This window comes from Desulfovibrio sp. UIB00 (genome assembly GCF_022508225.1).
GTDB lineage: Bacteria > Desulfobacterota > Desulfovibrionia > Desulfovibrionales > Desulfovibrionaceae > Desulfovibrio.
On the sequence record NZ_JAETXJ010000007.1, the window covers coordinates 1 to 115,343 of the forward strand.

The window sequence follows — 115,343 nt, forward strand, 5'->3', positions numbered from 1 at the left end:
GATAGGCTTCGCCTTTTTGGAACTCCCCGCTTAGCGGGGAGTTTTCTACATACAAAAAAAACAGGCCCCAGTCCGGCATCAGCCGGAACAGGAGCCTGTTCAGCAATCACAATGCGTTGCCGCTACCTGGCCTGGAGCAGGCTACCTTGCAAGGTTCGGCTGCTCCGTAAAAGACTCTAGTGGAGGCGCAGGGCAAAGTTGACCACAAAGCACAGGGCAATGACCACCATCACCACGTTAAGATCCTTGAAACGCCCAGAAAGTACCTTGATGCCGACCCAACTCACAAAGCCAAAGCCAAAACCCGTGGCAATGTTGAAGGTAAGCGGCATGCTGATAATGGTCAAAAAGGCGGGCAAGGCAACGGTAAAGTCCTTGAACTTGATGCGCCCCACTTCCTGCATCATCATGGCGCCCACGATGATCAGCACCGGGGCCGTGGCATAGGCCGGAGCCATGCCAATCACAGGCGCAAAAAACAGGGTGAGGAAAAAGAGCACCGCAATGGTCACAGCGGTCAGCCCGGTACGCCCGCCCTCGACCACGCCCGCCGCGCTTTCAAGATAGCTGGTAGATGTGGTCGCGCCCATGACGGCGCTGGCCATAGTGGCGATTGAGTCGGAAATCAGAGCCTTGTCCAGATTTTCAATGTGCCCGTCTTCACGAATGAACCCGGCTTTCTGCGAAAGACCGATGAGCACGCCCATGTTGTCGAACAGATCAACCATGGTCAGTGTGAAAATGATGGAGATCAGGCCGTGGTGCAGCGCGCCCTTGAGGTCCATCGCCATGAAGGTCTCAGTGGGCAGGAGCAGGGATGTGTTGATGATGCTGCCCTGCGGCATATGCGGCCCGTTCAGCACCATGTCCGCCGCCGCAATGGCCACGATGCCGATGATCATGGCTCCCGGCACGCGCAGTGCAAGCAGCGCGCTGATGAGGAAGATGCCCACCACCGAAAGCAGGGTCTTGGGGTCGCCCAGGTTGCCGAGGGTCACAAAGGTGGCAGGGCTGGCCACCACGAGGCCGCAGCTCTTCATGCCGATAAAGGCGATGAACGCGCCAATACCCACCACGATGGCGTACTTGAGATCCATGGGAACGGCGTTGATGATAAGCTGGCGCACCTTGGTGACGGTGAGCAGCAAAAAGACCACGCCAGAAATGAACACAGCGCCAAGGCCGGTCTGCCATGTATAGCCCGCAGGGCCGCAAACGTAGTAGGCAAAAAAGGCCGTGATGCCGAGGCCGGGCGCTACGCCCACGGGAAACTTGGCCCACAGGCCCATGAGCAGCGTTGCGATGACGGTAATCCAGATGGTAGCCGCCACGGCGGAATCCTTGGGCATACCGGCGTCAGCAAGCATGCTGGGAACCACAAAAATGAGGTAGCACATGGCCATAAAGCTGGTAAGGCCAGCCCGTAACTCGCGCCGAACCGTGCTGCCTCTGGCCGCAGGATTAAACATTTTTTCCAGTATGCCCATGACATCCTCCTCTTGTTGCCGCACCGCGCGCCCAAGATATCGAGTTGTTTTGCGCCGGGGCAGCAGCCCCCATGCCGTTAATCGCTTCGGTTTGCCCTTTGCAGCGCTGCCGCTTGCGGCCATCGCGCCGGGCCTCGCCCCGAGCCTGTGCCCAGATTGAACCTGAACCACAGCCAGGGCGGCCTACCCCTCTACCGCCAAATTCTGTTCATCTTATAGAAAGTACGGCGAAATCCGTATCTTTCGCCGCCTGTTCGCACTTTTGCCCGCCAGCCGTGCAGCGGGACAAATACTCTACCCTAGAAAGGCCCGTATACCGGTAAAAATCACCTGCGCCGCAATGGCTGCCAGCAAAAGTCCCGTCAGCTTGGACAGTACGGCAATGCCCGTGCGGTGCAGGGCGCGCACCACGCCATCGGCCATGCGCAACAACACAAACATGCCAAAGGCAGCGGCCAGCAGCGAAAACACGCCCACCAGCACCTGATGCATCTCTGTGGCGGACGCGCCCATGACCATTACCGCACCGATGGAGGCAGGCCCCATGCCAAGCGGTATGGCCAGCGGCACAACGCTGATGTCGCCCTCCTTGCCGGAAAGCGCATCCTTGCCGTCATCGTTCATGAGGGAAACTGCCGTAAGAAAAAGCAACACGCCTGCGCCTATACGAAAGGCGTCAAGGGTGAAGCCGAAAAGCGAAAACAGGTGTGGGCCAAACAGGAACAGCGTTACGCCGATAAGAAAGATGGCCGCAGATGTTTTGGCGGCCACCATGGATTTCTGTTTTTTATCAAAGCCCTTGGTGCCGCTGATAAAGGCGCTCAGCACGGCAGGGGGCGTCATGAGCGCATAAATTTTGATGCTCGTGCCCACAACTTCAGTAAAAAATTCCATGTTACTCCCCTTCCTGCGCCGGAAGCCTGGCGTTGGAGCAATTTGCCTGTCCTGCACGAATTGTTGCAAAAATCCGCACATGAAATGTTTGCAAGGCAATATGTCTTGTCCGCTGCCCCAATCGTTGCCCTGCAGGAAGGTACTCCGGAAGGCAGATTGGAAGCCTTGCTGGCAGGCAAACATTTCAAAATGCAAACACACCAAGGAACATGCGTCGCGAAAGGCCCAAATTTATGAAGGCGGGAGTATGTCATGCAAGGGGCGTCATGTCCATACCATCAGCCCGCCTGAACCTGAAATTTCCTGCGCTGGCGCGCCCTGCGCGGCCTGATGCCTGCACTGTTTCAGCCCCTCTGCCAGCAGGCCTGCAACATTGAGCGCTGTTTCAAAAGCAAACAACAGACCCTGCCGTTCCTGCACACCTCTGGGCGCGCAAGAACGACAGGGCTTGTCAATTTGTGGCAGGGGCGCAAGCCGCGTTAATGCCCCACGCTGACGCCTGTCACCACCTGACCCTTGGGCTGCACACTGAGTCCGCAGCCTCCAAGATTCAGCAAGGCTGCGCACAGGGCCACGCTTAGCAAGAGCAGCGCCATGCGGCGCAACAGCTTGCGACCTTTAGTCACGAGGCTTTTCCTGAGTAATACGTGCGCCAGCCTGCACATCCTGAGTAATCCACACATTACCGCCAATCACGGCCCCCTTGCCCACTGTCACGCGACCAAGAATCGTGGCTCCGGCGTAAACAGTGACGTTGTCGCACAGTATGGGGTGCCGGGGATTGCCCTTGGTGAGGGTTCCGTCCGCATTCTTGGGAAAGGAGAGCGCGCCCAGAGTCACGCCCTGATACAGGCGGCAGTTACGCCCGATGATGCAGGTTTCACCAATAACCACGCCGGTGCCGTGGTCGATGAAAAATTCCTCGCCAATGGCGGCGCCGGGGTGGATGTCGATACCCGTCGTGCCGTGGGCCATTTCAGAAATGATGCGCGGAATGACCGGCACCTTGAGCTTATAGAGTTCGTGCGCAATGCGGTGGTGAAACATGGCCCGCAGCGAAGGATAGCAAAAAATGGTCTCACCGGGGCTGGTGGCCGCAGGGTCTCCCTCATAGGCGGCCTTGGCGTCGCCAGCGAGGAGGCGGCGTATTTCCGGCAGGCTGTCCATAAAAGCCAGCGCGGCCTGCTGGCCCTCTGTTTCGCACGATGTGCAGGGGATGCCCAGCCCCTCGCAACTGAAGCAGAAGCCACGCACGATCTGCTCACCCAGCAGGCGGTGGATGCTGTCCAGATTGGCTGCAAGGTGGTAGCGCATGGATTCGCGCCGCACCGTGGCCGCGCCAAAATAGCCGGGAAAGATAGCCGCGCGCAGGCGCTCAAGTATTTCGGAAAGCACCGGCAAGGACGGCATGGGCGCGCCCTGCCCCGAGCGGTGCCACACGGTGCTGAGCGAATCTTCGCGGCAGAGGCGTTCAACAACGCTGTCTATGAGGGGCATGCCGGTCGTGGTGATATCCTGCTTTTTGTTCATGTCAAAATCCTGCGGAAATATTCGGTTGCGCTTGACCCCACAGGCGGCTCAGGCCGACTGCGGGCATCCCGGTAATTCTTATTAGTCTACATGGAGTTGCCCGCTGCCGCAATGGGCATCGAGTGCCGCTCCAGAGAATACACAATAAATCAAGCCATTCGTTAAAACTTTTAACGCAAACTGGCGTGCCTTATTTCAAACCACCCAACATCCCTTCACAGGAAAACGCTGCATGCAGAAGAAATATTCCACACGCTGCGCGGCCTAAAAAACACACTGGCCCGTTGTTATTCAGTAAGCACGCTCTGGGCATAAGCAAGACCGCAGCCACAGCTTAATCCACAAAACTGTTTCCAGATTTTTTCCGCCAGTCTTGCCTGCCCGCACCCAGCAAGTTGGCAGATGGCAACCGTGCCGCCGCCATGCCCGCAGACTGGTGGCTGACCGCCGCACGCAAACAAAGCCATACGCAACACCTCGAAACATCATCAACTTCGCGTTCCTCCGTGTTAATTTTTACAACCAGCACGTAAGCAATATAAACGGACAATGGAGATTTTACGCGGCAGAATTTCATAAAGCATGCCTAACTATTTAAAAAATAAAATAATATTCCTTGTGGCATGATTGCTGCTTATTCTTGGGCAATCCGTAACAAGCGTCGCAAGCTCTCGACAAATGGCGGCTCAAGTTACGTCAAAACAGACAAGTTACGCGCGGAGTGTCCGCGATTTTATTGAATATGTTGTTTCCGTCTTGCTGGACGCACATACCATCGGCAGGCGTTTGGAAGGCTCAAAATTTTGCACACCGCGCCAATGCGGTTAGCGAGGAGAAAAAATGCTGACAAAAGAGGATATTCGCACACATATTGCTGCATTTATCGGCGAAAAAAACATGCTCACCAAGCAGGAAGACCTCGTTTGTTACACCTACAACGCCGGCGGGGCGGCTCCCTCGGCCTTTCTGCCCATTCTGGTTGCACTGCCCGTCACCGCCGAAGAAGTCTCCAAGATTGTCGGCTTCTGCAATGAGCATAAAATCAGTGTAGTTACGCGCTCGCAGGGAAGCGGCCTCAGCGTCAATGCCATTACTGAAAGCGACTATTCCATCATCATTTCGCTGCAACGCATGAACTCCATCATCGTGGAGCCGGAAACCCTGATGGCTGTCGTTGGCCCCGGCGCCATCACAGCCGACATCAAAAAAGCAGCTGCCGCGCACAGCCTCATGTACCCGCCGGATCCCGCCAGTTTCACGTTTTCTTCCATCGGCGGCAACGTGGCGACCGATGCGGGCGGCTTGCAGTGCGTCAAGTACGGCACCACCAAGAGCTATGTCACGGGCATGCAGGTCGTGCTGGCTTCGGGCGAAATTATCCGCGCGGGCGGCAAGTGCATCAAGGACGTGACCGGCTACAACCTCACCCAGCTGTTCACAGGTTCCGAGGGCACTCTTGGCGTCATTACAGAAATCACCCTCAAGCTCATTCCCCTGCCGCAGGCAAAGCGCGCCATGCGCGTTGCCTTCAACAACATTGAAAACGCCGCCAAGGCTGTTTCTGCAATCATGACCAGCGGCGTTGTGCCCTCCATCATGGAATTTCAGGAACAGACACTGATCCGCGCGGTTGAAGACTACACCCATGCGGGCCTGCCCGTGGATGCGGGCGCAATGCTGCTCATCGAAGTAGACGGTGATGTTTCGACCCTCAAGCCGCAGGTGGAAGTGATCCGTCGGGTGTGCGAGCAGCTGGGCATGGTCGATTTTCACGTGGCAGAAACCGCAGAAGAAGCCGAGCAGCTCTGGGTTGCGCGGCGTTCCGGCCTGCCCGCCCTTGCCCGCGTGGCAAAGGGACGTTTGGGCGGCGACCCGGCGGTGCCCATCAACAAGCTTGCCCAGGCCGTGCACATGCTTTTTGAAGTGGGCAAAAAGCACGGCATCAAGGTGAGCTGTCAGGGGCATGCGGGCGACGGCAACATTCATCCGCACTTCTTCTTCAACTCGGATGAAGAAAAGAAAACAGCCGCCAAGGCCCGTTCCGAGTTCCATTACGAAATCATCAAGATGGGCGGGACAGTTTCTGCGGAACACGGCGTGGGCCGCGAAAAAGCGCCCTACATCACCAAGCAGCTGGGCGAAGCTCAGGTCGGGGCCATGCGGGCCATCAAAAAGGCTCTTGATCCCAACAATATCCTGAATCCTGGCTGCATCTTCGGAGGCCAGGCATGAGCAAGTCCCTGGACGAATTGAAAGCAGCCGCCCTCAAATGCACCCGTTGCGGGCAATGCCTCACTATCTGCCCGGTTTACGGCAAAACATACGAAGAATCCAATTCTTCACGCGGCAAGCTTTTTCTGCTGCGTTCTCTGGCGGACGGCACGGTAAAGCCCACCAAGGAGCTGATGGAACTGGCCGCCCGCTGCACTCTGTGCATGCGCTGCAAGGCCATCTGCCCTTCCGGCGTCAACACTACCGACCTGATCATGGCCTTGCGCCGCAAGATGGCGGAAGAAGGCCAGCTGCCAGCCGCAAAGAGCATAGCATTCAAAGCTGTCACCAAGGGTCGGCTGTTTGATATGGCCCTGAGCCACGCCAAACCTTTTCAGTCCATACTCTTCAAAAATACTGAAAATGGCGCGGGCAAGGTTTCACGCATTCCCATCCCCGCCGCAGGGCTGAACCTGCGCCGCGTTGTTCCGGCCCTGGCCGACAAACCGCTGCGTAAGGTCATGCCTGCCGTCAGCAGTCCCAAGGGATCCGCCCGTGCAAGGGTGGCCTTTTTCCCGGGCTGCATGCTCAACTATGTCTATGTCAATGCAGGCAAGGCCCTCATAGACGTGCTGGTTGCCAACGGCGTGGAAGTGCATTTGCTGGACAACCTCCAGTGCTGCGGCACACCGCTGTTTTCATCCGGCGATTTTGACGGCGCGGCCCTGCTGGCTGAAAACAACGCGCGCATCCTTTCGCGAGGCAGCTTTGACGCCGTCATCACCGGCTGCGCCACCTGCGGCTCGGCCCTGAGCAAGGAATACGGCGAGGTGCTGCAAAACAGCGATGCACTTTCGGCCTGGGAAGGATTCAAGGACAAGGTCTTCGACTTTTCCGACTTCCTCACCAAGCTTGGCCCTGCGCCCTATGTGCAGAACGTTCCCCTCAAGGCTACCTATCACGATGCCTGCCACCTTGTGCGCGGCATGGGCGTCTCCAAGCAGCCCCGCAGCCTCATCCGCGCCATACCCGGCCTGCGCTTTGTGGAGATGAGCCGCCCCGATGTCTGCTGCGGTTGCGCGGGCACGTTCAGCGCTACCCACTATGACCTGTCCCAGCAGATCCTTGCGGATAAAACCAGCGACATCCTGTCCACAGGGGCGGATGTTGTCGCCACTGGCTGTTCTGCCTGCAAAATGCAGCTTATCGACGGTTTGAGCCACCGAGGCGCAAACATTCGCGTACTGCACACTGCCGAACTGCTTGCCAAGGCATATGGCCTGTAACAGGGCCATGCCGCGTCCCCTACGCGGCATCCCTTGCGGGCATGTTTGCTGTTTCGATTGAGCCATCTGCACAGCGAGCATGCCCGCAGGGGAAACAAGATACAAATCAACCGCAAAGTATTTATAACTACCTGTTATTTAATTTTTTTTGCGGGAATACCGGATCATCCCGATACTTTGCAGCAGTCCTCAACGTTAACTTTCGCAACACAGCCGAAAACATAGTTAACCAAGCAGTCCAGCCTTTAAAAAAAAGAGAAACAATTTCAGCGAACTGCTGAATCATCATGCTTGGCATAATATTTGCTGAACTACAAACTGCAACTCAAGAATAATGGCAGAAAAATACTCTCCATAATGCTTGTATTTTTCATATGGAAAAAAATTTCAGCCATACAACTGCAATCAATGCCGTTACTTTTGGCAAATGAAGTTGTTTTGCACAAATTAGTACAAACAAAATTGAGCAATGGCAGAATAATTACTGGTGGCACCACAACGGAAACGAGGTTTAGAAAGGCAATGAAAAAACAAAGCAAGCTCATCCAGGGTAACGCCGCCATAGCCCAAGGCGCGTTCTACGCAGGAGCGCGGTTTTATGCCGGGTATCCCATCACCCCTTCGTCCGAAATTGCTGAAATCGCCTCGCGCGAGCTCCCCAAGCTTGGGGGGATTTTCATGCAGATGGAAGACGAACTGGCGAGCATGGGCGCCATTGTGGGCGCATCACTGGCAGGCGTGAAGTCGTTCACCGCCACCAGCGGCCCCGGTTTTTCGCTTATGCAGGAAAACCTCGGCATGGCGACCATGGGCGAAGTGCCCGTGGTGGTAGTGAACGTGCAACGCTCCGGCCCATCCACAGGTCTTGCCACCAAACCGGCCCAGTCCGACATCATGCAGCTGCGCTGGGGACGGCATGGAGACCAGGAAATTATCGCGCTGACCCCGGCCTCGGTGCAGGAATGCTTTGACCTGACGGTCAAGGCCTTCAACCTGTCCGAAAAATATCGCGTGCCGGTCATCATGGCCCCGGAAGAAGTCTGCGGCCACATGCGCGAAAACGTTGTTATTCCTGACCAGGGTGAAGTGGAGGTTGTTGACCGTAGCCAGCCCTCCTGCGCACCCGCAGACTACAAGCCCTTCTGCTTTGACGAAGGCGCGGTTGCGCCCCTGGCCAGATATGGCAGCGACTATGTTTTCCATGTCACCAGCTCCATGCACGGTGAAAACGGCTTTAGCTGCAATACGCCCGAAAATGCAGGACGCAGGGTCGCCCAGCTGCACACCAAGATTGCCAAGGGCCGTGATGAAATCGTCATGACGCGCTACTTCGGTAAAGAAGACTGCGACACCCTGATCATTACTTCCGGCGTGGTCACCCGCGCAGCCCGCAGCGTGGCGCAAGAGGCCAATGCCAGCGGCGGCAAGGTTGGCGTTCTCCAGCTGCAGACCCTGTGGCCCTTTGCCGATGTGGAAGTGCGGGAAGCCGCACGCAAGGCCAAGCGTATTATTGTTGCTGAAATGAACTATTCCGGTCAGCTAGCTGGAGAAGTGAAAAAGTATGTGCCGGATCCTTCGCTGGTTGTTGGGGTTAACAGCTACAACGGCAGCATCATGACCCCGGCCCAGATCGCAGCCGCCTTGAAGTAAAGGAGAAATACAATGGCACAGGCTATTTCACGCTCGCTTCTTAACAAAGAGGCACTGCCGCTCATGTGGTGTGCGGGCTGCGGCAACGGCATTGTCCTGAACGCGCTCTTGTGCGCCATGGACGAGCTGAATCTCAAAAAGGAAGACGTTCTTGTCGTCACCGGCATTGGCTGCTGGGGCAAGGCCGATGATTATATTTCCGCCAATGCCCTGCATACCACGCACGGGCGCGCCCTCACCTTCGCCACCGGCGCCAAGGCGGCCAACCCCAATCTCCACGTCATCGTTCTTATGGGCGACGGCGACGGCACCACCATTGGCGGCAACCACCTTATCCATACGGCCCGCCGCAATATGGACCTCACGGCCATCATTGTGAACAACCTGAACTACGGCATGACCGGCGGCCAGTATTCGGCGACCACGCCCAACGGGGCCATCACCAGCACGTCTGTTGGCGGCAACCCCGAGCGCGGCTTTGACGTGTGCGATCTGGTGCGCGCGGCAGGGGCCAACTTTGTCGCCCGCGAATCCGTCACCAGCGGCATGCGCCTCAAAAACCGCATTGTTGCCGGCATCCAGAAAAAAGGCTTTTCGCTTATCGAAGCCATGAGCCCCTGCTCCACCCTGTTCGGCCCCCGCAACAAGATGAAGCAGCCTGTGGATATGCTGCGCAATCTCAAGGAAAAGGCCGTTTCTCAGGCCAAGTTTGATTCCATCGAGAATGCCGCAGATCTTGGCTACTTTGTCACCGGCGTCATTGCCGACAAGGACGTTCACGATTTCAACACTCGCTACGAGGCCGAGCGCGCGGTGATCACGGCCGCCAAGGGAGGAAAGTAGCATGGCCCAGTATGAATTTATCATGGCTGGCACCGGCGGGCAGGGCCTTGTGTTTTGCGCGTCCTTCCTTGCCGAAGCCGCTATTCTGGGTGGCCGCAACGTGGTGCAGTCCCAGTCGTACGGCATCTCGCAGCGCGGCGGCTTTATCAGTGCCGAAGTGCTGATGGACGATGCTGAAATCCTTTTCCAGCAGGTCGTCAAACCCAACCTGATCATTGCGCTGAACGAGGTTGTGGGCACCCGCTACGACAATGCCGTAGCCCCTGTTGTGTACGACACCTCGCTCATGAAACCCCGCCAGCTGAGCAACTGGATCGGCATACCCATGACCGAGATCGCCCACGAGCTGGGCGCGCCCAAATCGGCCAACCTTGCCGGTCTTGGGGCGGCCATGGCGCTTACCGGGGCACTGCCTCTGGAAACGTTGCTGAGCATCGCCGAGCGCAAGGGCAAACCCGAAGTGGCCAAGATTAACATGGAAGTTATCAGGCGGGGCGCTGCTGCTGCCGAAGCCGCCCGGGGGGGGAACTGATGAGCGAGGAAAAGAAAACTTTTGAAGTTTGCGTGGACGCCGTGCTCTGCAAGGGTTGCGGCTACTGCAAGGAACTCTGCCCCAAGTCTGTTTACGACTTCGGCACGGAATACAATGCGGCTGGCTACCTCTTTATGACTCCGGTCAATGCGCAGGCCTGCATAGGCTGCCGCACATGCATGATGGTCTGCCCCGACTTTGCCATTGAAGTTCTGGAAAAATAACAGGCCGGAGTCAGTCATGGTATACAAGAGCTTTGACGAGCTTGAAGCAGCAGTGATGCAAAAGGCCCACAAGTGCAAGGTGGCTGTGGTGGAAGCCGCAGACGAGCATGTGCTTGAAGCTGTGCGGCACGCTGTTGAAGTGGGTCTTGTGGAGCCGCTGCTGTTTGGCAAGCGCGAAGATATCGCAGCAAAACTCAAGGCTATAGGCCTGCCGGGCGATGCTTACCCCATTGTTGAAACTGCCACGCCGCAGGAATCAGCCACCGGGGCCGGCATGGCGGTCAAGGAAGGCCGGGCCAACTTCATTCTCAAAGGCCTGATCCAGACCGGCGTTCTTCTCAAGGGGCTGTTCAAGGAAGAAACCGGCTTCCGCACCGGGCGTCTGATCTCGCACATGAATATTGTGCAGGTTGCCACCTACCCCAAGCTTCTGGCCCTGTGCGATGCCGCCATCAACATCGCGCCTTCGCTCGAACAGAAGCGCGACATTATCCAGAACGCGGTGGATGCCCTTGCGCGCATGGGCATTGATAACCCCAAGGTTGCGGTGCTGGCCTCTGCGGAAACCGTTAATGAAAAAATGCCTGAAAGCGTTGACGCCGCCGCGCTGAAAGAAATGAACAAAAACGGCAAGATCACTGGATGCCTGATTGAAGGCCCCATATCCTACGATCTGGCAGTATGCACTGAATCAGCCGCCACCAAGGGCTATGAAAGCCCCGTTGCAGGCGATGCCGACCTGCTGGTGTGCCCCAATATTGTCACCGCCAACGTGCTTATCAAGTGCCTGCGCCACACGGCCAACGCGCTGACCGCAGGCATAGTAGTGGGCGGCAGGGTGCCGGTGGTGCTCAATTCCCGCGCGGCAAGCGCTGAAGACAAGTTCAGAACCATGGTTCTTGCGGCCTCTGCTGCGGGGTAGCCAACTGCGGGCTGGCCCTGCCGCTTGCTCCCCTGAGCCAACCGCTCGCAAGGTTTCAGGCTGCCGCGCTGCAATGCCGCTCAGCGCATCAGGCGCGGCAGCCCATAACAGCAAGAGCATTTTACATTGTTCCACAAGGATATGACATGGCGGAAACCAACTATACCGTTCTTTCCATCAATCCCGGTTCCACCTCGACGCGGATTGCCGTTTACAAGAACCACGAACTCTTGTTCCAGAAAAAAGTGGATCATCCGGCAGAATCCCTGCGCGGTTTTGAGAGCAACGTCGCCCAGTTTTCCATCCGCCTGGATGCCATACTGAAGGCGCTGCAAGAAGAGCAGTTTGACCTGCACCAGCTCTCCGCCGTGGCCGGGCGTGGCGGCAAACTGCCCCCGCTGTTGCAGGGCGCGTATCTTGTTGATGAGGGCATGCTGGACTTTCTGCGGCACCGTCCCATTGACGACCACGCCTCAAACCTCGGGGCGCTGCTGGCGCACGAAATCGCCAAGCCGCTGAACATCCCCTCCTACATCTATGACGCCGTGGTGATGGATCAGATGGAAGACATCGCCAAGCTCTCCGGCCTGCCGGAAATTCGCCGCAAGGCCTCGTGCCATGCCCTCAACATGCGCGCCATGGCCATCAAGGCCGCCGCGAACAAGGGCTGGAAGCTGGCGGACAAAAACATCATCGTCAGCCACATGGGTGCGGGCATCAGCGCCACGGTCATTCATGAGGGGCGCATGATTGACGTCATCACCGATGAGGAAGGCCCCTACTCGCCTGAACGCTCTGGCGGCCTGCCCAACAGGCAGCTTATCGATCTGTGTTTTTCGGGCAAGTTTGACCGCCATTCAGCCACGCGCCGCACGCGCGGTCAGGGAGGCCTGATGGCCTACCTTGGCACCAACAATGCCCTTGAAGTTGAACGCCGCATTGCCGAAGGCGATGAAAAAGCCCGCCTTGTGTACGACGGCATGACCTATCAGGTTGCCAAGCACATTGCCTCGCTGGCTGCGGTCATCAACGGCAAGGTGGATGTTGTGGTGCTGACCGGCGCATTGGCCAACTCCTCGTACATCATTGACCGCGTGGTGCCCCGGATACAGTTCCTCGGCGAGGTCATGGTGCTGCCGGGAGAAAACGAGCTGGAGGCGCTGGCCTACGGAATTTTGCGCGTACTGCGCAAGGAAGAAGGTTTCCATACCTTCCACGAATAGTCAGGTGCACCCGTGTCGCGCTGCTTACCCCAATCCCTGTAGATCGAGCAGCCCCCTCAGGGGCAAGGCGGAGATCCGCCTTGCCCCTGCGAGCGACACACCGTTCCGGCCTGTCGGCGCGTTTCTGACAACACAACATTTAACTTGCTTATCGACATTGTCAGCGCAAAAAACACTGGCGCATGGCACTTTGCATCTAGCTGGAAACAAACAACATTTTTTACGATCCCCTTGGTGGAAATGCGGCCCAAGCGGAATCAAAAACAAGACGCATAAAGAGATTCTGTGGACATCTCAAACGCGTTTAACGAACTGGTTGTTTGCGCTTGGCATGCGTGCACTAGAACCCTGCAAGAGCGTTATTGAATCGTAGCTGATGTGACGCTCAACAGATGAAGCGAAACAAATTTTTACGTTGGGTTACTAGCGCCTCTTTTGCATTTTCTGTCTGCTCCGGGGTTGTCAATTTTTCGTTCATTTTTTGCCCCAGGCCGTTCCATTTTTTTACACAGAGGGAGTGTCATGGCTGAAATCGCTGCTGAAAACAAAGGGAATCTGGTCAAGAACATTCGCCTTGCGGGGTCTGTTCTTTCCATCATCCTTGGTATCTGGGTTGCCCTGCAAGCACCACCGGAAGGCCTGAACGAAAAGACCATGATTGCTCTTGGCATCACCGTGTGGGCTGTAGGCTGGTGGATCACCGAGATCGTACCCGAATTTGTCACCGGTTTGATGATGTGTATCTTGTGGTCGGCCTTCAAGTGCGTGCCCTTCAAAACAGCGTTTGCCACATTTTCCACCTCCGGCTGGTGGATCATGGTCGGTGCATTCGCCCTGGGCGCAGTGGCAGGCAAAACAGGCCTTTTAAAGCGCATCTCACTCTGGGTTCTCAAGCTGTTCCCTGCCAGTTTTGCCGGTCAGGTGTGGGGGCTGATTGGTTCGGGCACGGTGATCGGGCCGCTCATTCCCAGCATGAACGCCAAGGCCACGCTTTCTTCGCCCATCGCCATGGGCATCAGCGATGAACTTGGCATTGAACGCAAGTCAAACGCGGCCAACGGCCTGTTCGGCGCATGCTATGTGGGCTTTATCCTCATGGGCCACATGTTCATGAGCGGCTCGTTCAGCCATTACGTTCTGGTGGGCATGCTGCCCGAGGCCTATCGCGGCGTTACGTGGCTGCAGTGGCTTTTGTGGTCGTTGCCCTATGGCGTGTGCGTCTTCCTCGGCATGGGTCTTTTCATCGTGACCTGCTACAAACCCAAGGAAAAAGTCAGCCTGCCCGCAGGCTACAGCAACGCCCAGCTTGAAAAGCTCGGGCCCATGACCCGTAATGAAAAGCTGTGCATGGGCGTACTTATTGTCACCCTGCTCATGTGGATGACCGAATCGCTGCACAAGATATCTGCCGGTGAAGTTTCGCTCATGGCCATGTGCGTGCTCATGCTGCTCAAGGTTATGGACAAGAATGATTTCAAGACGGGCATCGACTGGTCGTCCGTTGTTTTCGTGGGCAGCATCCTGAACATGGCCTCGGTTATCCAGTCTCTCAAGGTTGACCGCTGGCTTGGTACGGAACTGCAGCCCCTCCTTGCCAACGTGATTTCAGAACCCGCCCTGTTCATTGTGACCCTGGTGGTTGTGGCCTCGCTCGTCAAACTGGTTATTGTGTCGCTCACGTCCGCCTCGGCCATCTTTGTGCTGATTCTTCCGCCCATCATGATCGCCCACGGCATGAACCCCTGGATCGCCTGCATGGTCACCTTTGCCGGCAGTGATATCTGGTACCTGAGCTACATGAACTCCATTTACCTTTGCGCCCATTTCGGCACGCAGGGCAAAATGGCGCGGCACGGAGCCATGATTAAACTTTCGGCTGCATATACCGCCATATGTATAGTGGCCTTCCTTATCAGCATACCCTACTGGAAAATGCTCGGCCTCATAAAGTAACGGGGTTCCGGCGTATCCGGTACGCAAGTCGGATTTGTTACGCAGTCGCGGCATGGATTTTATTGTGAAGTCCTTGCCGTGACTGCGTTGTTAAGCAGAATCTACGGGGTAATCGGAGCATAAAGGGTGCAAGGCATTCCTGGCGTGCATTGCTTGCATGGCCGAGCAAAGCGGCACTGACGCAAGACAGGTTTTGACCTGTTCTTTCTCAATACCTGCTGTATTCATTCAATATTTCATGCTGTTCATGTTTACTTTGCACACAGCGAGGTTTATGTTTTTAACACCGCCCGGCGCATACGCCATGCGCGAACCAATCAGATGACGAGGCTCCCATGTTGCCAGCCAGTTTCAAACCGCGTATTCTTTGCGTTTCCATTTATGATGAAATGGCTCAGCTTGTGCGCCACTCCGCAGGCCAATTCGGCGTTGAGGTGGATGTATTTGATGGCGGCATTTACAACAGCGGGCACCTCCACGCGCTTGAGGTGGAAAACCGTTACGATGTCATTATCAGTCAGGCGGGAACGGCCATCGCCATCCAGCAGATGGTCAAAACACCTGTGGTGCCCATCCAGATTACAGCCAACGACATCGTCACCCCCTTGCGCGAAGCGTCAGAGCGCCACCAGAACCTGCTCTGCATCACTTACGACAGCAATCTGAGCGTTGATATTGAATCGCTGGCGGCCTTTGCGCGACTTAAAAATTTCCGCCAGGTCATCTACCGCAACGAGCAGGACTTCAACAGTATTATTTCCCGTCTCCCCACGCTGAACGACGTTGCCGTGGTCGGCTTTGGCGGATGCGTCATTGAAAAGGCGGCGCAGTACGGCCTGCCCTACTATCTCATACGTTCCAGTAAGGACAGCGTGCATCAGGCTGTCCTTTCCGCCCGCAACATTGTTGACCAGCACATCAAGGAGCGTACCCGCTCCCGCCGCCTGAACAATATTATCAACTATTCTCTCAGCGGCATCGTTTCCGTCAATCGCGACAAAACCATCGCCATCTGCAACCGCCCTGCAAAGCAGATGCTTGACCTGCACGGCAAAAAGCTGGTGGGCATGGATATTGATGCCCCGTCAACGCCACAGGAACTCAAGCAGATGCTCGGCAACGGTGAATACACCGTGGACAAGGTATTGCCCCTCAAGGGCAAGACCCTGGTGGTCAATCGCGTACCTATCCGCGTGCGTGAGCATGACCAGGGCACCATCATTGTTTTTCAGGAACTTTCCAAAATCCAGAAAATCGAAGCTGAGGCCCGTGTACAGCTTGCCAGCAAGGGCTTGGTGGCAAAATACAATTTTTCGGACATCATCGGTTCAAAAAACACCCTTGGCCCGGTTGTGGCCGAAGCCAAGCGCTATGCCCGCAGCAGCGCCTCCATTCTCATTGAAGGGGAAACAGGCTCTGGCAAGGAGCTTTTTGCCCAGAGTATCCACAATTTCAGCGAGCGCAAAAAAGGCCCCTTTGTGGCCCTTAACTGCGCGGCCCTGCCCGAGCACCTGCTGGAGAGCGAACTTTTCGGATATGAAGAAGGGGCCTTTACCGGCGCGCGCAAGGGCGGCAAACCGGGCATGTTTGAGCTGGCCCACCGGGGAACGCTGTTTCTGGATGAAATCAGCGAAATGAGCCTCGCAACCCAGGTGCGTCTGCTGCGCACCTTGCAGGAAAAAGAAATCTTCCGCATTGGCGGCGACCGCGTCATCAACATTGACGTACGCATTATAGCGGCTTCAAACCGCGATCTCTACGCCATGGCTCAGGAAGGTTCTTTCCGGCGCGACCTGTTTTTCAGACTCAACATCTTGCCATTGCAAATACCGCCGCTACGCAAGCGCAAGGAAGACATCCCCACGCTCATTGCCCATTTTATCAAAAAAAACCACCAGCACGTAGCCGGACGCAGCCGCCTCAAGTTTGACGATGCAACGCTTGCCGCGCTGTCAGCGCACGGCTGGCCGGGTAATGTGCGCGAACTGGAGCATATTCTGGAGCGCGTGTTTACCCTCTATGACGAGCAACAGGACTTTGACGCGCTGATTACAGACATCATGCGGCGGCACTGCCTGCGGCAGGGCATGGCTGGCCCATGCCACCCTATTGATGATGTTTTGCAGGTGCCGCGCGGCACCATGGCAGAGATGGAACGCTTCATTCTGGAGGCCTCGCTTGAAGAACACGGCGGCAACAAAAAAGCTCTCGCTGACGCTCTTGGCATCAGCCGCGTGACCGTGTGGAAAAAACTCAAGGAACTTGAAGGCGAAGAGCAGGGGCAGGATTGACCCCAGGTTGCGCGAAGATGGCCTGAAGCCAGCCGCGCATCTGACGCTCATAATTACGGCTGGTCTTGCTTTTGCTTTTTGCCCTACAGCTTTTTGCGTTTTTGCCGATCAGATTGATGCACAGGTTCGCACAAACGGCCAAGGAGCAAGCCATGGACGATGTGAAGATGGGCATGAGCGTAAGCCTGGCCAGAAGCGCCTTGAACATTCAGGCCAACATGTCTGCAGCGCTTATCAGCGGCACTATTGATAAGGGCGCGGAAATGGAGCAGAACATGCGCAGCCAAGGGCTTGCCGCCGAGGGCATTGGCGGAAAGCTGGACGTGCAGGCTTAACACGCTTTGCCGTACGAAGAGGAACAGCCGCCGGGTACAGCCCGGCGGCTGTTGCGCGTTGAGAGGGCAAACCACAAATCAGGATCAGCCTGCGGCCCGGCTGCGAGCGGTCATCTTGCGCCTTCCGCTGTTGCCGTCCTTGTGCCTATTCGTTTACCCGCACTCGTTGACAAATACCCGCAGAGTAGTAAGGCTGTATGCGCCGGTTCCCGGCCCAGATTCTGCCCATATCCGCACAAGGAGTTTTTGTGAAAATTCTTGTAACACCCCGTTCTTTCGGCAAAACCAATCCCGAGCTGTTTGACCGTCTGGCCCAGGCCGGGCTGGAAGTGATACGCAACGACACGGGCGGCATTCTCTCCGCCGAGCAGATGAAGGAAAAGCTGGCCGACTGCGCTGGCGTCATTCTTGGCGTTGACCCCATGGATGCCCCTGTGCTGGCTGCTGCCCCCGCCCTCAAGGCCATTGCCAAATACGGCGTGGGGCTGGACAACATCGACCTTGCGGCCTGCAAGGAGCGCGGCATCGCGGTTTCGCGCACCGTAGGCGCCAACAGCAATGCCGTGGCCGACTACGCCCTGACCCTCATGCTCATGGTGGCGCGCAAGGCCGGGCTTATTGACCGCCGCTGCCGCCAGAAAGACTGGGGCAAGATCACCAGCATCGATTTGTACGGCAAAACCATCGGCATCATCGGCCTTGGGGCCATTGGCCGTTGCGTTGTCAAACGCGCACAGGGCTTTGGCATGAAGATTCTGGCCCACGACGTTGTGTGGGACGATGCCTGGGCCGCCAAGGAAGGCGTGGAACGCGCAGATGTTGACCGCATTTGCCGCGAGGCCGACTTCATCACCCTGCATACGGTGCTGACGGACGAAACCCGCAACCTCATTAATGCCCAGCGCCTTGCAAGCATGAAAAAAACAGCCGTGCTGATCAACACCGCGCGCGGCGGGCTTATTGACGAGGGGGCCCTGCTGGCTGCACTGAAAGAAGGCAGCATCTACGGCGCGGGCCTTGACGTATTTGAACAGGAACCCCCGGCTGATCCGGCGTGGTATGAGCTGGACAACCTTGTGATGGGTTCGCACTGTTCGTCCTCCACCGCAGGTGCCACGGAAACCATGGGCAACATGGCTGTGGACAACCTGTTGCGCGATTTGGGACTGTAAGCAGCTTCACTGCCTGAATAGTACGCGCCTGTGGGCGCAAAATGCAGCCCGCCCGCATCCTCTGTGAGAATGCGGGCGGGCTTTTCTGTTTACGGTGCGCCATTGGCTGGCGCGCGTTCCCTTTTATGAATTCTTCAAGATGAATTCATTCTTCTCGGCTGTCATATCTGCGGTCACATTATTGACAGTGGTGATGGTAAGATCTTGCGTTGCATTGCTGAAGGTATGTTCGCCTGTCTTCTCCCACTGTGTGCTGTCCAAGGATATGGAGTTGTCCGTACCCATTTTGATGCCCGCGTTGATAAGCGCATTCATGTCCGTCAGATTGGCGGTGCCGTCACCATCCTTGGCTCCATCCTGAATGAAGACGCTCACATTCTTTACCTGATTGGAATCGGCCAACAGAGAATCCAGCGTGTCGGAGCTGTGGTTGATAAGCACGTTAAGCCCCGTGGTAGAACCGCCGTCAATGGTGTCGCCCGTATGGAAGACCAACACGTTGTTGCCAGCGCCGCCGTTCAGAATGTTATTTCCCGCGCCGCCGTCAAGGAAGTCGTTGTTTGCCCCGCCGTAGAGGTGGTCGTTGCCGGCTCCGCCGTAGAGGTGGTCGCCATCATTGCCGGCATAGAGGGTATCGTTGCCGCCTTCACCGTGCAGTTCATTGTGCCCTATGCCGCCGTAGAGGATGTCATCGCCACTACCGCCGTACAACCTGTCATCGCCTCCGCCGCCGTAGAGGATATGACTTTCCGTCTCGCCGCGTGCATCGAGGGTATCCGCATTGCCGCTGCCAAACAGCAGGTGGCTGGTTTCGCTGCCGATGGTAATATCTACATGGTGGCCGCCGTCTTTTCCAGTAACATCAAAGGCAAGGCTTGCCTTGCCAGCAGCAGATATAAGACCGTGGGAGTCTGTGGCGGTAAACAGAAAGGAATCTGTGAAGCTTGTAGCCCACTCCCCGCTGCCGTTCAGGTGCAGTTGCAGAGCATCCAGCCCCTGTTCTGAGTGGATATTGGGGTCATAGGTGTACTGACCGTCGGCAGTTACAGTAACATGCCCATAGGCAGCTTCTGTCTGCAAGGCATAAGAAGCTATATGGTCGCCCGTATCCGGATCTGTTGCGTGCAATTGGCCGTTGGCTGTGCCAAAAGTTTCACTTGTCGCCACAGGCGCGTCGTTGGTGCCGTGGATGGTGAACTTAATACTATGGTCTGTAACTTGGCCATTCTTTGCAATGACACTGATCATCACAGTATCGGAGAACGAATTTCCGTCACCAAGCGCCAACACTGCTTTGTCGTGGGCATCAACGGTGTAGGTGTACGATCCATACTTATCAATACCAAGAGTTCCGTGAGCGCCTTGAGTTTTTACGGTATATGACACCTCATGGTCTTCATAATCCGTGCCCACGACCTTCCCCTGGGCAATGTATTTGAGGCCCGCATCAGGGTTGGCCACCGCCTGCACATCAAAATCACTGCCCGTGGCATTTTCCACCACAGGGCCGCTGGCACTCCCCTTGATATTGACTGTTATCAATTGCGTAACCTTGTTGTGGTTCTGGTCTTCCACCACAAGAGTTGCATGGGTTTCTACAAGCTGCCCGGCCTTAAGGGCCATAACTGCCGGAGAACTGCTATCGAGCGTGAATGTGTATTCACCCGATGGCTTCACTGTAAAGGTGCCATACTCGTTGCTGATGTTGTCATGAGCCGTTTTGTCGGCAGCCTCAAAGTAAAGGTTTGGCGATTTCGCAACGTCTGCACTATCCGCATCAAATACGGTAATTTTACCACTCATGGAGTTTACAGGGCTGCCTTCTGTTACGGTCAGCACTTTCTCCACGGTCACTTCAGGCAGATCATCTGTGCCAGAAACATTCACTTTCAGCGTTACTTCGTTAGAAGCACCGTGCTTGTCCGTGGCGATAATAGTGAAAGTTTCACTGAGGTTCTTTGCTGAGGAATCCAGCCCCTGCACCTTACTGTCCGCATTGTTGAGCACATAGGAATAGCTGCCATCGGGTTTGACGACCAGCACTCCGTATTCGCCGCGTACTACCATGCCAGCAGTATTGGAGCTGACACTCTTGGCGGAAAACGTAAGATTGCTATCACCCTTGTCATCTTCAAAAAATGTTTTGGCTTCGCCAGTAATGCTAGTATGTGTATCTTCGGCAACAGAAGCCTGTACGGTGTTGCCAGTATGGTCAACGCCACTGTCAAATTTGACAGTGGGAGCGTCGTTGGCACCGGTCAGATTTACCTTGATAACCTGCTTGGTGGTTGCTCCGTGCGCGTCTGTTACCAGCACAGTGAAGCTGTCGGTTTCGGTGACGCCTTCATTCAGATTCAGGCCTTCATTGGCTTTATAACTATATTTTCCATCTGAATTGAGTGTAAATGTGCCAAAATTTCCAGCAACTTTTCCGCTATGACCATGATCTCCGTCAATGCTGTACTTCAGTGTAGCAGATTCGCCAGCATCTGCGTCCGAGCCCACAATCCTGTATGTAGCTTGAGAGACAAAATGGTCTTTCTCCGCCAGATCAATATCCTTGTATGAATCAACCACAGGGGAATCATTGGTTCCGCTGATGTTGATGACAACATTTACAGGGTACAGCCCAAACGCTTCCGTCCACGGCTTGCCGTTGAACATCATTGAAAATGTTTCTTTTACAGTTTCGCCTTCATGCAGCGCCTGCACATCTGGGCGGGTGTTATACAGGGTATACGTATACGCACCAGTGGCAGGGTTGACTGAAAGGTAGCCGTATTTACCCTCCATTCCCTGCACTTGGTTCCCTTGCCCGTCATTTATACCAAACCCATAATCGGGCGCATCTACACTTATTACAGATACACCCCATATTGCATCCAGGTGGCCGGTAACAGCCACACCCTCTGGCGAGGGATGTTCCTTGCTGCCAACGTGGAGGTCAAAGCCGTCATCTTCCTTCACTGCCCGCTCAAGCTGACTGAACGTATAGGAAGGATTGCGCCAGTCACTACCGCCGGATCCGCCAGTTCCGCTAGATCCGGGGGTAATGTGGATGGTGATATCTTTTGGCTCTGAGACTGCAGAATGGGGGTCAATGATGACAACCTTGACAGAATCATCAATGCCAGCATTGCTGTGATTCAGGGCCGTGGCGAGCTTTGCGCTGTAGGTATCCAGAAAATAGGTATACTTGCCCGTGGCCGGATCAATGGAAATAGTTCCGTAGTCTGTCTTCACTTCCGTTGCGTAAGAAGTGGAGCCATCAGTGTGGGAAACAGCAAATTTGTAGACCAGGCTATTGGTCGGATCATCAACATCGGCCTTGCCAGTTACCGTGCCCACAAACACCGTACCAGGGTGAGCTGTATCCACCCAGTCGTTGGCCTGATCTTCAAAATTGCCAACTTTTGCCGCACCAGCAAAGGCCGGTGTGCTGCTGGTAAAGTATGGCCTGTCATTGGTGCCATGGATTGCTATGGAAATACTCTGGGGGACAGTGCTGCCCCCCGCAGTGGCGACAACAGTGAACGTTTCGTTCAGCGAGTTGCCCTCGTTGAGCTTCTGAATGGCCTCATTGTCATTTTCCGTCAAAAAGTACTTGTAGCTGCCATTAGGGCTGACAACCAGATAGCCATAGTTTCCCTTGGCCACAGTGGCTCCCGATATGCCATCAGCGTAAGCTTTGACCACCTGAATATCGGTGGAAGTCGAAGAATCCACTGTCCATCCGGCTTTTGCACCGTCTTTCCCAAAGTTGGCCGTGTCGCTGTCGTCCACAATCTTGCCAAGGGTAAGCTGACCCGCCGTAGTGGGATCATCGCTGTGGTCAACAGAACCAGGGTATATCGTGTGCCCTGCATCTTCCCTAATGCTGTTTCCAGAGATATTGACGATGGGTGTATCTTTATTGCCCGTTATATCTATCTGCAATGTGGCATTGGAGTACGCCCCACGCTGATCCTGAATGCGGACCGTGAACACTTCGTCCTTCAGGTGGGTATTATCGTCAAGGTGTTGCAGCAGGTCTGGCCTGGTGAGGGTATAGGTATAGCTGCCATCCGGTTTTAGCTCCAGAACGCCATACTTGCCTTCCAACACCTGTGTGGTGCCTGAACCATATACAAGGCTGTAGCGAAGCGTTGCCGGGGTATCCGCAGCATCGACGTCTGTCCCGGACAGTTGCCCGGTTGACGTGGAAAATTTGCTGTTGTCTTCCGTCAATCCTGACTTAAACGTAATTGTTCGGCTGTCAGAATTTTCCGTGTTGAAGGTAAAATCTGGCTTGTCGTTGGTTCCCTTGATATAAAGTTCCAGCTTTTGCGTTGCGGGGGGGAGGTCTTTAGGTGGTGTAAATGTATTTCCACTGGTTGTACCTTGGCGCGTATCCCAGGCGGCAAGCTCAATGTTAGTAATCTTCGTGAGATCCCCGGCATTGAGGGCCTTCACCGCTGAAGCATCCTGATCCAACTCAAACGAGAACTTGCCATAACGGTCAATGGTAAGTTTTCCGTATCCGGTATCATACGAATCTTTTATATACTTTACGATTCCACCATCAAACGTCACCTTGAACCCGTATTGCAGTTTATCAGTGTTCGCATCGACCTGGACAACTTTAAACGTTCCACCTGTGGCTTGGCTGCCATCGTACTCTGTGGATTTTTCAAAACTGGCATTAGGGTCGCTGCCCACACGCGCAACACCAGATTCCCAAGCCTGGATGCTGTGCGCATCATTGCTTGTAACTCGTATGGCATCGTAACTGCCCTGAATCTGTACCTTGATTGTTCCAGATGTGTATGCGCCGTGATTGTCCACAACCACCACGGGGATATCAAGGTTCTTGATTTCGTTGCCAGAAAGTTTCTGCACCGCGGCGGACGACTGGTAGAGTTCAAAAGTATACGTGCCTGCATTTTTCCCAGATGATTCAATGCTGACCTTACCCCAAAAATCATCAACACTACCTTTCTTGAAGGTAGCTTCGTCAACGAGTGTTCCGTCGGCCTTGACGTACATGACCGTATTCAGCGCGGCCCCGTCTTTGACAGATGCGACAAGGTGGTAACGTAGGTTGTCACTGGTGTCAGTGTCCTTGCCTGCAATGTTCCCCGTGATGGTGGTGGCTATACTACTATCTTCGACAACGATGCCATATTCAGAGCCGCCGACGGTGGCAAGGCCAACAGAGCTCTTCCACGCGTTGCTCGTAATGGTTGGCACTTCGTTAGAGCCGTTGACGGTTACAGTAATTATGCCAGTGGTCTCGGCATAGGTTCCGCCACTGGTGGTGTTCTGAGGATGCCCGTTAACAATATTGTTGCTGTCCGTGACCAGAGGCGTAAACGTGATATTTACGGACTTTCCTTCTGAAAGCCTGTTAACGGCCTCTGATTCTGTAAGGGTAAAGGTGTAGCTACCATCCTCGTGCAAAACAAGCGTGCCGCACTTTTCATAGTTCTTGATAGATACGCCTTCTGTCACTATCCGGTAGTTTGTGCTGCTCAGAGTTCCGCTCGTTGGCGCAAGAACATCCACTGTTATTTCGTGGCCAGCAGCATAGAGATTAACAACCTTGTTGCTGCCATCTCTTGCCTGAAGGCCAAATGTCAGCGTGTCTTTAGGAGAAGTTACGCTGCCATCTACTCCATCCACATCCGTGGCGTGCAGCGCCCCACTGACGACGAGCTCGTGGTATGGTTTGTCTGTAGAGCCGTTTGCAGCACCCGCATTGGAATCTGTTGTCTTTTCAGTATTTTCTGCAGAAACAAGGTTTTTTCCACGGTCACCCTTAACATAGTAACCAGTTTCCTTGACTGAATGATTGTAATTATTGTCAAAAGTAGGGGCATCGTTGGTACCATGCACGGCGACGGTAATCTGTTTTGAATCCCATGCGCCGTGCTCATCCCTTACATAGATGGTAAAATTCTCTTGACGCTCTTCACCAGAGTCAAGAAAATTTGCTTTGCTCTCGTCAAGGCTGTAAGTGTACTTGCCACTCGCATCAATACTAAGAGTTCCGTAGGTTCCATCTACCGTTGTATGACCGGCTCCAAGCCCACTCTGGTTCGCACTGTCCTTGTCAAAAGCAAGGTTGCGCCCGTCAATGTCAGCTACGTCTTTGTGACCAACAACAAGCCCAAATGATGTTGCCGCATGAGCGTCTACGTCTGCCCCAAGCACGCTGGCAGAGACACTAGTGTGGACAACACCAGCCCCCGCTTCCACTACGGAAAGATCGCCAGAATTTACCACAACAGCATCGCCATGGCTGTCTTTTGTCACAAATTTTAGCGTGGGTTGATCATTGGTGCCGTGGATGGTGACCTCGATGGTGCTGGCTCCGGTACCATCATGGCCATCGTTTACGGTAATGCCAAAATCTAAAATTTTGGCATCGCCGGACGCCATTTTATCAACAACGCCACCCTTAGTGTCGTCAATTTTAAAAACATACTTTCCAGAGCTGCTGTTCAGATACAGCGTCCCGTAGTCGGTAGTTTTGCTATAGTCATACGTTTCGCTACCCACTGTTGTTGCTGTGGCAAGCTTGGTAACGCCATCAATAGAATATGTGGGCGTTTTGTCATGTAAATCAGCATCATGAGAATTTACCTGCCCCACTACGGAGAGGGGAACACCAGGCTCGCTGTCATTGCCGAGATTCCGCACACCGCTCTCTGTTACGCTTGCCGTGTACTTGGTGGCTGAGAATACGGGCGCATCATTGGTGCCCGCAATCGTAATGGTAACGGGCTTGATGTCGAACCCGCCCTTATCGTCCTTGCCCATGATGTAGAATGTTTCGCTGAGCGTCTCCGGAGTGCCATCCGCATTGAGCCCCAACTGCTGCACATCGCTCTTGGAATTATCAAGGGTGTATGTGTAGATTGGTTTATTGTCCGCATCAAGACCAATCTCCATCTTGCCGAAACGGCCCTGCATAATATTGCTGGATGAGGGCGTTGCATAGCTGATAGTGGGAGAGCCGCTCTCGGCAACGGTATAGGAACCATTGGTTGCGTTATACGATTCCCCTACAGACTTATCCACAATAGCGAATGAATGGATGTCTGATGCGTCGGCATCATGGGAGATTACAAGGTTGCCCGAGGTAGACAGGGTTATGTCTTCCTTGACGGCAAGAGACGTCAAAGCGGCAAGCGTAGGCTGATCATTGGTGCCGTGGATGGTGACCTCGATGGTGCTGGCTCCGGTCCCATGATGGTCATCGTTTACGGTAATACCAAAATTCAAAATTTTGGAATCGCCGGACGCCATTTTATCAACAACGCCATCCTTTGTGTCGTCAATTCTAAAAACATACTTTCCAGAGCTGCTGTTCAGATACAGCGTGCCGTAGTCGGTAGTTTTGCTATAGTCGTACGTTTCGCCGCCCACGGTTGCAGCGGTGGCAAGCTTGGTGCCGCCATCAATAGAATACTCGGGCGTTTTATCATGTAAATCAGCATCATGAGAATCGACCCGTCCCACTACCGAGAGGGGAACACCAGGCTCGCTGGCATTGCCATGATCCTGCACACCGCTCTCTGTCACGCTTGCCGTGTACTTGGTGGCTGAGAATTCCGGCGCATCATTGGTGCCATTCACCGTAAGGCTTATATCCGAGGTTGTGTACGCGCCATGCGCGTCTTCTGCCACCAGAGTTATACCCAAGAGGCTCTTGCTCTCCGGTGTTCCATCGGCCTTCAGGCCCATGCCCTGCACCACGTTGGAGTCATTGTACATGGTGAAAGAGTATTCGCCGGATTTGGGGTCCATGGTAAGTACACCATAATAACCGTCATGATGCCCCCCAGTACCATCAGTCGGGGCCACGGTGGTGATTTTCATGGCGCCGTTGTCATCCACCACATAAAGTTGGGTTTCGCTGTGTTGCTTGCCATCGGCGTCAGTGTGCACCAGACCGTAGCGCAGATCGGCGCCGTCAGAATCGCGGTCAGTAGCCTTGACCGCGCCGCTGATCGTGAACGGCGTGACATCCTCCTGCACGGTATTGCCGCCAGTCCACTGCGCCGTCATGTTTTCAGGGGCTTCGTTGGTGCCGTGAATGGTGATGTCTATCGTTTCCCCGTCGAGCGCGCGCCCACCTTCCCGTGTAGTGCCGGAGTCGTTATCCGAGGCCCCCAACTTGTCATGTACAGTGGGGACCATGGAAATTTTTACGCTCTCACCTTCGGACAGCTTATCCACAGTGCTTTTTTCCGTGGAATCGAGGTCGAAACGGTACTCACCGGTTTTGGAGTTCAGATAAAGAGTGCCGTAACCATCCATATCGTAGGCAGTATCAAAACCTGTAGCCGATGTGGCATGCCCATTCACAGCAATAGAGACGTTGTTAACGAGCACGGATTTGATGCCATACGTCAGTTCATCACCGTGATCCGGATCCCGCGCCACAATCTGCCCGGAGGCGCTCAGCGTGTGCTGGGTAAAGTCCGTGCCGCCATCCTGGGTAGGCTTGTTTTCATCCGCGTTCAGCGTGTCCGACCTTTCGCCCTTGACGTTGAGGCCGTTACCATCGCCAATGTCCTTCAACGTAAGATCTGTAACCCCCGTGATATCCGGCGCATCGTTGCTGCCTGTGATAACCACGTTGATGGGCTGGGTCACGGTATGACCCTTGCCGTCATTGATAGAGAAGACAATGTTGTCGGCCTGCTTTTCGCCTTCGGCAAGGCTATCCGTGGGGCTGTAGGGATCCTGCTTGAGGGTGTAGGTATATTCAAAGGTGACATTGCTGCCGCCGCCCTTGGGCGTGATAACAAGCGTACCGTAGTCGCTCTCAACCGTGGTGGGGCCAGCGGTGCTGACGGCGACAACCTTGCCGCCCATGCTCACGGTGGTGGTCAGGCTGTCGCCATCCGGGTCGGCCACAGAAAATGAGCCACTCTGGCTGACTACAGGCGCGGCGCTGGCGCTTTTGCCGTCCCATGCTGATTCCGTGAGGCCGATGGCAATGGCTGCGCCGCCAGTGGACAACGCGGGCGCGTCATTGGTGAGAAAGGGCGAAGCGTAGGGATTGATATTCGGCTGGGTATCGCCGCCAAAGCCAAGGCGGTAATCAAGGCCGTCAAGGTGGTTTACGCCGTCCTCAAGCCCTGCATTGGCAAAATCGCTGTATCTGCCGCTACGGGTGGGCGAAGCCGAAGGCCCGGCGGCCGGGGCAAGGTCTGGCCCGAAGGCATTGAAAAAATCCGCACCCGCAATGAGCTGACCGTCAACCTCAAATGAGGGAATGTCGTCCTTGTTGTACTGGGTGTAAAAATTCTGCAATTCAATGGCTGCGCCATCGTCAAAACGGAAAAAGAGGCTGTCTGAGCCTTGCGGACGTTCAATGCTGACCTGGTCAGCAGAAAAATCAAGAACCATGCGGGCATCGGGCGCGCTGGGGATAACGGCAGTCTGACCGGCGGAGGGGCGAACAAGCTTGATGTCTGCCATGGAAAAACCTTCTTTTTACTGGGCATTACTAAAACACCCGGTTTAACGCGCAAAACGGCATAAGCCGCAAAAACGGCACTCGCGCGTTTGCGGAAAAAGGGCGCCAATGCGCCGCAATGACTGGGAATAAAGAAGGGGGAAACCTTCGCGAATAAAAAGGAAGAACTTTCAGCAGCAATGCTGCCAACTGCCCTTTTTATCGACACACCGGAACCCGAAGCAGGTTCGGCGTAGTAGTCATGTCTATGAGAGGCCCAGGGGCGGCCTCCGCCAACTGGCCCGCGCAAATACGGCTGCTGCCGCCGCCACGCGTGATACCCAGCTCTGGCAAAACAACCTTGCCGTGGTTTGCAAGGATATGTCAAGCAGCCCGAGCAGTTCTCCCCCGAGGTAAAATTTTTTCGTTGCGGCGTGCGCCTGCCAAACAATGATTTTCAACACTATTTCTGACCGTACCGCTTGGTTGACCAAATTGTCAGAAATGTATGTTACGTGCAACCTCTCTATAATATTGATTACTATCATATATAAAATAATAGCATACGATACCATATATCATTTACTCTTGAAAATTTTTTTGTACCATACTCTATAAGAAATCAGAAAAATGCCGAATGGAATTCTAGCCATAAGCCTTCCCCCAAATGATTACACACAACCAACCACGTCCCTGACGCGGAGGGGAAAATGATTAAACTTACGACTATGCAAAAATTATTTGGCCTATCACTGATTCTTTCATTGTTTACTGTTGCTGTAGGTATGTATGCGGTAAGCAACCTTAGCAGGCTATCAGATGATATTGACACCCTTTATAGCATGCACGTCAAAGGGCTTGATGCAGCCCGTGCAATGAATATCAGTGCCCTCAGAATTGTGCGGGAAGAAAAAAATATTATTCTGACCAATGACGATGCAGAAATTCAGCGATATCTTGATATTCTTGCAAAAGAACGCAACGTGTTTGAAGGCATGATGCAAACTCTGCCCAAGTACTTTACCTCGGGCGAAGGCAAGGCTTTGTGCAGCAAGGCATTGCAATCTGCCCAGACGTGGCTTGCCGTACATGATAAAGTTGTCGAACTCGGCAAAACTAGCGATGCCGCCATGAACGAGCAGGCGCAAAAGCTTTCCACCACCCAGGCCCGGCAAGCTGTGGGCATTCTGGCCCAAGACATTCAGAAGGTCGTCGACTTCAAGCTTATGCGCGCTGATGAGCTGAACCACGAAAGCACGCGCATGTATGAGACCTCGCGCCTCATCACCATTATTGGCATCATTGCCTCTGTGCTGGTGGGCCTTGGACTGGGCTTTTATATGGCCCGCAACATGCTGCGCCAGTTGGGTGATGAACCCGCCTCACTTTCAAAGCTGGCTCTGGCAATCGCTGGTGGGGATCTGGACGCGCGCTTTGACCCGGCCCGTACGGAACAGGGCGTGTTTGGCGCCATGAAGAACATGGTGACCACGCTGAAAACCAAGATCGCCGAGGCCGAGCAAAAGGGCCTGGAGGCAGCGGAAGAGTCGAAAAAAGCCCAGCAGGCAACCCTTGAGGCAGAAGCTGCCCGCAAGCAGGCCGAGCGGGCTAAGGCCGAAGGCATGTTGCAGGCCGCCCGCCAGCTTGAAAGCGTTGTGGGTATTGTCAACACCGCTTCCGAGCAGCTTTCCGCCCAGATCGAACAGTCCAGCCGTGGTGCTGACGAGCAGTCCAACCGCGTGCGTGAAACCGCCACCGCCATGGAAGAAATGAACGCCACAGTGCTTGAAGTGGCCCGCAACGCACAGCAGGCGGCGGACGCCTCCTCCCAGACCAAGCAAAAGGCCCTTGAAGGCTCCAATATCGTCAGTGATGCGGTCAAGGGCATTGAAACAGTCCGGAATCAGTCTCTGGCCATCAAGGAAGACATGAATGCCCTTGGCAAGCAGGCTGAAGGCATTGGGCAGGTCATGAACGTGATCGCCGATATTGCAGACCAGACCAATCTGCTGGCCCTTAACGCCGCCATTGAGGCCGCCCGCGCGGGCGATGCCGGACGCGGGTTTGCCGTGGTTGCTGACGAAGTGCGCAAACTGGCGGAAAAAACCATGTCCGCCACGCAGGAGGTCGGCCAGGCTATCCGCGATATTCAGGAAGGCACCCGCAAGAATATTGAAAACGTGGACAAGTCGGCGACATCTATTGAAAGCGCCACCACGCTTTCTGTAAAATCAGGCGACTCCCTGCAACAGATTCTCACCCTTGTGGAACATGTGAACGATCAGGTGCAGTCCATCGCCACTGCCAGTGAAGAACAGTCCGCCGCCAGTGAGGAAATAAACCAGTCTGTGGAGCAGGTGGCGACTATTTCTGCGGAAACCGCCCAGGCCATGGAGCAGGCCTCGCGCGCCGTTTCCGAATTGCTGGAACAATCACAGGTACTGCAAGGCCTTATCGCTGAAATGAAGGCTCAGGGTGAAGCCGCTTAGACAGGGCTGCTTCGCACCATGCAGAATCACCTATTGCCACCGCCTGCCTCCGGCTTTGACAGACACCTTCTGGGCAACCCCCCTTTTGCGGGGTTTGCCCAGCCATGGGTGGCAAGACTGCGGGTTGAGATGAAAATACTCACACGCCATATGCACTCGCGCAGCAGGGGCGTAGCTGGCTCCTGCTGCCCCTTTGCGTTGACATGACCAACAACACAAAACCAATTCTCCCCCGCGCTTTTTGCTGTGCTGGCCCACCTTCCTCCGGTGCCGCAATGGTGTACGATACAAAAATGTATCATCGTGCCACAATAGCACAGTCCCAAATTGTTAAACTCCACCCTGCCGTTAGATAGTATGCCGCTACTATACAGGTTCTACATTCACAATATTTTTTCAAGCTCTAAAATCTACATTCACTACAAACAAAACTTCAATTAATTCATTTTTCTTAAACAATTTAATTATAAATACGATTTCGTTAATTTTTTTTACACATCCTTACAACCAGCTCCAACTAATTACATTCTTTACAAGCCATATTCTTCGCTCTAATCTTATTACATAATCAGCCGATAAGTTAGTTGAATACCGTTTTTTATTGGTTGCACACTCAAAAGATAATAATTTTGTTCATAGCATAGAGGTTCAATCCTGTGCCGATTTTTCGGCGCCAATCTCAGGGGGGCAAGGACTTATGCGTTCTATCAAGCAAAAAATTGCGCTGGCTGCGGGTCTCGGGTTGATTGCCACGGCTGCCATTCTGATGGCTTTCGGGCTGTACTCCACCAGCAACACCAAGGAATTTGTTTCCAACCGCGTTTCGCAGCTTCTGGAAAAAAGCGCCATTTCATCACTTGAATCGCTGGTTTCAGACAGGGCATCCGTTGTGGAAACTGCCCTTCAGGACAACATCGACACAGCACGCACAACAGGAAAGATCTTCGAGGTGTTGCGCGCCAATCTCGGCAGCGAGCACCTGCGCGATCTTTTTGTCAAAATCCTGCGCGCCAACCTTGATAACAACCCCACATATCTGGGTTCATATTCCGCATGGGAGCCAAACGCCCTTGACGGCATGGATGCCCTGTACGCCAATACAGAAGCCCACGACGCATCGGGCCGCTTTATTACATACTGGAACCGCGATGAAACAGGCAAGATCAGCCGCCAGGCCCTTGTGGAATACGAAAGCGATGCCAAGCACGCCAACGGCGTACGCAAGGGCGGCTGGTACCTTGGCCCTAGGGAAACCGGCAAGGAAAGCGTGCTTGACCCCTTCCCCTACATTGTGCAGGGCAAAACAGAGTGGCTGACCACAATCTCCGTGCCCGTCAAGGAAAACAACAAGTTCCTTGGCGTTTCCGGCACAGACCTGCGGCTCACCTTTTTGCAGAAGATGGCAGAAGATGTTGATGCCAAAATCTACGGCGGCAAGGGCGATGTATTCATTATCAGCTATGACGGTCTGGTAGTTGCCAACAGCGGCGACGCCTCAATGGTCGGCAAAGCATTGAGCAATGGCTTGCCCAATGCAGACAAGGTCATGCCCAACGTGCGTGACGGCAAGGCCTATGCCGGGCTGAGTGTGGACGGCAAGTCCATTGTGGCATACGCCCCGGTCAAGCTCGGTCGCTCAGGCAAGTTCTGGTCTGTACTTGTCAAGTTGCCCAGAGATGTTGTGCTGGCTGATGCCGATGCCCTTGAGGCGCAACTCAACGAGCGCGCCAAAAACGATGCATTCAATCAGATCATGGTCGGCGCAGGCGTGGCCCTGCTGGGCATAATCTGCCTGTGGTTCTTTGCGGGTTCCCTCACGCGGCCGCTCATCAGGGCCAAGAACTACGCCGAAGGCGTTGCCGCAGGCGATTTCAGCGGGGAACTGGTGGTGAACCAGCAGGACGAAATCGGCGTGTTGGCCAACTCTCTGCGCACCATGGTTGCCAATCTGCAAGCAATGATCGCCGAGGCGCACGCCAAGGGCGAAGAAGCTCAAAAAGCAATGAAAGAAGCGCAGGCCGCCATGCAGGAGGCCAACGCCGCCAAGGCTCAGGCCGAGCGGGCCAAGGCCGAGGGCATGCTACATGCTGCCGGGCAGCTTGAAGGCGTTGTGGAAATCGTCACTGCGGCCTCGCAGCAGCTTTCATCCCAGATCGAACAATCGAGCCGTGGCGCGGACGAGCAGTCCGGACGTGTGCGCGAAACCGCCACAGCCATGGAAGAAATGAACGCCACCGTACTTGAAGTGGCCCGCAACGCCCAGCAGGCAGCGGACGCATCCACCCAGACCAAGCAAAAGGCCCTTGAAGGCTCCAATATCGTGAGCGATGCGGTCAAGGGCATTGAAACTGTCCGGGATCAGTCGCTGGCCATCAAGGAAGACATGAACGCCCTTGGCAAGCAGGCCGAAGGCATTGGGCAGATTATGAATGTGATCGCCGACATTGCCGACCAGACCAACCTGCTGGCCCTTAACGCCGCCATTGAGGCCGCCCGCGCTGGCGATGCCGGGCGCGGGTTTGCGGTGGTGGCCGATGAAGTGCGCAAACTGGCAGAAAAGACCATGGCCGCCACGCAGGAAGTGGGACAGGCCATCCGCGACATTCAGGAAGGCACCCGCAAAAACATTGCCAACGTGGACAAGGCTGCCGTAACCATCGAAAGCGCTACAGATCTTTCTGTACGTTCCGGCGAAGCCTTGAGCCAGATATTCCACCTTGTGGAACAGGTTAACGACCAGGTACAGTCCATTGCGACTGCAAGTGAGCAGCAATCTGCCGCCAGCGAAGAAATAAACAAGTCAGTTGAACAGGTTTCTGCAATTTCTGCTGAAACAGCTCAGGCCATGGAACAGGCATCTAGTGCCGTGTCTGAACTTGCGCAGCAGTCAAAAGTACTGCAAAATCTTATTCACGAAATGAAGACACAGAACTAAACATAGCAATTCATAATGGGTTGCCCGGCTTTTTCTCGCGCTGAGGCCGGGCAACCCATTGACACACCTTCACTTTCACTGCATTAACCTAGGAGAATATTTTCCAATCAGCGATGCTGCATTTTTTAAAATGTTATTTTGAAACTGCTGGCAAGCCTGACAGACACGCAACTCCAACGGCCCAGGAATTCTATGCGCGGCTTTATTGCTGGAATATTGCTTTTTATGGCGATCGCATCCATTACGACCGCCGCAATTCCTGCCCGCGCTCTGGCAGCCGACAGCCAAGACCCGATCATTGTTTCCCTACCCCGTGAAAACGAACCTTATTCCTTTGTATCCATGTTCGGCGAACCATCAGGCTTGCTTGTGGACATCTGGCGACTTTGGGGCGAGAAAGTCGGGCGAGACGTCAAATTTCGCATGGGGGAATGGCCTGACTTGCTAACCGATGTCCGCTCCGGTCAATCGCATATCCACGGCGGGCTTTTTCGCACCGCCACCCGCTCCCTGCTGCTGGATTTCGGCCCAGCGCTCTTTCCCTCGCGCGGCGTGATCATTATGGCTTCGGGTGTCAACGCTGATCTGGACAGCACTCCCGCGCCGGTCATCGCCACCCTCAAGGGTACCATCCTTGAAACCCATCTGCGCACCCGCTACCCCACCCTGCGCCTTTTGTCGCTGGCATCCTTCAAGGACATGATCATGGCTGTGGGCGGCGGCCTGGCTCAAGGCGTTGCCGGGCCGCTCTTGCCGCTTATCAGTGCCATCGACCGCCTGGGACTCAACGAAAAGTTTTCCACAGAGCCTTTCCCGCTGCTGGAGGATACCCTTCGGCCGGGAGTACGCAAAGGCGACATGGGCACTCTGGAGCTTGTGGAACAGGGTATGACCCAAATTCCCCGAGCGGAACTCATCGCCCTTGAGGAATACTGGGTGCGCGTTCCTGCCATGAGGGAAACAAACAGGGTGCGCCGCCCCCTGAACCTCAGCCCGCATGAACGCCAGTGGCTTGAGACGCATTCGCGCTGGCGCGTTGGTTTTCTTAAGGATGGAGCACCGCTGGCCTTTACCAACAGGCAGGGGCAGTTTGACGGCATCAGCGCGGATATTCTCCGCGCAGTCGCAGGAATTCTGGGTGTGGAAATTATCCCCCAGCCCGAAGCCTCTACCCGAAATCTGAGCACGAATCTGGCGACCCAGCAGACAGACGTGGTGCCCTTCAGCGAAAAGCTGCCGCCTGCGCATGAGAATACGCACCAGCACAGCCTGTTGTTCTATCTGCCGCTGGATGTGGTCATCAGGGCCAATGCAGGCTTTTCTGTTACCAGCCCCCGTGACCTGGCAAAAAAGACCGTAGCCGTGCTGGCATATCCCGGCGTGGCAATCCAGTTGGAAAAACTCGTGCCCAGCGCCATTGTGGTACCCCTGCAAGTCATGGATGATGCCCTTAATGGCCTGCGTTCAGGGCGCTACGATGCTGTGGTGGGCCTTTCTGTTTCCGTCAGTTTTTTTCTGACCAACGGCGAACGCAACGACCTCAGGCATACCCGGCTGCCCGATCTGCGTTATGCGGCGCAGATTGCCTTTCGCTCTGACTGGCCAGAACTCCCCAGGATTTTTGAAAAAGCCTACGAGAGCATCCCCTACACCAACCTGCTGGAAATGGCCCAGCGCTGGGGCAGCCTGCGGATTGAAAAAGACATTGACTGGGAACGCATCAAGCAGGTGGGCGGCGTGGTTGCCCTGCTTGTGGGCAGTTTTTTGTGCGTAATACTGATTGCCAACCACAGACTCGCGCGCGAAAGCCAGGCAACCCAGCTTGCCTTAAGCGCCCTGCGCCAACGGGAGCGGCAGCTTAAAACTGTTATGGATAATCAGCCGAGCATGGTCATGCTGATCGACACGGCTGGCAGATATGTACTGGTCAACCGCCAGTTTGAACGATTTATAGGCCGCCCGGCAGAGGCCATGATCGGCAAACGGAACGAAGACAACCTGCCCCCGGAAATAGCCGCTGCCGCAACGCTTGCTGATGCAGAAATCCTGAAAACCGGCGAACCACTTACCTGTGAAGAGTCCTACCGCAATGCCAGTGGCGACCTGCGGGATCTTGACACCTGCAAGGTTCCGCTTAAGGACGACCACGGCAACATCTTTGGCATTGTCATTACTGCCACAGACATTACCGAAAGGCGCAAGGCCGAGCGGCAGGCCCTGCGCACGCAGACAGAGATGACCCAGATATTCAATGCCGCAGGCAGTGCCATGCGCGTGCTGGACACCAATCACATTGTCTTGCAGGCCAACGATGCCTTTCTGAAATTGCACGGGTTCAGCCGGGAAGAAGTGATCGGCGTTCGCTGTTCCGACTATACGCGAAATTCAGAAAAATGCGCCACATGCGCAGTTACGCGAGTGCTGAACGGCGCGCCCAAAGCTGCGGAAACCACCATGCGCCGCCGCAAGAACGGTGATGAGATTTACTGCGATGTTGTGGCTACGCCCTTTCTTTCGCCAGAAGGGGAACTGCTGGGGGCCATTGAAGACTGCCGCGATGTCACAGAGCTTGTAAAAAGCCAGCGCGCCATGCAAAAGGCCGCGCGGGCTGCGGAAGAAGCCAACCGAGCCAAGAGCGAATTCCTGGCGAATATGAGCCACGAAATCCGCACTCCCATGAACGCCGTTATCGGCATGGCCTATCTTGCCCTGCAAACCAAACTCACGGGCAAGCAACACAGCTACCTCTCCAGCATCAAGGATTCCGCCAAATCGCTGCTGCGCATCATCAATGACATTCTGGATTTTTCAAAGATTGAAGCGGGCCGCATGGATATTGAGCATGTGGACTTTGAGCTGGACGAAGTGCTGCAAGGGCTGGCAAGCCTCGACATTGTCAAACTGGCCGAAAGCAAGGTCGAACTGCTGATTGACGTGGAGCCGGACGTTCCCTTCACTCTTATGGGCGACCCTCTGCGGCTGGGGCAGGTGCTTATCAACCTTGTGGGCAACGCCATCAAGTTTACCGATCAGGGCGAAGTGTGCGTGCGGGTGCAGCGGTGTGAAGCCGTGGGCAACAAAATAACTCTGCTTTTCAGCATCCGCGATACTGGCGTGGGCATGTCGGAAGAGCAGAAACAAAAGCTGTTCCACGCATTTTCGCAGGCCGATATGTCCACAACACGGCGGTTCGGCGGCACAGGTCTGGGGCTTTCCATTTCCAAGAGGCTTGTGGAAATGATGGGGGGCACGATCACTGTTGAAAGCAAACCAGATCTGGGCAGTACATTTCTCTTTACCGCATCCTTTGACCTGCCCCCGGCTGGCCCTGCCACACTGCCGGAGGTGAAGGCGCTCTCTGGCCTGCGCGCCCTTGTGATTAACAGCGACAGCGCCCAGAGGGAAAAACTGGGGCAAAGTCTCGCAGCCCTTGGGCTGCAATACGGCGAAGCGGCAGACGGCACTCAGGGCGCACGCGTTGCCGCAAAAGCCGCCAAGGCAGGCATGGCCTACGAAGTCGCGCTGATCGACTGCAACCAGTCTGAAAAAAACAATCTGAAAGCCGCAGCCCGGCTGAAAAAATTGCAGAACATGCCCATTATCGTCCTGACCGGGGTCCATAATCTGGGCAAACTCAATGCGCAGGCAACCGCCCTGGGCATCAATCATGTTCTCTGCAAACCTGTTTGCAGAACAACATTGCTGCGCGCCATTCAGGAGGCCACGCGCAGCAACCAGCAGGCAGAATACAGCCTGCTGGCTGGCAACGAGCTGCCAAGGCTTATAGAGGGCCTGGGAGGTCAGCGTGTGCTTTTGGCTGAAGATAATGAAATCAACCAGATTGTGGCCAAGGAACTGCTGGAAGGCATGGGCCTTGTGGTGGATATTGCCGATAATGGCCGCATTGCCGTGGACATGATTTACAAGAGTGCGTACGCGGCTGTTTTCATGGACATACAGATGCCCGAAATGGACGGGTTTGAGGCAACACGCATGGTACGCGCCACGCCTGGATTCCGCCATCTGCCTATCATTGCCCTCACGGCGCACGGCATGGTGGGCGACAGGGAAAAATGCCTCAAGGCTGGCATGAACGACCACATTTCCAAGCCCATCGACCCCACGGCTCTAACAGAAGTTGCCATGCGCTGGTGCCGCAAATCCGATGCGAACGACCCACGGCAAACAGTCGATTTGTAAAGCCCTGTCTCCTTGCCCTTCGCACTGACTCCTCTCTGCTGCTTCCCATCCACTGCATCAAATTCGTTAGGCCCGATTACTCTGGGTCCGTTGTCTCACGCCTCTGCGCTGGCGCTGTTTGCATGCCCGGGCCGTATGAGCAGCCATGTGCCTGTGAGCGCGGTAAAGGGCGCAACCGTCACAAGCCCGATACTGCCAACCAGTGTGTTCATGATTTCAGCGGAAACAAAGGGCAGATTGAGGGCGTTTTCCAGCGGGATGCCCTGTGCCATGAACAGCATCAAGGTGGCGATATAACCGCCGGAGTAGGCCAGCAGCAAGGTTGTGGTCATAGTGCCCACAACGGCGCGGCCCACCCGCAGGCCCGAGGCCAGCGCCGCACGGCGGGAAATGCCGGGGTTCTGCGCCGCCAACTCGGCCATGCTGGCAGCCACATCCATGGCGAGATCCATCAGCGCGCCGGAAGAAGCCATGAATATGCTGGCAAGAAAGATGCGCGTCATGTTCAGATGCGGATAGCCGGAATAGAGCACGGTTTCCGCATAGGGGCGCACGGCCCCGTGCAGCTGGAACGGCCCTGCAAAAGCCAGCGCAAGCGCACAGGTCGCGCCAATGCCCAGCAGGGAGCCGAGCCAGGCAGCCAGCCCGCGCCGGTTCATGCCGCCCACAAGCAGGATGGTTGCGGCTGTTATGGCCGTGGTAACGCCCAGTCCTAGCAGGATGGGATCCACGTCGCGCAGCAGGGCCGGAACCAGCGCCTTCCATATCATCAGGGCAGAAAATACAAAGGAGAGCAGCGCCTTGAGACCTGTGGCCCCGGCAAAGGCCAGCAGCAACAGGGCAAAGATGCCAAAGGCCACTGCCTGCGTGTGCAGCCGATAGTGATCCTGCGCCACGACATCAGCCACCTTGCCATCCCGCAGGGTAAGCACCATCAGGGCTGTGTCGCCGGGGGCGAATACTTTATCCAGCTCCATCTTGCCCACCAGATCGTTGCCCGCCTGCCATGTCTGTCCTGCGTAGGGGCCATCAATGGCGCGCATGGTCACATATTGCGTACCCATGCGTACAATGCCGTACTGGTGCACCCGCTCATTATCCACGCTCAGCACCATTGCACGACAGCGCACCGCATTATCCGGCAGACGGTTTTCAAAACCCGTGGGCAGCAGATACAGCGCAAGGCAGGCCAGCCCCAGCACCACGCACAGCAGGGCATCGCGCCGGGTGGAACGCAAGGGCATATGCCCTGCGGCGGCCCTGGTCAGCATCGGAGCCATTGATTGAGCCTGTATTTGCGGATGCGCCTGATCTGCCCCGGTTACATCCGCAGTGCTGCCCGACAGTTTGTTTTCTTCACCCTGCTGCGCCATGATGACTCCTGTGCTGCACTCGTGCCTTTTGCCTTTATTACGCCATAACAAACAGGCCGGACAGCAGGCATATAACCCCGCCGCCCGGCCTGCAAAATACACTTCCCTACGCGCTAGTTGCCAGCTGCCGCCAGCCGGACTGCCGGGCTGGCAGCAGTATTTGCGGCAGGGCTGACAGCGGCGGAAGGTTTCTTCATCCCCATGATTTCAGCCATACGGGCAAAGATATCCGTATTGTCGTAAAACCCGCCAAAGCGCTCAGCGCCCACGCCTCCGGCAGAGGTCAGCACCGGAACGCCCGTGTGGGAATACGTTGTCCACGCGATGCCCGACTTCTGGTTGAGCAGGTGGGTAAGGGTGACGGTGAAGGGCTCATATTCGCCGTAGAGCAGGTAATCCTGATCCGAAAGGTTCTTGCTGTCGCCGCCCTTCATGCTGCGTTCAAAGGCCGCGCGCAGCTCGTCCACCTCGTAGGGTTTCAGCACCATGCCCGCAGCGTCGCCATCCTTGGGCAAGGCGGCGGCTTGGGCATCAGAAAGCACCACGAGGCCAAAGTTTTCCTTCACCAGAGGCAGCACGTCTTCCAGCTTTGCCTGCGGATTGGCCTTGCGGAAGGTGTTGAATTTTTCGTCAAAGGCCACGTAGGATATCTTCTGGTTTTTCAGGCGGGTGTGGTACGAATCGTACTTGGTGCCCGCAAAGCCGATGGACATGCCGCCGGTTTCGTGGTCGCCCGTTACGATGACCAGGGTGTCATCCGGGTGGCTGCGCATGAACTGCATGGCCTCGGCCACGGCGGCGTCAAAGGCCAGCACATCGGTGATGGAGCTTACGGCGTCGTTGGCATGGCAGGCCCAGTCCACTTTGCCGCCTTCAATCATCATGAAAAAGCCGTTGGGATTGTCCAGCAGTTCAAAACCCTTGCGCGACATCTCGGCCAGCGAGACGTCGTCCTTGGCGGCATCCATGGCGTAGGTCATGGCGGATTCGTCCTGGAGGCGCGGATTGACGAACACCACGCGTTCCTTGCCGGGCTTGAGCGAGCGGAAATCCTGCGCGCTGTTCACATAGTGGAATCCATTGGCGCGGATGGCGTCCAGCACGTTGCGCTTGTCGCCTTCCATCTTGGATTTTTTGCCGGCAGGATCAAGAAAACCGCCGCCAGCAAAATAATCCATGCGGCTCGCAGCCAGTTCAAGGCCGATTTCGTAATAATTTTTGCGGCTGGGCTGATGCGCGTAAAAAGAACCGGGCGTGGCGTGGTCGAGCGACACGGTGGTCACTATGCCCACCTTCATGCCCTTGTCGCGCGCCATCTCGGCAATGGAAACCACCGGTACGTTCTTGCCGTCCACGCCAAGGCCACGATTGGTGGTCTTGACGCCACAGGCCATGGCGGTTCCGGCAGCGGCGGAATCCGTAATGAGCGAATCAATGGAATATGTGGTGGTTGCGCCCTGCACGGGCAGCTGGCTCATGTTGAGCTTGACGATGCCGGGGGTGGTGTCGCCCTTTTGCGCAGCCAGATACAGCTCCGCCGCGTTGCGCTGGGCCATGCCCATGCCATCGCCTATGAGCAGAATGACGTACTTGGCCTGCCCCGCATGGGCAACCCCCATAAAGCCGAACAGCATGACGCAAAGAACAAAAGCCGCGCGTGCGACATTGTGCCAACGAAACTGGGCCATGACCCGAACCTCCTGCATAAAAGCAATGGTGGAAAGCCCCCGAAAATCGGCCAGCCTTCCCCAAAATCATACAAGGCTGCCTGCGGGCTCTGCAATGGGCTAACGCTCGCCCATGCGGGTGACGCCCGCGTTACGGGCAGCCGCATGTTGCGTGACGACGGGCAATGTGGAACCTGTTACCGCACCCTTGACATGCAAGGCAACGCAAAAACGGCCTGTCCGCAGCAGCGGACAGGCCGTTCACATAAGGCGTTGTCAGCGTGTTAGTAGGGCAAGCCAAGGCCTGTAGCGGTGTGGATGGTATCCTTGAAAAAGACGATGCGGCTGAGCAGCACGGCGCAGAACACCAGCAGGCCAAGCGCGCAGGCGCGTTGCCGCGCCGCGTAGGTCAACCCAAAGGCCGCGCCCAGCAGCGCCAGTCCGCCCCAGAACAGGGGCGAAGCCAGCCACGCACGGGCCGTGGCCTGCATGATCGTACCGCCGGAGGCCCACACGCAGGGCACAATCAGCAGCACCGCCATGAGCATACCCAGAAACACCCGCAGCACCCCAACCCGGTTTTGCGCAAAGGCCGCGCCCAGCGAAAGGCTGGTAAGGGCGAAGAGCAGCATGGGTACGCCGTTGCTGATGGCAGGCATGGAGATGACGGCATAGGTCATGCCCTGCATGATGATACCCGCAAGCCCCGCCAAGGCAGTGAGTACGCACAGCAGGCGCGAAGGCTTGAAGCAGCAAAGGCAGGCCAGCGCGGCGAACAGGCCGAATACCAGCCCTTCCCTGCTGAGCCAGGAACCGCCCATATTGGTAAGCGCCGTTGCGGCGCGCCAGGGCTGGGCCAGATGCAGCATGGAAGCCGCCAGCCCGAGCAGGGCGGCCCCGGCCACAACGTACCATTCCTTGCTGCCAAGAGGATTAACTCCTGCGGTCTGTCTGGAGGCCGAGGTTACGGCCCCGGCAGCGGGGCGCAGCATTCCAAATGCCGCAAATACGGCCATGCCCACGGCAAGCTGGGTAAGCACCGTAAAAAAGACAAGAGGGAATTCATAATGCATGGTTTTACCCCCTGACCTGACGCGGCATCCTGGGCAGGATAAACCGGGTGGAAGGATTAAGGCGCGGCATGGCAGGGTAGCCAGCCGGATTCTGCACGGCGTTGGTATCGTCAAACTGCTCCAGATCCACAAGCTCCAGCGCGCCAGTGGGGCAACCCTGCACGCAGGCGGGCAACAGTCCGGCATCGAGGCGCTCATGGCACATGCTGCATTTTTCCGCATGCTTTTCCGCCTTGTTGAAGCGCGGCGCGCCATAAGGGCAGGAGCGGATGCAGTTGGTGCAGCCGATGCAGGTTTCCTTGTGGTGCACGACCACGCCGTCAGGCCGCTTTTCGTACGAAGACGTCGGGCAGGCATCCATACAGGCGGGATGCTCGCAATGGTTGCACGCCAGCGAAAGAAAGGCCCTGTCGTGGTGCGGATAAATGGCCTCGTCCAGCGGATACACCTGCCGCCAGACCATGTCCGGCTCCAGCTGGTTGAAGTTTTTGCAGGCCATGGCGCAAGAGCGGCAGCCAATACACTTATCCATATCCATCAAGAACGCGCGTCTTTTACTCATGCCAAGCCTCCGCTCACCGCAATCACGTCTGCAAACTGATCGTGGATTGCAACACCCGGCGAACCGGTTTTCATGGCCCCCATGTCTGACGAGCAATCGTCCACAAGGTTCTGCACGTTAAAGTCGAGCTTGCGGAACCATGCCTCGTACATGACCAGACAATCCGTAGCCACGTTGGTGCTGAGCCGCGCCCGCAGGCGCACCTCGCCGATGCCGTTGAACACCTTGACCATGGCCATATCCCTGATGCCGCGCTCCTGCGCCGCCTTGGGGTGGATGTAGACATATGGCTCGGGATAGAAATTTTCCATCCAGTCCAGGTTGATAAACTGGGAGTGCAGGCCAAACTGCACATGCGGAGTCAGCAGCCGAAACGGCCCAGAGGCCTTGCGCCCTTCCACAAATTCGGGCAGGGCCTTGAAGCCGTTTTTGGCGCAGAGGTCGGACTTGAACTCGTACTTGCCCGAGGGCGTTTTGAAGGTGCCTTCCGGCCATGCGGCAGAGGATTTGCGCTTGGCCTTGACCGGCCCCTGACGCAGCGCCTCCCAGCTGGGGATGCCAAACAGGTCGTAAATGCCCTTGTTGCATTCCTTCGCCATCCATTCCTTGCCGTCCACTTCCTGCGGGAAGGTACACGACCCGGATTCCTTGCGGTTCATGGCGCGGGAGAGGGCCGCCGCGATTTCGATGTTCGAGCGCGCCTCGTGCATGGGCTTGATGGCCTGTTCGTTAAGCGAAAGCCAGTAGTGCCAGTACGATACGTTGATCGTCCACTCCTCAAAAAGTGTTGTCACCGGCAGCACGATGTCGGAATGGCGCACGGTTTCCGTAAAGAACTGCTCAACGGAGACAACCATATCCAGCTTTTTGAAGGCCCGCTCCAGCTTGTTGCGGTCGAAATCCTGCGCAAAGGGATTTTTGCAGGATATCCAGAGCATTTTCAGCTCGGGATCCTTGGCATCCAGAATTTCCTGGGCAATCCTGTTGATGTTCAGGGAGCGGTCGGTGTAGGCGGTCTTTTCCCCGCCGCCAAAATCAAACTCGCCCTTGGGGCCGCCGCCGCCCACAAAACCCCTGGAGCCTGCGGGGCGCTGCTGCGTCATGGCGTGGTAGTTGAACCCCCAGGTTTGCAGATGCCCGTAGCGAGCGCCGCCGCCCTCAACACCCACGTTGCCTGTCATGGCCACAAAGGCATCCACGGCGCGCACCATGGCCCCGCCGTTGGTGTGGCGCTGCATGCCGTAGCCAATCCACACGGTCGCGGGGTGGGCCGAAGCAAATTCTTCCGTCACTGCGCGGATTTCATGGGCGGGCACGCCAGAAACCTGCGCCGCCCACTCCACGGTGACATTGGCCCGCAGGTAGGCCGCAAATTCGTCAAAGCCCACGGCCCGGTTTTTGACAAAATCCAGATCTACAAGACCAGAATCCAGCAGATGCCGGGCCATGCCGAGCGCAAGCGCCCCATCGCCGCCCGCGCGCACCTGCCAGTACACATCGCCCTTGGCCGCCGTCTGGGTAAAGATGGGGTCAATAACCACCACCTTGGCGCCCTTCTGCCGGGCCTCGTAGATGTACTTCATGGAGTGCATGGAACACCATGCCGGATTTGCGCCCCACACGATGATGTACTTGGCCTTGACCATGTCTTCCGGGTCGTTGCACCACATATCGCCGAAGTCGTAGTTCTGGGCGTCAATGCCCGCAGGCCAGCAGGGCGTGCCCACAAAACGGCTGGTGTAGCCGAGGGAAGACATCATGCCTTCCACGCCGTAGTTGGTGATGCCGAAGTTGCCGGAATATTTGGTAAGGCCCAGCCCCAGCAGGTTGCCGTCCTTTTTCTTCAGCTCCAGAATCTTGTCCGAAATCCGGTCCATGGCTTCATCCCAGCTGATTCTGCGCCAGTTGCCCGAGCCACGGCCCTCCTGAATCATGGGATATTTGATGCGGTCAGGGCTGTAGACCCGCCGGGGATAGGAATAGCCCTTTACGCACAAGGCCCCCTGCGTGAAGGAGGATTCCGGCGCGCCCTCCACAAACTGCACGATGCCGTCCTTGACGTAGGTCTTAATGCTGCATGTATCGTAGCAGTTGCGGGGGCAGGCGTTGCGAAACACCTGATAGGCCGAAGGGTCAAAGGGTTTTGCCTCGCTGCGCGCAGGCAGGAGCAACGAACCGGAAACGCCGCCAAGCGCGCCCGCAGCCCCTGTTGCCAGCAATCCTTTAAGGAAGCCGCGCCTTTCTTTTGAGCAATCAGATTTATGCATACATACTCCTTTGCGTACAATGACACAGCCAATATTCAAGACAGCGCAGGGCCGCCTGTATTGCGGGCGTGGGCGCGTCCGTCTTGCGTGCCCTTTCCACAAAAGCGGGAAGCCACCGCGCCATGTGCTCATCCACAAGCCAGGCAAGGGCTTCGCGGGCATGGACGCGCAGGGGGGCGCCACACTCGGGGCGCAACAGCAAGGTCAGCATGCCCCAGGCTTCCAGCTCGCAGGCGATGAAGTCGTCCGGCTGACCATCAGGCGCGGCAAGGCCAAGGGCTTGCAATATTTCGCGCATATCTGTTGCGGCATTACCCATAAGCCGGGGTTCCGCCTCCAGATACACCGAGGCATAAGGCGGCGCAGGCACGGCCTGCGGCCCCACAAACAGCCGGTTAAAGGCGTATTCCTCCGCCTGCCAGTTTATGCTGTCGGGCAGGATTTCCACGGGAGCAAAACGCGTGGCCGCCGCAGCCAGCGCGTCAGCATTTGTGCTGCTGAAAAAGTCGCGCAGGGCCTGAGCCAGAGCCTGCATTTCTGATAATGATGGGGACATTCAAGCCTCCGGGCAGGATGCCCCAAGCGAGGCATCACGAGCATTTTGATACGTTAGTAAAATGCCCGCTCTGTGTGCAGTGCGCCAGAGTGAATGTTTGGTGAGAGATCGGGTATACAGCTATACCCGATTAATCGGGATTGGGTAGAAAGGGAAAAGCGAAGGAGTGAAGTGAAGAAGCGCCGGGCTACGGATGCAATCCGGCAGAGCCTCAGGCCTGACTGGTAATCAGGTACATGGCAAGCTGTGTATCGTGCCCGCGCACGCCAAGTTTGCGGCGGATGTTTCTGCGGTGGGTCTGCACTGTCTCCGGCGAAATGCGTAGGATGGCGGCAATCTCCTTGGTCGTGCGCCCGGTCTGAATCCACTGGCAGATTTTAAGCTCGGCAAGGGTCAGCTTGCTCAGCCCCTTGTCCTTAACCATCTGCTCCTGCGCGGAGCCAGTGCCGCCAAGGATGCGCTCAAGCTGCTCGCGCGCAAGCTCGATCCCCTGCTTGCGGGCTGCGGCATCCTGCTCTTTGCCCAGCTCCGCCAGGGCGGGCCACAGGAAGTTGCGCACGTTTTCCGCCAGTTCATCGCTCTGCTGGCAGCGCTCTTCCTCAACATGCCGCAGCACGTTGCGCAGGGTGATATTCAGCTCTTCAAGACGCTGCTTTTCCTGCTGAAGATCCTGCGTTTGCCGCTGCACCGCGTCTTCGAGCATTTCCCTGTGCAGCACATGCGGCGTTATGTTGGTCAGCAGGAGCAAAAAGTCGCCGGAGCTTGCCATGCTCAGATCGCCCAGCGAAGCCATGGAAAGCCGGAACACCAAGCCATTGCCGAAAGGGGAAATCTCGACAGTCTGCCCCACCTTGTAGCGGGCGAAGAATGTCTTGGCGTCTGCTTCTTCCAGGCCGAGCGCATCCCAGATGTATTTGCCTTCAAGGTTCTCGCCCGCGTACTGCCGCAAGGAGCGGTTGGCGGTGACTATGCGGCAGGCGGAATCCATGACCAGCACGCCGTCGGACGTGGCGTTGAATATATTCTCAAAACGGCATTTTTCCACCGTCAGCAGGCGGAACAGATCATCCTGATCAAAGGTGCGGGCGCTCTGGGCGGCCTGCATGCAGGTTTCCATCCACACGATTTCAAAAGCCTGGCTGTAAATCTCCACCAGCCGGGCGGCCAGAGCCGCTGCCCGTTCCGTGACCTCTGGCGAAAGGCGCGGCAAGGCCTCAAGGGCATCCTGCACCGACAGGGTAAACGTTTTGTAGCAGCCCAGAAACATGCTGCTGGTGATGCCCCGCCTCAGATGGCGCAGGCCCGAACTTTTCAGCGCATCGGCCCAGCCGTCGGCATTGGTGCGCAGCACCTCGAAGGTGGGCGGGGTGTCGCGGTCGGCATGGCCTTTCACCGCGTCCAGCAGCCCGTCGCAGGAGGTCATGCAGTCTTCCCGCCGGGCAGTGGTAAAGGACAGGTAGCCCGCAGCTTTCATGCGCAGCGTCCACTGCCCGAGGAAGACCTCGGCGCAGTCGTCAAAGTGGTTCACCGCGCCAAGCGCGCACTGCCACTCCTCGCAACTCAGGTCAAAAAGACCGGAAGATGCGTTCTGCTCCGCAGGGTGGGATGTATGACTTTGGGAAATCGCTTTTGACATGACTGCCTTAACGCGCATGGGGATTGCAAAAAGGGCTGCGCGGGATTTAGGGCAAGGACGGGTTACGTGCGTGATTCTGGGGCGGGATGCGTAACGGATAACGGGAACGGCACATTTACAAAAATGTGACGCACAATCACTCTTTCTGTCAAGAGCGTGAAAGGGCAGACCGAGCGCGGCAAGGCGAATGGCTTGCAATAAAAGCAGTTATAGGCGCTCCCGCCCGAATGCATGGCAGGAAGGAATGGGCATAAGGGGCGCAGGGAGCACTTATATAAAATCTGCCCCCACAGATAAGGGGCCAAGAAGGGGCCAGAGAATCATATAAACAGAAAAAGGACTCACGCTTGTACTGCGTAAGTCCTTGAAATCTATATGGTGCCGAGGGACAGAATTGAACTGCCGACACGGGGATTTTCAGTCCCCTGCTCTACCAACTGAGCTACCTCGGCCCATTAGGGCTTGCCGCCAGAGCGTTTGCTCTTTCACAGCGGCTGGAAAAGTCTTCTATCTACTTGCGCTGACTTTGGCAAGCTTTTTTTTAAGAATTTTGTACAACGGCTTGAAATATGGCTTTCTTCCGGCCATACTTTCCCCCGTCAACAGATCAAATCAAGGATTTACCGTGCCTTTTCACAGCCCCATCCCCCCAACCTTGCGGGATCTCGATGCCCTGCGCAACATTGGCGTCAGGCGCGTCATCATGCAGGCCCTTGTTACCGGCGGCGTCACTGGCGCTGTTATCGGCCTGTTTCGCCTTGCTTACGACCACATCAACGCCGCGCTTGTGCACACCATACGCCAGCACGACCTTTATGACCCGGTTACGGCAGCATGGATTTTCGGCGGCCTGGCGATCTTGGCCCTGCTGGCACTGCTGGCCCTGCGCCTTGAACCCCTTGTGAGCGGCAGTGGCATTCCGCAGGTGGAGCTGATGGTGCGCGGGCAGATGCGCATGAACTGGCTGCGCGTGCTGCTGTGCAAGTTTGCCGGAACCCTCGTTTCCCTCAGTGGCGGCCTGTCTGTGGGCCGCGAGGGGCCTTCCATCATGATGGGCGCGGCCGTGGGGGCTGGCGTGGGGCACCTGTGGGGCGAGCGCAGTGGGCAGAGCCTGCCGCGTTACCTTGTGGGTGGCAGCGTTGCCGGGCTTGCCGCCGCTTTTGGCGCGCCCCTGGCGGGCATGTTCTTTGCTTTTGAAGAAATGAAAACTATCCTCAGCGCTCCCATGCTGCTGTTTACGGGCGTGTGCGCCCTTGCCGCGTGGTTTGTGGTGCAGGTTTTGCTTGGATTCGGCCTGGTGTTCCCCTTTGCGCAACAGCCCTTCATCCATTGGACACAGTGGTGGGTCATCCCCTTTGTCGGCATTGCAATGGGCGTTCTGGGCGCTTTTTATAATCTGATACTGCTGCGCCTCACCCATTGGGCCGACCACAGCCCCCTGATGCCCCGCCCCTTGCGCGTGCTCCTGCCCTTCATGCTGGCTGGCGCGCTGCTTTATCTCTGCCCGCAGGTGCTTGTGGGCATTGGCTTCAGCACCTTACAGCTTGAGAGCCTGCCCCTGCCCTTGCTGGGCCTGTTTGGCCTACTGGCGGTAAAGATGGCTTTTTCATGGATAAGCTTTGCCTCCGGCGTTTCCGGCGGCCTGCTGATGCCCGTACTGCTCATGGGTTCCATTGGCGGGGCATGCGTGGCCTCGGGCCTGCAATCTGCCGGAGTTATCAGCCCGGAGCAGACCGCCACAGTGCTGACCCTCGGCATGACCGGCCTTTTTGCCGGTTCCGTGCGCGCGCCGCTGACCGGCGCATTTTTGCTGCTTGAAATGACAGGATCGTTCCATAACATTCCCACGGTGGTGCTCACGGCTTATATTGCCGCCTTCACCGCCAATGCCCTGCGCTCCGAGCCTGTGTACGACAGCCTGCGCGCCCGCTGCCTTGATCTGGCTGGCGCGGCAGCCCCAAGCGACAAAAATGGCAATGATACCGATGCGTCAGGCAGCGCAACACAACTGCAAAAATGAAAGGTCGTGCAAAAGGCGCACGATGCCGCAAAAATTTTACCCATATAACTATTTGTTATATTTGAATTTTTAAAAAAATGCTTGCGTTTTGGAATTGGAGTGTCTATGTTCACCAATTGCAAAACCAACCGCGCCCCATGGAGTAGGTATGACCCGTAAAGACCGCACAGAAGGCATATACAGCCGCCGAGAAGTACTGGACGAAAGTGAGCGTCGTCAGTACTGCCTTATTCAGCTCAAAGATTTGCTCTCCTACGCATACCGCTATTCAGAAGACGTTAAAAAACGCTTCGACCGTGCGCAGTTCAATGTGGAGAAATTCAAAACACTTACCGATATAAAGCACATTCCCATCCTGAAGAAGAAAGAACTTATCTTCCTTCAGTCCATGGGGCCGCGCCTGGGCGGTCTGCTGACCAAGGATATCGGCGAGCTCAAGCGCATCTTTTTGTCGCCTGGGCCCATCTTCGATCCCGAAGACCGTGGAGAAGACTACTGGGGTTACACCGAAGCCTTCTATTCCGTTGGCTTCCGCCCCGGCGACGCCGTGCAGAACACGTTCAACTACCAGTTGACGCCCGCTGGCCTCATGTTTGAAGAGCCGCTGCGCAATCTGGGCTGCGCGGTTATTCCCGCCGGCCCCACAGACGCCGCCACCCAGCTCGACATCATGCAGAAGCTCCGCGTCTCCGGCTATGTGGGCACGCCCAGCTTTCTCATGCACCTTGCGCAAAAGGCCGAAGAAAAAGGCCTCAACCTGCGCAAGGATCTTTTCCTTGAAGTGGCCTTTGTCACCGGCGAACGCCTGTCTGAAAAGATGCGCTCCCAGATGGAAAAGAAGTACGACCTCGTCATGCGTCAGGGCTACGGCACCGCCGACGTGGGCTGCATCGGCTACGAATGCTTCCACAAAACCGGCCTGCACATTGCCAACCGCTGCTACGTGGAAATCTGCCATCCTGACACAGGCATCCCGCTGAAGGACGGCGAAGTGGGCGAAATCGTGGTGACGGCCTTCAACAAGACCTACCCGCTCATCCGCCTTGCCACGGGCGACCTTTCGTACATTGACCGCAGCCCCTGCGCCTGCGGCCGCACCAGCCCGCGCCTTGGCAGCATTGTGGGCCGCGTGGACACCACCGCCCGCATCATGGGCATGTTTGTGTACCCGCATCAGGTTGAACAGGTCATGAGCCGCTTTGAAGAAATCAAGCGTTGGCAGATCGAAGTCACCAACCCCGGCGGCATCGACGAAATGACCCTGTTTGTGGAAACCAGCGGCTTCAAGCGCGAAGAAGAGCTGCTGCACCAGTTCCGCGAAAAGATCAAACTGCGCCCCGAACTGCGCGTGCTGGCTCCCGGCAGCCTGCCCCCGCAGATCAGACCCATCGAAGACAAGCGTCACTGGGATTAACCCGCAGATATACGCAACAAGCCCGGCCAAGAGCCGGGCTTGTTTTTTGCAATTCTAAAAGTACCGCAAGCGGCGTGGAAAAGAAGCAAACCACTTTTTCCACACTGCAATTTTTACAGTTTACTTTACGTATCAAGCCCAAGCGTCATATCAAACCACTGCGCTCCGCCATGACTTGATTTCGAAATTCCATCATTCACATAACCAAAACATTCATAGTAGCGAATCAGTTGCTCTTTGCACGTCAGTATGACTTTCTTTTTGCCTAACTTTTTAGCTGTTTGCACAAAGTGCTTCATTAGCTGGGAGGCAATGCCTTGCTTCCGAAATTCTGGAATCACAGCCAGCCCGAAAACAGTTAGGTTTTCCCCAGTCTTATTGTGGTGAGAGGTGCTATAAAAGAGTTCATCGTATATGACGGGGCTATCGGTAGCGCATCCATTAATATATCCAACCAGTTTACCGCCGACTTCAGCCACAAGAAAAGACTCAGGAAAAGCCGCAATCCTTTCCTTAAAGGATGCCCGTGAGGCGGCTTCAGCCGCAGGAAAGCACACGGATTCTATTTCAGCTATACTCTCCAAATCATCCTGACGAACACGTCTAACTGTGAATTCTTGCATGCAGTTTACTCTTTACTGGTGATTTTGCTGGCTTGCCCCTGTCTCTAGTCGATCATGCTTTGTACCAAGTTGATTTCAGCCTGAGAGCACATAGCAAGACTCCGCCAACCAAGTATCACAACGAATCAATACACAGGCGCGCGACGATTGAATCCAATGTTACGCTCTACCTTACTGATACACATATGACCCTTATTTTTTTCCACATAAACCACAACGTAAGGTGCGTATTCTTTGCGATAGCTCATACTCACAGGCACAAGACTGAGACTCTCGTTTACGGAAATTGATTTACCAACCATCAGGTTTTCCAGATCTTTTCGTCCAACGTCTTGCCCCTTCAGATAGTAATCAGCATCATCCCCGCCTACTCCCCTCTTATAGTCAAACTGAACTCGCTTGGCTGTACATCTGCACACGTATTTAAATATGGCTTGATCAAAAACAGGAAGATCGTCTGTCGCCAGCGATTGCTTCAGATACCATTTATAAAAGTCCCGTACAAAAGACTCCACGTCTTGCGCGTACGCAACTTGTGGACTGGCTTGCAGCAAGCTCATGATTATAAATAGGCAGATAAGAAGAATCTTTTTCATATGTTTTCCCTTTAGTATGGGTAGGCATCAGATATGGATGCTATTTTATAACTCGATTCAGTCTTTTTTATATATGCAATCACATAGTACTCAAAGTCTTTACCTTTGAATGTCACAGGAACGACAAAGACTCCATCCGCCATAGAGAGAACACTTTTTACAAAAATACAACTTTCCTTAAATTCCAGTGTGTCACCCATTTGCGTGAAGTAATACAAGTCTGATGATCCTTTCTTCTTGAGATACGCAATGAGCGATTCATCAACGTATTTCGGCAAGTTTTCATTTTCAAGAATATCATTCTGCTCATAATGTTTGATAATATACCATTCATAAAATTCTTTAACAAATTCCTGCGGTGTTTGTGCTGCGTCTGCTGCCTTGGGGCAAAAAAAGCCAAGACACAGTATGCCTGTAAGCGCACAAATACATATTTTGCGAATGAGCATATGCTTATTCCTACGTTGATTTTGCAAACTGCGCCCGGCGAAACACTGCTCACCGGGCGCATACATGGATAACTTTAAGCGCGGGTTGCGGCCAGTTTTGAGCGAGGCCATGCCACAACGCAAAGGACAGATTCAAGCCTTAGAGCTCATCAAGACTTCGCTAACCAATTAGCGCAGCAAATCAGTACACAGGCGCGCGAAAATTAGGCCAGAGGGCACGCTCCACCTTGCTGATACACATACGCCCATTTGTTTTTTCCACATATACTACAATATCTGGTGCATACTCCTTCCTAAAGAGTATACTTACAGGAACAAGACTAAGACTATCGTCCACATCAATGGATTTACCTACCATGAGGTTATCTAGCAATTCTTTGCCAAAATCTTGCCCCTTAATATAATAGTCTGAATCACCTACCACTCTTTTATAATCAAGGCGTACTCTTTTTGCTGTGCATTTGCACACGTACTTAAATATGGTATCGTCAAAAACAGGACGATCATCTGTCGCCAGCGATTGCTTCATATACCATGTATAAAAATCCCGCACAAAGAACTCAACATCTTGCGCGCGTGCAACTTGCGGGCATAATTGAAACAATCCTATGCAAAAAAACAAGCATATAAGGAGAAATTTTTTCATATGTATTTCCTGCCAATTTAGTATGGGTAGGCATCTGATATGGATGAAATTTTAAATTCTGTTCCAGTTTTTTTTACATATGCTATGACGACATTATAAAAATCTTTTCCCTTAAACATTACAGGAACAACATAGACATCGTCTGTCATGGAAAGAGCATTATTTACAAGCACACGGCAATCTTTAAATTGCATCGTTTCGCCCATTTGTGTAAAATAATATAAACTTGTTACTTCTTTCTGCTTGAGATAAGCGATAAGAGTTTCATCAACATATTCTGGCAGTTTTTCTTCTGTTAGAACATTATCAAGCACATAATGTTTAGTGAGATACCACTCATAAAATTCCTTAACAAATTCCTGCGGCGTTTGTGCTGCATCTGCCGCCTTGGGGCAAAAGATGCCAAGACACAACATGCTTGTGAGCACACAAATAAGTATTTTGCGAATGCGCATGTGTTTATTCCTACGTTGATTTTGCAAACTGCGCCCGGCGAAACACTGCTCACCGGGCGCATACATGGATAACTTTAAGCGCAGGTTGCGGCCAGTTTTGAGCGAGGCCATGCCACAACGCAAAGGACAGATTCAAGCCTTAGAGCTCATCAAGACTTCGCTAACCAATTAGCGCAGCAAATCAGTACACAGGCGCGCGAAAATTAGGCCCATGGGAATCTTCTACCTTACTTATGCACATGCGACCCTTTGTTTTTTCCACATAAACTACAATATACGGTGCGTACTCATTCCTAAAGGACACACTCACCGGCACAAGACTGAGACTATCGTCCACGTCAATGGATTTACCTACCATGAGGTTATCCAACAATTCTTTTCCAAAGTCTTGCCCCCTAAGAAAATAGTCAGAATCAGCTACTACTCTTTTATAATCAAGGCGTACTCTTTTTGCGGTACATTTGCACACGTATTTAAACATGCCATCATCAAAGACAGGACGACGATCTGTTGCCAGTGATTGCTTCATATACCATGTATAAAAATCCTGCACAAAGGACTCAACATCTTGCGCGCGTGCAACTTGTGGGCATAATTGAAACAATCCTATGCAAAAAAGCAAGCATATAAGAAGAAATTTTTTCATATGTATTTCCTGCCAATTTAGTATTGGTAGGCATCTGATATGGATGCAATTTTAAATTCTGTTCCAGTTTTTTTTACATATGCTATGACGACATTATAAAAATCTTTTCCCTTAAATATTACAGGAACAACATAGACATCGTCTGTCATGGAAAGAGCATTATTTACAAGCACACGGCAATCTTTAAATTGCATCGTTTCACCCATTTGCGTAAAATAATATAAGCTTGTTACTTCTTTTTGTTTGAGGTATCCAATAAGCGTTTCATCAACATATCCTGGCAGTTTTCCATCTTCTAGAATATCCTTATGTTCATAATGCTTGGATAGATACCACCCAAAAAACTCCTTAACAAATTCCTGCGGGGTTTGTGCTGCGTCTGCTGCCTTGGGGCACAAAAGGCCAAGACACAGCAGGCCTGTGAGCACACAAATAAATATCTTACGAATAGGCATGTTTTGATTCCTCTATTGTTTCTTGCTATCCTGCCCCTGTGGCTCTGTGTTCACGCCACCGGGGCAGGATTTTTTATTGCCAGGGAGCACGCCTTGCTATGCGGGCACTGATCATTCCATAATTTACTAACTCATCCCTGAATATGAGTTAGTTGCCTATATCATTTAGCATATTTATGGCCTCCGGTAAATAACATAAGGCGCGTCAACCTTTTGATAATCTGTGGCCGCGTATATGCTGTCTTGCTTAAAGTCTGATATCCATTGTTTTCCGTCAAACATGGCAACATGGCCATCCTTATGACCTTTAATAGCTTGAAAAACCACGACATCCCCCTTTTGTAGCTTCTCGCCTGGAGTCACCGTTCTAAACCCTGCGTGGCGCAGAATGGGGCCATACCCACTAGCACTGACCCCATGAGGATTGTATGATGTGTTGAGTATGATTCCGCCTGCATCAATGGCCTTGTGGACAAATTCACCGCACCGACTGTCAGAGCCGGGGAGTACCTGAGAATGCAAGCGAGCGATGGCCGCATCGAGATCCCACCTGGGCAATGGCTTGTCATTCGGCAAAATCTCCTCCCTCCGCATCATGCCGTTGCGCGATATGGCAGACCGTTTAAGCTCTTCCCTCTCGCTCATGGCATTGCGACCAACATTTGCCCGGTGCATAACCTCTCGGGATACTGGCGCCCGCAGTTCCGGCCCAGTAGTTGATAAGCCCGCTGGCATCGTGCCTGTTGACCGGGTCATCCACGCAATAGTCGTAGAGGTCACCATCGCCGCGCGTGTCGTTTGCAGGGTCAAGCGACATAAATCTGCCAATGCGCGGATCATAGTCGCGCCAGTTAAACCGTATGAGGTGGGTGTCCCTGTCTTCCAGCCAGGCGCAAAAGCCTATGGGAACATAGAGGCAGGGTAAGGAATCATAAACAATTTTGCCAAAACTGCTGCGCACAACCTCCTTGACCACCTTGCCGTCTGGCCCCACAAACAGGCGTGGCGTACCCAGATGATCGCAGCAGCACGCCAGCACGAGTGACGACAGCGCCGATGCCGCCCTGGCAGGGGCGCTGTCGGTCATTGCCCCTCCCAGAGCCGACTTTTCTGGCTTGCCAGCATCAGAAGGGTTGCGGAGCTGTTGGTATGCAGAGAGGCATTGGCACACTCTTTTCTTACGATTTGCTGCGCCAAACCAGTGCAACCAACCGTCCGAGCCGTTGCGTTCATTTTCCGGAGCGGCATCAGCAGCCAGAACCGTTTTGCCCAAGGGGCGAATGACTATCCTGCTCAGGGTGCCGTCCGCATCGTAGGCATAGTCATACTCCAGCCGCAGTTCATGGTCGCGAAAGCCTGCGAGCCTTTCCTGATCGTTCCAGCGGTATTCGCCCGTAATGTCGTTGTGGCGGTACCGCCTGTAAAGCCTTGTGCCCTTGTAGGCGTAGCGCAGCTCGCAACCATCATTGAGCTCGGCCTTGCCCAGCATGGTACTGCTGCCGTAGGCAAGCCGAAGGCCGCGCCTGCCCGTGATGCTGCTTACCGAACCGTATTTGTCATAGGCATAGCGATTTTGCCCGTCGCTTTCCAACTGGCCTTTGTCATTATAGCTATAGCGCGATTTTTCCATTGCGCTTGTTGATGCGGAAGGGCAGCCCTCATACCAGACCTTGCTGCGCACGCGCTGGCCAGAAGCGCTGTATTTATATGTTTCCGCAATGGCAGCGTTGTTTTTTACCTCAGCCAGCCTGCCCTCGGCATCGTAGGCATACTCCAGCACATTTGAGGCCCCGGTAAACTGCTCTGTTTTTCGGGCAATGCGTCCAGCAGCGTCATACTTATACTGGATTGCCAGGCCATTTTGTCTTCTCACCACTTGCGCGTCACGCATAAGAACCTCTTTGTTTTTTGTTCATTCCAAGAATTTCATGCATGGATTTCCAAATCTGCGGGCTGCTAGATTGGTCACCACACTTCAAGTCGGGGTCCGAACAAAATAAATGCCACAAAAATTTTATTCTGTAAGACTGAAACATTTCAGTAAACTGGAGGTAAATTTTTGGCACATGCAACACTAATAATATGTGATATTTCAGCTAGTTAAATAGCGACACATGAGGGCAAAGAAAGTTGCAAATTTTCACTACATTTATAACTATATGATTTTATTTAATAAAAAAATGATTAAATTTTGCATTTTTTTACTTCATAAAACTTACAACTATCTAATATAATACAATTTTTTGTAAAATAAAAAGTGATGCCTTTTTTAAGACATCACTTTTTGCCGCGCATGAATCGCTCGTGAATCTGCTCAATTTACAAGCAGAAGCTTTATCCGCGTAGGCCAGCAACAAGGCCCGGTATGAAGCATCTGGTAAAGATGGGCCTTGCCCTCCGCCATAGGCGAGGCATTCAGGGCAGTTGCTACGCGCCAGACTTCATCTTTTGCACCAGGCCCTGCAAATCGCGCGTCTGCCCCGCCAACTGCTCCACAGCCTGGGCGGACTTGTTCATAATCGAAGCTGTATCGCGCGAAATACCATTGATTTCTTCAATACTGCGGGTGATTTCTTCTGATGTGGCAGACTGTTCTTCGCTGGCGGTGGCAATGGCGCGCACCTGATCGCTCGCGCCGTCAACCATGGTCACAATCTCCCGCAGCACCTCGCCGCAACGCCCGGCCAGTTCCGTTGTGCGCTCCACAGCGGCAAGGGCGCGCTCCATATTTTCTATGTTGGCGCTGGTGCCGCTCTGGATGCCGCTGACAGCCTCGCCCACCTCGCGGGTGGCCCCCATGGTTTTTTCCGCCAGTTTGCGCACCTCGTCCGCCACCACGGCAAAGCCGCGCCCGGCGTCCCCGGCCCGCGCCGCCTCAATGGCAGCATTCAAGGCCAGCAGGTTGGTCTGATCCGCAATATCTGAAATGACAGACATGATCTGCCCGATATTGCCCACCATACCGCCCAGCGTATCCATGGAATTTTTCAGCTCGGCGGAGACGCGCCGCACCTCGCCCATGCCGTCCACCACCTGATGCATGACGCCGGAACCTTCATTGGCCCTGCTGTGCGCGGCATCCGTGCTTTGCGCGGTATTGGCGGCATTTTTGGCAACCTCAAGCACGGTGGCGTTCATCTGCTCAATGGCTGTGGCGGCCTCGCCCACGCGGGCGGACTGGCGCTCCGCACCAAGGCTGGCCTGGCGCACCTGCGCAGATATATCCCCGGAAACGGATGAAATCCCCTCCACCGCGCGCTCAAGCTGTGCGGCGGCTTCCATCATGCCCTCCGCCCTGGCTCGTTCTGCTGCTGCCTTGGCGGCCTGAGCTTCATCCGCTGCCTGGCGGGCGCGGCGGCCTTCTTCCGCAGCCTCGGCGCTTTTGTGCTCGGTTTCGGCTATCTTGCCCTTGAGAGTGCCCACCATGCCCTCAATGCTGTCGCGCAGCGCGGCCATTTCCGCACTGTAACTGCCGCTGGCCCGGGCCTCGAGGTCTCCGCCAGCCACGGCGCGCGCAAAGCTGATCACCCGCCCCAGAGGCCGGGTTACAGACAGCAGCACCAGCAGGGCAATACCTGCGCCGCATACAACGCTGCCGCAAATGGATATCAGCAGCAGGCGTTCTGTGCCGCGCGTTTGCTCTGCCAGTTCACGCTGGCTGGATACCACGCGTTCCATGAACTGGGTTTCCAGCGCTTCCAGATTTTTTTCGGTAGTATGAACGTGATTCTTGTAGGTTGTGTAGTAGGCATTGGCCTGTGCGGCGCTCATGCTGCCAGAGCCGGAAGCTATATCTGATGAAGTGCGGCGCACCACGGCATCGTAAGCCGCAAATGCCTGTGTCGCCTCCTGCGCCAGAGCCTCGGCCTTGGCTCCGGCCTGGGGATTGCCCCGCAGGGCGGCCTCCAGCTTTCGCAGGGTCTCGTCCAGTTCAGCCGCAATTTCATTCAGCTTGCCCAGATACCCTTTGAGCGCCTTGCTGTCGCCCATGTTCAGCAGGATGTCTTTTTCAGCCTTGCGGTAAAGCTGCATATCCAGGGATGCTTCATGCAGCAGATTGATGCTGGGCAGTTCATGCCTGCCCAGCATGCCCAGCGTTTCGCGCTGCGCGCGCAAGGCCAGCATTGCCAGACTGCCGGATATGGCAAAAATCAGCAGGATCACGCCAAAACCGCTTGCCAGTTTAACCCGAAGCGACATGCCCATAGTGTCCTCCACTACGCGGATAAATCGTGAGGGGGGATCTATTTTGATCATCCTACCAATACACCGCACTAGTCAACGGCAGTTATGGTCAACGCCGCAAAATACATGCCCGGCGTTGCCTTCTTGCCTGAACTGTATCATTTTAAAAATCATGCACGGCTGCACAGCAGGCCGCGCCGAACCCCAGCAAGGAGAATCCCGTGAGCGCTAACACCAGCGAACAGGCCTTGGCAAGCCTTATCAAGTGGCTGCGCAACCGCCATGCCGAAGTTATGGCGGCAGAGGCGCAGGCCCTTGCCAGCCTTGACGCCGGGGATACCCCCGGCCATAATGAACACATGCGCCTCAAGGCCGAACTGCTTGCAGCCATGGCCGAAGACGCCAAGCCCCTGCTTGAACCGCTGCCGGGCGAAACGCGCTTCAATTACGCGCTCGCTCTAGAAGGCTTTTCGGCAAGTGCCAGAATGTCTTTGCGTCTGAACTCAATTTTTTATATGTCAGCCCTGCTCTACCCCGATAATCACAAGCCGGGACAGCCCGACAATCTTACTCTGTGCATTGACCGCATGGAAAAACTGGGCCTTGATTTCAGAACAGAGTAAGCCGGACTTGAAATTTTGACCTTGCCGATAGCTGGCAAGGCTTTATCTTGGAATACAGCACCGCCGCAGGCAGAACCCAAGCGCTGACGGCTCAACACCCCACAAGGAGATCCCCCATGAAGCTTCTGCACATAGCCCTCGCTGCCGTGCTCTGCCTTTGGGCCGCATCTGCCCAGGCCAACCCCGCCGCAACCGATACGGCCAAGGTTGATAAATTTGCCATGATGGATACTAACAAGGACGACAAGGTGTCCTACGAGGAATTCAAGGCTTACTTCCCCAACATGCGCGAAGAAGCCTTTGCCGTTATTGACAAAAACGGAGATAAAGTTATTGACCGCGCTGAATGGGACGAGTTTGTATCCAACCATTCCTCCGGCCACATGGGTGGCAGCATGGGCAACATGATGGGCGGCCAGAACGGCATGCCCGGCAACGCCATGATGCCCACTCCCGGCAGTGCAGACATGCCCCTGGTGACGCCCCCCAATGGCAAATAAACGCCCCGCGCCATTTCCGCAGCCCTGGCGTCAGCACGGCGACCAGGGCTGTGCTGCTCCTGAGCGGCAGCCCGAAAGATCAAAAACGGCTGCCGTTCCGCTTTCTGCTGACGCGCCCAAGGGTGCGCCGCGCCGACAGGGTGCCAGAGCTTCCGCGCGTGCAGATAACAAGCCCGCACCCACGCGCAAGCCGCCCTTTCCCGATCTGCTGCGCGAGAACGCGCAGCAACGCAAGGCAATTGCCCCAGAATCTCTGTGGGCGGACGCGCCGCAGGCAGGCGCTGGCGGTGCACAGCCGATGGGGCGTTTGCGTCAGCCGCGTTTCGTGCCCATGAGCGCGGAAGAAATGCGCGCCCTTGGCTGGGATCAGCTTGATGTGCTGCTGATCAACGGCGATGCCTACGTTGACCACCCTTCGTTCGGTAACGTGCTGCTGGCCCGCTGGCTGATCCACCACGGCTTCCGTACCGGCATTGTGGCCCAGCCCGGCTGGGAAAATACTGACGATCTGCTCGTCATGGGCCGCCCGCGCCTGTTTGCCGGGGTGAGCGCCGGAGCGCTTGATTCCCTGCTGGCGCACTACACGGCCTTTCGCAAAAAACGCCACGACGATGCCTACACGCCCGGCGGCAAAGCTGGGGCGCGCCCCAACCGGGCGTGTCTGGTCTATGCCAACCTTGCCCGGCGGGCCTTTCCCGGCCTGCCCATCATTCTTGGCGGCATTGAGGCCAGCCTGCGCCGCGTTTCCCACTACGATTTCTGGACAGACTCCCTGCGCAAACCCATTCTTATGGATGCCAAGGCTGACCTGCTCATCTGGGGCATGGGCGAAAAGGCCATCATTGAATGCGCCCAACGCCTGGACAAGGGGGAAGATATTCGCGGCATCCCCGGCACAGCCTGGATGAACAAGCTGGACGCTTCCGGGCATCCGGCCAATCTGCCACCTGCCCTTGAAGGCGAACCGTGGGTTGCCCTGCCCTCGCATGATGAAATTTTGGCGGACTCCTTTCAGTTGCTCAAACTGACGCAGGAACTGGAACGGCAGGTACACCGCCTTGACGCCTGGGCCTTTGAGCCTGTGGGCGACCGCGCCGTAGTGCTGGCCCGCCCCGCCCAGCCGCTGACCACCGAAGAAATGGACGACCTCTACACTCTGCCTTTCACCCGGATGGCGCACCCGCGCTACAGGGAGGCCATCCCTGCGGCGGAAATGATGCGTACCAGCATCACAAGTCACAGGGGTTGCGGCGGGGGTTGCTCGTTCTGTTCGCTGGCTCTGCATCAGGGCAGGCGCATCAGTTCGCGCTCCGAGCAATCCATTCTTGCCGAGGCGCGCCTGCTGGGGCAGCAAAATGTGGCACGAGGCAAAGGCCCAGTGGCTATTTCTGACGTGGGCGGCCCCACAGCCAACATGTGGCAGGGGCACTGCGCGCTGGACAGCCGCAATGCGCAGAACGATGACTCGGCCAAGCCACGAGTTAAAAGCGCCTGCCGCCGCACCAGTTGCTGTTTCCCGAGCGTGTGCAAATCCTTCATCACGCCGCAGCGCAAACATGTGGAGCTGCTGCGCAAGGTTGCCGCCCTGCCGGAAGTCAAGCAGGCCCGGGTGGCTAGCGGCGTTCGCGCCGACCTTGCCCTGCGTGACGCCGAGGCCCTCGCCGCTTACACTGGCGAATTTACGGGCGGTCAGCTCAAGGTTGCGCCGGAACATTGCGCGCCCTCTGTGCTTGAGCTCATGCGCAAACCCTCGCTGGACGTGTTTGAAGCTTTTCTGGAGAGCTTTGTGCGCCAAAGCCGCGCCGCAGGGCGGGAACAGTACGTGGTGCCGTATCTCATGAGCGGTTTCCCCGGCTGTACGGATGAAGACATGCGCACCCTGTCGCACTGGTTGCGGCAACGGCACTGGAATCCGCAGCAGACGCAGTGTTTTATTCCCACCCCCGGCACAATTGCCACGGCCATGTTTTATTGCGGGCGCGATGAACTTGGCGAGCAGATTTATGTTGCCCGCACAGATGCCCAGCGCATGCGCCAGCACTATATCCTGATGCCTGCTGCGGAGGACGGTGACGCCCCACGGCGGCCCGGTTCGCGGCCCGGTGACAGGCCCAACACACGGCCCGGCGCGCATGGAGACGCTCGCAAGTCTGACAGCACACGGCCCGGAAGAGCTGGCAAGCCAGAGGACAGGGCAAGGCCTTCCCGTGGCCCGCAAGGGCAGCGGGATGACAGGACTGCACGGTGGGAAGACAATGATCGTGGTGCAGCAAAAGGCAGACCGGCCAGGGGTGATAACCCGCAAAGGGGCAAGGACTCACGCTTCGGTTCTGAGGATCGAGGCGCTGAACGCAACAGCAAACGAAGCAATGGACGACGCGGCGGAAGCCGCGCGTAGCTGTGCCAACAGGTGTTTCACAAGGAGGCAACCATGTCCCGCCCACTGACTTCAGAAGATGATCGGCTGACCCGTCTGGAAGAACTGACCTTTTTTCAGGAGGAACGCATCAAGGCTCTTGATGCGGCGCTTACCGCCCAACAGTTGCAACTGGACAAACTGGAGCAGGATTTTTCCGATGCCACATCCGTGATCCGTCTGTTGCGCGAAAAGCTTGGCGACCAGCCGGAAAATTCGCTGCCGCCCCACTCCATGCCCGAGCGCTGGTAGCAGAGCGCCCACGCAGTATATGAAGAATGCGCGCCAAGGGCTGCCATGCGGCTGTTATCGCAACCGAGGGCGTCAGACGCACACCGCCTCCAGAAAGCTCACAAGCTCAGTGTGGTATAGTACTGCCGCGAATAAAAAACCCGCCAGATGGCGGGTTTTTTATTCGTCTGAGGGTTCGGGGCCTTGCTCCGAACCCTCTCACAGGCAGTCTTTGCTTTAGAAGCCGAAGCCGTCGTTGTTGGCGCCGGAAGCACCAAAGCCGAAATCGTCCGGCACGGCGTTTTCTTCAGCAGCAGGAGCAGCTTCATCACCGGCAGCGGCGGCAGCACCAGCGGCGGCGCCGCCCACAACCATGCCTTTCAGGCCGTCCTTGATGGCGTCCTTGATGTTCATCATCAGTTCGTCATGGTTGATGGCGACCTTGCCCTGGAATTCGGCAACCTGCTTGCGCAGACCGCCCATATCGGTGTTCATGGTCTTGATTTTAGCTTCAAGCTCATCAACTTTTTTGGAAAGAGCGGCAGCGCGGGCTTCAGCGGGTTCCAAAGCACGCACTCGGTCTTCAAGGGCCACGGCGGCGGCGGTCTGAGCGGCCATGCTGGCGTAGGTTTCGCCAAGGTAGTTCAGCACCTTGTCGCACAGGGCCTTGGTCAGGCCGTCCATGCAGGTGAGGGAAACATTGTCGCCAAGGGCGCTGCGCCCAGTGTTGACAAAGGCGTCCCAGGACTGGCCTTCAACCCAGTTCAGGTCGGCAAACTTGGGGTACCAGCGGGCCAGCCATGCGGCGGCAAAGGGGCCTACGGCCTTGGCGCAGGTATCACAGGCAACGGAACGACCGGCAACAAAACCGGCGATTTCCTTGACGTCTACGCCCTCCTTGCCCACAACCAGGGCAAGCACGGACTCCACGGGAAAAACCTTACGAGATGTATCGGACATGGCGGCCTCCTCCTCGGAGATCGTATTTTTTTCAGAAAAGCTCACGGGGAACTGTGCGCATCCTCAAGGGTGGCCCCCAGCGCAAGGCCAGGGGCCAATGCCGTTAGCTTCTGCCGTACATGCGGGCGTAAACCAGGGCCGCCGTGCGGTACACGAAGTGGCCAAGCTTAGACCAGGGCAGGTAAGCGAAAAGCATCCACACAAATACCAGGTGCAGGTAGTACACCAGGAAGGCAGGCACAAGGGCGTCCGCAAGGCGGAAGCACTGCGACAGCACACCGGTGACGGCCACCAGCCAGATGATGCCCAGCAGATACCAGTCATACCAGCTGGAACCCTGGAACTTGGGATTCAGCATCACGCGGCGGACGGTCAGGATGGCAAGACCGGCCAGCAGCATGAGCGCGCCCAGGTTGGCCAGAATCTTCACCGGGAAGAGCAGCGGCATGGGCGTTTCAATGTGGATGAGCGGAATAACCTTGCCGCCCCAGTGACCAACAGCCACAACCGCCGTAACAAAGGCCAGGATGGCAAAGCTGTAAACCAGCAGCATGTGGCCAAACTTACGGTTGGGGGTTTCCTTGCCGGTGACGGGGCCGTCTTCGCAGTCGTCAAACTTGCGGTGGGTGATGACTTCATCCCACAGCACGTCCCACAAATGCCAGATCCAGCACTTTTTCTTGCCAATGACGGCCAGTGAGCCTTCAGGCTTGAACATGCCCCAAAGTTTCATGACGCCCCGCGCGATGATCAAGGCCGCGCCAAAGAAGGTGAGCATGAAGATGGGGTCGATGGTGTAGTCGCCGTAAAAAATCTGACCAAAAACAATGCGGCCATCGGCTGCGCGGGGGAACCACTGACCGCCGTTGAAACCAGCGCGAATCCACCACACAAAGAGCCACAGTACAGCCGGGATGGCGAAGAGCACAGGCAGGCCAGCAGGCTTGCTCATGAGCTTGCCCACGCAGGTGGGTTCGGTCAGTTCGCGGTAAATGACGTTGCGCGCTGCGCCCATGAGGTCCGCAGGCTTGGCGCCGCGCGGGCAAAGGTCGGAGCAGTTGCCGCAGTTGTGGCAGAGCCACAGGTCAACATCGGCGCGCAGCTTGTCTTTAAGGCCCCAGGACGCCCAGACCATTTCTTTGCGCGGATAAGGCGCATTGGCCGGAGCGAGAGGGCAGGCCACGGAGCAGGTGGCGCACTGGTAGCACTTCTTGAGGGATTCTCCCCCAGATTCTTCCAGCGCCCTGACAAACTCCATATCAGGTTTGATTGTACATTGTGCCATTGCTGCCATCCTCCTACATGCCCTTGAACGGGTTGGGGCCCATGGCCATGATGCGGTCAACAAAGCCGTCGATCAGGTCGGGTACCTTGTCGTATTCGTCAATGGCCACTTCAAGCTGTTCCACGCGTTCGGGCTGCACGCCAAGGCGGTTAAGCGTCTCGGCAATGTTTTCCTTGCGGCGGGAGCAGATTTCAGAGCCCTTCACAAAGTGGCACTGGTAGTCATCGCCATATTTGCAGCCCAGCAGCATGACGCCGTCGTAGCCCTTGCTCATGGCGTCAGACACCCAGATGGCGTTGACAGAGCCAAGGCAGCGCACCGGAATGATGCGGCAGTAGGGGCTCCAGGGCTTGTTGCGGGCACCGGCCATATCGAGCGCCGGGTAGGCGTCGTTTTCGCAGGCCAGAATCAGCACGCGGGGGCCGTCGGCCTTGAAGTCCTTGGGCACCTGCACTTCGCGGATCATGGAGCCGATCTGGTCGATATTGTAGTTGGCAAAGGAGATAACGCGTTCCGGGCAAGCGCCAAAGCAGGTGCCGCAACGGCGGCAACGTGCCGGATTGGGCTTGGGCGTTCCCTTTTCATCGTCATCCAGAGCGCCGAAGGGGCATTCTTCCGTGCAGCGTTTGCACTGGGTGCAACGCACAAAGTTGAACACGGGGTAGGAAAGGTCGCCCGAACGGGGATGTACAGCCACGCCGTGGCTGGCAGCTTCAATGCACTGCATGGCCTTGAGCACAGCGCCCTTGGCGTCTTCTTCGCAGGCATCCATGGTCAGGGGCTGACGCACGCAACCCGCAGCGTACACGCCGGTGCGGCGCGTTTCGTAGGGGAAGCAGATGTAGTTGGAATCCGCAAAACCATCGAACAGGTTCAGATCCGGGAAGTCCGGACCCTGGCGATAGTCAAAGCAGACGGTCACGTCCTTGGCCGTGGTGGGCACGAGGCCCGTGGGCAACACAACCAGATCCACATCCAGATCGAAATCCATACCCAGCAGGGTATTTTTGCAGCTCACAACCATGTGGTCGCCAGCTTCGCGGATGTCGGTCACGTCGGCCTTGGTCATCATGACGCCCAGACGATCCTGCATCTTCTTGTAGAAGCGTTCAAGAATGCCGGGAACGGTCATGTCCTTGTAAAGGATAAAGGTCTGACAGGTGTCGTTGGTCTTTTCGCAGACCGTATTGGCAAGGCGGAGCATGCCCACGCTGTTGACCGCGTTGGAATACGCAACATGGCGGAAGCTTTCGAGGTTGGCTTTTACAAAGCCTTTTTCTTCTTCACCTTCCGCAGGCTTGGCGGCTTCAGGAGCGGCTTCGGCTTCTTCAGCGGCCTTGCGCACGGCTTCTTCAGCCATGGTGGTGTCAAGAACAAAGGCGATGCGGCGGGCGTTCACCTGATCGGCCACCAGCATTTTGCCAAAGGTGGCGGCGTCCACAACCTTGGTGCTCTGCCCAAGGCCCATGGAGGCAAGGTATTTCTGATCAAGCGGCACCCAGCCGGTAGCCAGCACCACAGCGCCCACTTCGATGGTCTGCGAGCCGGAAGGAGTGGCAAAGGTGGCCTTGAACTCGCCGGGCTGGCCTTCCAGCTTTTCCATGCGGGTGTTCATGTGCACGGTGATCTTGCTGTTGCCAAGCACCTTGCTGATCTTGTCGGCCACGTTGGTGGGCTGCTTGTCCGTCCACGGGGAGGCCAGGGGCGAACCCATGGGGATGTTGTTGGCAGCGCCGCCGAGCTTTTCGGCTTTTTCAACGAGCACAACTTCATACCCGGTTTCAGCAGCCTCAGCAGCTGCGGTAAGACCCGTCCAGCCGCCGCCGATAACGAGCACCCTCGGCACGCCGGTGATGGCGGCAGAATCGGGCACTTCGCTCTTTTGCAGCTTGACCACGCCCATGTTCACATAGTCGCGGGCCATGAGCGCCAGCAGTTCGGGCGCGCCGTTGGCCGTGTCCACGGGGGTGTGATCAGGATTTTTATAGGCCTGCACGCACTGTTCGCGCAGGTTTACGTGTTCCACCTGCACGGGCAGGCGGTAGATGTCCGCATCCACGCGGGGGGAAGCGCCGCACAGCAGCACGCCGTCCAGCCCCTGCGCTTCGATGTCGGCCTTGATTTCGCTCACGGCTAGGGCCAGCACAGGAACGACCTTGACTACGGGAACAAGACTGCCCCACTTCTGGCTCGTCTGTTCGGCCAGAGCGGTCAGATCAAGCCCGCCGCCAATGTTCTGCTGGTCAAAATAGACGCCAATTTTACCCGACATGCCGCCTACCTCCCTTTCACCGTTTGTACCGCCTTCAGGGCGGCGGCTGTGCCGGACTGCGCCGAGCGCATCACATCAAGGGGCATGCGCGCGCAACCAGCGGCAAAAATGCCGGCCTCTTCTCCGCCCGCAATAAAGCCGTCTTCGTCCAGCGGCAGGGGCAGGGGCGCATTTTCGCCAGCCAGCGAGGGCTGCATGCCAGTGGCCAGCACAACAAGATCATAATCAAGGGTCATCTTTTCACCGCGCACGGCGTCTTCAGCCGTAATGCGCACCCTGTTGCCTTCGGCCTGCACGGCGTCGGCAACCTTGCCCTTGACGAACTTCACGTTGGGCAGCGCCTTAACCTTTTCCAGCACCTTCACATAGCGGCCCGGGGCGCGCAGGTCGATGTAGTACACCGTGATCTGCGTATCGGGATTCTGCTCTGCAATGTACAGGCACTGCTTGAGCGTGGCCATACAGCAGATGTAGGAGCAGTAGTTCAGGTGGTTCTGGTCGCGGGAACCAGCGCACTGCACAAAGGCGACCTGGTGGGGAGCACGGCCGTCAGAAGGACGGACAATGCGGCCACCAGTGGGGCCAAAGGGTGAAGCAAGGCGTTCAAGCTGCATGTTGGACACGCAGTTTTTCACGTTGCCCGCACCAAGATTGGTCAGCTGGGTAACATCATAGGGCTTCCAGCCTGTGGCAACGACCACCGCGCCGACATTGAGATCAATATCGCGCTGCGGTTCATTCACATCAAGGAACTTGGCCCCGGCAACCCGTGCGCTGTCAGACTTGGAAAGCGCATCAAGGTCAAGCGTGTAACGGCTGGGGAAGGCGAAAGGCATATCCTTGTGCAGGGCCTTACGCGTGGCAAGACCAAGCTCGAATTCGCTTTCCACTTCGCCGGTCAGGCTGGAGGCCAGCAGGCTGAAATCAATATTGTGCGGGGCGGTGTGACGGGGGCTGATGCGCACCTTCACCTTGTAATCGCCCTTTACGCCCATAAACCCGACCACTTCGGCCTGGGTGAAAAATTTTATGCGCGGGTTGTTCCTGATGCGCTGGAACTGAATTTCCAAGCCGCAGGAGGGGGGACAAAGTTTGGGAAAATACTTATTGAGCTGAGCCACGCGCCCACCAAGCCAGGGCGACTTTTCGACGATAAAGACGTCGTGGCCCAGTTCCGCCGCTTCAATGGCGGCTGTGAGGCCTGCAAAGCCGCCGCCCACGACGAGAATGGCATTGGACATCCTGGATATCCTCCTGCGTTGTTGCATAGCGGCTGAAGAAGGAAAAGGACTCCCGCCGCGAAAAAAAAGGAGCGGCCCCGTGGCCGACCTCTGCGAGCGCCAGCGCACAAAACTGCCCGCACCACGCCCGCCGACAAAGGGGGGCCTGCTGCCGGTCATCCCCTTGCCGAACATTTGCCTTGTGCTGCGCACCTATGCCCAAACAATCGGCACACCAACAGGCTGGCACGAAAACCGCTCTTTTTCCGGCAGGGCCTGGGCCGCCGCCGGCACGCGTTTTTCGCCGCCGCGAGCCTGGCAAAGCCAGAGCTTGCAGCAGAGGGGGCGGCCTTGCGGCCGCCCCCATTTGGCATCAGTGCCGCCGACTAGTCGGGGATGATCTGGTAGTAGGGCTTCTTGAAGATCTTGGTCTCGCCGGTGGCGGGATTGTACTTCGAGTTCACGAAGCACTTCCAAGTGTCGTCGTCCAGGCCCATGAAGTCCGCACGGTAGTAGAAGCCGGGGTAGCGGGATTCTTCACGGAAGGCGATGTGCTGCATGTGCAGGCGCACCGTCCACAGACGATGGTAGTTTTCCCAGCAGCGCAGCAGTTCGTGCAGGTCACGAGCGGCCAGCTTGAAGGAGTCTTCTTCCATCATGGCGAGCAGGTTGAAGCCGGTGTCAAGCAGCGCCTTGGAGGTGGTGTAGTACGTGCTCACGCCACCGCCGTATTCGTCGGTGCACTTCACGAGACGCATCATGAAGTTCTTGGGCGTGATGTAGTTCGGGTTCACCACGGGGTCGGTCGAAGCGGCCTTGCCTTCTTCGAAGTTGTAGAAGGGACGGTAAACGGCCTTCTTCAGTTCTTCGGCGGTTTCAGCGAACTCAGGCTTGAAGTCCTTGTGATCAAGGCACCAGCGGACCATCTGCTTGCCAGCCATGCGGCCTTCAGCATGCGAACCGGAGGAGAACTTGTGGCCGGAAGCGCCCACGCCGTCGGCGCAGGTGAAGAGGCCTTCAACGGTGGTCATGCGGTTGTAGACCTTACCGTTGGAAGCCTTCACTTTGTAGTCTTCGGGCACCCAAGCTTCATCGGGACCGGAAACCCAGATGCCGCAGCAACCGGAGTGGGAGCCGAGCAGGTAGGGTTCGGTGGGCATGATTTCGGAACCACGTTCTTCAGGCGCGGTGTTGGTGCAGGCCCAAAGGTTGGCCTGGCCAACGCACATGTCGAGGAAGTCTTCCCAAGCTTCGGATTCAAGATCCTTCTGCTGTTCTTCGTTCAGGGTCGCGAAGGTGTTCTGCAGAGCGCTCTTGGTGTCCATGTAGATGGGGCCGCGGCCTTCGCGCATTTCACGAAGCATCATGTGGTTACGCAGGCAGGTCGGGATGACATGGCCCTTGGCGTAGCCGCGATCTTCGTAAGGCTTCAGCATGGCGCGGTTGGTGGCGCAGTAATCTTCACCCTTGGAGTTGGTGGCTTTGGCCTTGAACAGGAGGAACCACGCACCCACGGGGCCGTAACCGTCCTTGAAGCGGGCGGGCACGAAGCGGTTTTCCATCATGGTCATTTCAGCGCCAACCTGAGCGCACATGGTGTAGGTCGAACCGGCGTTCCACACAGGATACCAGGCGCGGCCCATGCCTTCACCGGTGGAGCGGGGACGGTACACGTTAACGGCACCGCCAGCGGCCACCATGATGGTGTTGGCTTTGAAGATGTGCACTTCGTTAGCGCGCAGGTTGAAGCCCACGGCGCCGGCGATGCGGTTGGGGGTGTTCTTATCGAGAAGCAGCTTCACGATGAAGATACGTTCCATGATGCGGTCTTCACCCAGGGCATTCTTGGCAGCTTCGGCCACGATGCACTTGTAGGATTCACCGTTGATCATGATCTGCCAGCGGCCGGAACGCACAGGGGCATCGCCCTTGCGCAGGCTCTTGCCAGCAGCCTTGGCGGCAGCGCCGTTCAGGTTGTGGCCGTCGTCGCCCTTGATCCAGCAGGGAAGGCCCCAATCTTCAAACAGATGCACGGAGTCGTCAACGTGACGGCCTACGTCGAAGATAAGGTCTTCGCGAACCAGGCCCATAAGGTCGGTGCGGACCATGCGGACGTAGTCGTCGGCGTCGTTTTCACCCAGGTAGGTGTTGATGGCGGAAAGACCCTGGGCCACGGCGCCGGAGCGCTCGAGGGTGGCTTTGTCAACCAGCATGATCTTCAGGCCGTGCTTGTCGCCCCAGCGCACTGCTTCAAAAGCGGTGCCGCAGGAGCCCATGCCGCCGCCCACGATCAGCAGGTCAACCGCATGTTCCTTAACTTCAGGCTCGGCAATGGCCACACCCTTCGTCGCTTCCTTGACGGGAATCATTGGCATAATTGTTTCTCCTTATCGCACTAGCGGTTGCAATAGCCTAGCGGCCGTGTTCCATGCAGGTGAAGGTCTTGTCAGCGTCCTTAACATCGAACTTCTTGCCAAGGGCGGTCTTCGGGACGGCCAAGGCAGATTCGGTGAACAGCAGTTCATCTTCGATGTTGGCGCCTTCGGGATGGCCTTCAAAGGGCTTGATGGAACCTTCCGGCGTAGTGCGGATGGGGAACTTGAAGCGTTTCACGTTGCCATTGCGGAACTTGACGGTCCACATGATGGAGTCAGCCGAACGCATGGGGATACAGGTCCCGCCCATGGGGGCAAAGTCTGCATAGGGACGGGCCGTAATGGCGCCCTGGGGGCAGATCTTAACGCAGGAATAGCATTCCCAGCAGGCATCGGGTTCCTGGTTGTATGCCTTCATTTCCTCAGAATCAAGAATCATGAGGTCATTGGGGCAAATGTACATGCAGGCCGTCTTTTCGCCACCCTTGCAGCCGTCGCACTTGGACGGATCGACAAACGTCGGCATACGTATCCTCCAACTCTTTTAAAAGTGTTTCAGAAAAACCCGCCGGGTTCGGCGAGGCGCGCGGCAAATCCGTCACGCCGGGGTTAGCCGAGCGCCTCCACAACGAAGGTTGGGCGTATGGCTTGCGCAATTAGTAACAAGCACTTAGCCTTTGAGTCAACCCCCCTCTGCAAAAATTCGTGGAAACTTCACAGAGCCGTCATGTGGATTTACAGCAAATTCAAAATGTTAACTGCCTTGTGAAAAAAAATCTATTTCGCTTTTCCGCCCCTCTTGCGTCACAACCATTTCAAAAGCTAACGGATCATGCCACGCAGGACTGCCTGATGCGCAACCCTTGCAAGAGAAGCCATTTCAAGCTAACACGCTTGGGCAGATAAGGGAAGCCCCCGCGGCAAAACGAGCCATGAGTCGGCAACCTGTTGTTTTTTCAATGCTGCGCCACGGGCGGACCCCTCCTATCCAAATTTCATTATCAGTACAGGACAAGGCATGACCGACAATTCCAACGATTCCCGCGCTCCCCGCGATGCGCGCGAAGCACGGGGCCAGCGCGCCCCGCGCGGCCCCCGTAACGGGCACGAAACCGGCGATGCGCGCGCCCGCAAGCCGCTGCGCGAAGTGGTTTGCGAGATCGACCGCGACATTCTGCGGCTGTTGCTTCGCCGCAATAATATTCTTGTCCGCATGCGCGGCGACAAACCCCGGCTCGATTCCACGGAAGAAAAAACCATCCGTGAATCGTGGGAAGCCTCCGTTTCCCGCATCAGCCGCGACGCGCGCCTTTCGGGCCACTTTTTTTCGCTCATGCAGGAAGTGGAATTTCAGCCCCGTCCCGCCTCTGCCCGCGCTGACGGCGCGGATGAAGGCGGCGAACTCGGCGGTGCAGCGATGCAGGAACCGCCGCGCACGGCCTTTAACCTTGCACCGCCCGCCAAGCACGTGCGCCTGAACATGCCTGCACCCCTGGCCTGCCGGGCCACGCGCGCATGGCTGATGCTGGCCGCAGCCACGGGCCAGCCCCTGCATATCGCACCCTGCCTCATGAATGATCCCATTGTTGACTGCGTCAAAATGCTCAATCAGGCAGGCGCCTCGATGACCCGCGAGGATGAAGGCGTTTCCGCCCGCCCGGCGGCCCCGCTTGGCGCATCTGACAAGGTAATCCACACGGGCGACAGCGCCTGGAACTTCTTCATGCTGCTGGGGCACTACCTTGGCCGCCCCTCGCGCGCAAAGTTTACTGGCGATGCCAGCCTGAAACTGGCTGATTTTTCCTCTGTGCGACACTTCCTGCCCACCCTGGGAGCGCGCCTTGTGCATGTGGTGCCCAAGAGCGACGGCCTGCCCGCGCGCCTTGAGTGCTCCGGCATTCTGCCTGATTCCGTCAAACTGCCTGCCGATGTGCCCGCCGAACTGGCCGAGGGCATCCTGCTGGCGGCTCCCGGCTACGAAAGGGCGATCACCCTTGATCTTGGCTCGCATCCCGAGCACAGGCTCATTGTTGCCCGCATACTGCCCATACTGCGCGCAGCTGGCGCAGACGTACAGGTGGAGGGCGCAAAAGTACGCGTCAATCCTGGCCCGCTCAGCCTGCCTGCCCAGCCTCAGGCTGGCATGGAGCCGGAGCTGGCGCTCTTTCTTCTGGCTCTGCCCCTGGCTCTGGGCGGCGAAGCCCTGCTTGGCGGCCAGTGGCCCGCCCTGCCCGCAGCCGAAGCCGGCTGGGATCTTTTGCAGCAGCTCGGCCTTGACCTGCGCTTTGAAGCGGGCAAAAACGGCGGCGAAGTCTGCGCACGCGCTGCTGCGCCCCTGAAGCAGTACGCTAAGGGTGATCTGCCTGCCGGGTTCCCCGCCGCCTGGGCTCCGCTGCCGGTGGCTCTGGCCGCCTGTGCAGCCCTGCGCGGCGACAAGGCCGTTCTGCCTGTCCTGCCCTCTGGTACAGACCGCACAACGGTAGAAAGTTTTCTTTCTGCTGTGGGTCTGGATTTGGATGAAAACGGCAGATTGTGCAAAAAAGAACAAGCTGGCCCGCGCACGGGCTGGAATGCCCCTGATCCTGTCTGGGCAATGGCCCTTGCACTGACTGCTTGTGCAAGCCCCCACCAGAAGCTGGGCAACCCCGGCATCATGACCGGGCTGTACCCGCCCTTCTGGGCGCTGTACAATACCCTGCCCGAACCGGCAGTGCGCCGTTCGGCCGCGCCGGAAGCTCCAGCTGCCGCTCCCAGACGCCGCATTATCACCGGCGCAGTGGCTGTGCCGCCGGAACTGAAAGACGAAGACGACTATTAGAAAAAAAGACACAACAGGCGCTGGCGGCGAGATATCGTCCCCAGCGCCTGTTGGCGTTTACAAGGCAAGTGCAGACATAAAGGCATTACATGGGGCAGGAGCCACACCGGCGAGCCTCTACCCAGCACGCTTGCAATGCTACGCGGGCCACAGGCGACCGTGGGGCAGAAATTTTCCCTCAGCCAACGTCTGGCGCAGCGGCAAAAAAATCCGCCCCGCGCAGCATATCTGCAACGGGACGGAAATTCCGTTTGGGCCGCCATGCCCACTCCGCAATAGCGGACAAAAAAACGCGGCTGCGAAGATTATTCCTGAGTAAAGCGGAACAGCCGCACGGAAAGGGGCTGCATGTTCTGCCGACTCATGGCTGAAACAATAAAGGCATAGTTTCGGGATTGCCCTGCAGGCGGGCAGGGGCCACGATAGTGACGCGTCAAGCCGCCCTCGGGGATAATGCCGCTGCCGTCGTTGTTCCACTCGCCACCGCCAAGGAACAGGTCCTGGCCATCATTGGTAAATTCCACCAGGCGCACGTCATAATAATCTGTGCTGCCGGGGATCTGTGCCACCTGAATTTCAGGCGATATCCGGGAACAGCGGTGAACTTCGCGCAAGGTAACGGTAACGGCCATGCCGTCTGGAATTTCCTGCGTCTCCTTGGAGGCGCAAGCGGGCAGCAGGACTGCCGCGAACAGCACAGGGAAGAGCGCACGCCGGGCTTTGCCTAAAATTTCAAAACGCATCAGGGCCTCCAAATGACAATTGCTTTATGCGGCTTTTGGAAGCATAACCAATAGTCAGGTCGAATACAACAACCAGTGGGAGCAGTATATGTCCATTCTTGCAGACAGCGTTACGGGGTATCTGGAACACTCTTCGTGGATCCGCCGCATGTTCGAGGCCGGAGGCCAGCTCAAGGCCCGTTTTGGAGCGGATAACGTGTATGACTTCAGCCTGGGCAACCCCGACCTGCCAGCACCCCCCGCCGTTGTGGACGGTTTGCGTTCCTTTACAGAACACGCTGGCGAACCTTTTGCCTTTGGCTACATGCCCAACGGCGGCTTTGTATGGGCGCGGGAAAAACTGTCCGCCCACCTCAGCAAGGAACAAGGCGTGGCGCTCACCGCCAATGATGTGCTGCTGGGCTGCGGCGCTGCTGGCGTGCTCAACGCCTTTTTGCGCGCGGTCATCAATCCCGGCGAAGAAATGCTGGGCTTTGCGCCCTACTTTGTGGAATACGGCTTCTATGTAGCCAACCACGGCGGCACCTTCCGCGCTGTCATGAGCAAGGCTGACACCTTTGCGCCCGACCTTGCCGCGCTTGAAGAAGCCATCAGCCCCAAAACGCGCGTGGTGCTCATCAACTCGCCCAACAATCCCACCGGTGTGATTTACAGCCGCAAAGACCTCAAGGCTCTGACCGAGCTGCTGGAAAACAAGAGTCAGGAATACGGCAAGCCCATCTGGCTTGTGGCCGATGAACCGTACCGCTTCCTTGCCTATGACGGTGCGGAAGTGCCTTCGGTGCTGCCGCTTTATCCTTACGCCGTGGTCATCAGCTCTTTCTCCAAAAATCTTTCGCTGCCCGGCGAACGCGTGGGCTTTGCCGCCGTTTCACCTCTGTTGCACGAAAAGGCCGAGCTCATGGCCGCTCTCACGCTCACCAACCGAATTCTCGGCTTTGTGAACCCGCCCGTTGTAGGCCAACACATCATGGCCGCCGCCCTGGGCAGCCAGGTTGACCTGAACGTCTACGCCGCCCGCCGCAAGGCCATGGCCGAGGTGCTCAAAAACGCCGGATACGAATTCCAGATGCCTGCAGGCGCGTTTTATTTCTTCCCCAAGGCTCCCGGCGGGGACGATGTGGCCTTTGTGAACAGGCTGGTCGAAGAACGCGTGCTGGCGGTTCCCGGCTCCGGCTTTGGCTGCCCCGGCTACTTCCGTCTGGCATTCTGCGTGGGCGAAGAAGTGATCCGCAAGGCTGCCGACGGCTTTGCCAAGGCCCGCGCCTCCGTAAAATAGCATCGCAGGCAGGCCTACAGACCGATCTCAAACCACCACAGGTAGCAGAAATGACGCACACCCTCTCCGCAACGCCACCGCGCGGCAGGCTTTACGGCCTGATGTCGACGCTCGCATGCTTCCTCCTGCTGGCTGCCGTTCAGGTTTCCGCCAAGGATATCAGCGTGAAGGACGCCGCAAGCCTGTTGCAGAATCCTCCACAGGGGCTGACCATTGTTGATGTGCGCACCCCGGCGGAATTCCGCGAGGGGCACCTTGCAGGCGCTGTCAACATGGACTTTTTCGGCGCATCCTTTGATTCGCAGATACTTGGCCTGCCCAAGGACAAGCCGGTGCTGCTCTATTGCCGCACGGGCAACCGCTCTGCCGGAGCCTACGACGCCATGGAAAAAGAAGGGATAACCAATATCCTTCACATGAATGAAGGCATCACGGGCTGGCAGAAACAAGGCCTGCCACTGCAAAAATAGCGCGCCGCTGTAGCGCAAGCAGCGTTACGGCTGGCACGGATTCTGCTTCTATTCAGGGCGGAGAGGAAGATTTTTCCTCCCCGCCCTTTTTCTTTGCCTAGGCGGATGCGCGACATACGCGCCGCAGGCAAGGCGCGCCGCGCACACGGGCGGCGCAACGCGCATACGTTTTCGCAACAGAAACGTCTTGCCGTTTGGGGTATCGGTTCCGGGCACGGGAAAATTATTCCCCCCGACAGGAGGCAGAGCATGAACTCGTCATTGTTTATCGGCGCCACGGGCATGAAAACGTTGAGTAGCGGCATGAACGTTATCTCAAACAACATCGCCAACGTGAGCACCATCGGGTACAAGCAGCAAAACGCTCTGTTCTCTGACGTTTTTTACGCGCAACAAGGGAACATAGGCGACTCGTGGGATGCGCAGACAAACTCCAAGGTTGCCCTTGGGCAGGTAGGCCAAGGCGTACAGCTGGACGCGGTGCTCACACGGTACAACCAGGGCGCTCTTGAGTCTTCCAATACCGTTACCGATATGGCCATCAGCGGCAAAGGCTTCTTTCAGGTAACGGACAAAACCGGCGAAGAGTATTACACCCGCGCGGGCGACCTCCGGCCCGACAATCAGGGAGTTTGGCGCACACCTGCTGGCATGGCCCTTATGGGGTACAAATACGCCGAGGACGGCACCAAGGGCGGTCTGGCGCAGGTTACGGTTGACAGATTCGCCAAGATGCCCGCCAAGGCCACCACGGCTGTTGATATGCGCTTTAATGTGGGACAGTCCAAAGACACTTCCAGCGACCCCACAAATCCCTATTTCAGCCTCATTGGTCAGTATAATGCCTCCAACGTGCCTCCCATGAACAGTTCCAGCTACGGCTACGGGCAGAGCATTACCCTGTATGGCGCCGACGGCACGGCCCACTCGGCCACAATCTATTTTGACGGCGCGCCTTCCACAACACCCGGAACGACTGTGGAGTACCTCATTGCCTCGGATGTCGATGCCAAGGGCGGCAAGGCCCAGCCCCTGATGGCGGGCACCCTCAGTTTCAATGCTAACGGTGAACTCTCGGGCATGTCGGCATACACCCCCAGCACTGCGGGCAGCACAAACCTTGCGGACTGGAACGCGGCCGCGCTCTCCAAGGACGGCATACCCCAGATGACGGTCAACGGTACGCCTGTCACAGTGAACCTGGGCATCACCGCCAAGAGCGGCTGGCAAAACAGTCCTGGCAATGCTGCCAGCGTGGGTACAGACCCCACGGCACTGGCGAGTATGGGCAACGCCTATACCCGCGCTGCGGATGCCACAACCAACTACACATCTTCCTCTCCTGTGACGCGCACACGCACCCAGGATGGATACGCCGAAGGCACACTGAACAACATCAGCATCAGCGCCGATGGCACGGTGGTGGGCAAGTTTTCCAACAACAAGAGCATGGATCTCTGGCAGATCCCTGTATGCCGTTTCACAAGCGAAGACGGCCTGCGCCGCGAGGGCAACAACCTCTTTGCCGCTACAAAAGATTCCGGCAATATGGAAATGGGCGTTGCGGGTACGGAAAACTACGGCAAGATAAACGCATACAACATTGAAAATTCCAACGTGGACATGTCCCAGGAAATGGTCAACATGATTGTCAACCAGCGCGGCTTTCAGTCCAACAGCAAGGTTGTGACCACGGCAGATCAGATGTTGCAAAAGGCCATGGAACTCAAACGGTAGTCATTGCATGGGCGCAGACCCTTCCTTGGTGTCATGATATTCCGGCCCCGGCATAACCGGGGCCTTTTGTATTTCTGGCAAGATACCGCTGCAAAACTGGCAAACGCAAACCATACTCAAACACTTGGACTATCCGGGCAATCCTTGCTCCGGAGCATTGCTCCGTACCTCCCCATAGGGTACAGTGTTGCTTCCTGTTGTAGATCACCCTGTAAAGAAACACTTTTTTCGCATTTTCCCGCAGGAGAGCACCCCGCATGAGCGTCGCAGCATCCCCCACCAATGGTACCGCTCTCTATGGCGTCACCGGTTGGCCGCTGGCCCAGACACTTTCGCCCCTGTTGCACAATACGGGCTTCCAGACCCTGGGCATCAACGCACTGTACCAGAAATGGGAAGTGCCACCCGAAAAACTGCCCGCCTTTGTGGAAAGTGTTCGCCTGCTTGATATTCGCGGCTGCTCCGTAACCATCCCGCATAAGGTTGGTCTTTTGCCCCTGCTGGACGAAGTCAGCCCCCTTGCACGGCAGGTGGGCGCAGCCAATACCATCTACTGGAAGGGTGACCGCCTTTGCGGCGAAAACACCGATGTGGCCGGATTCATGGCTCCGCTCGCAGATATGCCTCTTGGCGGGGCGGACGTGCTGCTGCTGGGTGCGGGCGGCGCTGCCCGGGCCGTTGCCGCTGGCCTTGCCGCGCCGGACAATGCAAAGCGCCCTGCCAGAATCTTTGTGGCCACGCCTTCCGATAAATCGCACCTGCCGCTGGCCGAAGAATTCGGCCTTACGCCCCTGCTGTGGAAAGACCGTCACGAGCCTCCGACCATGCTGGTGGTCAACACCACCCCCCTTGGCATGCGCGGCAAGGCGGAAGATGATACCCCCTACGATTTCTCGCTGGCGGGGTCACTTCCCGCCAACGGTGCTGCCAAGGCAACACCCCTTGCCTACGATATTGTGTACAACCCCCTCGAAACCCGTTTTCTGCGCGAGGCCCGCGCTGCTGGGCGTTGCTGCATATCGGGCCTTGAAATGTTTTTTGGTCAGGGCGACGCGCAGTTCCGCCTCTGGACGGGGCAGGGGCTGCCGCCCGAATCACGCCGCGCCCTTGAGGACGCCCTTGGGCAACAGCCCCAATAAACCGACATGAAAAGCGAGGCTTCCATGCGAATTCTGGTGCTGCACGGCGTCAATTTGAACATGTTTGGCAAGCGCGACCCCTCACAATATGGCACGGCCACCCTGGCGGACATTGACGCAGCGCTGCAATCGCTTGCTCAGGAATTGGGCGCAACCGTGGAATGCTTTCAGACCAACCACGAGGGCCTGATGGTGGAGCGCATCCACCAGGCGCTTGGTGAGGGTGTTGACGCAGTGGTCATCAATGCGGGCGCATGGACGCACTACAGTTATGCCATTGCTGACGCCCTAGCCATTCTGCCTGTGCCCGTAGTGGAGGTTCACATGTCCAATGTTCACGCGCGCGAGGCGTTCCGGCACCATTCTGTGCTGTCGCCAGTGTGCGCGGGCAGCGTATGCGGATTCGGCGTTGAGAGTTATCTTCTCGGGCTGCGAGCCGCGCAATCGCTGGCGGCTAAAGCCGCAGCCAAAGCGTAGTAAAGACGCAGTATATAATTTGCTGGGGTGTGAGCCTAGATTTTTGACTTTTTCTGCTGTAGCGTTGTAGATAGTCTTGTCACAGCGGCACCCCATCAGCTTCTAACCAGAGAGTTCCCATGAACGAAGCCATTAACCTGAACCGCCTGCGCGACCCCGCCTTTACGGAGGAAGTGGATGCGCACAGCGGGCAAAAAGTGTCCACCTGCTATCAGTGCGGCAATTGTACTGCCGGCTGTCCCGCAGGGTTCGTTTACGACATGCAGGTCAACCAGATCATGCGGGCGGTACAGTTGGGCTTGAAGGACGCGGTACTTGATTCGCGTTCCATCTGGATGTGCCTGTCCTGTTCCACCTGTAGCCAGCGGTGTCCCAACAACATCGATGTGGCCGGAGTCATGGAGACCCTGCGCCACATGGCCCGCAAGGAAGGCCGCGTGGCCGTTCCCAAGGTGGAGAAATTCTGGTTTTCCTTCCTGGATACGGTGCGTACCTTTGGCCGCACCCACGAAATCGGCACCATGGCACTCTACATGATGCGCTCGCTCCGCGTGTTTACCGATGTTGACCTTGCGCCCGAAGCCCTCAAAAAGGGCAAGCTGGGCCTCAAGCCCCACATTCTGCCGGGCGGGGCAGGGCCGGTTACCCGTATCTTTACGCGCTACAAGGAACGCGCCAAGCGCGAGGGGGTGCGCCCATGAATTTTGCCTACTACCCCGGCTGCTCCGCCAGGGGTTCTTCAAAAGATTACGAAATGTCCACTCAGGCTGTGTGCAAGGCCCTGGACATGAGACTTGTGGATATTCCCGACTGGAACTGCTGCGGCTCCACCCCGGCCCATGCCGTGGATACGGAACTTTCCGCCGCTCTGTGCGTTCGCAATCTTGATATTGCCGCCCAGCAAAAAGCTGAAGTTCTGCTTACCCCATGCCCCAGCTGCCTTTCCAACCTGCGCATGGCTGCCAAGCGCATGGAAAATCCCGCCTTCCGCAGCCGGGTTGACGAGCTGCTGGACGGCCCCTCCGCCAAGCAGTTTCCGCCTGTCACCTCCGTCATGCAGGGCATTGCCGCGCAGATGGAAATGGACGCCATTGCCGCCCGCGTGCGCCAGAGCCTCAAGGGGCTCAAGCTCGTGGCCTACTACGGCTGCCTCATGAGCCGCCCGGCGGAAGTGATGAACTTTGGCGACCCCGAAAATCCCACGCTCATGGAAGAAATGATGTCTGCCTGCGGCGCGGAGATGCTTGATTTTCCGCTCAAGACAGCCTGCTGCGGCGCATCGTTCGGCATTCCCGAACGCCCCATGACAGCCAAAAACTCGGGGCGCATCCTTGATCTGGCAACCCGCCTTGGCGCGGACGCCATCGTAGTGGCCTGTCCTCTCTGCCAGATGAACCTTGACCTGCGCCAGGATCAGGCCAGCGCGGCCATGGACACCAAGTTCCGTATGCCGGTGCTCTACTTCACCCAGATGATGGGCATTGCCTTTGATCTGCCGGAAGAAGAACTGGGCCTGAACAAGCTGTGCGTGAGCCCCAACGGCCTTATCCGCAAACTGGGCGAGCTGCGCCGCGAGGAAGCAGCCAAGCCCGCAGAGCAGAAGGCCAAGGCCGCTGAAGGAGGCAGGTAATGAGAATAGGCGTCTTTATCTGCCACTGCGGCAGCAACATCGCCGGAACTGTCGACTGCGCCCAGGTGGCGGCCATTGCCCGCACCTACCCGGACGTGGTCTATGCCGACGACCCCATGTACACCTGCGCCGAACCGGGGCAGGCGGCCATTGAGGCTGCCATCCACGAGCACAAGCTTGACGGCGTGGTTGTTGCCTCCTGTTCGCCCCGCATGCACGAACCCACCTTCCGCCGCACAGTGGAACGCGCGGGGCTGAACCGCTACATGCTTGAAATGGCCAACATCCGCGAGCATGTTTCGTGGATCGGCAAAGACATGGAAGCCAACACCAACAAGGCTGCCGAACTGGTGCAGCTTGCGGTGGAAAAACTGCGCAACAACAAGCCCCTGCTGGCCAAGAGCTTTGACGTCAACAAGCGCGTGCTTGTCATCGGCGGCGGCGTGGCTGGCATTCAGGCCGCGCTTGACTGCGCCGACGGCGGCATTCAGGTGGTGCTGGTGGAACGCGATGCGACCATCGGCGGCAAGATGGCAAAGCTGGACAAGACCTTCCCCACCGTTGACTGCTCGGCCTGTATTCTCGGCCCCAAGATGGTGGACGTGGCCCAGCACTCCAACATTACGCTCTACGCCTATTCCGAAGTGGAAGACATTTCGGGCTATGTGGGCAACTTTACAGTTAAAATCCGCAAGCGCACCACCTATGTGGACTGGAGCCTGTGCACGGGCTGCGGCGCCTGCACCGAAAAATGCCCGGCCAAGAAAACGCCCGACACCTTCAATGAACTGACGGGCAACACCACGGCCATCACCATTGCCTTTCCGCAGGCCATCCCCAAGAAGGCCGTCATCAATCCGCAGTTCTGCCGCCAGCTTCTCAAGGGCAAGTGCGGCGTGTGCGCCAAGGTGTGCCCCACCGGGGCCATCAAGTACGACATGGAAGATGAAGTCATCACCGAAGAAGTGGGCAGCATTGTTGCCGCCACCGGTTATGACCTCATGGACTGGACCGTGTACAAGGAATACGGCGGCGGCGCGTACCCCGACGTCATCACCTCCCTGCAGTACGAGCGCCTGCTCTCCGCATCCGGCCCCACGGGGGGGCATGTGAAGCGTCCCTCTGACGGCAGGGAACCCAAGAACATCGTCTTTGTGCAGTGCGTCGGCTCGCGCGACAAATCCGTTGGCCGTCCCTACTGCTCCGGCTTCTGCTGCATGTACACGGCCAAGCAGGCCATCCTGACCAAGGATCACATTCCCGATTCCAAGTCCTTTGTCTTCTACATGGACATCCGCGCTCCAGGGAAGATGTACGACGAGTTTACCCGCCGGGCCATGGAAGAATACGGCACGGAATACATCCGTGGCCGCGTGTCGCAGATTTACCCCGACGGCAACGGCCAGATGACGGTCATGGGCGTGGATACCCTGCTGGGCCAGCCCGTGGAAATCAAGGCCGACCTGGTGGTGCTTGCCGTGGGCGTCGAGGCCAGCAAGGGCTCGCCCCAGCTGGCGGAAAAGCTGCGTATCTCCTACGACAGCTACGGCTTCTTCATGGAAAGCCACGTCAAGCTCAAGCCTGTGGAAACCAATACCGCCGGCGTGTATCTGGCGGGCGTGTGCCAGGGGGTCAAGGACATTCCCGCCTCCGTGGCCCAGGGTTCCGCCGCTGCGGCCAAGGTTCTGGCGCTCTTCTCCAAGGACAAGCTTGAAAGCGACCCGCAGATCGCCCAGGTGGACATCCGCCGTTGCGTCAACTGCGGCAAGTGCATCCGCTGCTGCCCCTTTGGAGCCATCAAGGAAGTGGAAATCCGGGGCGAGGGCAAGGCTCAGGTCATCGAGACCGTGTGCCAGGGCTGCGGCCTGTGTACGTCCACCTGTCCGCAGGGGGCCATCCAGCTTTCACACGCTACTGACAACCAGATCCTTGCGGAGGTAAACGCCTTATGCCAGTGCTAAACGGCAAAGAACTGAGAATTGTAGGTTTTCTCTGCAACTGGTGTTCGTATGGCGGTGCGGATACGGCCGGTGTGGCCCGCGCCACCCAGCCAACCGACCTGCGCGTCATCCGTGTTCCCTGCTCGGGCCGCATTGACCCGCTGTTCATCGTCAAGGCGCTGCTCAACGGCGCGGACGGCGTGCTGGTTTCCGGCTGCCACCCGCGCGACTGCCACTATGCCGCAGGCAACTTCTACGCCCGCCGCCGCCTCGAGGTGCTCAAGCAGTTCCTGCCCGTGCTGGGCATTGACGAACGCCGCTTTGAATACACCTGGGTTTCGGCCTCCGAAGGCCAGCGCTGGCAGCAGGTGGTCACGGTCTTTACCGACCGCATCCACAAGCTCGGCCCCGCGCCCAAGCTGGAAGATCCCGAACCGTTGCTCAAAATAGCCGACATGGCGCTGACCTCCCTGCGCTCCCTCGGCACAGGGCAGAACGCCGCCCTTGCCGACCTGAAAGAAGCCATCAAGGCCAAGCTGCCCGAGCTGGACTGCGTGCTCGGCTGGCAGCAGGGCTATGACGCCGCGCATACCGTGCCCCTGTTCATGAAGACCCCCGAGGACGTGGACAAGCTGGTGTGGGGGCCCTTTAACGTCAACAACCCCGCCGTGTACCTGCCCTCGTTCAAGGGCAAGAAGGTGGGCATTGTGGTCAAGGGCTGCGATTCCCGCTCGGTGGTTGAATTGCTGCAAGAAAACCTGATCCGCCGCGAAGATGTGACCATCTTCGCCCTGCCCTGCGAAGGCACGCTGGACATGGCCCGCGTCAATCAGGATCTGGGCCGCTACACCAAGATCGACGGCGTGACCTATGACGAGGCCGGCGTGACCATCACAGCCGACGGCAAGGATCACCGCTTCTGCATGACCGACTACGCCCAGGGCAAATGCTACGGCTGCACCACGCCTTCGGCAGTGCTGGCCGACACCCTGCTTGGTCAGCCCGTCAAGGTGGACGGCGCGCCCAATACCCCGCCGGAACTGGCCCTGCTCGATTCCATGACTCTGGACGAACGGCTCGCCTTCTGGCGCGGCCAGATGGACCGCTGCCTGCGCTGCTACGCCTGCCGCAACGCCTGTCCCATGTGCGTGTGCCGCGACTACTGCGTGTCTGACAGCCGCGACCCGCACTGGATGACGCAGGAAGACAGCGCCAAGGAAAAACTCTTCTTCCAGACCATCCACGCCATGCATCTGGCTGGCCGCTGCACAGGCTGCGGCGAATGCCAGCGCGCCTGCCCCGTGGGCATTCCCATCCTGGCCCTGCGCCAACAGATTGCCCGCGCTGTGGCCCAGCTTTTTGACGGCTACCAGCCCGGCCTCAATCCGGACGAAGTGCCGCCCCTGCTGGGCTATGAAGTGGTTGAAAAGAACATTCATGAGAGGGACTGGAAATGAGCATGATCCGCTTTGTTACCCCTGACGGCTTGCCCGCGTTTCTCGCCTACCTCTCGCAGAATGGCCGCCGTGTCCTTGTGCCGGTAGAAAAGCCCGCCAACAAGCGCTCTGTGGTCTTTGAGCCGTGGCAGGAAGGCAAGCCGTTTACTCTGGAAAAGGCCACCGTGCCCGCCAAGGAAGCCGTGCTGCCCCAGTGCGAAACCCTGGTACGCTACAAAAAAACCAAGGATCCGGAAAACCTCGAGCGCGTCACCATGAGCCTGGACGACAAGCCCGAGGCTCAGCCCACCGTGGTTTTTGCCTGCCGCCCCTGCGATGCGCGGGGCTATGCGGTGCTTGACCGCCCCTACCTTAAAGGGCCTTACGCCGATCCTTACTACAAGGCGCGGCGCGAGCAGCTCACGGTGGTTACGCTCACCTGCGGCAGCGGCTGCAACACCTGCTTCTGCCACTGGGTTGGCGGCGGCCCAACCTCCCCCGAAGGCTCGGACGTGCTCATGACCGAGATCGAGGGCGGCTATGTGCTGCAAGGCATCACGCCCAAGGGCGAGGAGCTGCTGGCTGCGTCTTCCCTCTCGGAAGGGGCCGAACTCTTCCCCAAGGCGGAAGCCGCCCGCAAGGAAGCCTGGGCCAGCCTTGTGCCAGCACCCAATATCAAGAACGCGCCCGAAAAAGTGGCTGCCCGCTTTAACGACACGCAGTTCTGGCAGGATCAGACCGACCGCTGCCTCTCCTGCGGGGCCTGCACCTACTTTTGCCCCACCTGCTACTGCTTCACCATCACCGATGAGGGCGAAGGACTGAGCGAAAAAGGTGGCCGCCGTCTGCGCAGCTGGGACAACTGCATGTCCTCGCTGTTCACCCGCGAGGCCAGCGGCCACAACCCGCGCATGCTCAAGGCATTCCGCATGCGCAACCGCGTTTCGCACAAGTACTCCACCTATCCTGAAAACTGGGGTTCGTTCTCGTGCAGCGGCTGCGGCCGTTGCATCAGCAATTGCCCCGTCTGCCTGGACATCCGCTCCATCGTGCTGGCCGCCATTGAAGACGGCAACGATGACAAGAAGTCCACGGACAAGTAGGAGCAGACATGGCAACCAAGAAAACTACCGGCAAAGCCACCACTCCCAAGACTGAGTCCAAAAATACCGCCGCGCCTGAAAAGGCCGCTGCAAAGGCAGAACCCGCTGTGGATACCAAGCCAACTGCCGCCTCCAAGCCAGCCGCCAAGCCGGGCCTCAAGCCCGCGCCCGACGGCGGCATGCTGCGCGAAATCACGGCCCGTCCCATGATGCAGGGCAACCCCTACCTGCCCATGCCCGCCACCGTGGCCGAAGTCATACAGGAAACCGGCAACATCAAGACCCTGCGCGTGGTGCTGGACGATGAAGCCGCCATGAAGTCCTTTACCTACGAACCCGGCCAGGTGGGCCAGATCTCTGTATTCGGCGCTGGCGAATCCACCTTTGTCATCAACTCGCCGCCGTCGCAGAAGAACTACCTCCAGTTCTCCGTCATGCAGGCGGGCGAAGTGACCTCGGCCATCCACAGGCTCTCGCCCGGCGACAAGGTGGGCGTACGCGCCCCTCTGGGTAATTACTTTCCCTACGCCGACTGGAAGGGCAAGGACATCTTCTTTGTGGGCGGCGGCATCGGCATGGCGCCCATCCGTACCATCATGCTGCACGTGCTGGAACACCGCGCCGATTTCGGCAAGGTGAGCCTGCTCTACGGTGCACGCTCCCCGCGCGACATGGCCTTCAGCTATGAAACAGAAGACTGGCTGCGCCGCGATGATCTGGACTGCACCCTGTGCATCGACGCGCCCTTTGACGGCTGGCCGCACAAGGTGGGCCTGATCCCCAATGTGCTGCTGGAACTGAACCCCGACCCCAAAAACTGCGTGGCCGTGCTCTGCGGCCCGCCCATCATGATCAAGTTCACGGTGCAGGCCCTGCAAAAACTCAATTTTGCGCCTGAAAACATCGTGACCACGCTTGAAAAGCGCATGAAGTGCGGCGTCGGCATCTGCGGGCGCTGCAACATCGGCGGCCGCTACGTCTGCGTGGACGGCCCCGTGTTCACCTGGCAGGAATTGCAGGATCTGCCGCCGGAACTGTAAAATTCCACGGCATTCAGCATACGTCTGTTTGCGGGAGGTTCCCTTGTGATTGCCCCAGGGCAGCCATAACGGAGCCTCCTTTTTTTGCCCCAGCGCAGTTCGGCCTGCACACTCGCGCATACCACTGAACCATGCCGATTTTGCCATTGCACGTGCATTCAGCGGCAGTTGACAGGACGGGCGCAGTGGGTCAAGGAAGTACAACGCTTTCTTCAAGGGAGTATTCATGAAAAAAACGCTGATTCTCTGTTGTCTGATGCTTGGGCTGCCCGTGGCTGCTCAGGCCAGCAACGACAAGATTGATCCTTCCACCTATATCTGCGCCGAATTCATCACTCAGCCCATGACTGATGGAGGTCAGCCGCCCATATTTGAAGGCCTGCAGATTGATGGCTATGTGAGTGCCACGATGGGCAACCCCATTGCAGACCCGGAGACCCTCGCCCCCATGCTGGGCCAGGCTTACGGAGCCTGCCAGGTTGACCCCACCAAGAAGGTCGCCGCCGTTTGGCAGGAAGCCCGCAAGACTTTTCCTGTTGATACAGCGAGCACATGGCGCGCAGACAAGACCCTGTGCAAGGATTACACCGCCAACCCCGATGACGGCAGCGGCTTTGTAATCTGGCTTGACGGCTACAACCGGGGCAAGAGCGGCAAGCCCGCTTCCGTGCTTGTCAACGATGACGCGCTCAAAGCCTACCTTGACGCTTGCAGCAAAAAATCTGATTCCCTCATGCTGGACGTATTGGCTGAAAGCGCCAAGTAGCCCAATCCCGCCACAAAAATTTGAAGGCCGCAGATTGCAAAATCTGCGGCCTTTGCACTTGAGAAAAGGCAAGTACAGAGCATGTTGATTGGAAACATTACCTCCGCATGAAGGCGGTACAATGCCAAGACTGCTCTAAAAAATAACCATGTAGAGCGGAATGGTGATCATGGAAAGCAACGTCGTCAGGCTGACGGCCTGCGCCCCAAATTCCGGGTCTGTATGGTAGTGAGCACTCAAAATAGCCGCCTGGGCCATCACCGGCAGGGAAGCCTGGATGATAAAAACCTTGCCCATAAGCGCAGGCACCGGGAAGAAATAGAGCAGGCCAGTCATCACCAACGGGCCAAGCATCATGCGCCCCAGCGCCAGCAGGACCATATCCTTGCCAATCTTGATGCTGCGCAATCCCATGTCGTAGATGGAAATACCAATAAAAATCATGGCCAGCGGCGTAGTGAGATTGCCCAGTGAACGGGCAACGTTTTGCAAAAATTCGGGCAGTTCAACGCCCAGCATTGTCAGAATCAATCCCGTGATAAATCCCATGAACGGAGGGGAAAACACTTGCCTGACCCTGGTGAGCAGGGGGATTTTTCCTCTGTTTTCAGTAATATCGCATGTGATGGAGTAGACCCCCACAGTCCAGAAAAAAACTGTGCTGGCGGCATAGTACAGCAACACATAGGGAATGGAACTTTCGCCGAACAGGGCCAGATTAACAGGAATACCAATAAAAATTGTGTTTGAATTGGCCACGCTGGCGCAGAACAGGCCAAAATGCTGCCTTTTGACGCGAGCCAGCTTGGCAAGCGCAATGGCCAACGCAAAGGTGAGGGTCACAGAGCCCAACGGCAGCAGCGCCCCCTTTGCCAGCATGATCAGATCGTCCCGATGGAACGAGTGCATGATGGTGTACATGAGAAAGGGCGGCAGGGCGATCTGGGTGATCAGACGCGGCAGAACAATACGGGTTTCCGCGCCAAACCAGTTGCGCGCCGCCAGCATGAACCCCACAAAACCAAGCAGCATCAGCCCGAATACACCGCCCAGCGCATGCAAAAACGCCATGTCTCTTTATCCTTTCAAATAACCATTTCGCAATATTGGCCCAGGGGCCAGAAAACCCCCACGTGCCAAAAACAAATTCGGCTCGTGGGGGTTTTGAATCATTTCGACAAGTTACTTAAATTTCCTTGTAACGCCCGCCATTGGCAGCAGAGCTGACCAGATAGGCATAACGCCGCAGCACCGGGTAAGGGCAATCCTTCTTGGGCACCACAAGGGCGGCGCGCCGCTTGGCAAGCTCGGCCTCGTCCACAAGCAGGTCCAGCTTGCGGTTGGGAATGTCGATATGGATGGTATCGCCTTCGTGCACAAGAGCGATAACACCACCGTCCGCCGCTTCGGGCGAAATGTGCCCTATGGCCGCGCCATTGGTGCCGCCGGAGAAACGGCCGTCCGTCAGCAGGGCAACATCCTTGCCAAGGCCCATGCCTGTGATGGCCGCTGTGGGCGAGAGCATTTCGCGCATGCCGGGGCCGCCGCGCGGGCCTTCGTAGCGGATCACAACGCCGTCCCCGGCCTTGATCTTGCCGTCAAGAATGGCCTTCATGGCGTCTTCTTCCGACTCAAACACGCGGGCCGTGACGTCGCGGCACATCATTTCCGGAGCAACCGCAGACTGCTTGACCACAGCGCCCTCGGGGGCCAGGCTGCCACGCAGGATGGCAATGCCGCCCTGCTTGGAATAGGGATTCTCAACACTGCGGATCACTTCAGGGTTCATGACGCGGGCGTTCATGTCCTTAAGGTTTTCGCCCACGGTCTTGCCCGTGGCGGTCATGCAGTCCTTGTTGATGAGGCCCAGCTTATCCAGCTCGGTCATGACGGCAGGGATGCCGCCCGCGTTGTCCAGATCAACCATGTAATGCTTGCCCGCCGGGGAAAGCTTGCACAGATTGGGGCTCTTTTTGCTGACTTCGTCAAAAATTTCCAGGCCAAGCTTCAATCCGGCCTCGCCGAACACGGCGGGCAGGTGCAGCACGGTGTTGGTGGAGCAGCCAAGGGCCATATCCACGGCAACGGCGTTAGCAACGGACTTGGGCGTTACGATGTCCAGCGGGCGGATGTTCTTGCGCAGCAGATCCATAACCCGCATGCCCGCCGTTTTGGCAAGGCGGATGCGCGCGCCGCTCACAGCGGGGATGGTGCCGTTGCCGGGCAGGGCCACGCCGATGGTTTCAGACAGACAGTTCATGGAATTGGCCGTGAACATGCCCGCGCAAGCGCCGCAGCCGGGACAGGCGCGTTCTGCCATGTATTCCAGTTCTTCTTCGGTCATAGCGCCGCTGCGCACCTTGCCCACAGCTTCAAACACGGTGATGAGATCGCCGCGCTTGCCGGGGCCTATGTCCCCGGGCAGCATGGGGCCGCCGGAAACCAGCACCGAGGGAATGTTCAGGCGCATCATGGCCATGAGCATACCGGGAACGCACTTGTCGCAGTTGGGAATGAACACCAGAGCGTCAAAGGCGTGACCGCGCGCCATAATTTCAATGGAATCCGCGATGAATTCACGCGAGGGCAGAGAAAAACGCATGCCTTCATGGTTCATGGCCAGACCGTCGCACACGGCAATAGCCGGGAACTGCAGCGGCGTACCGCCCGACATACGTACACCGGCCTTGACCGCGTCGGCCAGGCTGTTCAGGTGCATATGCCCGGGAACGACCTCGCTGGCGGCGTTCACAATGCCTACCAAGGGGCGTTCCATTTCTTCTCTGGTAAGGCCCAGAGCATAGAGCAGGGAGCGGTGGGGGGCTTTTTCCAGCCCGGACTTCATTTTTTTGCTGCGTGCTTCATCATCCATGACGGTATCCTTATGGTATGAACAACAAACATTCCTCTTGCGCCCGCAATCGGAATGAGAATGGTACGGTAATTTTTTACGCCCGTAAACACGCCATAGCCGCTCCTGCCTGAGTGGCGCGCCACAACCGGACGTTGTATAATCCCACGCTGAACAGGTATTTTTTCTGCACTGCCCTCAGCCACTTGAGCGCGCCGCCGAAGTGAGCTAATTTCCCGGCATGCAAAGCTCTACCCCAACCCTGGCCCGCCGCTACATATTCAAGCTCGTGGCCAACATCGCCTCCGTCCCGGTCTACCTTGTCATGGAGGCCATTCTGCCCCGCGCTCTCGGGCCGCAGATGTACGGCAATTACAGCTTTGCCACCAACCTGTTCCAGCAGCTTTCCGGCTTTCTGGATATGGGAACCTCCACCTGCTTTTACAATTCCCTCTCGCGCCGTCAGGCAGAGACCGGCCTCATTGGCTTTTACATGCGCGCCACAGCGGCGGTATTCGCCATTATTTTGCTGGCCGCAGGCCTGCTGCAGATTCCTGCAGCTGGCGAGTTGCTCATGCCAGATGTGCCCCTCTGGCTCGCGCCGCTGGCAGCCCTGTGGGCTTTTCTGACATGGTGGGGCCGTGTGTTGCGCTCCATGAACGATGCCGTGGGCGCGACTGTTTCTTCCGAAATGGTGCGCACCGTTGTTTCGCTGTTTACGGTGGGCTTGCTGGGGCTCATGTTCTGGGCCGACTGGCTGAACATCCACACGCTCTTTGCCCAGCAATACCTCATGCTGGGGGCAACGGCCCTTGGCTACTGGCTGGTTACGCGCACCTACTGGCGGCAGGCGGGCATTCCTCTGCACTTCCGGCTCACGCCTGAGCAGACGCGCGCCTATGGGCGGGAGTTTTTCAATTATAGCCACCCGCTGTTTGTGCAGGCCCTGCTTTCCTTTTTGCTCCTCACAGCCGAGCGCTGGCTGCTGCAATGGTTTGACGGCAGCGTGGAGCAGGGCTTTTTTGCCCTTTCCCAAAAAGTCAGCATGGCCTGCTTTCTTTTTGTTTCAGCCATGACGCCTCTGGTCATGCGCGAGCTTTCCATCGCCTGGGGCAACAATGACCGTGAGGCCATGGGCCGCCTGCTCACGCGTTTTGCCCCGCTGCTCTACGTGGTGGCTGCCTATTTTTCGTGCTTTACGCTGGCCGAAGGTTCCGCCCTGGTGAATTTTTTCGGTGGCGCGCAGTTTGCCGCTGCGACCCTTCCTGTACAGATCATGGCGCTCTACCCCCTGCATCAGGCCTATGGGCAGCTTGCGGGATCGGTTTTTCACGCCACGGGCCGTACCAAGGTGCTGCGCAATATGGCGGCGCTGGAATGCATTTACGGTTTCAGCACGGCGTGGTTTCTGCTTGCGCCGCCCGAATATTTCGGGCTTGGCCTCGGTGCCGTGGGACTGGCGATCAAAACCGTGTGCGTACAGGTCATCACCGTCAACGTCTATCTTTGGCTGGCCTCGCGCTTTATACCCCTCAAGTTTTGGCGCAACGTGGCCCACCAGATATGGAGCCTAGCAGTTCTGCTGCTGCTGGCCTTTGGCTGCCGCCAGCTTACGCTCTATCTTGGCATTGGCGATGTGGATTCCCTGCCGCGTTTTCTTGTTTCCGGCGTCATCTACACTGCGGCTATCGGCCTGCTCTGCCTGAGCATGCCTGCGGTCATGGGTTTTTCACGGCAGGAATTGCGCGAAGTATTCATCCGGTTCAGCAAATCCAGGTCACACGGCTAACACCCCACCGACTAAATAGAAAGGCCGGACTGAGGTCTGCTCCCCGTCAAGAGTGCAGGCCCAAAAGGCCAGGACGAATAATCAAACGGCCAGCTTTTTCCAAAATTCTATTGGAGAGAGCTGGCCGAGCCTTTTTTAAGATATCTTCGTAGTATAAAAACGTATGTGTTCTTCTAGCAGAACGACGGTTTCTGCTAGCTGCACACCTCTTCCCTGTCACCGCTTCGGTTAGTTTTTGTGGGACAGATAGCTATGGTAGCAATTTGTATGGGTTAATCTTTGCCGTCTGGTAGTGCCTGCTTCATGCAGGTTTAAAGTCCTACCCATTGGCGATGGTTGCTATGGGGTGTTTCTTGCGTTTGGTAAGTGCACTAAAAATAAAGTAATACAGGAGTAAGCTGTTTTCAGGCTTCATATTTCATGGCTTCCACATTGCAAGAAGCGGCAAAATTCAGGTAAACTTTTTTAAAAAAATGTCGTTAGGGAGATGAGGAGTACCAAACTGTGCGCAAGTGAGGTGTCGGAATGGACTTTTTTGATGATATTTTGACAGCCACATATTTAAAGAAGGCCAGCTTGAGCCTTCTGCTGGATAGTTTGCCGCAGTCAGTGCCCCCAACGTACACATCCGGCAAAGAAATGCTTGCCGCAGCGTTGACCGGGCGAATCAGGACTGATGCATCCATGCTGCGGCAAGGGGCGAAAAATGCAACGGAAGGGGCAAATATAGCCACGCTGATCGCAACGTCCACATCCACGGTGCGCGACAACCTGAACCAGATGTTAACTCTTGCCCAAGAGGTAAAGGCCGATCCCACCAAGGGCAGCGCCAACGGCGCTGCGTTTACAGCCCTTGCCGGAGAGCTCTCGTCAGTTGTTTCTGGCACAAAATACAATAATATTTCTTTGTTAGACAAAACTGGCTGGACGAATGACAGTCGTCTTACAATCAGCGGCGATGGAAAGTCCTCGACCTTCAAACTACAGCTGGGATACGGCAGCTCAACCTTTACTCTAAACGATTTGTCGTATCTTAATTACCTGAAGAGTGTTGATTTAAGCAGCGGATCACTTAATATAGATGCGCTTATCAGTGATCTTTCAGCACAAATAAATACAGTTGATGTGATATATAGTAAGAATAATTCGCTGTCAGGGTCTTACAAAAGCGAGGCAAATGTCCTGGTGGAGCAGGCAGACATTCTGAATAAGGCCGCGCAGGATGCGATGCCGAGTGAGGAAGACCCTCTTTTGCGGGATATTGGCAGTATTATTTCCACAACATCCTGAGCACTGTTGTTGTGCAAATCTCTTCGGGGCTTGCATCGGTTTATATCCCGGCAATGCTCCCACTCACCAACATTTCGGATTTTTTTGCATTTCTCCCCGCGCAATAACCACTAACACTGAACCTTATTGAAAGGCGTCACAAGCGGCTCTTGCACATGTTCCGCCTGTGACGCTTTTTTATGTTGTCTACATGATGGGGAGCATTGCAGCGCAGCGTGGGTCCCTTTATAGCGCGAGCCACTCAGAATGGGGCACAAAATCCAGCCCCGGACTTTACACTGCCGCATCAAGCAGCAGATTGTCCCTATGGATCACCTCGGGGTAGTGCGCATCGCCCAGAATGGCTGCGACCTCGTGCCTTTTCAGGCCCATAATTTTTTTCAGGTCTGAAGTGCTGTAGTTGGAGAGCCCCACGCCGAGGCTTTGCCCTTCGTGCAGCACACGCACCAGCCCGCCCTGCTGAAAGCTGCCCTCAACGCGAAACACGCCGCCGGGCAAAAGGCTGCCGCCCTTGTGCAGCAGGGCCTTGGCCGCGCCTGCGTCCACATGCACGCTGCCCGCCGGGTCTGACTGATAGGCCAGCCAGAATTTACGGCGCGGTATGGCATGCCGCGCAGGGCAAACCCATGTGCCGCCCGCAAAGGGTTCAAGCCCCTGCGGAGCCGGACAAATACCGCTGGCGGCAAAGGCCCGCGTGATGATCTCCGGCTCGCGCCCAGGCAAAATCAGCGTGGGCACACCAATCTGCGCGGCGCGGCGGGCCGCCAGCAGCTTGGAATACATGCCGCCGGTGCCTACGGAAGTCTTGCCGCCGCAAAGCTGACCCAGATCAAGGGCCGCCACGTCATCGATATGATCCATGATGGGGGCGTTGGGGTCCTTTTGCGGATCTGCAGCCAGAACGCCCGAGGCGGACGTGAGATTGATAAACAGATCCGCCCCGGTCAGATTGACCAAAAGGCTTGCAAGGCAGTCGTTATCGCCGAACTTCAGTTCGCTGATGGACACCGTGTCGTTTTCGTTGACAATGGGCAGCACGCCCCATTCCAACAGTTCGGCAAAGGTATTGCGGGCATTGAGGAAGCGCTGACGCGCGCGCAGGTCATCGCGGGTCAGCAGAACCTGGGCGGTGGGCATGCGGTGGGCCAGAAAAACCTTGTCCCAGCTCTGCATAAGCTGCCCCTGCCCCACTGCTGCCGCAGCCTGACGCGCCGCGAGGCCCGTGGTCTCAACCACATGCCCACGCGTGGCAAGCGCCGCCCGCCCAGCGGCCACAGCACCGGAAGAAACCAGCACCAGACGGCGCGGCTCCGCTCCCCCTGCGCTACCGGATGCGGCATCAGCCGCTGGCAGCAGATTGCGCAGGCGCGCCAGCTGCCCAGCCAGATTTTCCAGTACGGGCATGCTCAGGCCCTGGGCATCGGTGAGTACGGCGCTGCCTACCTTGACGACCACCACCCGCGCCTGGGCAAGCACCCGTGCGCGTTCCTGCCGCCAGTCTTCCGTCGGCGCTGTCATATATGCTCCACAGACCGCTACTCGCGGGTATAGATCACTTCAATTTCGGGGAAGTCCTCTTCCTCATCGCCGTCTGTATCGGCAAAATGCAGAATAGGCGCGTGGCTGGCGGTTTCGTCACGCATGCGCCAAAGCTCTTCCACCAAGGGCTCAACGTCGATATTGTCCCTCGCGGAAATAAAGAAGATATTGCGGCCATCGGCCTTGGCTCTGCTTTTCAGTTCTTCCAGGCGTTCAGGGCTGATGAGGTCGATCTTGTTGACCACCTCGATCTGCTGCCTCTCGCCCAATTCTTCGTCAAAGCGGCGCAGTTCTTCATTGATGAGGTTAAAGCCCGCCCAGGGATCATCCTCGCCCACATCCTCCACGCTGAGAATATGCACAAGAAAACGTGTGCGCTCCACATGCTTGAGAAAACGCAGTCCAAGGCCCTGGCCTTCGTGCGCGCCTTCAATGAGGCCGGGGATGTCGGCAATGACCATGCGCCTGTCGGGATCCACTTCGTCAATCATCACGCCGAGGTTGGGCGTGAGCGTGGTGAAGGGATAGGCCGCGATCTTGGGACGCGCCGCCGAAACCTGCGAAATAAAGGTGGATTTGCCCGCATTGGGCAAGCCCAACAGACCGGCATCGGCCAGAATCTTCAGTTCAAGGCGCAGATTTTTTTCTTCGCCTGGTTCGCCGGGCTGGCAAAAACGCGGGGCGCGCATGGTGGAAGACTTGAAATGTTCGTTGCCCTTGCCACCGCGTCCTCCGCGCGCAACCATCACTTCCGCTTCAGGATCGCTGAGGTCGGCCAACAGCTCTTCACCATCCGGGCCTTCAACAAAAACAAGCGTGCCCACCGGCAGGTGCAGCACCATGTCTTCACCTTTTTTGCCGTCGCACTGGCTGCCCTCGCCGGGGCGACCATTGCGGGCCTCATAAAGGCGCTTGAGGCGAAAATCGTACAAAGACAGCAAACGGCCATCGGCTTTCAGCAGCACAGAACCGCCGTCACCACCGTTGCCGCCGTCCGGGCCGCCGCGCGGCACAAATTTTTCGCGCCGAAAAGACAAACAACCGTGCCCGCCCTTACCGGCGCGCACCTGAATTCGAGCTTCATCTACAAATCGCATGGGATATCCTTGCGGTCAGTCCGCGCGGCTGCGCCTGCAATGCTGGCGCTCGCCGTAATGTATAAGGGGCTGCCGTTCCGAAAAACCGCGCAAATTTTGCAGCAATGCAGGTCAGCGCCATGCGGCAAACACCTGCTTGCCCTACGCTGCCTGCTTTTCGGTCTGTGGCCTTGCGCCACACATACCCCAGCACAAACACCGAGAGGGAAGAAGCCTCGCGGCCCCTTCCCTCATCGGCAAATTCCACGCGGCCGCTTAGTCGGCGGCCGCCTCCACATGCACGCGCGTGTGAACGCGACGTTTGCGGATATACTTCTCAAAGCGCACAACGCCGGCCACTTTGGCGAACAGGGTAAAATCCCTGCCCATGCCCACGTTCACACCGGGGTAAACGGTAGTGCCGAGCTGACGCACCAGAATATTGCCAGCCAGAACGCTCTGACCGCCAAAACGCTTTACGCCGCGGCGTTGGCCTTCACTGTCGCGACCGTTGCGCGAAGAGCCGCCTGCTTTCTTATGTGCCATGGTAGCCTCCCTGGGGCGCCGACCCTGTGGACCGGCGGGGCAAAATAAATATCTTTCAACGCGCCCTGCACAAGTACAGAGCTATTGGCAGACCATGCCCGCGGCCTGCCGAACCTCAGCTAAAGCCGGGTTCTAGGCGTTGATGCTCTTAACGCGAATGGTGGTGTAATCCTGGCGGTGACCGCGCAGCTTGCGCGAGTCATTGCGACGCCAGCGCTTGAACACCTTGATCTTGGGTCCGCGCCCGTGATCCACCACTTCCGCCATAACGGCGGCCCCGGCAAGATAGGGAGCGCCGACTTTGCATTCAGCGCCGCCGACCATCAGCACCTTGTCCAGGGAAATTTCGCTTCCGGCCTGAACCGCAAGCTTTTCCACAACTACTTTAGAACCTTCTTCGACGCGGTACTGTTTTCCGCCGGTCTCGATAATCGCGTACATATCAACCTCCAAAAAGAGAAAGGCATATTTGCCCCACAGGCCGACAAATGTCAAGCGCGTTTTGCAGAATTTTTTTGCAAAACTCGCTACAACAGTCCGCGACTTGCGCGAGTGGCGAGAATACACAACTCCATAGCGGGGAGCAATGCCTTTCTGCACCCAGCCACGCGCCGTCTGCCCTCTTCCTTCATGCTGCGGCTCTTGCGCAGCCACAAGCCTGCTGCTATCTCTGAGCCGCATGAACACAGCCCCCACACACCTCACGCTTGACATCACCGCCCTTTCGCACGATGGGCGCGGCATTGCACGCCTTGCCCCAGAGGACGACCGATCCAGCAAGGGCACTGTTGTATTTGTGGCAAATGCCTTGCCAGGCCAGCGGGTGAACGCACGAGTGCTGCGGCGCAAGCCTTCCTTTATAGAAGCCAACGCTGCGACCCTGCTCAGCCAGTCGCCGGACGCCATTGATCCCATCTGCCCCCACCATGCCGAGTGCGGCGGCTGCCCGCTGCAAACCATGCCCTATGACCAACAGCTATACTGGAAGCGCACTCTGGCGGTGGACGCCCTCACGCGCATTGGCAAGTTTGACCGGGATCTGATTGAAGCAATGTTCCCGCCCGCCACAGGCTCCCCCGCACTGACGCGGTTTCGCAATAAAATGGAATTCGCCTTCGGGCACGACACGAACAACAAGGCCGATCTGAAACTTGGCCTGCGCCGCCGCAATGGCCGCGATGTTGTGGCCGTGCCCCACTGCGCCCTCATGCCGCCCGAGGCGCTGCAAATAGTAAGTCTGGTGGGCAAGCTGGCGACTGAAAGCGGCTTTGCCGCCTACGCAGCGCCCGATTCCAGGCAATGCCCCCCCATTCGCCCCACGCACAGCCAGCAAAAGCAGGGGCGCCGTGGCGGCTTTGCTCGGCGCGCCCCGCGCGACCATGCGGTCCCGGTTCACGATATCGCAGACAATGGCTTCTGGCGTTTTTTTGTGCTGCGGCGCGGCCTTGCAGCGGACATGCGTACACCACGCTGGTGGGCCTTGTGCATCACAAGCCCTGGCGACGCCCCGCAGCGCGCTGCCGTGAGAATGCTCGCCAGGGAGGTTCTGGCGGCATTCCCCCAGTTGGCGGCCTTTATCCATGAAGAACGCGCCACCGCCGATGCCTTTGCTTTTGGCGAAAAACGTGTGCAGACTCTGGACGATACTGGCCGGGAAAATCCCTCGGCCGCACGGTTGTTTCTGCCCCTCGCTGGCATGAGCTTTACCCTTGATGCGGCTTCATTCTTTCAGGTGAATACCGGCGGGGCGCAGGCGCTTGCGCAGGCGGCACAGCGCATTCTTTTGGCTGACAGCCCGGCGGAGAGTCATCAGGACGCCCGCCCCAGAGGTCTGCTCGATCTTTATTGCGGCGTTGGCGCTCCGGGCCTGTTGCTGGCGCGCAACTATTCCGCCCTGCTGGGTCTGGAGCAGGACAGCCGGGCCGTGAAGCTTGCCGCCATAAATGCCCGGGCCAATGACATCAATTACTGCCAGTATGAGGCAGGGGATGCGGCGTACCGCCTTGAGCACCTTGCGCCTCTGGAACCTGCAAGCCGCTGGCTGGCAGCCGGTTTTGACGAGTCAGCCCGCATTCCGCAGGCAACAGACGCTCTCGCAGATCCGCCCAGGGCCGGGCTTTCGCCGCGTGCGCTGGATGCGCTCATGCAGATCGCGCCAGACAGAATCCTTTATATATCATGCAACCCTGCTACGCTTGCACGAGACGCCGCACAGCTACGCCACAAATATTCCCTGGAGCGGCTTGAAGCCGTTGATCTTTTTCCCCACACGCCGCACCTTGAGTGCCTGAGCCTCTGGCGCAGACTCGACTGAGCAGTTGGCAGACATTTTTTGCATATTTGCAAGAGCCGATTTTTGGTATCAACAGCCAGTTTTCCGCGCCTGTGGCCTCTAAGGAATGCAGCGTAATCACAAGTTTCCGCCCAAAGTCATTGACGCGTCGGGTCGCCTGTGATAATTTGAACAGCGTTAAGGGGACCATGACGCTTACAGGTTCCAGCCACGTGCGCGGAGGCCTTATGTCGTTCAAGGATTTTCTTAAGCAACAGCAAACCGGTATGGAAGCCATGGCCAACACAGGGGTCATCGGTCTGCATCTGGTAAGTGGCCCCGCAGTGGGTTTTGCCATAGGTTATGGCATTGACCACTGGCTTGGCACCAGCCCCTGGGGCAAGCTGGTTTTTCTGTTCATCGGCATTGCGGCGGGTTTTTTGAACGTGTATCGCGACACTCAGGCTCTGCTGCGCAAAATGGCGGCGCAGGACGCCCGCCGGAAAGGCCTTGTGCCGGAACAGCAAAACGAAACGCCCCCAACGGGGCAAGGCAAAACAAACAGCCGTGCGCAGACTGAAACAGATGATACACAGCCTTGACGCCTGGCTTTGGCGGCGCGGCATAGATCACCCGGCCATCCGTGTTTTGCTGCGTAACGAAATTTTGCTCGCCGTGTGCAGTCTTTTGATCGGCGGGCTGGCCTTTACGGTCACACCCTGGTTTTTCTGGTTTGGAGTGGGCCTGACCATCATGGCCTGGACTTTTTGGGGATTGGCGCGCTTTTTTCTGCGCAAAGGCCTTGGGGATTACAGCACGGCCTTTTTGCGCATAGTACTGGTGCGCTGGATGGGCCGGATGGTTATAATCGGCGCGCTTCTCTATGTTTCGCTGATTGTCTATCAAGCCCCTGTTTTCGCCATAGTAGGCGGCATGGCCGCAGCCGGAGCTTGCGCTCTGGCAAGTTATGCCATGGCAGCGCGTGGACCGCGACGCCGGGCAGACTAAACCAAGGGCCTGACTGCCTGACCGGGGCAATCAGCCGCAGCACGGCAGGGCAAAGGCCCAAGGCCGCAAATTTTGGGGAATGGCCCGCACGGGTCTAACATTAACGCCGCGCTTTGGCGCGTACTCACCAGGAGGCATGGCTCATGGCAGGTGGTTTGCCGCATCCGGTATTGCTCTCCACATTTATGGGCATGGACGAGATCGCCATCGGTGGAACGATGGTGGAATTCAAACATGTGTTCTACTCCTGGGTCTGTATGGCCATTCTGTTCACCGTAGCGTTGATCATGCGCCGTCGGCTGACCATGGTTCCCGGAGGTTTGCAAAACTTTTTTGAAGCCTTGGTGGATACCATCGAGAACTTCATCCTAGCCACCATGGGTGAGCATGGACGCAAGTTCGTTGGCCTCCTGGCTGGCATGTTCATCTACATCTTCGGCATGAACCTCATGGGTCTTGTGCCCGGCTTTGACGCTCCTACAGCCAACCTCAACACCACCGTGTGCATGGCGGTGTTTGTGCTTGTGTTCTACAACGCCGTAGGTCTGATCCGCTGGAAGGCGCACTACATCCACCACTTTACCGGCCCCTCCAAGGTGCTCATTCCGCTCATGTTTCCTCTTGAAGTGGTTTCGCACCTTTCGCGCCCGGTTTCGCTTTCTCTCCGTCTTTTCGGCAACATCCGCGGTGAAGAAATCGTTATGGTGCTGTTCTTCGTAATGGCTCCCATACTCGGCACCCTGCCCATCTACGCTCTCTTCCTTTTGGGCAAGACCATGCAGGCTTTCGTGTTCTTCATGCTGACCATGTTCTACATCAAGGGCGCGCTTGAAGCTCCCGAGCATTAGGCCGATGGCCACGGGCTGCCTGCGGCCCGCCGAATAAACATCGGCAAATTGCGGGACGTTACACACGACACATAGTGGGGAATGGTCGATAACGACCCAACAATACAACAGTGCAAGGAGTGTCTCATGCGTAAGTTTCTGATGATCGCCCTGAACACCGTGGCCCTTCTCGGCATGGCCACCATGGCTTTTGCTGCCAACCAGCTCGACGCCTCGGCTCTGGGCTACACCTGCCTGGCCGCCGCCCTTGGCATCGGCATTGCCGCTTTCGGTTGCGGCATCGGCATGGGTCTTGGTCTGAAGGGCGCCTGCGAAGGCGTTGCCCGCAACCCTGACGTGAGCGGCAAGATCACCGGTACCATGATTCTGGCCTTCGCCTTCATCGAATCGCTGGCCATTTACGCCCTGGTTATCAGCTTCATTCTGCTGTACGCCAACCCCTACGCGTAAGTCCGGATCACATTGACAAATAAAAAAGGCGGCCTTGGGCCGCCTTTTTTATTTGTCACGCACGTGTACATGCCAGCGTCAGAAGTTGCAGGTGTGCTACAAGCAAGACCTCATGCAACAAAATTTCACTACCCACCTGTCAACAACAGCAAAGATAGCGACGATAAAGTGTTGCCCGTACCGCGCTTCTGGCAAAAAAAATCAAGCATTGCTGAGCACGCTCATCCACATGAACAAGATTGTTAAATAGAGTACGGCCTTCAACTACAGTGCAGCAAATACCTTTCACCTAGTCAGCATTCAGCAAGCAATATAAGAGGCTTAACCTTTGTTAACTTTTATGGTATTGATTATGTCCTACATCGTCTTTTGCGCATAACATACTGAAATAACAGATGGCGAACGTTCGCCGCTGTGTTAGCTGCAACTTGCTAAGTGGTGAAATAAATTTTATCAAAAAAGTCAGCAGGAAAAAGCCAAGGCAACGTTTCACCGCCCTTGATTCCAGCTGAACTTTGCAGGCATAATATTCTTCATTCCCTGCTATTTAGCGAAGTTGCCTGCCATGCGCGCCATGTATTCACAAAGCTTGCGCCTGTGTGTATTTCTGCTATAAAATCAAATTCACAAAGTTTGTAACAACAAGACACGCTTGGCATCCCAGAAGGTACATCATGGTCAACCCACCCAAAAGCAAACACATCCCCCGCGCGACTATCCAGCGCCTTGCCACATATGTTCAGGTGCTGGAAAATTTCGCACGTGACAGTGTCGAAGTCATTTCATCAAACCCCCTTGCAGAAGCTTGCGGCGTCAACGGCTCGCAGGTGCGCAAAGACCTTGCTTACTTCGGGGAATTCGGCATCCGTGGCGTTGGCTATCATGTCAAATCGCTCATTGCCGCCATTACCTCATCCCTGGGTGTTGACCGCGAATGGCGCATGGCGCTGATCGGCGTCGGCAACCTCGGCAAGGCCATCCTGAACCACGGAGAATTTCGCTCCCGTGGATTCAACATTGTGGGCATTTTTGACTGCGACCCCTTTAAAATCGGCGAAATTGTCCACGGTCTTGAAGTGCATTGCACACGCGATCTCAAGGACATGGTGACTGATCTGAACATTGAGATCGGTATCATCACCACTCCGCCGGAACGGGCGCAAAGGGCAGCACAGCACTTGATGGACGCAGGCATTACCTCCATTCTGAACTTTGCCCCCTCGCGCATCAAGGTACCAGACCGAATCAACGTGGAGTACGTGGACTTTTTCCACCATCTCTATGCGCTGGCGTTCAACCATCCCCAGACGCGGTAATCAAACGTGGCACTCACTTCTGTGACATCCTGGCCAGGGCGCTTTCATGACGCCCTGGCTTTTTTGACCCGCCTTGTACCGCCCCGCCCCTGCTGCACAGCAGATTCACTCAGCGCGGCCATGCCATTTTTTGCACCGGTGGGTCTGGTGCTCGGCGCACTTTGCACGGCAGCCGCCTTTCTTTGCCTTGGGCTATTTGAAGCACCAGACACGGGCTTTGCGGGCCGCTGTCTTGTCGCCGCCCTTGCCGCCTGGGCCTGGATGCTTTGCGAAATATGGGCAACGCGAGGCCTGCACTGGGACGGATTATCAGACCTTGGCGATGCCACGAGCAGCGGAGCCAGCGGCGAGCGCTTCTGGGCTGTGCTGCGGGATAGCCGCCTAGGAGCTTTTGGAGCGCTGCATCTTCTTGTGGCCTTCAGCGGTTTATGGCTGGCCCTCACATGGCAGCTTGCCAACGGCCAGTGGATTGCTCCTCTGCTCGCGCCGGCCTGGGGCCGGGCAGCCTGCATCTGGCTGGCGGCATATACAGTGCCGCATGATGAACGCTCTCTCGGCGGTCTGGCATGCGCTGGGTCAAGCCCACAACTGGCCCGCTGGCAAGTCGTGCTGGCAACAGGCATGCTTGTACTGGTTCTGCTGTTGGGCAATTGCCCATTCTGGCGCTTGCCCCTGCTGGCCTTTGGACAATTTCTGCTGATCCACAGTTTGATCGACACAACACGGGAACACGGCGGAGTTTCAGGAGATTTTCTTGGCGCGTGTATCCAGTGGAGCCAGTTGTGGTTCCTGTTGGTAACAGTGTAAGCTGCGTCTGACTGACGTAAACGACCGGGTTTACCCCGAAAAACCAAGGAGTCAGCTATGGATTTTAAAGCGCTTGCGGAAGCAGCCCGCACCTGCCGCCGCTTTTATGAAGACCAGCCGCTTGGCATGGCCGACCTGGAATGGCTTGTGGACTGCGCACGCCTCGCCCCCTGCGCCAAAAACGGGCAGGAACTGCGCTTCATGCTTGTGGGCAACGGCGAAACCTGCCAGAAGCTGTTCGCTCTCACCCGTTGGGCAGGCGCGCTGAAAGACTGGGGCGGCCCGCACCCCGGTGATCGCCCTACAGCTTTTGTGGTCATTCTTATGCCCAAGACCGGCAAGGAACTGACCTGCATGGATGTGGGCATTGCGGCCCAGACCATCCAGCTTGCCGCCACCAGCCGAGACTGGGGTTGCTGCATGATCCAGTCCTTTGATCATCAGGCCGCTCCCTCCCTGCTGAACGTACAGGAAGACATGAAAATCGCTCTGGTGCTGGGCCTTGGCGTTGCCAAGGAAAAGCGCGTTGTGGCCCCCATGCCCGAGGGTGGAGCAACTGCCTACTGGCGCGATGCCGAAGGCGTCCATTATGTGCCGAAGCGGAGCCTTGAAGACCTGATCGTTGCACGATTCTAGGTCATTATTGCCAGGATAGATGACAAAAAATCGCGGGAGAGCTTGCCTCTACCGCGATTTTTTATATTTTTAGAGCGTGCCCTGTTCAGCCAGCATGCTGCACAAGCCACTGGCCGAGCAACTGTGCAAGAGCAGTATCGCCGTTGGCATAAGCCGCACGGCGCGCCTGCTGCACTCGGGCCTTTGCCGTTGCAGGGTCGCACGTGCCGCCCTCGAATACGGCCTGAGGATCAAGCTGGGCCAGCGCCTTGCACACCCTGGGGTCGGGCATGAGCCGCAGGCAGTCCATAAGCGTACCAGTTGCGGCAGCAAGATCGCCCGCCTGTTCCTGATGCCCTGCCAGCAAGAGCCAGCCCTCAAGCCAAAGAGGTTCGACACGCAACAAAGCCTTGCAGGCTTCGCTGTTAAAGGGCTTGCCGCAGAACTCCGCACCTATGCGCTGCTGCTTTTCCTCGGGCAGCACCATCCAGGTATCGAGGTTTTCACCAATACACAGGTCGTATCCATCCAGTTTTGCCAGCACGTGTTCATCGGGGCGCACTGCCCCCCCTTTACGCTGCATGAGCAGGGTACAATTTTCTCTGTCATGGGCAAAGCGGCCAGGCGTGCGGCTTGTATGATGGTAAATGATGCTGCGGCTCTCTACCCGCAGTTTCAGCCCCTGCGCACGCAGGGCAAAGCAGAGGTCAATGTCCTCAAATCCGTTGCGAAACCCTTCATAAAAGCCGCCGCAGGCTTCAAACTGCGTCTTGCGCAGCATGATGGCCGCGCCGGTGATGGCCTGCAAGGGATGGGGTTTACGAGCTGCGGCAAAACTGCCGGGCAGGTGCTCGTAGAGGTGCCCCACCGCATTGAAGGGATTCACATAAATGCCGCAGTGCTGCACGGTGCCGTCAGGATACAGCAACAACGGCCCTACCGCGCCAATCCGGGGATCAGCCATGACCGCGCGCAAGGGCGGCAGCCAGCCTGGAGTGAGCGTGGTGTCGTTGTTGAGAAAAAACAGCAGATCGCCACCCGCCGCCTGAGCCCCGGCATTGCAGCCTCTAGCGAAACCCACATTTTCAGCCATCCGCACAGCCTTGAATGCCGCACCAAACAGAGCCTCGCCCAATGGTTCAAGTTCAGAAGCCGTGGCGTCTGTGGAGTGGTTGTCCACAACCACCACTTCCATGCTCTCGCCTGCGGAATGCTCGGCCAGTGAACGCAGGCAAGGCTCTGTCATGTCCCAGAGGTTCCAGACCGGAATGACCACAGAAACACGGCTTGCTTCCGACATTTCAGCACCCTCCGGGCATCAGCGCCCCTGAGCAAAACGGGCGGCAGCCGCCACGAAATTGGGGGCCCAGCAGGGAACTGCCGGGGCAAAAATATGCGTGTACGAAGCCCAGACATTCTGCCGCAACAGCCCGTCCAAAGCGGGCGCGCTGGTCAGCTTGGCAGTTTCGCCTTTTTCCTGCCCGTCCGGCTCAGCCTCACGTCCCATGCCCTGCCCTTTGCGCAGACGCAGGCCGTGCCTGGGCGCAGCGCCCTGCCAGCAGCAGCGCGAATAATGAAATTCGTGCCCCAGAATTTCCAGCCCTTTGGGGAAAAATGGATTTTCTTCCACCACTGTTCCGTGTACGTAGCCGAGGCCCTGCGGTTTGCCGCAAAACTGGGCAATAACGGGGAAGATATTGCTCATGGGCCAGAGCACGCCCTCGCGTTCTATGCCCTGAGACAACAGCATAAAGCCACCGCATTCGGCGTAGATTGGCAGGCCTGCCCCAGCCCATGCGGCCAGGGTGCGCAGGTGGGGCGAAGCGCTGAGGTCAGCCGCGCAATCTTCAGGGAAGCCCCCGCCCAGATAGAGACCGTCAATGGTTCCGATCTCGGCTTGCTGCGGTTTATCGCCGCGCAGTACGGGCCAGACGCCGGAATGCGGCCCCACGATCTCGAGCCGCACCAGTTCCGCACCAGCACGCTCCAGGGCCTCAAGATTTTCCTCATAATAAAACCACAAGGCGCTGTCGCGCACATAGGCTATGCGCGGCGGACGGGCTGATTTGACAGCCTGCGCATCGGGCATCGTACCGTCCGAGTTTTCAGCCGGAGTGGAGGCATCCCTGAGCGGCGCTTCCTTTGGCGCTTCCACTGAACTGAAATATTCCGCCGCCGTACCTGTCACCGCTTCTGTCGCTCCATTGGCAGTCCAAAACGGCTCCGCCTGCTCAGGCCAGGGATCGGCTATGGCCGCAGCGCGGGCAGCAGTTATCAGGACATCAAGATTGATGTGCTCGGCCAGAAAAGTGCCAAGCTTGTCGAGCACTGCGCGGGCCTCGGGCGAAAGTTCATCGCCGCAGGAGGCAATGCCCATGTGGCGCTCGGGCAGCGGGTTGTCTTTCAGGCGCGGCAAAGCCCCAAGCACTGCCACATCCGTATATTCCTCAATAACCTTGCGCAGCAGGGCCTCGTGTCGTGCCGTGCCCACCTGATTGAGCACCACGCCCGCAAACTGCAGCCCCGGCTCAAAGGTTGTCATGCCATGCACCAGTGCCGCTGCCGTGCGCGTCATCTTTGTGCAGTTGATGCTGAGGATGATGGGGCAGCCAAGCATACGCGCCAGCTCCGCTGTGGAACATGAGCCAGCCACGTCCATGCCGTCAAAAAGCCCCCGGTTGCCTTCAATCATGCCGAGCACTTCTGCTGCGCCGCTTTGCGCCTGTGTTTTGCGCATGGCGTGCGCAAACAGAGCCTTGAGACGTTCCGGCTGGAGCATATAGGGATCAAGATTGGTGGCGGGCCTTCCGGCGGCCATGGTCAGCCACGCGGCGTCAATGTAGTCCGGCCCTTTTTTGAAGGGCTTGACCGTATGCCCCTGCGCGGCAAAGGCGCGCGTGAGCCCCAGAGAGAGCAGTGTTTTGCCGCCGCCGCCAGAAAGAGCCGATACACACAGCCGGGGCATGGATACAGCCGCTGAACCGCAGACGGTGCGAAAGAGGTCGGATTGTGGCAAGGAGTGCTGCATGCGGCGGCCCTGTGGAGCAGTGCTCTCAATGGTATTGCGCCCATCTGTTTGCACAGATATGGCGCAGTTCTTGGTCTCAAAGGCTTGCGGCCCGACCGGAACGCGAAAATACACGTTGACCAGACCGGGCCGCGCACCAGACAGAATCAGGGACAAAAGCCATTCATCACAGCGCAGTTTGGAGCACCGCCTGCTCGCTGCCCTAGTGTTTGAAGGAGCGCTGCCCAGTAAACACCATGGCAACCTGCGGCTTGGCTTCGTTGCAGGCCATTATCACTTCGGCATCGCGCATGGAGCCGCCAGGCTGGGCAATGGCCGCAACGCCCTGGGCCACAGCCACGTCCACCCCGTCGCGGAAGGGGAAGAACCCGTCCGAAACAAGGGCAGACCCGGCCAACCCGCCGTGGGAGGCTTCGGTGCGGCTTTGAATATCCGCAAGCTTGGCGGCCATAGCAGCATCAGTGGCGGCTTTTTCCTTGAGTTCGTAAAGCGACAGGCCAAGTTCGCGGAAGGCAAGCGTATCCGCATACTTGGTATGCGCCTTGTGGATGGCGAGTTCCACGCAGCCCACGCGATCCTGTTCGCCCGTGCCGATGGCAAGGGTGGCCCCGTCGCGCACAAAAATGACGGAATTGGACGTAACCCCGGCTTCCACAGCCCAGGCAAAACGCAGGTCGTCCAGTTCCTGCTTGCTGGGAGCGCGGGCGGCCACAGAAACACCTTCCTTGGTGGTGGCGGTGGCGGGCAAAAAGTCCTTGGCTTCAAGAATGCGGTTCACAAAGGACTTCTGCACAATAATACCGCCGTCAGCGAGGCTCTTGATGTCAAGAAAGGCCGAGCTGGTCAGTTCTTCAAGCCGCCCAAGGCCGGGCAGTTCCATGATGCGCAGATTTTTGCGGCCCTTGAGGATATCCACCACGCCATCTTCAAAAGCGGGAGCAGCAACCACTTCAAAATAGTTGGCGGCGACAATTTCCGCAGCTTCACGGGTAAAGGGGCGGTTAACAACCACGGCCCCGCCAAAGGCGGCGATGCGGTCGCACCAGAAGGCCTTTTCAAGAGCCGCAGCAATGCCGTCATTGCTCCAGGCCGCGCCGCTGGGATTGTTGTGCTTCAGAATCACCGCCGCAGGGCGCTCGGTGAGGTACTGCAAAATATTGGCCCCGTTGTCCACGTCCGTGAGGTTGGTCTTGCCGGGGTGTTTGCCGGCCTGAATCATCTGGCTTTCGGTAAGCGCGGAAACAATGCCGTTACCGGGGCCGCGCCAGTTCAGACCGCCGCACGTAATGGAGCCTTCCTTAAGCGCGTAGAGGGCTGCGGGCTGGTCGGGATTTTCGCCGTAGCGCAGGCCCTTTTCCTCGTTGTCCAGCGTCCAGGTGCGCTTTTGGTAGACGAGTTTTTCATCGCCCAGAATGATGGTCATGGTGTCAGGGAAAGCGTCCTTGTGGACGGTGCTGTACATGGACTTGAGATCCGACATGCTTGCCTCCAGATGTTCGCCGATCAAGTGAGGCCTTCGCATACCACAAAACACGCCGGACAACCAGCCCCGATTCGCTGCTGGCGGCGGTTGGGGCGGCCTGGAGGTTGCTTTGCGGCAAAGTTCGTACTGCAAGGGGGCAAAAATTCCATCAGACAAGGAAGGCGCACGGGTGCAAGGGGGGTGTACTCTTAGTGTACTCTTATGGTGCTCGACCTGCGGCAGCCGCAGCCTGACGCCACCTGCCACAGTTTGGCGGCAAACCTGCCCGGATTACAATGACAGGGCCGGAGCACGTTTGTTGTCAGGCAAGGAAGGCGCATGGCTGTAAGGGGAGTGTACTCTTATGGTACTCGACCCGCCGCAGCCGCAGCCTGACACCGCCTGACAGCAAACCTGCCCGGCCCTCGCCCGCGTTGACGAAATTTCATGCGCACTCTACAGTAGCACGTTACATGGGAGGTAATATGGAAAAGCTGCTTGTCAGGCTGGCCCAGCAACTGGACGCCATTGACGAAGCCTCGCTTATGTCGTTGTGGAGCAAGTATGCTACGACGGCCAGTCGGTTTGAACCCACCAAGAGGTGGGAGGAAGCTACGCTCGTATTTTCGCTGATTCAGGCCAAACGCTGGAAAAACCAGCTTTTCAACTACCACTGGGCCAGGCAGGCGCAGCCGCTTGGCAAGGAGCCTGAAGGCGCGGTCAATCCCATGCCGGAATTTGAGCTAGAAGGGCCGGAGGCCGCTCCGGCGGCCAGCAAGTGCAGAGTGCTTGAGTTTAAGCCCTCCAGATCGAGCGATAGGGAACAGACTGACCCCAAGCCCGAAAACTAACGCGCATGCAGGTTAGATGGCTCTGGATGGCCATTTGACTTGCAGTTGCATACGGGATACGTACCATCAAAGGCTTTGCGTCCCGCTTTAGCGGCAGTGGGGCCGTAGGGTAGACTCCCTTCGGTTGATCTGTCGCGTCCGGCGTATGAACGCGCCTTACATCACCCGCCGTTGCGCGGCGGCATTGCAGGCAGGTAACACCATGGCGAATACGGTCATCATCGGCGCTCAGTGGGGCGACGAGGGCAAGGGCAAAATTGTTGATATGCTGAGCGCCCAGAGCCGCGTTATCGTCCGCTTTCAGGGCGGCAACAACGCAGGGCACACCATCAAGGTGCAGGGCGAAGAAACCATTCTCCACCTGATCCCTTCCGGCATACTGCACGAAAACAAAATTTGCCTCATTGGCAATGGCGTTGTGCTCGACCCGCATGTGTTCCTGGAAGAAGTGGATCACCTTGCCGCCAGGGGCATTGACGTTTCGCCCGCGCGTCTTGGCATCAGCAAGAAGACCCATCTGATCATGCCGTATCACAAAAGCCTGGATCAGGCCCGTGAAGCCAAACGCGCCGGACACAAGATCGGCACCACTGGCCGGGGCATCGGTCCCTGCTACGAAGACAAGGCCGCCCGGGTGGGCCTGCGCGCAGGCGATCTGACCGACCCTGACCTTGTTCGCGCCAAGGTGGCCCACGCCCTGCAGGAAAAAAACGTTCTGCTGCGAGACCTCTACAAATTTGAACCTCTCGATGAAAATACCGTGAGTGAAGAGCTGCTGGCTCTTGCGCCCCGCCTTGTTCCCTACCTCACCGAGGTGGAAGGACGCATGCAGGAAGTGCAGGCCGAAGGCGGCGATATCCTTTTTGAAGGTGCTCAGGGCATCCACCTTGATATCGACCACGGCACATACCCCTTTGTGACCTCGTCCAATACGGTGGCGGGCAATGCCTCGGCTGGCTGCGGCATTGCGCCCTCGGCCCTGAACCGCATTGTGGGCATCGTCAAGGCCTACACCACGCGCGTGGGTTCCGGCCCCTTCCCCACTGAACTGCTGGACGACACTGGCAGCTACCTGCGCACGCAGGGTCATGAATTCGGCGCCACCACGGGCCGTCCCCGCCGTTGCGGCTGGCTTGATGCCGTGGTGCTGCGCGAAAGCGTTCGCCTGAACGGGCTTACGGATATTGCCCTGACCAAGCTTGACGTGTTGCAGAACCTGCCGGTGCTGAAAATCTGCGTTGCCTACGAATACAAGGGCAAACGCCTGAGCTATCTGCCGCAGGAAGAATGCTCCCTTGGCGACGTAACGCCCATCTACGAAGAAATGCCCGGCTTTGAAGAAGACATCACCCAGTGCGCCAGCTATGAAGAGCTGCCCGCCACTGTGCGCGCCTACATTGCCCGCATTGAAGAGCTGACGGGCGTCAAGGTTTCGCTGGTTTCGGTGGGCGCTGACCGCCGTCAGACCATCGTGCGCTAGGAGGCGGAGCGGCCTTACAGGTCATGAACACCCTGCTGCCCGCCATAACTGATGCCGCCTTTGACCGGCTGAAGAGCGTACTCGACAATCTGGGTGCGACTCCGCCGCAGGTATTGCTCCTTGAGGGCGGCAGCGGGGCCCAGCGCCTTGATACGGCTCGTTACTGGGCGGCACGCGTCAACTGCCCGCAGGCGGAAACCTCGGGCGCGCCCTGTCTGACTTGCCCCGTGTGCATGCAGATTGCCGCTGGCGAGCATCTGGATCTGGCAGCATATGACGGTCGCATAAGCAACCGTGAAGATGAAGAAAACCCTGGCCCTGTCCGTGCGTTCAACATGGAACGCGTGCGCGAACTCAAGGTTCGCCTGCGGGATGCTCCGCACGGACAGGGACGCAGGGTTGTTATACTTATGGGGCTCAGCCTCACCCGCGACGAAGCTTCCAACGCCCTGCTCAAGGCCCTGGAAGAACCCTCAAGCACCACTGTCTTCGTGCTGCTTGCGCCCCAGCGCGAACAGCTCTTGCCCACCCTGGTTTCCCGCTCATTCTGCCTCACGCTGCCGTGGCCTGACAGCCGCGCCGATGATGAAGACATGCGCCCCTGGGAAGACGCCCTTGCGCAATTTCTTGTTCAGGGGCAAGGTTTTTTTGACCGTGTTGCTGCCAAGGGAGCCATCGACGCAGCAGGGGCAACCCGTTTGCTGCTGTGCTGCCAAAAGGCCATGAGCAGGATACTGTCAGACAGGCAAGACCCGGCGCGCCCGCTGGATACGGCTCTGGCTGGCCTGCGCGGCAAGGCCCGCGCGGTAGCCTGCCAATGGTTTGCTGAAGCTCAGGATGCCCTGAACTACGGCGTTACTCCGGCCAGAATTCTTGAGGCGCTGGCGGCCCGGCTTTTTGCCTTGCGGCGTATGGCGGGTCAATCGTAACAGGCGTTCTGCGCCACTGGGTTAAGGCATATGGGCAACAGGCATTTTTTCCTTCTTACGCTCCTGTTCTGCTTTGCCTTATTGTGCCCGTTGCAGATCACTGTTCATCCAGCTTTAGCTGATCAGCAGCGCACCGTGCGTGTGGCGCTCCCCCCCATTTCGCAGTTCAACCGCGTAGAAGATGGGCAGGTTGTGGGGTACATTCCCGACTATCTGACCCAGCTCTCCCGCTATACGGGATGGAACATAGTTTACGTTGTTGAAAAAGACTGGGCCGCCTGTCTGGCCGCTCTGGACAATGGCGAGGTCGACATCTGCACGCCCGCCCGGTATTCGGCTGAACGCGCCCGGCAGTATCTCTACTGCGCATACGCTGGCGGCACTTCCTATACGGCCATTCTGGCCCCCACTGATTCACCGGTTATTTACGATGATCTGGAAAGCCTCGCGCAATTACGCGTGGGGAGCCTGGGCAATCCCATATGGCTTAAGGACTTTACCGACTTTATCAGGCAGCGCGGCGGCACAATGCCCACCATTGTGGAGTACCCCGGCAGGGAAGAACTGCGGGAAGCCATGCACTCCGGCCAGGTGGACGCCATTCTTGAAACTGTACTCTCGTTGCGGAATGACGAAAAAATTCTGGCAAAGTGCAAGCTCACGCCTTTTTTCTACATAGGTTCGCACAAAAACCCAAAACTTATACAGGAACTTGAGCAGGCGATGGTGCAGCTCAAGATGGAGCAGCCCGATCTGGAGTATCGCCTGGGCCGCACGTACCTTCCGCGCATGTTTCAGACGCCGCTTTCACGGGCGGAGCTGACCTACATTGCCCAGCAGCCGCCCCTGCGCGTGGGCTATGATCCTGACCGCAAACCCTATTCGTGGCAGGATCCTATGACCGGAAACGCACGTGGCATCCTCCCCGATATCCTGCGGGATGCAGCGGCGCGCAGCGGTTTGCAGGTTACTTTTGAGCCTTATGCTGTACGCCCCGCAAATTTTACCGATGCCTATACCCAGAACAAGCTGGATATGGCCTTTGGTTCGTTTACCTCTTCAGCCCTTCAATCGCACAAGGATTTTCGCCTGACCGCGCCGCTGACGCGCAGCAGCCTGTATCTATACGCCAAGCCAGATGTCAAACTGGAGCAACAGTCATTATTCACACTGGCTGTACCCGCGAATGTCTATAATGCGACAGAGTATGCCTCCCGCATGTTTCCCAATGCGGTAATCAAGCTTTTTTCTGATGAGGAAGCGTGCCTGACAGCCACGGGCCGCCGCGAAGCCAACGCTGTTCTGGGCAACTCCATGGTGCTCAACAACCTTACGAGTTCTCCGCGTTTCAGCGAATTCAATCCTGTCACCAGCTACAGCGATATTGAAGAAGCGCGCCTGACCATCCGGCCGGGGTTGCCCGATATGTTGCTGGGCATTTTGAACAACCTCTTGCTGACCATTGACGAAAAGAGCCGAACCCAGATTATTTCCAGCAATATCGCAGCGGCAGCGACTCCGCCGACACTGGCGGATATTGTGTATGAAAACCGCTCGCTGCTGATGGTTGTAGCCGAGCTGATGCTCTTTGTTTCGGCTCTTGTTGCCTACGCCCTGCACCTTCGCCGCAAAAGCCTGTCCAACCAGATCGCCAGCGAGCAGCGCCTTGCCCACATCGCCGACAACATCAACGGCGGCGTCATCAGCATATCTACACAGCTTCCATTACAGATTCTTGATGCCAACAACGGATTCTGGCAGTTGCTCGGCTACGAGGCCGACAAACCGCAGACTACCGCGTTTATTGATCTGTTGCACGCTGACGACACAAAAAAACTGATGGACATGCTTGCAGACAAAAAAAGCGGCCCTGTGACAAACACCATGGAACTGAGGCTTCGCCACAAGGATGGTCAATGGCTGCCCCTGCTGTTGCGCGGCACATTTTCCGGCGATGAGAAGTCTCACCGCTCCATTGATTGCGTAGTGGTGGACATCACCGAGCAAAAACGCATGCAGGAAGAACTTGAGCAGGAAAAGGAGCGCTACCGGATTCTGCTTGAGCAGTCGCAGGACATTTTTTTCGATGTGGATACAGAAAAACGCCAGTTCCGCTGTTCGCCCAACTTTTTGCTGAAATTCGGCAGGGAGGCCACGCCCCTCTTTAACGAAACCGGCCGCCCAACCAACAGGCATATCATCCATCCTGAAGACCTGCCCGCCCTCAACGAACTGCGGCGGCGCATCCGCAGCGGCAACCCCACCGCTTTTGCAGTCATGCGCATCCCCACTGCCGAGGGGCGCTACATCTGGTGCCGCGTGCAGGCCACACGCATCAGCAAACAAGACGCCCCCTTGCGCCTTGTGGGTAAAATTGTTGATATTGATGAAGAAGTGAGGCGCCGCGCCGAGCTTGAGCGCCGCACCCAGCGCGACAGTTTGACTGACCTGCTGAACAAGACCGCCTTCCGCGACAAAATCTGCGCAGCCATGCCTGCAAAACCGCAGCAAGAAAGAACTGATGCGCTCCTGTTCCTTGACCTGGATAATTTCAAGCTGATCAACGACACCTTTGGGCATGTCAGGGGCGATGCCGCCCTGCTTGAAGCCAGCGATGCCCTCAAACGCATCTTTCGCAACGCTGATGCTGTGGGCCGTTTTGGGGGCGATGAATTCTGCGTTTTTGTCAGGGACATCACACGCGCGGCACTTAAGGAGCGGGCCGAGGCCCTGCTTTTAGAACTGCACAAATTTATTGAGCATGATGGACAGAGTGTAGAGATCACCACCAGCATAGGCATCTATCTCTTTGACGGCACCGAAGCGTCATACGACGTAGCCTTGCACCGCGCGGACAATGCGCAGTATCTGGCAAAACAGGCTGGCAAGAACTGCTACCGCTTTTATGATGAAACCGCAGAAGCCTGGACTGACGAAACGGACACGTCCAAGCAAAGCAGCTAAGGCTGACGATATAATTTCTGCAATGGACTTTTGGGCTGCATCTTTTTTCACCATAAAATAGAAAGGCTTCCCGCCACGTGGGAAGCCTTTCTATTTGCGCCACAAATTTCGGCGCGCGCGGGGTTGGAAGGAAGCTTGTTCGATTCAGCCTACACTCCCGGCTCTGGTTCGAGCCGTCAGGTCAGCCGATAAAATTCACCATTCTCAACACTCGTCAGCATGTTGCTGCAAGCTCCAAGCATGGACTTTTGTTACTTCCACAGACTGCTGTACTTGGCGGCTATGCCGTCAGTACGTTCCACCAGTTTGTCCACCAGACCGTCCACGTCTTCCACGCTCGCCGTGCCAAGATCCCGGGCCAGCAGATAGCCAAGGTAACCACGGCCCTGCTTGAACACCCAGCATACCGAATACACGGACCCCACAGCGGGGCGACCGGCAAATTCAGGCTGAGTGCTCACCATGACGTAGAGCTTGGGAATGTCTTTTTCTTCATCATCATTGAGGGTGAACAGGCTGCTCTGGTTGAAGCGCTCCTTGAGCTTGGTGCCGAGGCGCGCGCCAATGCTGTCTGTGCCTTCCAGCGACACGCTGACCGTGGTCACGCGGTCAACGGTTTTTTCTGGCTTGTCCTGTACGGGTTTGCCAGCCTGTGGGGTAGCCGCAAAGGCCGCGCCCGTGAGCGCCAGAATGCATATCAGGGTAAAAACGCCAAAAATTTTTTTCATGCCTATCCCTCAATTTCAGAATATACCCGCTGTCAGCGAATGCCGGGGCAAGGCCACCGGAAGGCCCGCAGGAAACTGATTTGTTCTTGACCTTGATTCATTCTATATAATCTTTAGAAAAAGGTGAAGCAGGTATTTTTTCATGCGCAAACTGGCAAAGATGTATATAGTCCGCGCCCTGCCCCGGTTTGCCTTGCCTGCCGCCATATTGCCGCACTCAAGCCCATCGGGGTAATGACACCGATCAAAGGATTTTTTTATGAAGCACATTCTTTTACTGCTGGCATTTGGCGCCGGTTGCTGCCTCCCGGTGCAGGCGGGAATAAACACCTTGTTGCGGCGCTTTCTGGGCGAACCCATGCAAGCCGCACTTGTTTCATTTGCCGTGGGTACGCTGGCGCTGTGGGTATACAGCCTGGCGGCACGCCATACATGGCCTTCCATTTCTCAGCTTTCCGCTGTTCCGTGGTGGATGTGGACAGGAGGCGTGCTTGGCGCAATTTTTGTAAGTTGCACCATCTTTCTTGCGCCCCGGCTGGGCGCTGCCACCATGACCGCCGTCATGTTGTCGGGCCAGCTGGTGGCCTCTGTGCTGCTTGACCATTATGCCCTTGTGGGCTTTCCAGAACACCCCGTTTCACCACTACGCCTAGCGGGCATTGCCCTGCTTTTTGCGGGCGCATGGCTCGTGCGGGTATTTTAACGCAAGCAGAACCCAGCACGGGGCTTTCACTGCGCGCGCCATCTTGAGCTGTGCCGCACTAAGGGCTACAGTATCTGCAA

Annotated in this window: 90 protein-coding genes and 1 tRNA gene; 50 read left to right on the forward strand and 41 right to left on the reverse strand. The window is 56.9% G+C overall.

Features of this window, described 5'->3' with window-relative positions; genetic code table 11:
- Positions 1-176 precede the first annotated feature (176 nt).
- The 5 genes from JMF94_RS11345 to JMF94_RS11365 form a co-directional block, all read right to left on the reverse strand.
- The gene (locus JMF94_RS11345) at positions 177-1,487 is read right to left on the reverse strand and encodes an NCS2 family permease (protein WP_240825207.1); all 1,311 of its coding nucleotides are present in this window, start codon (positions 1,485-1,487) and stop codon (positions 177-179) included.
- Between the two features lie 294 nt (positions 1,488-1,781).
- A complete protein-coding gene (locus JMF94_RS11350; protein ID WP_240825209.1) occupies positions 1,782-2,381 on the reverse strand; it encodes a MarC family protein in 600 nt (199 codons plus the stop codon).
- Positions 2,382-2,860: 479 nt separating this feature from the next.
- On the reverse strand, positions 2,861-3,007 hold the full coding sequence (locus tag JMF94_RS11355; RefSeq protein ID WP_240825210.1) for a hypothetical protein: 147 nt from the start codon (positions 3,005-3,007) through the stop codon (positions 2,861-2,863).
- Entirely contained in the window at positions 3,000-3,911 is a 912-nt protein-coding gene (gene epsC / locus JMF94_RS11360; protein WP_192112680.1) for a serine O-acetyltransferase EpsC, read from the reverse strand. Before epsC ends, JMF94_RS11355 begins: the two co-directional genes overlap by 8 nt.
- Before the next feature lie 334 nt (positions 3,912-4,245).
- Entirely contained in the window at positions 4,246-4,488 is a 243-nt protein-coding gene (locus JMF94_RS11365; RefSeq protein WP_240825211.1) for a hypothetical protein, read from the reverse strand.
- A 263-nt stretch (positions 4,489-4,751) separates the two neighbouring features.
- On the opposite strand from JMF94_RS11365, the gene JMF94_RS11370 reads away from it, so the two are divergent.
- The 12 genes from JMF94_RS11370 (at position 4,752) to JMF94_RS11425 (ending at position 18,553) form a co-directional block, all read left to right on the forward strand.
- Positions 4,752-6,143, forward strand: a complete 1,392-nt coding sequence (locus tag JMF94_RS11370; RefSeq protein ID WP_240825212.1) for an FAD-linked oxidase C-terminal domain-containing protein — start codon at positions 4,752-4,754, stop codon at positions 6,141-6,143.
- Positions 6,140-7,408 carry a (Fe-S)-binding protein gene (locus JMF94_RS11375; protein ID WP_240825213.1) on the forward strand — a complete coding sequence of 423 codons (1,269 nt, stop codon included), beginning with the start codon at positions 6,140-6,142 and terminating at the stop codon, positions 7,406-7,408. Before JMF94_RS11370 ends, JMF94_RS11375 begins: the two co-directional genes overlap by 4 nt.
- Before the next feature lie 522 nt (positions 7,409-7,930).
- Positions 7,931-9,058, forward strand: a complete 1,128-nt coding sequence (locus tag JMF94_RS11380; RefSeq protein WP_240825214.1) for a 2-oxoacid:acceptor oxidoreductase subunit alpha — start codon at positions 7,931-7,933, stop codon at positions 9,056-9,058.
- 12 nt (positions 9,059-9,070) lie between these two features.
- Positions 9,071-9,901, forward strand: a complete 831-nt coding sequence (locus JMF94_RS11385; protein WP_022659691.1) for a thiamine pyrophosphate-dependent enzyme — start codon at positions 9,071-9,073, stop codon at positions 9,899-9,901.
- Between the two features lies 1 nt (position 9,902).
- Positions 9,903-10,433 carry a 2-oxoacid:acceptor oxidoreductase family protein gene (locus JMF94_RS11390; RefSeq protein WP_240825215.1) on the forward strand — a complete coding sequence of 177 codons (531 nt, stop codon included), beginning with the start codon at positions 9,903-9,905 and terminating at the stop codon, positions 10,431-10,433.
- Complete coding sequence (locus tag JMF94_RS11395) at positions 10,433-10,657, forward strand: 4Fe-4S dicluster domain-containing protein (RefSeq protein WP_022659689.1); 225 nt, start codon at positions 10,433-10,435, stop codon at positions 10,655-10,657. Before JMF94_RS11390 ends, JMF94_RS11395 begins: the two co-directional genes overlap by 1 nt.
- Before the next feature lie 16 nt (positions 10,658-10,673).
- On the forward strand, positions 10,674-11,579 hold the full coding sequence (locus JMF94_RS11400) for a phosphate acyltransferase (RefSeq protein ID WP_240825216.1): 906 nt from the start codon (positions 10,674-10,676) through the stop codon (positions 11,577-11,579).
- 146 nt (positions 11,580-11,725) lie between these two features.
- Positions 11,726-12,802 carry a butyrate kinase gene (gene buk / locus JMF94_RS11405; RefSeq protein ID WP_240825217.1) on the forward strand — a complete coding sequence of 359 codons (1,077 nt, stop codon included), beginning with the start codon at positions 11,726-11,728 and terminating at the stop codon, positions 12,800-12,802.
- Between the two features lie 522 nt (positions 12,803-13,324).
- Positions 13,325-14,755 carry an SLC13 family permease gene (locus JMF94_RS11410; RefSeq protein WP_240825219.1) on the forward strand — a complete coding sequence of 477 codons (1,431 nt, stop codon included), beginning with the start codon at positions 13,325-13,327 and terminating at the stop codon, positions 14,753-14,755.
- Between the two features lie 335 nt (positions 14,756-15,090).
- Positions 15,091-17,046: a sigma 54-interacting transcriptional regulator gene (locus tag JMF94_RS11415; RefSeq protein WP_240825221.1), complete on the forward strand. Its 1,956-nt coding sequence runs from the start codon at positions 15,091-15,093 to the stop codon at positions 17,044-17,046.
- Between the two features lie 152 nt (positions 17,047-17,198).
- Complete coding sequence (locus JMF94_RS11420) at positions 17,199-17,381, forward strand: hypothetical protein (RefSeq protein WP_022659683.1); 183 nt, start codon at positions 17,199-17,201, stop codon at positions 17,379-17,381.
- A gap of 248 nt (positions 17,382-17,629) precedes the next feature.
- Positions 17,630-18,553, forward strand: a complete 924-nt coding sequence (locus JMF94_RS11425; RefSeq protein WP_240825223.1) for a phosphoglycerate dehydrogenase — start codon at positions 17,630-17,632, stop codon at positions 18,551-18,553.
- A 123-nt stretch (positions 18,554-18,676) separates the two neighbouring features.
- Here the strand turns inward: JMF94_RS11425 and JMF94_RS11430 are convergent, their stop codons facing one another.
- Positions 18,677-28,027: a VCBS domain-containing protein gene (locus tag JMF94_RS11430; RefSeq protein ID WP_240825225.1), complete on the reverse strand. Its 9,351-nt coding sequence runs from the start codon at positions 28,025-28,027 to the stop codon at positions 18,677-18,679.
- Between the two features lie 705 nt (positions 28,028-28,732).
- On the opposite strand from JMF94_RS11430, the gene JMF94_RS11435 reads away from it, so the two are divergent.
- The 3 genes from JMF94_RS11435 to JMF94_RS11445 all read left to right on the forward strand — a co-directional run bounded on the left by JMF94_RS11435 (position 28,733) and on the right by JMF94_RS11445 (position 37,628).
- Entirely contained in the window at positions 28,733-30,493 is a 1,761-nt protein-coding gene (locus JMF94_RS11435) for a methyl-accepting chemotaxis protein (protein WP_240825227.1), read from the forward strand.
- Positions 30,494-31,190: 697 nt separating this feature from the next.
- Positions 31,191-33,428, forward strand: coding sequence for a methyl-accepting chemotaxis protein (locus JMF94_RS11440; protein ID WP_240825228.1), 2,238 nt, complete (start codon positions 31,191-31,193; stop codon positions 33,426-33,428).
- A gap of 225 nt (positions 33,429-33,653) precedes the next feature.
- Positions 33,654-37,628 carry a transporter substrate-binding domain-containing protein gene (locus JMF94_RS11445; protein WP_240825229.1) on the forward strand — a complete coding sequence of 1,325 codons (3,975 nt, stop codon included), beginning with the start codon at positions 33,654-33,656 and terminating at the stop codon, positions 37,626-37,628.
- Between the two features lie 95 nt (positions 37,629-37,723).
- On the opposite strand, the gene JMF94_RS11450 is transcribed toward JMF94_RS11445, so the two are convergent.
- From JMF94_RS11450 to JMF94_RS11485, 8 genes are all read right to left on the reverse strand, one after another.
- Positions 37,724-39,001: a YibE/F family protein gene (locus JMF94_RS11450; protein ID WP_346770020.1), complete on the reverse strand. Its 1,278-nt coding sequence runs from the start codon at positions 38,999-39,001 to the stop codon at positions 37,724-37,726.
- A 113-nt stretch (positions 39,002-39,114) separates the two neighbouring features.
- The gene (locus JMF94_RS11455) at positions 39,115-40,689 is read right to left on the reverse strand and encodes an alkaline phosphatase (RefSeq protein ID WP_240825230.1); all 1,575 of its coding nucleotides are present in this window, start codon (positions 40,687-40,689) and stop codon (positions 39,115-39,117) included.
- Positions 40,690-40,952: 263 nt separating this feature from the next.
- Positions 40,953-41,741, reverse strand: a complete 789-nt coding sequence (locus tag JMF94_RS11460) for a DmsC/YnfH family molybdoenzyme membrane anchor subunit (RefSeq protein ID WP_240825231.1) — start codon at positions 41,739-41,741, stop codon at positions 40,953-40,955.
- A 4-nt stretch (positions 41,742-41,745) separates the two neighbouring features.
- Complete coding sequence (locus JMF94_RS11465) at positions 41,746-42,303, reverse strand: 4Fe-4S dicluster domain-containing protein (RefSeq protein ID WP_022659675.1); 558 nt, start codon at positions 42,301-42,303, stop codon at positions 41,746-41,748.
- Positions 42,300-44,570, reverse strand: coding sequence for a molybdopterin-dependent oxidoreductase (locus JMF94_RS11470; RefSeq protein ID WP_240825232.1), 2,271 nt, complete (start codon positions 44,568-44,570; stop codon positions 42,300-42,302). Before JMF94_RS11470 ends, JMF94_RS11465 begins: the two co-directional genes overlap by 4 nt.
- Complete coding sequence (locus JMF94_RS11475; RefSeq protein ID WP_240825233.1) at positions 44,563-45,126, reverse strand: molecular chaperone TorD family protein; 564 nt, start codon at positions 45,124-45,126, stop codon at positions 44,563-44,565. The genes JMF94_RS11470 and JMF94_RS11475 overlap by 8 nt, the downstream gene beginning before the upstream one ends.
- A gap of 211 nt (positions 45,127-45,337) precedes the next feature.
- Positions 45,338-46,762: a LuxR C-terminal-related transcriptional regulator gene (locus JMF94_RS11480; RefSeq protein WP_240825234.1), complete on the reverse strand. Its 1,425-nt coding sequence runs from the start codon at positions 46,760-46,762 to the stop codon at positions 45,338-45,340.
- Between the two features lie 376 nt (positions 46,763-47,138).
- A tRNA-Phe gene (locus tag JMF94_RS11485) sits at positions 47,139-47,214 on the reverse strand.
- A 173-nt stretch (positions 47,215-47,387) separates the two neighbouring features.
- Between JMF94_RS11485 and JMF94_RS11490 the strand changes: the two genes are divergently transcribed.
- Both JMF94_RS11490 and JMF94_RS11495 read left to right on the forward strand, forming a co-directional pair.
- Positions 47,388-48,782 (forward strand): ClC family H(+)/Cl(-) exchange transporter, encoded by a 1,395-nt coding sequence (locus JMF94_RS11490; protein ID WP_240825235.1) that lies wholly within the window; start codon positions 47,388-47,390, stop codon positions 48,780-48,782.
- 148 nt (positions 48,783-48,930) lie between these two features.
- The gene (locus tag JMF94_RS11495; RefSeq protein ID WP_022659670.1) at positions 48,931-50,196 is read left to right on the forward strand and encodes an AMP-binding protein; all 1,266 of its coding nucleotides are present in this window, start codon (positions 48,931-48,933) and stop codon (positions 50,194-50,196) included.
- Between the two features lie 125 nt (positions 50,197-50,321).
- On the opposite strand, the gene JMF94_RS11500 is transcribed toward JMF94_RS11495, so the two are convergent.
- From JMF94_RS11500 to JMF94_RS11545, 10 genes are all read right to left on the reverse strand, one after another.
- Complete coding sequence (locus JMF94_RS11500) at positions 50,322-50,819, reverse strand: GNAT family N-acetyltransferase (protein WP_240825237.1); 498 nt, start codon at positions 50,817-50,819, stop codon at positions 50,322-50,324.
- 125 nt (positions 50,820-50,944) lie between these two features.
- On the reverse strand, positions 50,945-51,415 hold the full coding sequence (locus JMF94_RS11505) for a hypothetical protein (protein ID WP_215648264.1): 471 nt from the start codon (positions 51,413-51,415) through the stop codon (positions 50,945-50,947).
- A gap of 11 nt (positions 51,416-51,426) precedes the next feature.
- Positions 51,427-51,864, reverse strand: a complete 438-nt coding sequence (locus tag JMF94_RS11510) for a hypothetical protein (protein WP_240825239.1) — start codon at positions 51,862-51,864, stop codon at positions 51,427-51,429.
- A 181-nt stretch (positions 51,865-52,045) separates the two neighbouring features.
- Entirely contained in the window at positions 52,046-52,510 is a 465-nt protein-coding gene (locus JMF94_RS11515; RefSeq protein ID WP_240825241.1) for a DUF3828 domain-containing protein, read from the reverse strand.
- A 17-nt stretch (positions 52,511-52,527) separates the two neighbouring features.
- Complete coding sequence (locus JMF94_RS11520; RefSeq protein WP_240825243.1) at positions 52,528-52,965, reverse strand: hypothetical protein; 438 nt, start codon at positions 52,963-52,965, stop codon at positions 52,528-52,530.
- Between the two features lie 181 nt (positions 52,966-53,146).
- A complete protein-coding gene (locus JMF94_RS11525) occupies positions 53,147-53,611 on the reverse strand; it encodes a DUF3828 domain-containing protein (RefSeq protein WP_240825245.1) in 465 nt (154 codons plus the stop codon).
- A gap of 17 nt (positions 53,612-53,628) precedes the next feature.
- Positions 53,629-54,066, reverse strand: a complete 438-nt coding sequence (locus JMF94_RS11530; RefSeq protein WP_240825246.1) for a hypothetical protein — start codon at positions 54,064-54,066, stop codon at positions 53,629-53,631.
- Between the two features lie 174 nt (positions 54,067-54,240).
- Entirely contained in the window at positions 54,241-54,711 is a 471-nt protein-coding gene (locus JMF94_RS11535) for an NlpC/P60 family protein (protein ID WP_240825247.1), read from the reverse strand.
- Entirely contained in the window at positions 54,689-55,957 is a 1,269-nt protein-coding gene (locus tag JMF94_RS11540; RefSeq protein ID WP_240825248.1) for an RHS repeat-associated core domain-containing protein, read from the reverse strand. Before JMF94_RS11540 ends, JMF94_RS11535 begins: the two co-directional genes overlap by 23 nt.
- Positions 55,958-56,493: 536 nt before the next feature.
- A complete protein-coding gene (locus tag JMF94_RS11545; RefSeq protein WP_240825249.1) occupies positions 56,494-58,272 on the reverse strand; it encodes a methyl-accepting chemotaxis protein in 1,779 nt (592 codons plus the stop codon).
- A gap of 200 nt (positions 58,273-58,472) precedes the next feature.
- On the opposite strand from JMF94_RS11545, the gene JMF94_RS11550 reads away from it, so the two are divergent.
- From JMF94_RS11550 to JMF94_RS11565, 4 genes are all read left to right on the forward strand, one after another.
- Positions 58,473-58,874 (forward strand): hypothetical protein, encoded by a 402-nt coding sequence (locus tag JMF94_RS11550; RefSeq protein ID WP_240825250.1) that lies wholly within the window; start codon positions 58,473-58,475, stop codon positions 58,872-58,874.
- A 116-nt stretch (positions 58,875-58,990) separates the two neighbouring features.
- Positions 58,991-59,374, forward strand: a complete 384-nt coding sequence (locus tag JMF94_RS11555; protein WP_192112653.1) for an EF-hand domain-containing protein — start codon at positions 58,991-58,993, stop codon at positions 59,372-59,374.
- Between the two features lie 298 nt (positions 59,375-59,672).
- Positions 59,673-61,772, forward strand: a complete 2,100-nt coding sequence (locus JMF94_RS11560; RefSeq protein ID WP_240825372.1) for a YgiQ family radical SAM protein — start codon at positions 59,673-59,675, stop codon at positions 61,770-61,772.
- Between the two features lie 33 nt (positions 61,773-61,805).
- On the forward strand, positions 61,806-62,042 hold the full coding sequence (locus tag JMF94_RS11565) for a SlyX family protein (RefSeq protein ID WP_022657521.1): 237 nt from the start codon (positions 61,806-61,808) through the stop codon (positions 62,040-62,042).
- A 216-nt stretch (positions 62,043-62,258) separates the two neighbouring features.
- On the opposite strand, the gene JMF94_RS11570 is transcribed toward JMF94_RS11565, so the two are convergent.
- The 6 genes from JMF94_RS11570 to aprB all read right to left on the reverse strand — a co-directional run bounded on the left by JMF94_RS11570 (position 62,259) and on the right by aprB (position 70,659).
- Positions 62,259-62,981: a hypothetical protein gene (locus tag JMF94_RS11570; RefSeq protein ID WP_240825251.1), complete on the reverse strand. Its 723-nt coding sequence runs from the start codon at positions 62,979-62,981 to the stop codon at positions 62,259-62,261.
- Between the two features lie 103 nt (positions 62,982-63,084).
- A complete protein-coding gene (gene qmoC, locus JMF94_RS11575) occupies positions 63,085-64,266 on the reverse strand; it encodes a quinone-interacting membrane-bound oxidoreductase complex subunit QmoC (RefSeq protein WP_240825252.1) in 1,182 nt (393 codons plus the stop codon).
- A 13-nt stretch (positions 64,267-64,279) separates the two neighbouring features.
- Complete coding sequence (locus JMF94_RS11580; RefSeq protein ID WP_240825253.1) at positions 64,280-66,538, reverse strand: FAD-dependent oxidoreductase; 2,259 nt, start codon at positions 66,536-66,538, stop codon at positions 64,280-64,282.
- Between the two features lie 5 nt (positions 66,539-66,543).
- Positions 66,544-67,779, reverse strand: coding sequence for an FAD-dependent oxidoreductase (locus JMF94_RS11585; RefSeq protein WP_240825256.1), 1,236 nt, complete (start codon positions 67,777-67,779; stop codon positions 66,544-66,546).
- A 365-nt stretch (positions 67,780-68,144) separates the two neighbouring features.
- Positions 68,145-70,133, reverse strand: coding sequence for an adenylyl-sulfate reductase subunit alpha (gene aprA / locus JMF94_RS11590; RefSeq protein WP_240825258.1), 1,989 nt, complete (start codon positions 70,131-70,133; stop codon positions 68,145-68,147).
- 37 nt (positions 70,134-70,170) lie between these two features.
- Positions 70,171-70,659 carry an adenylyl-sulfate reductase subunit beta gene (gene aprB, locus JMF94_RS11595; RefSeq protein WP_240825259.1) on the reverse strand — a complete coding sequence of 163 codons (489 nt, stop codon included), beginning with the start codon at positions 70,657-70,659 and terminating at the stop codon, positions 70,171-70,173.
- 492 nt (positions 70,660-71,151) lie between these two features.
- Here aprB and JMF94_RS11600 point away from each other — a divergent pair, with 492 nt between their 5' ends.
- Positions 71,152-72,951, forward strand: coding sequence for a 3-phosphoshikimate 1-carboxyvinyltransferase (locus JMF94_RS11600; protein ID WP_240825260.1), 1,800 nt, complete (start codon positions 71,152-71,154; stop codon positions 72,949-72,951).
- Between the two features lie 305 nt (positions 72,952-73,256).
- Here JMF94_RS11600 and JMF94_RS11605 read toward each other — a convergent pair whose 3' ends face one another.
- Complete coding sequence (locus tag JMF94_RS11605; RefSeq protein WP_240825261.1) at positions 73,257-73,694, reverse strand: MbtF; 438 nt, start codon at positions 73,692-73,694, stop codon at positions 73,257-73,259.
- Positions 73,695-73,782: 88 nt separating this feature from the next.
- On the opposite strand from JMF94_RS11605, the gene JMF94_RS11610 reads away from it, so the two are divergent.
- From JMF94_RS11610 to JMF94_RS11665, 12 genes are all read left to right on the forward strand, one after another.
- The gene (locus JMF94_RS11610) at positions 73,783-74,973 is read left to right on the forward strand and encodes a pyridoxal phosphate-dependent aminotransferase (RefSeq protein ID WP_240825263.1); all 1,191 of its coding nucleotides are present in this window, start codon (positions 73,783-73,785) and stop codon (positions 74,971-74,973) included.
- 50 nt (positions 74,974-75,023) lie between these two features.
- Positions 75,024-75,443: a rhodanese-like domain-containing protein gene (locus tag JMF94_RS11615; protein WP_240825265.1), complete on the forward strand. Its 420-nt coding sequence runs from the start codon at positions 75,024-75,026 to the stop codon at positions 75,441-75,443.
- A 249-nt stretch (positions 75,444-75,692) separates the two neighbouring features.
- Entirely contained in the window at positions 75,693-77,180 is a 1,488-nt protein-coding gene (locus JMF94_RS11620; RefSeq protein ID WP_240825267.1) for a flagellar hook-basal body complex protein, read from the forward strand.
- 257 nt (positions 77,181-77,437) lie between these two features.
- Positions 77,438-78,319, forward strand: a complete 882-nt coding sequence (locus JMF94_RS11625) for a shikimate dehydrogenase (protein WP_240825269.1) — start codon at positions 77,438-77,440, stop codon at positions 78,317-78,319.
- Between the two features lie 24 nt (positions 78,320-78,343).
- Positions 78,344-78,796 (forward strand): type II 3-dehydroquinate dehydratase, encoded by a 453-nt coding sequence (gene aroQ / locus JMF94_RS11630; protein WP_346770022.1) that lies wholly within the window; start codon positions 78,344-78,346, stop codon positions 78,794-78,796.
- A 119-nt stretch (positions 78,797-78,915) separates the two neighbouring features.
- On the forward strand, positions 78,916-79,497 hold the full coding sequence (locus JMF94_RS11635; protein ID WP_022658838.1) for a 4Fe-4S dicluster domain-containing protein: 582 nt from the start codon (positions 78,916-78,918) through the stop codon (positions 79,495-79,497).
- Complete coding sequence (locus tag JMF94_RS11640) at positions 79,494-80,426, forward strand: CoB--CoM heterodisulfide reductase iron-sulfur subunit B family protein (RefSeq protein ID WP_240825273.1); 933 nt, start codon at positions 79,494-79,496, stop codon at positions 80,424-80,426. Before JMF94_RS11635 ends, JMF94_RS11640 begins: the two co-directional genes overlap by 4 nt.
- Positions 80,426-82,387 carry a CoB--CoM heterodisulfide reductase iron-sulfur subunit A family protein gene (locus JMF94_RS11645; RefSeq protein WP_227118709.1) on the forward strand — a complete coding sequence of 654 codons (1,962 nt, stop codon included), beginning with the start codon at positions 80,426-80,428 and terminating at the stop codon, positions 82,385-82,387. Before JMF94_RS11640 ends, JMF94_RS11645 begins: the two co-directional genes overlap by 1 nt.
- Positions 82,375-83,823: a hydrogenase iron-sulfur subunit gene (locus JMF94_RS11650; RefSeq protein WP_240825275.1), complete on the forward strand. Its 1,449-nt coding sequence runs from the start codon at positions 82,375-82,377 to the stop codon at positions 83,821-83,823. Before JMF94_RS11645 ends, JMF94_RS11650 begins: the two co-directional genes overlap by 13 nt.
- Positions 83,820-84,905 (forward strand): 4Fe-4S dicluster domain-containing protein, encoded by a 1,086-nt coding sequence (locus JMF94_RS11655; RefSeq protein ID WP_240825277.1) that lies wholly within the window; start codon positions 83,820-83,822, stop codon positions 84,903-84,905. The genes JMF94_RS11650 and JMF94_RS11655 overlap by 4 nt, the downstream gene beginning before the upstream one ends.
- Before the next feature lie 179 nt (positions 84,906-85,084).
- A complete protein-coding gene (locus tag JMF94_RS11660) occupies positions 85,085-85,945 on the forward strand; it encodes an FAD/NAD(P)-binding protein (protein WP_240825373.1) in 861 nt (286 codons plus the stop codon).
- Between the two features lie 226 nt (positions 85,946-86,171).
- A complete protein-coding gene (locus tag JMF94_RS11665) occupies positions 86,172-86,711 on the forward strand; it encodes a hypothetical protein (RefSeq protein ID WP_240825278.1) in 540 nt (179 codons plus the stop codon).
- 135 nt (positions 86,712-86,846) lie between these two features.
- On the opposite strand, the gene JMF94_RS11670 is transcribed toward JMF94_RS11665, so the two are convergent.
- Both JMF94_RS11670 and ilvD read right to left on the reverse strand, forming a co-directional pair.
- On the reverse strand, positions 86,847-87,782 hold the full coding sequence (locus JMF94_RS11670; RefSeq protein ID WP_240825279.1) for an AEC family transporter: 936 nt from the start codon (positions 87,780-87,782) through the stop codon (positions 86,847-86,849).
- Between the two features lie 115 nt (positions 87,783-87,897).
- Entirely contained in the window at positions 87,898-89,583 is a 1,686-nt protein-coding gene (ilvD, locus tag JMF94_RS11675; RefSeq protein WP_240825280.1) for a dihydroxy-acid dehydratase, read from the reverse strand.
- Positions 89,584-89,803: 220 nt separating this feature from the next.
- On the opposite strand from ilvD, the gene JMF94_RS11680 reads away from it, so the two are divergent.
- Together JMF94_RS11680 and JMF94_RS11685 are read left to right on the forward strand one after the other, a co-directional pair.
- Positions 89,804-91,351 carry a lipopolysaccharide biosynthesis protein gene (locus JMF94_RS11680; protein ID WP_240825281.1) on the forward strand — a complete coding sequence of 516 codons (1,548 nt, stop codon included), beginning with the start codon at positions 89,804-89,806 and terminating at the stop codon, positions 91,349-91,351.
- A gap of 525 nt (positions 91,352-91,876) precedes the next feature.
- Positions 91,877-92,641, forward strand: a complete 765-nt coding sequence (locus JMF94_RS11685; protein WP_240825282.1) for a hypothetical protein — start codon at positions 91,877-91,879, stop codon at positions 92,639-92,641.
- A gap of 273 nt (positions 92,642-92,914) precedes the next feature.
- On the opposite strand, the gene proB is transcribed toward JMF94_RS11685, so the two are convergent.
- From proB to rplU, 4 genes are all read right to left on the reverse strand, one after another.
- Entirely contained in the window at positions 92,915-94,159 is a 1,245-nt protein-coding gene (proB, locus tag JMF94_RS11690; protein ID WP_240825283.1) for a glutamate 5-kinase, read from the reverse strand.
- A 17-nt stretch (positions 94,160-94,176) separates the two neighbouring features.
- Positions 94,177-95,277: a GTPase ObgE gene (gene obgE / locus JMF94_RS11695; RefSeq protein WP_240825284.1), complete on the reverse strand. Its 1,101-nt coding sequence runs from the start codon at positions 95,275-95,277 to the stop codon at positions 94,177-94,179.
- A gap of 255 nt (positions 95,278-95,532) precedes the next feature.
- Positions 95,533-95,802 (reverse strand): 50S ribosomal protein L27, encoded by a 270-nt coding sequence (gene rpmA, locus JMF94_RS11700; protein ID WP_192112631.1) that lies wholly within the window; start codon positions 95,800-95,802, stop codon positions 95,533-95,535.
- A 132-nt stretch (positions 95,803-95,934) separates the two neighbouring features.
- Positions 95,935-96,243, reverse strand: coding sequence for a 50S ribosomal protein L21 (rplU, locus tag JMF94_RS11705; protein WP_192112630.1), 309 nt, complete (start codon positions 96,241-96,243; stop codon positions 95,935-95,937).
- 238 nt (positions 96,244-96,481) lie between these two features.
- Here rplU and JMF94_RS11710 point away from each other — a divergent pair, with 238 nt between their 5' ends.
- The 9 genes from JMF94_RS11710 to JMF94_RS11750 all read left to right on the forward strand — a co-directional run bounded on the left by JMF94_RS11710 (position 96,482) and on the right by JMF94_RS11750 (position 103,139).
- Positions 96,482-98,116: a TRAM domain-containing protein gene (locus tag JMF94_RS11710; RefSeq protein ID WP_240825285.1), complete on the forward strand. Its 1,635-nt coding sequence runs from the start codon at positions 96,482-96,484 to the stop codon at positions 98,114-98,116.
- Positions 98,117-98,283: 167 nt separating this feature from the next.
- Complete coding sequence (locus JMF94_RS11715; RefSeq protein WP_240825287.1) at positions 98,284-98,676, forward strand: AtpZ/AtpI family protein; 393 nt, start codon at positions 98,284-98,286, stop codon at positions 98,674-98,676.
- Entirely contained in the window at positions 98,660-99,082 is a 423-nt protein-coding gene (locus tag JMF94_RS11720) for a hypothetical protein (RefSeq protein WP_240825288.1), read from the forward strand. Before JMF94_RS11715 ends, JMF94_RS11720 begins: the two co-directional genes overlap by 17 nt.
- 143 nt (positions 99,083-99,225) lie before the next feature.
- Entirely contained in the window at positions 99,226-99,930 is a 705-nt protein-coding gene (atpB, locus tag JMF94_RS11725) for a F0F1 ATP synthase subunit A (protein ID WP_022658855.1), read from the forward strand.
- A 126-nt stretch (positions 99,931-100,056) separates the two neighbouring features.
- Positions 100,057-100,380 carry an ATP synthase F0 subunit C gene (gene atpE, locus JMF94_RS11730; RefSeq protein ID WP_022658856.1) on the forward strand — a complete coding sequence of 108 codons (324 nt, stop codon included), beginning with the start codon at positions 100,057-100,059 and terminating at the stop codon, positions 100,378-100,380.
- Between the two features lie 12 nt (positions 100,381-100,392).
- Positions 100,393-100,626, forward strand: coding sequence for a hypothetical protein (locus JMF94_RS11735; protein ID WP_240825289.1), 234 nt, complete (start codon positions 100,393-100,395; stop codon positions 100,624-100,626).
- Between the two features lie 428 nt (positions 100,627-101,054).
- Positions 101,055-101,696 (forward strand): redox-sensing transcriptional repressor Rex, encoded by a 642-nt coding sequence (locus JMF94_RS11740; protein ID WP_022658857.1) that lies wholly within the window; start codon positions 101,055-101,057, stop codon positions 101,694-101,696.
- A gap of 21 nt (positions 101,697-101,717) precedes the next feature.
- On the forward strand, positions 101,718-102,503 hold the full coding sequence (locus tag JMF94_RS11745; RefSeq protein WP_240825374.1) for an adenosylcobinamide-GDP ribazoletransferase: 786 nt from the start codon (positions 101,718-101,720) through the stop codon (positions 102,501-102,503).
- A gap of 57 nt (positions 102,504-102,560) precedes the next feature.
- On the forward strand, positions 102,561-103,139 hold the full coding sequence (locus JMF94_RS11750) for a nitroreductase family protein (RefSeq protein ID WP_240825290.1): 579 nt from the start codon (positions 102,561-102,563) through the stop codon (positions 103,137-103,139).
- Between the two features lie 85 nt (positions 103,140-103,224).
- Here JMF94_RS11750 and JMF94_RS11755 read toward each other — a convergent pair whose 3' ends face one another.
- From JMF94_RS11755 to JMF94_RS11765, 3 genes are all read right to left on the reverse strand, one after another.
- Entirely contained in the window at positions 103,225-104,418 is a 1,194-nt protein-coding gene (locus JMF94_RS11755; RefSeq protein WP_240825291.1) for a glycosyltransferase family 2 protein, read from the reverse strand.
- Positions 104,419-104,436: 18 nt separating this feature from the next.
- The gene (locus tag JMF94_RS11760; protein ID WP_240825375.1) at positions 104,437-106,083 is read right to left on the reverse strand and encodes a cobyrinate a,c-diamide synthase; all 1,647 of its coding nucleotides are present in this window, start codon (positions 106,081-106,083) and stop codon (positions 104,437-104,439) included.
- A gap of 265 nt (positions 106,084-106,348) precedes the next feature.
- The gene (locus tag JMF94_RS11765) at positions 106,349-107,626 is read right to left on the reverse strand and encodes an IMP cyclohydrolase (RefSeq protein WP_240825292.1); all 1,278 of its coding nucleotides are present in this window, start codon (positions 107,624-107,626) and stop codon (positions 106,349-106,351) included.
- Positions 107,627-108,093: 467 nt separating this feature from the next.
- Here JMF94_RS11765 and JMF94_RS11770 point away from each other — a divergent pair, with 467 nt between their 5' ends.
- The 4 genes from JMF94_RS11770 to JMF94_RS11785 all read left to right on the forward strand — a co-directional run bounded on the left by JMF94_RS11770 (position 108,094) and on the right by JMF94_RS11785 (position 113,832).
- On the forward strand, positions 108,094-108,459 hold the full coding sequence (locus tag JMF94_RS11770; RefSeq protein ID WP_240825293.1) for a hypothetical protein: 366 nt from the start codon (positions 108,094-108,096) through the stop codon (positions 108,457-108,459).
- A 202-nt stretch (positions 108,460-108,661) separates the two neighbouring features.
- Positions 108,662-109,939, forward strand: a complete 1,278-nt coding sequence (locus JMF94_RS11775) for an adenylosuccinate synthase (RefSeq protein ID WP_240825376.1) — start codon at positions 108,662-108,664, stop codon at positions 109,937-109,939.
- 23 nt (positions 109,940-109,962) lie between these two features.
- Positions 109,963-110,868, forward strand: a complete 906-nt coding sequence (locus JMF94_RS11780) for a DNA polymerase III subunit delta' (protein ID WP_240825295.1) — start codon at positions 109,963-109,965, stop codon at positions 110,866-110,868.
- A 135-nt stretch (positions 110,869-111,003) separates the two neighbouring features.
- Positions 111,004-113,832: a diguanylate cyclase gene (locus JMF94_RS11785; protein ID WP_240825296.1), complete on the forward strand. Its 2,829-nt coding sequence runs from the start codon at positions 111,004-111,006 to the stop codon at positions 113,830-113,832.
- Positions 113,833-114,083: 251 nt separating this feature from the next.
- Here JMF94_RS11785 and JMF94_RS11790 read toward each other — a convergent pair whose 3' ends face one another.
- Positions 114,084-114,560 carry a hypothetical protein gene (locus JMF94_RS11790; protein WP_240825297.1) on the reverse strand — a complete coding sequence of 159 codons (477 nt, stop codon included), beginning with the start codon at positions 114,558-114,560 and terminating at the stop codon, positions 114,084-114,086.
- Positions 114,561-114,819: 259 nt separating this feature from the next.
- Between JMF94_RS11790 and JMF94_RS11795 the strand changes: the two genes are divergently transcribed.
- Positions 114,820-115,263 (forward strand): DMT family transporter, encoded by a 444-nt coding sequence (locus JMF94_RS11795; protein ID WP_192112617.1) that lies wholly within the window; start codon positions 114,820-114,822, stop codon positions 115,261-115,263.
- Positions 115,264-115,343: the final 80 nt, after the last annotated feature.

What these genes read in the sequence shown, in the direction of transcription:
- JMF94_RS11400 (WP_240825216.1), top strand. Translation starts at nt 10,674, where the DNA reads ATGGTATACAAGAGCTTTGACGAGCTTGAAGCAGCAGTGATGCAAAAG.
- buk (WP_240825217.1), top strand. Translation starts at nt 11,726, where the DNA reads ATGGCGGAAACCAACTATACCGTTCTTTCCATCAATCCCGGTTCCACC.
- JMF94_RS11655 (WP_240825277.1), top strand. Translation starts at nt 83,820, where the DNA reads ATGAGCATGATCCGCTTTGTTACCCCTGACGGCTTGCCCGCGTTTCTC.
- JMF94_RS11480 (WP_240825234.1), bottom strand. Translation starts at nt 46,762, where the DNA reads ATGTCAAAAGCGATTTCCCAAAGTCATACATCCCACCCTGCGGAGCAG.
- JMF94_RS11520 (WP_240825243.1), bottom strand. Translation starts at nt 52,965, where the DNA reads ATGCGCATTCGCAAAATACTTATTTGTGTGCTCACAAGCATGTTGTGT.
- atpE (WP_022658856.1), top strand. Translation starts at nt 100,057, where the DNA reads ATGCGTAAGTTTCTGATGATCGCCCTGAACACCGTGGCCCTTCTCGGC.
- JMF94_RS11450 (WP_346770020.1), bottom strand. Translation starts at nt 39,001, where the DNA reads ATGGCGCAGCAGGGTGAAGAAAACAAACTGTCGGGCAGCACTGCGGAT.
- JMF94_RS11600 (WP_240825260.1), top strand. Translation starts at nt 71,152, where the DNA reads ATGACCGACAATTCCAACGATTCCCGCGCTCCCCGCGATGCGCGCGAA.
- JMF94_RS11445 (WP_240825229.1), top strand. Translation starts at nt 33,654, where the DNA reads ATGGCGATCGCATCCATTACGACCGCCGCAATTCCTGCCCGCGCTCTG.
- JMF94_RS11380 (WP_240825214.1), top strand. Translation starts at nt 7,931, where the DNA reads ATGAAAAAACAAAGCAAGCTCATCCAGGGTAACGCCGCCATAGCCCAA.
- JMF94_RS11640 (WP_240825273.1), top strand. Translation starts at nt 79,494, where the DNA reads ATGAATTTTGCCTACTACCCCGGCTGCTCCGCCAGGGGTTCTTCAAAA.
- JMF94_RS11585 (WP_240825256.1), bottom strand. Translation starts at nt 67,779, where the DNA reads ATGTCCAATGCCATTCTCGTCGTGGGCGGCGGCTTTGCAGGCCTCACA.
- JMF94_RS11605 (WP_240825261.1), bottom strand. Translation starts at nt 73,694, where the DNA reads ATGCGTTTTGAAATTTTAGGCAAAGCCCGGCGTGCGCTCTTCCCTGTG.
- JMF94_RS11755 (WP_240825291.1), bottom strand. Translation starts at nt 104,418, where the DNA reads ATGTCGGAAGCAAGCCGTGTTTCTGTGGTCATTCCGGTCTGGAACCTC.
- JMF94_RS11790 (WP_240825297.1), bottom strand. Translation starts at nt 114,560, where the DNA reads ATGAAAAAAATTTTTGGCGTTTTTACCCTGATATGCATTCTGGCGCTC.
- JMF94_RS11775 (WP_240825376.1), top strand. Translation starts at nt 108,662, where the DNA reads ATGGCGAATACGGTCATCATCGGCGCTCAGTGGGGCGACGAGGGCAAG.
- JMF94_RS11510 (WP_240825239.1), bottom strand. Translation starts at nt 51,864, where the DNA reads ATGCTCATTCGCAAAATATGTATTTGTGCGCTTACAGGCATACTGTGT.
- proB (WP_240825283.1), bottom strand. Translation starts at nt 94,159, where the DNA reads ATGACAGCGCCGACGGAAGACTGGCGGCAGGAACGCGCACGGGTGCTT.
- JMF94_RS11505 (WP_215648264.1), bottom strand. Translation starts at nt 51,415, where the DNA reads ATGAAAAAGATTCTTCTTATCTGCCTATTTATAATCATGAGCTTGCTG.
- JMF94_RS11545 (WP_240825249.1), bottom strand. Translation starts at nt 58,272, where the DNA reads ATGGGCATGTCGCTTCGGGTTAAACTGGCAAGCGGTTTTGGCGTGATC.
- JMF94_RS11525 (WP_240825245.1), bottom strand. Translation starts at nt 53,611, where the DNA reads ATGAAAAAATTTCTTCTTATATGCTTGCTTTTTTGCATAGGATTGTTT.
- JMF94_RS11420 (WP_022659683.1), top strand. Translation starts at nt 17,199, where the DNA reads ATGGACGATGTGAAGATGGGCATGAGCGTAAGCCTGGCCAGAAGCGCC.
- JMF94_RS11455 (WP_240825230.1), bottom strand. Translation starts at nt 40,689, where the DNA reads ATGGCCCAGTTTCGTTGGCACAATGTCGCACGCGCGGCTTTTGTTCTT.
- JMF94_RS11650 (WP_240825275.1), top strand. Translation starts at nt 82,375, where the DNA reads ATGCCAGTGCTAAACGGCAAAGAACTGAGAATTGTAGGTTTTCTCTGC.
- JMF94_RS11625 (WP_240825269.1), top strand. Translation starts at nt 77,438, where the DNA reads ATGAGCGTCGCAGCATCCCCCACCAATGGTACCGCTCTCTATGGCGTC.
- JMF94_RS11760 (WP_240825375.1), bottom strand. Translation starts at nt 106,083, where the DNA reads ATGCCCCGGCTGTGTGTATCGGCTCTTTCTGGCGGCGGCGGCAAAACA.
- JMF94_RS11580 (WP_240825253.1), bottom strand. Translation starts at nt 66,538, where the DNA reads ATGTCGGGTAAAATTGGCGTCTATTTTGACCAGCAGAACATTGGCGGC.
- JMF94_RS11615 (WP_240825265.1), top strand. Translation starts at nt 75,024, where the DNA reads ATGACGCACACCCTCTCCGCAACGCCACCGCGCGGCAGGCTTTACGGC.
- JMF94_RS11390 (WP_240825215.1), top strand. Translation starts at nt 9,903, where the DNA reads ATGGCCCAGTATGAATTTATCATGGCTGGCACCGGCGGGCAGGGCCTT.
- JMF94_RS11465 (WP_022659675.1), bottom strand. Translation starts at nt 42,303, where the DNA reads ATGAGTAAAAGACGCGCGTTCTTGATGGATATGGATAAGTGTATTGGC.
- JMF94_RS11660 (WP_240825373.1), top strand. Translation starts at nt 85,085, where the DNA reads ATGCTGCGCGAAATCACGGCCCGTCCCATGATGCAGGGCAACCCCTAC.
- JMF94_RS11560 (WP_240825372.1), top strand. Translation starts at nt 59,673, where the DNA reads ATGGGGCGTTTGCGTCAGCCGCGTTTCGTGCCCATGAGCGCGGAAGAA.
- JMF94_RS11750 (WP_240825290.1), top strand. Translation starts at nt 102,561, where the DNA reads ATGGATTTTAAAGCGCTTGCGGAAGCAGCCCGCACCTGCCGCCGCTTT.
- JMF94_RS11620 (WP_240825267.1), top strand. Translation starts at nt 75,693, where the DNA reads ATGAACTCGTCATTGTTTATCGGCGCCACGGGCATGAAAACGTTGAGT.
- JMF94_RS11635 (WP_022658838.1), top strand. Translation starts at nt 78,916, where the DNA reads ATGAACGAAGCCATTAACCTGAACCGCCTGCGCGACCCCGCCTTTACG.
- JMF94_RS11770 (WP_240825293.1), top strand. Translation starts at nt 108,094, where the DNA reads ATGGAAAAGCTGCTTGTCAGGCTGGCCCAGCAACTGGACGCCATTGAC.
- JMF94_RS11570 (WP_240825251.1), bottom strand. Translation starts at nt 62,981, where the DNA reads ATGTCCGATACATCTCGTAAGGTTTTTCCCGTGGAGTCCGTGCTTGCC.
- JMF94_RS11795 (WP_192112617.1), top strand. Translation starts at nt 114,820, where the DNA reads ATGAAGCACATTCTTTTACTGCTGGCATTTGGCGCCGGTTGCTGCCTC.
- JMF94_RS11535 (WP_240825247.1), bottom strand. Translation starts at nt 54,711, where the DNA reads ATGAGCGAGAGGGAAGAGCTTAAACGGTCTGCCATATCGCGCAACGGC.
- JMF94_RS11375 (WP_240825213.1), top strand. Translation starts at nt 6,140, where the DNA reads ATGAGCAAGTCCCTGGACGAATTGAAAGCAGCCGCCCTCAAATGCACC.
- JMF94_RS11765 (WP_240825292.1), bottom strand. Translation starts at nt 107,626, where the DNA reads ATGTCGGATCTCAAGTCCATGTACAGCACCGTCCACAAGGACGCTTTC.
- atpB (WP_022658855.1), top strand. Translation starts at nt 99,226, where the DNA reads ATGGCAGGTGGTTTGCCGCATCCGGTATTGCTCTCCACATTTATGGGC.
- JMF94_RS11645 (WP_227118709.1), top strand. Translation starts at nt 80,426, where the DNA reads ATGAGAATAGGCGTCTTTATCTGCCACTGCGGCAGCAACATCGCCGGA.
- JMF94_RS11555 (WP_192112653.1), top strand. Translation starts at nt 58,991, where the DNA reads ATGAAGCTTCTGCACATAGCCCTCGCTGCCGTGCTCTGCCTTTGGGCC.
- JMF94_RS11780 (WP_240825295.1), top strand. Translation starts at nt 109,963, where the DNA reads ATGAACACCCTGCTGCCCGCCATAACTGATGCCGCCTTTGACCGGCTG.
- JMF94_RS11370 (WP_240825212.1), top strand. Translation starts at nt 4,752, where the DNA reads ATGCTGACAAAAGAGGATATTCGCACACATATTGCTGCATTTATCGGC.
- obgE (WP_240825284.1), bottom strand. Translation starts at nt 95,277, where the DNA reads ATGCGATTTGTAGATGAAGCTCGAATTCAGGTGCGCGCCGGTAAGGGC.
- JMF94_RS11365 (WP_240825211.1), bottom strand. Translation starts at nt 4,488, where the DNA reads ATGAAATTCTGCCGCGTAAAATCTCCATTGTCCGTTTATATTGCTTAC.
- JMF94_RS11740 (WP_022658857.1), top strand. Translation starts at nt 101,055, where the DNA reads ATGGTCAACCCACCCAAAAGCAAACACATCCCCCGCGCGACTATCCAG.
- aroQ (WP_346770022.1), top strand. Translation starts at nt 78,344, where the DNA reads ATGCGAATTCTGGTGCTGCACGGCGTCAATTTGAACATGTTTGGCAAG.
- JMF94_RS11670 (WP_240825279.1), bottom strand. Translation starts at nt 87,782, where the DNA reads ATGGCGTTTTTGCATGCGCTGGGCGGTGTATTCGGGCTGATGCTGCTT.
- JMF94_RS11665 (WP_240825278.1), top strand. Translation starts at nt 86,172, where the DNA reads ATGAAAAAAACGCTGATTCTCTGTTGTCTGATGCTTGGGCTGCCCGTG.
- aprB (WP_240825259.1), bottom strand. Translation starts at nt 70,659, where the DNA reads ATGCCGACGTTTGTCGATCCGTCCAAGTGCGACGGCTGCAAGGGTGGC.
- rpmA (WP_192112631.1), bottom strand. Translation starts at nt 95,802, where the DNA reads ATGGCACATAAGAAAGCAGGCGGCTCTTCGCGCAACGGTCGCGACAGT.
- JMF94_RS11530 (WP_240825246.1), bottom strand. Translation starts at nt 54,066, where the DNA reads ATGCCTATTCGTAAGATATTTATTTGTGTGCTCACAGGCCTGCTGTGT.
- JMF94_RS11610 (WP_240825263.1), top strand. Translation starts at nt 73,783, where the DNA reads ATGTCCATTCTTGCAGACAGCGTTACGGGGTATCTGGAACACTCTTCG.
- JMF94_RS11710 (WP_240825285.1), top strand. Translation starts at nt 96,482, where the DNA reads ATGAACACAGCCCCCACACACCTCACGCTTGACATCACCGCCCTTTCG.
- JMF94_RS11515 (WP_240825241.1), bottom strand. Translation starts at nt 52,510, where the DNA reads ATGAAAAAATTTCTCCTTATATGCTTGTTTTTTTGCATAGGATTGTTT.
- JMF94_RS11680 (WP_240825281.1), top strand. Translation starts at nt 89,804, where the DNA reads ATGCAAAGCTCTACCCCAACCCTGGCCCGCCGCTACATATTCAAGCTC.
- ilvD (WP_240825280.1), bottom strand. Translation starts at nt 89,583, where the DNA reads ATGGATGATGAAGCACGCAGCAAAAAAATGAAGTCCGGGCTGGAAAAA.
- JMF94_RS11345 (WP_240825207.1), bottom strand. Translation starts at nt 1,487, where the DNA reads ATGGGCATACTGGAAAAAATGTTTAATCCTGCGGCCAGAGGCAGCACG.
- JMF94_RS11415 (WP_240825221.1), top strand. Translation starts at nt 15,091, where the DNA reads ATGTTGCCAGCCAGTTTCAAACCGCGTATTCTTTGCGTTTCCATTTAT.
- JMF94_RS11385 (WP_022659691.1), top strand. Translation starts at nt 9,071, where the DNA reads ATGGCACAGGCTATTTCACGCTCGCTTCTTAACAAAGAGGCACTGCCG.
- JMF94_RS11565 (WP_022657521.1), top strand. Translation starts at nt 61,806, where the DNA reads ATGTCCCGCCCACTGACTTCAGAAGATGATCGGCTGACCCGTCTGGAA.
- JMF94_RS11470 (WP_240825232.1), bottom strand. Translation starts at nt 44,570, where the DNA reads ATGCATAAATCTGATTGCTCAAAAGAAAGGCGCGGCTTCCTTAAAGGA.
- JMF94_RS11720 (WP_240825288.1), top strand. Translation starts at nt 98,660, where the DNA reads ATGATACACAGCCTTGACGCCTGGCTTTGGCGGCGCGGCATAGATCAC.
- JMF94_RS11435 (WP_240825227.1), top strand. Translation starts at nt 28,733, where the DNA reads ATGCAAAAATTATTTGGCCTATCACTGATTCTTTCATTGTTTACTGTT.
- JMF94_RS11410 (WP_240825219.1), top strand. Translation starts at nt 13,325, where the DNA reads ATGGCTGAAATCGCTGCTGAAAACAAAGGGAATCTGGTCAAGAACATT.
- qmoC (WP_240825252.1), bottom strand. Translation starts at nt 64,266, where the DNA reads ATGGCACAATGTACAATCAAACCTGATATGGAGTTTGTCAGGGCGCTG.
- JMF94_RS11395 (WP_022659689.1), top strand. Translation starts at nt 10,433, where the DNA reads ATGAGCGAGGAAAAGAAAACTTTTGAAGTTTGCGTGGACGCCGTGCTC.
- JMF94_RS11500 (WP_240825237.1), bottom strand. Translation starts at nt 50,819, where the DNA reads ATGCAAGAATTCACAGTTAGACGTGTTCGTCAGGATGATTTGGAGAGT.
- JMF94_RS11685 (WP_240825282.1), top strand. Translation starts at nt 91,877, where the DNA reads ATGGACTTTTTTGATGATATTTTGACAGCCACATATTTAAAGAAGGCC.
- JMF94_RS11440 (WP_240825228.1), top strand. Translation starts at nt 31,191, where the DNA reads ATGCGTTCTATCAAGCAAAAAATTGCGCTGGCTGCGGGTCTCGGGTTG.
- JMF94_RS11460 (WP_240825231.1), bottom strand. Translation starts at nt 41,741, where the DNA reads ATGCATTATGAATTCCCTCTTGTCTTTTTTACGGTGCTTACCCAGCTT.
- epsC (WP_192112680.1), bottom strand. Translation starts at nt 3,911, where the DNA reads ATGAACAAAAAGCAGGATATCACCACGACCGGCATGCCCCTCATAGAC.
- JMF94_RS11715 (WP_240825287.1), top strand. Translation starts at nt 98,284, where the DNA reads ATGACGCTTACAGGTTCCAGCCACGTGCGCGGAGGCCTTATGTCGTTC.
- rplU (WP_192112630.1), bottom strand. Translation starts at nt 96,243, where the DNA reads ATGTACGCGATTATCGAGACCGGCGGAAAACAGTACCGCGTCGAAGAA.
- aprA (WP_240825258.1), bottom strand. Translation starts at nt 70,133, where the DNA reads ATGCCAATGATTCCCGTCAAGGAAGCGACGAAGGGTGTGGCCATTGCC.
- JMF94_RS11430 (WP_240825225.1), bottom strand. Translation starts at nt 28,027, where the DNA reads ATGGCAGACATCAAGCTTGTTCGCCCCTCCGCCGGTCAGACTGCCGTT.
- JMF94_RS11495 (WP_022659670.1), top strand. Translation starts at nt 48,931, where the DNA reads ATGACCCGTAAAGACCGCACAGAAGGCATATACAGCCGCCGAGAAGTA.
- JMF94_RS11475 (WP_240825233.1), bottom strand. Translation starts at nt 45,126, where the DNA reads ATGTCCCCATCATTATCAGAAATGCAGGCTCTGGCTCAGGCCCTGCGC.
- JMF94_RS11350 (WP_240825209.1), bottom strand. Translation starts at nt 2,381, where the DNA reads ATGGAATTTTTTACTGAAGTTGTGGGCACGAGCATCAAAATTTATGCG.
- JMF94_RS11540 (WP_240825248.1), bottom strand. Translation starts at nt 55,957, where the DNA reads ATGCGTGACGCGCAAGTGGTGAGAAGACAAAATGGCCTGGCAATCCAG.